This is a genomic window from Kribbella sp. NPDC043289 (assembly GCF_056436705.1).
In genome coordinates this window covers 676467-790773 of record NZ_JBWKCB010000003.1, presented here as the reverse complement: position 1 = coordinate 790773, position 114307 = coordinate 676467, and the positions used below count along the sequence as shown (strand labels likewise).

Annotated in this window: 105 protein-coding genes (2 of these 105 only partly in view); 53 read left to right on the top strand and 52 right to left on the bottom strand. The window is 69.1% G+C overall.

Annotated features, from left to right (window positions below):
• On the bottom strand, positions 1–985 hold the 5' portion of the coding sequence (locus AC0662_RS22130; RefSeq protein WP_478302857.1) for a S8 family peptidase. The gene continues 2612 nt to the left of window position 1, outside the view; only the first 985 of its 3597 coding nucleotides appear in the window; the start codon lies at positions 983–985; its stop codon lies off the left edge, out of view.
• Between the two features lie 145 nt (positions 986–1130).
• On the opposite strand from AC0662_RS22130, the gene AC0662_RS22125 reads away from it, so the two are divergent.
• Together AC0662_RS22125 and AC0662_RS22120 are read left to right on the top strand one after the other, a co-directional pair.
• On the top strand, positions 1131–1919 hold the full coding sequence (locus AC0662_RS22125; RefSeq protein WP_452196436.1) for a PrsW family intramembrane metalloprotease: 789 nt from the start codon (positions 1131–1133) through the stop codon (positions 1917–1919).
• A gap of 27 nt (positions 1920–1946) precedes the next feature.
• The gene (locus tag AC0662_RS22120; protein ID WP_478302855.1) at positions 1947–3077 is read left to right on the top strand and encodes an aminotransferase class I/II-fold pyridoxal phosphate-dependent enzyme; all 1131 of its coding nucleotides are present in this window, start codon (positions 1947–1949) and stop codon (positions 3075–3077) included.
• Here AC0662_RS22120 and cysS read toward each other — a convergent pair.
• Positions 3070–4521: a cysteine--tRNA ligase gene (gene cysS / locus AC0662_RS22115; protein ID WP_478302853.1), complete on the bottom strand. Its 1452-nt coding sequence runs from the start codon at positions 4519–4521 to the stop codon at positions 3070–3072. The two genes, AC0662_RS22120 and cysS, sit on opposite strands and share 8 nt — an antisense overlap.
• A 402-nt stretch (positions 4522–4923) precedes the next feature.
• Between cysS and AC0662_RS22110 the strand changes: the two genes are divergently transcribed.
• From AC0662_RS22110 to AC0662_RS22100, 3 genes are all read left to right on the top strand, one after another.
• A complete protein-coding gene (locus AC0662_RS22110) occupies positions 4924–5418 on the top strand; it encodes an RNA polymerase sigma factor (RefSeq protein WP_478302851.1) in 495 nt (164 codons plus the stop codon).
• A complete protein-coding gene (locus AC0662_RS22105; protein WP_478302849.1) occupies positions 5415–6089 on the top strand; it encodes a hypothetical protein in 675 nt (224 codons plus the stop codon). The genes AC0662_RS22110 and AC0662_RS22105 overlap by 4 nt, the downstream gene beginning before the upstream one ends.
• A gap of 114 nt (positions 6090–6203) precedes the next feature.
• On the top strand, positions 6204–7322 hold the full coding sequence (locus tag AC0662_RS22100; RefSeq protein WP_452196441.1) for an endonuclease: 1119 nt from the start codon (positions 6204–6206) through the stop codon (positions 7320–7322).
• Between the two features lie 70 nt (positions 7323–7392).
• Here AC0662_RS22100 and AC0662_RS22095 read toward each other — a convergent pair whose 3' ends face one another.
• On the bottom strand, positions 7393–10008 hold the full coding sequence (locus AC0662_RS22095) for a P-loop NTPase family protein (RefSeq protein WP_478302847.1): 2616 nt from the start codon (positions 10006–10008) through the stop codon (positions 7393–7395).
• Between the two features lie 179 nt (positions 10009–10187).
• Here AC0662_RS22095 and AC0662_RS22090 point away from each other — a divergent pair, with 179 nt between their 5' ends.
• From AC0662_RS22090 to AC0662_RS22080, 3 genes are all read left to right on the top strand, one after another.
• Positions 10188–11237: a hypothetical protein gene (locus AC0662_RS22090; RefSeq protein WP_478302845.1), complete on the top strand. Its 1050-nt coding sequence runs from the start codon at positions 10188–10190 to the stop codon at positions 11235–11237.
• 2 nt (positions 11238–11239) lie between these two features.
• Positions 11240–12283 carry a hypothetical protein gene (locus AC0662_RS22085; RefSeq protein WP_452196444.1) on the top strand — a complete coding sequence of 348 codons (1044 nt, stop codon included), beginning with the start codon at positions 11240–11242 and terminating at the stop codon, positions 12281–12283.
• Between the two features lie 69 nt (positions 12284–12352).
• Positions 12353–13180: a siderophore-interacting protein gene (locus tag AC0662_RS22080; RefSeq protein WP_478302843.1), complete on the top strand. Its 828-nt coding sequence runs from the start codon at positions 12353–12355 to the stop codon at positions 13178–13180.
• Between the two features lie 16 nt (positions 13181–13196).
• On the opposite strand, the gene AC0662_RS22075 is transcribed toward AC0662_RS22080, so the two are convergent.
• From AC0662_RS22075 to AC0662_RS22065, 3 genes are read right to left on the bottom strand one after another with little or no spacing between them, the layout of a single operon-like run.
• Positions 13197–13904, bottom strand: coding sequence for a hypothetical protein (locus AC0662_RS22075; protein ID WP_452196446.1), 708 nt, complete (start codon positions 13902–13904; stop codon positions 13197–13199).
• Positions 13905–13952: 48 nt separating this feature from the next.
• The gene (locus tag AC0662_RS22070; protein WP_452196447.1) at positions 13953–14732 is read right to left on the bottom strand and encodes a Fic/DOC family protein; all 780 of its coding nucleotides are present in this window, start codon (positions 14730–14732) and stop codon (positions 13953–13955) included.
• Positions 14733–14741: 9 nt separating this feature from the next.
• Positions 14742–14975, bottom strand: a complete 234-nt coding sequence (locus tag AC0662_RS22065) for an antitoxin VbhA family protein (RefSeq protein WP_452196448.1) — start codon at positions 14973–14975, stop codon at positions 14742–14744.
• Between the two features lie 44 nt (positions 14976–15019).
• On the opposite strand from AC0662_RS22065, the gene AC0662_RS22060 reads away from it, so the two are divergent.
• The 5 genes from AC0662_RS22060 to AC0662_RS22040 all read left to right on the top strand — a co-directional run bounded on the left by AC0662_RS22060 (position 15020) and on the right by AC0662_RS22040 (position 20444).
• Positions 15020–15910, top strand: coding sequence for an aminoglycoside phosphotransferase family protein (locus AC0662_RS22060; protein WP_478302840.1), 891 nt, complete (start codon positions 15020–15022; stop codon positions 15908–15910).
• A 12-nt stretch (positions 15911–15922) separates the two neighbouring features.
• Entirely contained in the window at positions 15923–16381 is a 459-nt protein-coding gene (locus tag AC0662_RS22055) for a group II truncated hemoglobin (protein WP_478302838.1), read from the top strand.
• 87 nt (positions 16382–16468) lie between these two features.
• Positions 16469–17539: a quaternary amine ABC transporter ATP-binding protein gene (locus AC0662_RS22050; RefSeq protein ID WP_478302836.1), complete on the top strand. Its 1071-nt coding sequence runs from the start codon at positions 16469–16471 to the stop codon at positions 17537–17539.
• Positions 17539–19491: an ABC transporter permease subunit gene (locus AC0662_RS22045; protein ID WP_478302834.1), complete on the top strand. Its 1953-nt coding sequence runs from the start codon at positions 17539–17541 to the stop codon at positions 19489–19491. The genes AC0662_RS22050 and AC0662_RS22045 overlap by 1 nt, the downstream gene beginning before the upstream one ends.
• Positions 19488–20444, top strand: a complete 957-nt coding sequence (locus tag AC0662_RS22040; protein WP_452196453.1) for an ABC transporter substrate-binding protein — start codon at positions 19488–19490, stop codon at positions 20442–20444. Before AC0662_RS22045 ends, AC0662_RS22040 begins: the two co-directional genes overlap by 4 nt.
• Before the next feature lie 24 nt (positions 20445–20468).
• Here the strand turns inward: AC0662_RS22040 and AC0662_RS22035 are convergent, their stop codons facing one another.
• Positions 20469–23312 carry an AfsR/SARP family transcriptional regulator gene (locus AC0662_RS22035; protein ID WP_478302832.1) on the bottom strand — a complete coding sequence of 948 codons (2844 nt, stop codon included), beginning with the start codon at positions 23310–23312 and terminating at the stop codon, positions 20469–20471.
• 42 nt (positions 23313–23354) lie between these two features.
• On the opposite strand from AC0662_RS22035, the gene AC0662_RS22030 reads away from it, so the two are divergent.
• Positions 23355–24212, top strand: a complete 858-nt coding sequence (locus AC0662_RS22030; protein ID WP_478302830.1) for an NAD(P)-dependent oxidoreductase — start codon at positions 23355–23357, stop codon at positions 24210–24212.
• On the opposite strand, the gene AC0662_RS22025 is transcribed toward AC0662_RS22030, so the two are convergent.
• Together AC0662_RS22025 and AC0662_RS22020 are read right to left on the bottom strand one after the other, a co-directional pair.
• Positions 24209–24457: a hypothetical protein gene (locus AC0662_RS22025; RefSeq protein ID WP_478302828.1), complete on the bottom strand. Its 249-nt coding sequence runs from the start codon at positions 24455–24457 to the stop codon at positions 24209–24211. The two genes, AC0662_RS22030 and AC0662_RS22025, sit on opposite strands and share 4 nt — an antisense overlap.
• A complete protein-coding gene (locus AC0662_RS22020; RefSeq protein ID WP_478302826.1) occupies positions 24454–24978 on the bottom strand; it encodes an RNA polymerase sigma factor in 525 nt (174 codons plus the stop codon). Before AC0662_RS22020 ends, AC0662_RS22025 begins: the two co-directional genes overlap by 4 nt.
• A 255-nt stretch (positions 24979–25233) precedes the next feature.
• Between AC0662_RS22020 and AC0662_RS22015 the strand changes: the two genes are divergently transcribed.
• Positions 25234–25830, top strand: a complete 597-nt coding sequence (locus AC0662_RS22015; protein ID WP_478302824.1) for a ParA family protein — start codon at positions 25234–25236, stop codon at positions 25828–25830.
• A 36-nt stretch (positions 25831–25866) separates the two neighbouring features.
• Here AC0662_RS22015 and AC0662_RS22010 read toward each other — a convergent pair whose 3' ends face one another.
• The 4 genes from AC0662_RS22010 to AC0662_RS21995 form a co-directional block, all read right to left on the bottom strand.
• Positions 25867–27009, bottom strand: coding sequence for an ROK family transcriptional regulator (locus AC0662_RS22010; protein WP_452196459.1), 1143 nt, complete (start codon positions 27007–27009; stop codon positions 25867–25869).
• A 74-nt stretch (positions 27010–27083) separates the two neighbouring features.
• Complete coding sequence (locus AC0662_RS22005; protein WP_452196460.1) at positions 27084–27974, bottom strand: oxygenase MpaB family protein; 891 nt, start codon at positions 27972–27974, stop codon at positions 27084–27086.
• 20 nt (positions 27975–27994) lie between these two features.
• Positions 27995–28546, bottom strand: coding sequence for a GNAT family N-acetyltransferase (locus AC0662_RS22000; protein WP_478302822.1), 552 nt, complete (start codon positions 28544–28546; stop codon positions 27995–27997).
• Between the two features lie 9 nt (positions 28547–28555).
• Positions 28556–29851 carry an NsdA family TPR-like regulatory protein gene (locus AC0662_RS21995; RefSeq protein ID WP_452196462.1) on the bottom strand — a complete coding sequence of 432 codons (1296 nt, stop codon included), beginning with the start codon at positions 29849–29851 and terminating at the stop codon, positions 28556–28558.
• Between the two features lie 228 nt (positions 29852–30079).
• Between AC0662_RS21995 and AC0662_RS21990 the strand changes: the two genes are divergently transcribed.
• From AC0662_RS21990 to AC0662_RS21970, 5 genes are all read left to right on the top strand, one after another.
• Positions 30080–30253 carry a hypothetical protein gene (locus tag AC0662_RS21990; RefSeq protein ID WP_165549662.1) on the top strand — a complete coding sequence of 58 codons (174 nt, stop codon included), beginning with the start codon at positions 30080–30082 and terminating at the stop codon, positions 30251–30253.
• 564 nt (positions 30254–30817) lie between these two features.
• The gene (locus tag AC0662_RS21985) at positions 30818–31276 is read left to right on the top strand and encodes a MarR family winged helix-turn-helix transcriptional regulator (RefSeq protein WP_478302820.1); all 459 of its coding nucleotides are present in this window, start codon (positions 30818–30820) and stop codon (positions 31274–31276) included.
• 97 nt (positions 31277–31373) lie between these two features.
• The gene (locus tag AC0662_RS21980) at positions 31374–32408 is read left to right on the top strand and encodes a hypothetical protein (RefSeq protein ID WP_478302818.1); all 1035 of its coding nucleotides are present in this window, start codon (positions 31374–31376) and stop codon (positions 32406–32408) included.
• 215 nt (positions 32409–32623) lie between these two features.
• A complete protein-coding gene (locus AC0662_RS21975) occupies positions 32624–33208 on the top strand; it encodes a hypothetical protein (protein WP_478302816.1) in 585 nt (194 codons plus the stop codon).
• 47 nt (positions 33209–33255) lie between these two features.
• Entirely contained in the window at positions 33256–33837 is a 582-nt protein-coding gene (locus AC0662_RS21970) for a hypothetical protein (protein WP_452199243.1), read from the top strand.
• 4 nt (positions 33838–33841) lie between these two features.
• Here the strand turns inward: AC0662_RS21970 and AC0662_RS21965 are convergent, their stop codons facing one another.
• The 4 genes from AC0662_RS21965 to AC0662_RS21950 form a co-directional block, all read right to left on the bottom strand.
• Positions 33842–34858 (bottom strand): GNAT family N-acetyltransferase, encoded by a 1017-nt coding sequence (locus AC0662_RS21965; RefSeq protein WP_478302814.1) that lies wholly within the window; start codon positions 34856–34858, stop codon positions 33842–33844.
• Complete coding sequence (locus tag AC0662_RS21960) at positions 34855–36303, bottom strand: MDR family MFS transporter (RefSeq protein ID WP_452199240.1); 1449 nt, start codon at positions 36301–36303, stop codon at positions 34855–34857. Before AC0662_RS21960 ends, AC0662_RS21965 begins: the two co-directional genes overlap by 4 nt.
• A gap of 70 nt (positions 36304–36373) precedes the next feature.
• On the bottom strand, positions 36374–37798 hold the full coding sequence (locus AC0662_RS21955; protein ID WP_478302812.1) for an MDR family MFS transporter: 1425 nt from the start codon (positions 37796–37798) through the stop codon (positions 36374–36376).
• A gap of 62 nt (positions 37799–37860) precedes the next feature.
• Complete coding sequence (locus AC0662_RS21950; protein ID WP_478302810.1) at positions 37861–38985, bottom strand: MFS transporter; 1125 nt, start codon at positions 38983–38985, stop codon at positions 37861–37863.
• Between the two features lie 54 nt (positions 38986–39039).
• Here AC0662_RS21950 and AC0662_RS21945 point away from each other — a divergent pair, with 54 nt between their 5' ends.
• Complete coding sequence (locus AC0662_RS21945) at positions 39040–39771, top strand: AraC family transcriptional regulator (protein WP_478302808.1); 732 nt, start codon at positions 39040–39042, stop codon at positions 39769–39771.
• Here the strand turns inward: AC0662_RS21945 and AC0662_RS21940 are convergent.
• The 9 genes from AC0662_RS21940 to AC0662_RS21900 all read right to left on the bottom strand — a co-directional run bounded on the left by AC0662_RS21940 (position 39744) and on the right by AC0662_RS21900 (position 51405).
• Complete coding sequence (locus AC0662_RS21940; RefSeq protein ID WP_452199233.1) at positions 39744–40355, bottom strand: TetR/AcrR family transcriptional regulator; 612 nt, start codon at positions 40353–40355, stop codon at positions 39744–39746. The genes AC0662_RS21945 and AC0662_RS21940 overlap by 28 nt on opposite strands.
• Positions 40348–41904 (bottom strand): AMP-binding protein, encoded by a 1557-nt coding sequence (locus AC0662_RS21935; protein WP_478302806.1) that lies wholly within the window; start codon positions 41902–41904, stop codon positions 40348–40350. Before AC0662_RS21935 ends, AC0662_RS21940 begins: the two co-directional genes overlap by 8 nt.
• 41 nt (positions 41905–41945) lie before the next feature.
• Positions 41946–43103, bottom strand: a complete 1158-nt coding sequence (locus AC0662_RS21930; RefSeq protein WP_478302804.1) for an acyl-CoA dehydrogenase family protein — start codon at positions 43101–43103, stop codon at positions 41946–41948.
• Positions 43100–45052 carry an acetyl/propionyl/methylcrotonyl-CoA carboxylase subunit alpha gene (locus AC0662_RS21925; protein ID WP_478302802.1) on the bottom strand — a complete coding sequence of 651 codons (1953 nt, stop codon included), beginning with the start codon at positions 45050–45052 and terminating at the stop codon, positions 43100–43102. The genes AC0662_RS21930 and AC0662_RS21925 overlap by 4 nt, the downstream gene beginning before the upstream one ends.
• A gap of 5 nt (positions 45053–45057) precedes the next feature.
• Positions 45058–46611 (bottom strand): acyl-CoA carboxylase subunit beta, encoded by a 1554-nt coding sequence (locus AC0662_RS21920; RefSeq protein ID WP_478302800.1) that lies wholly within the window; start codon positions 46609–46611, stop codon positions 45058–45060.
• Positions 46608–47732 (bottom strand): acyl-CoA dehydrogenase family protein, encoded by a 1125-nt coding sequence (locus AC0662_RS21915; protein WP_478302798.1) that lies wholly within the window; start codon positions 47730–47732, stop codon positions 46608–46610. Before AC0662_RS21915 ends, AC0662_RS21920 begins: the two co-directional genes overlap by 4 nt.
• Complete coding sequence (locus tag AC0662_RS21910) at positions 47729–49438, bottom strand: acyclic terpene utilization AtuA family protein (protein ID WP_478302796.1); 1710 nt, start codon at positions 49436–49438, stop codon at positions 47729–47731. The genes AC0662_RS21915 and AC0662_RS21910 overlap by 4 nt, the downstream gene beginning before the upstream one ends.
• On the bottom strand, positions 49435–50223 hold the full coding sequence (locus tag AC0662_RS21905) for a TIGR03084 family metal-binding protein (protein ID WP_478302794.1): 789 nt from the start codon (positions 50221–50223) through the stop codon (positions 49435–49437). Before AC0662_RS21905 ends, AC0662_RS21910 begins: the two co-directional genes overlap by 4 nt.
• 78 nt (positions 50224–50301) lie before the next feature.
• The gene (locus AC0662_RS21900; RefSeq protein WP_478302792.1) at positions 50302–51405 is read right to left on the bottom strand and encodes an FAD-dependent monooxygenase; all 1104 of its coding nucleotides are present in this window, start codon (positions 51403–51405) and stop codon (positions 50302–50304) included.
• Between the two features lie 123 nt (positions 51406–51528).
• On the opposite strand from AC0662_RS21900, the gene AC0662_RS21895 reads away from it, so the two are divergent.
• On the top strand, positions 51529–52272 hold the full coding sequence (locus AC0662_RS21895) for a GntR family transcriptional regulator (protein ID WP_452199216.1): 744 nt from the start codon (positions 51529–51531) through the stop codon (positions 52270–52272).
• A 5-nt stretch (positions 52273–52277) separates the two neighbouring features.
• Here the strand turns inward: AC0662_RS21895 and AC0662_RS21890 are convergent, their stop codons facing one another.
• Together AC0662_RS21890 and AC0662_RS21885 are read right to left on the bottom strand one after the other, a co-directional pair.
• Complete coding sequence (locus AC0662_RS21890) at positions 52278–53474, bottom strand: YVTN family beta-propeller repeat protein (protein WP_478302790.1); 1197 nt, start codon at positions 53472–53474, stop codon at positions 52278–52280.
• Positions 53471–54283 (bottom strand): polysaccharide deacetylase family protein, encoded by an 813-nt coding sequence (locus AC0662_RS21885; RefSeq protein ID WP_478302788.1) that lies wholly within the window; start codon positions 54281–54283, stop codon positions 53471–53473. Before AC0662_RS21885 ends, AC0662_RS21890 begins: the two co-directional genes overlap by 4 nt.
• Positions 54284–54386: 103 nt before the next feature.
• Here AC0662_RS21885 and AC0662_RS21880 point away from each other — a divergent pair, with 103 nt between their 5' ends.
• The 9 genes from AC0662_RS21880 (at position 54387) to AC0662_RS21840 (ending at position 64484) form a co-directional block, all read left to right on the top strand.
• On the top strand, positions 54387–55022 hold the full coding sequence (locus AC0662_RS21880) for a hypothetical protein (protein WP_478302786.1): 636 nt from the start codon (positions 54387–54389) through the stop codon (positions 55020–55022).
• A 44-nt stretch (positions 55023–55066) separates the two neighbouring features.
• Positions 55067–55681, top strand: coding sequence for an acetamidase/formamidase family protein (locus AC0662_RS21875; RefSeq protein ID WP_478302784.1), 615 nt, complete (start codon positions 55067–55069; stop codon positions 55679–55681).
• Positions 55682–55746: 65 nt separating this feature from the next.
• Positions 55747–58413 carry a hypothetical protein gene (locus tag AC0662_RS21870; RefSeq protein WP_478302782.1) on the top strand — a complete coding sequence of 889 codons (2667 nt, stop codon included), beginning with the start codon at positions 55747–55749 and terminating at the stop codon, positions 58411–58413.
• Positions 58410–59297, top strand: a complete 888-nt coding sequence (locus AC0662_RS21865) for an N-acetylglucosamine kinase (RefSeq protein WP_478302780.1) — start codon at positions 58410–58412, stop codon at positions 59295–59297. The genes AC0662_RS21870 and AC0662_RS21865 overlap by 4 nt, the downstream gene beginning before the upstream one ends.
• Complete coding sequence (locus AC0662_RS21860; protein WP_478302778.1) at positions 59294–59962, top strand: N-acetylmannosamine-6-phosphate 2-epimerase; 669 nt, start codon at positions 59294–59296, stop codon at positions 59960–59962. Before AC0662_RS21865 ends, AC0662_RS21860 begins: the two co-directional genes overlap by 4 nt.
• Positions 59963–60039: 77 nt before the next feature.
• Entirely contained in the window at positions 60040–61452 is a 1413-nt protein-coding gene (gene ngcE / locus AC0662_RS21855) for an N-acetylglucosamine/diacetylchitobiose ABC transporter substrate-binding protein (RefSeq protein WP_478302776.1), read from the top strand.
• Positions 61452–62342, top strand: coding sequence for a carbohydrate ABC transporter permease (locus AC0662_RS21850; protein ID WP_478302774.1), 891 nt, complete (start codon positions 61452–61454; stop codon positions 62340–62342). Before ngcE ends, AC0662_RS21850 begins: the two co-directional genes overlap by 1 nt.
• Before the next feature lie 10 nt (positions 62343–62352).
• Positions 62353–63243, top strand: coding sequence for a carbohydrate ABC transporter permease (locus tag AC0662_RS21845; RefSeq protein ID WP_478302772.1), 891 nt, complete (start codon positions 62353–62355; stop codon positions 63241–63243).
• Positions 63240–64484, top strand: a complete 1245-nt coding sequence (locus tag AC0662_RS21840) for a hypothetical protein (RefSeq protein WP_478302770.1) — start codon at positions 63240–63242, stop codon at positions 64482–64484. The genes AC0662_RS21845 and AC0662_RS21840 overlap by 4 nt, the downstream gene beginning before the upstream one ends.
• 59 nt (positions 64485–64543) lie before the next feature.
• Here AC0662_RS21840 and AC0662_RS21835 read toward each other — a convergent pair whose 3' ends face one another.
• The 3 genes from AC0662_RS21835 to AC0662_RS21825 all read right to left on the bottom strand — a co-directional run bounded on the left by AC0662_RS21835 (position 64544) and on the right by AC0662_RS21825 (position 68805).
• On the bottom strand, positions 64544–65938 hold the full coding sequence (locus tag AC0662_RS21835) for a ricin-type beta-trefoil lectin domain protein (protein WP_478302768.1): 1395 nt from the start codon (positions 65936–65938) through the stop codon (positions 64544–64546).
• 87 nt (positions 65939–66025) lie between these two features.
• Positions 66026–68089, bottom strand: coding sequence for a YhgE/Pip domain-containing protein (locus AC0662_RS21830; RefSeq protein WP_478302766.1), 2064 nt, complete (start codon positions 68087–68089; stop codon positions 66026–66028).
• Positions 68086–68805, bottom strand: coding sequence for an ATP-binding cassette domain-containing protein (locus tag AC0662_RS21825; protein ID WP_478302764.1), 720 nt, complete (start codon positions 68803–68805; stop codon positions 68086–68088). The genes AC0662_RS21830 and AC0662_RS21825 overlap by 4 nt, the downstream gene beginning before the upstream one ends.
• A 56-nt stretch (positions 68806–68861) precedes the next feature.
• Here AC0662_RS21825 and AC0662_RS21820 point away from each other — a divergent pair, with 56 nt between their 5' ends.
• Entirely contained in the window at positions 68862–69473 is a 612-nt protein-coding gene (locus AC0662_RS21820) for a TetR/AcrR family transcriptional regulator (RefSeq protein WP_452199188.1), read from the top strand.
• A 6-nt stretch (positions 69474–69479) separates the two neighbouring features.
• Here AC0662_RS21820 and AC0662_RS21815 read toward each other — a convergent pair whose 3' ends face one another.
• A complete protein-coding gene (locus AC0662_RS21815; RefSeq protein WP_452199186.1) occupies positions 69480–71027 on the bottom strand; it encodes a molybdopterin-dependent oxidoreductase in 1548 nt (515 codons plus the stop codon).
• 120 nt (positions 71028–71147) lie between these two features.
• Positions 71148–71699 carry a MarR family winged helix-turn-helix transcriptional regulator gene (locus AC0662_RS21810; protein WP_387768092.1) on the bottom strand — a complete coding sequence of 184 codons (552 nt, stop codon included), beginning with the start codon at positions 71697–71699 and terminating at the stop codon, positions 71148–71150.
• Between the two features lie 197 nt (positions 71700–71896).
• Here AC0662_RS21810 and AC0662_RS21805 point away from each other — a divergent pair, with 197 nt between their 5' ends.
• The 6 genes from AC0662_RS21805 (at position 71897) to AC0662_RS21780 (ending at position 77641) form a co-directional block, all read left to right on the top strand.
• Positions 71897–72913 (top strand): ABC transporter ATP-binding protein, encoded by a 1017-nt coding sequence (locus tag AC0662_RS21805; protein ID WP_478302762.1) that lies wholly within the window; start codon positions 71897–71899, stop codon positions 72911–72913.
• On the top strand, positions 72910–73716 hold the full coding sequence (locus tag AC0662_RS21800) for an ABC transporter permease (protein ID WP_452199182.1): 807 nt from the start codon (positions 72910–72912) through the stop codon (positions 73714–73716). The genes AC0662_RS21805 and AC0662_RS21800 overlap by 4 nt, the downstream gene beginning before the upstream one ends.
• Complete coding sequence (locus tag AC0662_RS21795) at positions 73709–74518, top strand: ABC transporter permease (protein ID WP_452199180.1); 810 nt, start codon at positions 73709–73711, stop codon at positions 74516–74518. The genes AC0662_RS21800 and AC0662_RS21795 overlap by 8 nt, the downstream gene beginning before the upstream one ends.
• Positions 74519–74612: 94 nt before the next feature.
• The gene (locus AC0662_RS21790) at positions 74613–75413 is read left to right on the top strand and encodes a DUF8175 domain-containg protein (RefSeq protein WP_478302760.1); all 801 of its coding nucleotides are present in this window, start codon (positions 74613–74615) and stop codon (positions 75411–75413) included.
• A gap of 11 nt (positions 75414–75424) precedes the next feature.
• Positions 75425–76801, top strand: coding sequence for a TrbL/VirB6 family protein (locus tag AC0662_RS21785; protein ID WP_452199177.1), 1377 nt, complete (start codon positions 75425–75427; stop codon positions 76799–76801).
• Between the two features lie 66 nt (positions 76802–76867).
• The gene (locus AC0662_RS21780; protein ID WP_478302758.1) at positions 76868–77641 is read left to right on the top strand and encodes a metallophosphoesterase family protein; all 774 of its coding nucleotides are present in this window, start codon (positions 76868–76870) and stop codon (positions 77639–77641) included.
• Positions 77642–77703: 62 nt separating this feature from the next.
• Here AC0662_RS21780 and AC0662_RS21775 read toward each other — a convergent pair whose 3' ends face one another.
• On the bottom strand, positions 77704–78348 hold the full coding sequence (locus AC0662_RS21775; protein WP_478302756.1) for a GNAT family N-acetyltransferase: 645 nt from the start codon (positions 78346–78348) through the stop codon (positions 77704–77706).
• 62 nt (positions 78349–78410) lie between these two features.
• Here AC0662_RS21775 and AC0662_RS21770 point away from each other — a divergent pair, with 62 nt between their 5' ends.
• Complete coding sequence (locus tag AC0662_RS21770) at positions 78411–79337, top strand: hydroxymethylglutaryl-CoA lyase (protein ID WP_478302754.1); 927 nt, start codon at positions 78411–78413, stop codon at positions 79335–79337.
• 32 nt (positions 79338–79369) lie between these two features.
• Positions 79370–80209, top strand: coding sequence for a helix-turn-helix transcriptional regulator (locus tag AC0662_RS21765; RefSeq protein ID WP_452199170.1), 840 nt, complete (start codon positions 79370–79372; stop codon positions 80207–80209).
• An 8-nt stretch (positions 80210–80217) separates the two neighbouring features.
• Here the strand turns inward: AC0662_RS21765 and AC0662_RS21760 are convergent, their stop codons facing one another.
• Positions 80218–80913, bottom strand: coding sequence for an EcsC family protein (locus AC0662_RS21760; protein WP_452199168.1), 696 nt, complete (start codon positions 80911–80913; stop codon positions 80218–80220).
• A gap of 223 nt (positions 80914–81136) precedes the next feature.
• On the opposite strand from AC0662_RS21760, the gene aat reads away from it, so the two are divergent.
• On the top strand, positions 81137–81802 hold the full coding sequence (gene aat, locus AC0662_RS21755) for a leucyl/phenylalanyl-tRNA--protein transferase (protein WP_452199166.1): 666 nt from the start codon (positions 81137–81139) through the stop codon (positions 81800–81802).
• On the opposite strand, the gene AC0662_RS21750 is transcribed toward aat, so the two are convergent.
• Complete coding sequence (locus AC0662_RS21750; RefSeq protein ID WP_452199164.1) at positions 81795–82481, bottom strand: TetR/AcrR family transcriptional regulator; 687 nt, start codon at positions 82479–82481, stop codon at positions 81795–81797. The genes aat and AC0662_RS21750 overlap by 8 nt on opposite strands.
• A 129-nt stretch (positions 82482–82610) precedes the next feature.
• On the opposite strand from AC0662_RS21750, the gene AC0662_RS21745 reads away from it, so the two are divergent.
• A complete protein-coding gene (locus tag AC0662_RS21745) occupies positions 82611–83078 on the top strand; it encodes a nitroreductase family deazaflavin-dependent oxidoreductase (RefSeq protein ID WP_452199162.1) in 468 nt (155 codons plus the stop codon).
• Here AC0662_RS21745 and AC0662_RS21740 read toward each other — a convergent pair.
• Complete coding sequence (locus tag AC0662_RS21740) at positions 83075–84862, bottom strand: ABC transporter ATP-binding protein (protein WP_478302751.1); 1788 nt, start codon at positions 84860–84862, stop codon at positions 83075–83077. The two genes, AC0662_RS21745 and AC0662_RS21740, sit on opposite strands and share 4 nt — an antisense overlap.
• Positions 84849–86651: an ABC transporter ATP-binding protein gene (locus AC0662_RS21735; protein WP_478302749.1), complete on the bottom strand. Its 1803-nt coding sequence runs from the start codon at positions 86649–86651 to the stop codon at positions 84849–84851. The genes AC0662_RS21740 and AC0662_RS21735 overlap by 14 nt, the downstream gene beginning before the upstream one ends.
• Before the next feature lie 64 nt (positions 86652–86715).
• Between AC0662_RS21735 and AC0662_RS21730 the strand changes: the two genes are divergently transcribed.
• Positions 86716–87789, top strand: coding sequence for an adenosine deaminase (locus AC0662_RS21730; protein ID WP_478302747.1), 1074 nt, complete (start codon positions 86716–86718; stop codon positions 87787–87789).
• 113 nt (positions 87790–87902) lie between these two features.
• Here the strand turns inward: AC0662_RS21730 and AC0662_RS21725 are convergent, their stop codons facing one another.
• The 5 genes from AC0662_RS21725 to AC0662_RS21705 form a co-directional block, all read right to left on the bottom strand.
• A complete protein-coding gene (locus AC0662_RS21725; RefSeq protein ID WP_478302745.1) occupies positions 87903–88670 on the bottom strand; it encodes an ABC transporter permease in 768 nt (255 codons plus the stop codon).
• Positions 88667–89647 carry an ATP-binding cassette domain-containing protein gene (locus AC0662_RS21720; protein WP_478302743.1) on the bottom strand — a complete coding sequence of 327 codons (981 nt, stop codon included), beginning with the start codon at positions 89645–89647 and terminating at the stop codon, positions 88667–88669. The genes AC0662_RS21725 and AC0662_RS21720 overlap by 4 nt, the downstream gene beginning before the upstream one ends.
• A gap of 160 nt (positions 89648–89807) precedes the next feature.
• Positions 89808–90506 (bottom strand): PadR family transcriptional regulator, encoded by a 699-nt coding sequence (locus AC0662_RS21715; protein WP_452199151.1) that lies wholly within the window; start codon positions 90504–90506, stop codon positions 89808–89810.
• 127 nt (positions 90507–90633) lie between these two features.
• Positions 90634–91704 (bottom strand): acyltransferase family protein, encoded by a 1071-nt coding sequence (locus tag AC0662_RS21710; RefSeq protein ID WP_478302741.1) that lies wholly within the window; start codon positions 91702–91704, stop codon positions 90634–90636.
• Between the two features lie 111 nt (positions 91705–91815).
• Entirely contained in the window at positions 91816–92769 is a 954-nt protein-coding gene (locus AC0662_RS21705) for a helix-turn-helix domain-containing protein (RefSeq protein WP_478302739.1), read from the bottom strand.
• Between the two features lie 82 nt (positions 92770–92851).
• On the opposite strand from AC0662_RS21705, the gene AC0662_RS21700 reads away from it, so the two are divergent.
• On the top strand, positions 92852–93121 hold the full coding sequence (locus AC0662_RS21700; protein ID WP_452199145.1) for a hypothetical protein: 270 nt from the start codon (positions 92852–92854) through the stop codon (positions 93119–93121).
• On the opposite strand, the gene AC0662_RS21695 is transcribed toward AC0662_RS21700, so the two are convergent.
• Positions 93109–94287: a DUF418 domain-containing protein gene (locus tag AC0662_RS21695; RefSeq protein ID WP_452199143.1), complete on the bottom strand. Its 1179-nt coding sequence runs from the start codon at positions 94285–94287 to the stop codon at positions 93109–93111. The genes AC0662_RS21700 and AC0662_RS21695 overlap by 13 nt on opposite strands.
• Positions 94288–94372: 85 nt before the next feature.
• Here AC0662_RS21695 and AC0662_RS21690 point away from each other — a divergent pair, with 85 nt between their 5' ends.
• Positions 94373–95197, top strand: a complete 825-nt coding sequence (locus tag AC0662_RS21690; protein WP_452199141.1) for a class I SAM-dependent methyltransferase — start codon at positions 94373–94375, stop codon at positions 95195–95197.
• Here AC0662_RS21690 and AC0662_RS21685 read toward each other — a convergent pair.
• Together AC0662_RS21685 and AC0662_RS21680 are read right to left on the bottom strand one after the other, a co-directional pair.
• Positions 95191–95331 (bottom strand): hypothetical protein, encoded by a 141-nt coding sequence (locus tag AC0662_RS21685; RefSeq protein WP_387768016.1) that lies wholly within the window; start codon positions 95329–95331, stop codon positions 95191–95193. The genes AC0662_RS21690 and AC0662_RS21685 overlap by 7 nt on opposite strands.
• 79 nt (positions 95332–95410) lie before the next feature.
• Positions 95411–95944: a CbrC family protein gene (locus AC0662_RS21680; RefSeq protein WP_452199139.1), complete on the bottom strand. Its 534-nt coding sequence runs from the start codon at positions 95942–95944 to the stop codon at positions 95411–95413.
• Between the two features lie 75 nt (positions 95945–96019).
• Here AC0662_RS21680 and AC0662_RS21675 point away from each other — a divergent pair, with 75 nt between their 5' ends.
• Positions 96020–96877 carry a DNA-formamidopyrimidine glycosylase family protein gene (locus tag AC0662_RS21675; protein WP_478302735.1) on the top strand — a complete coding sequence of 286 codons (858 nt, stop codon included), beginning with the start codon at positions 96020–96022 and terminating at the stop codon, positions 96875–96877.
• A 41-nt stretch (positions 96878–96918) separates the two neighbouring features.
• Positions 96919–97365, top strand: coding sequence for a DUF2871 domain-containing protein (locus AC0662_RS21670; RefSeq protein ID WP_478302733.1), 447 nt, complete (start codon positions 96919–96921; stop codon positions 97363–97365).
• Positions 97366–97509: 144 nt separating this feature from the next.
• Here AC0662_RS21670 and AC0662_RS21665 read toward each other — a convergent pair whose 3' ends face one another.
• Both AC0662_RS21665 and AC0662_RS21660 read right to left on the bottom strand, forming a co-directional pair.
• The gene (locus tag AC0662_RS21665) at positions 97510–98487 is read right to left on the bottom strand and encodes a trypsin-like serine peptidase (RefSeq protein ID WP_478302731.1); all 978 of its coding nucleotides are present in this window, start codon (positions 98485–98487) and stop codon (positions 97510–97512) included.
• 72 nt (positions 98488–98559) lie between these two features.
• Complete coding sequence (locus AC0662_RS21660) at positions 98560–99396, bottom strand: hypothetical protein (RefSeq protein WP_478302729.1); 837 nt, start codon at positions 99394–99396, stop codon at positions 98560–98562.
• A gap of 126 nt (positions 99397–99522) precedes the next feature.
• Between AC0662_RS21660 and AC0662_RS21655 the strand changes: the two genes are divergently transcribed.
• The 3 genes from AC0662_RS21655 (at position 99523) to AC0662_RS21645 (ending at position 104284) form a co-directional block, all read left to right on the top strand.
• Positions 99523–99846 (top strand): rhodanese-like domain-containing protein, encoded by a 324-nt coding sequence (locus tag AC0662_RS21655; RefSeq protein WP_452199129.1) that lies wholly within the window; start codon positions 99523–99525, stop codon positions 99844–99846.
• Between the two features lie 144 nt (positions 99847–99990).
• Entirely contained in the window at positions 99991–103362 is a 3372-nt protein-coding gene (locus AC0662_RS21650; RefSeq protein ID WP_478302727.1) for a phosphodiester glycosidase family protein, read from the top strand.
• Between the two features lie 10 nt (positions 103363–103372).
• The gene (locus AC0662_RS21645) at positions 103373–104284 is read left to right on the top strand and encodes a S66 peptidase family protein (protein WP_478302725.1); all 912 of its coding nucleotides are present in this window, start codon (positions 103373–103375) and stop codon (positions 104282–104284) included.
• Here the strand turns inward: AC0662_RS21645 and AC0662_RS21640 are convergent.
• The 3 genes from AC0662_RS21640 to AC0662_RS21630 form a co-directional block, all read right to left on the bottom strand.
• Positions 104256–106043 carry a S9 family peptidase gene (locus AC0662_RS21640; RefSeq protein ID WP_478302723.1) on the bottom strand — a complete coding sequence of 596 codons (1788 nt, stop codon included), beginning with the start codon at positions 106041–106043 and terminating at the stop codon, positions 104256–104258. The two genes, AC0662_RS21645 and AC0662_RS21640, sit on opposite strands and share 29 nt — an antisense overlap.
• Positions 106044–106109: 66 nt before the next feature.
• Positions 106110–107888, bottom strand: coding sequence for an ABC transporter ATP-binding protein (locus tag AC0662_RS21635; protein WP_452199121.1), 1779 nt, complete (start codon positions 107886–107888; stop codon positions 106110–106112).
• Entirely contained in the window at positions 107885–109645 is a 1761-nt protein-coding gene (locus AC0662_RS21630; protein ID WP_452199119.1) for an ABC transporter transmembrane domain-containing protein, read from the bottom strand. Before AC0662_RS21630 ends, AC0662_RS21635 begins: the two co-directional genes overlap by 4 nt.
• 179 nt (positions 109646–109824) lie before the next feature.
• On the opposite strand from AC0662_RS21630, the gene AC0662_RS21625 reads away from it, so the two are divergent.
• Entirely contained in the window at positions 109825–111255 is a 1431-nt protein-coding gene (locus tag AC0662_RS21625; protein WP_478302720.1) for an MFS transporter, read from the top strand.
• Here AC0662_RS21625 and AC0662_RS21620 read toward each other — a convergent pair.
• Positions 111239–112255 (bottom strand): GTP pyrophosphokinase, encoded by a 1017-nt coding sequence (locus AC0662_RS21620; protein ID WP_478302718.1) that lies wholly within the window; start codon positions 112253–112255, stop codon positions 111239–111241. The genes AC0662_RS21625 and AC0662_RS21620 overlap by 17 nt on opposite strands.
• A gap of 162 nt (positions 112256–112417) precedes the next feature.
• Here AC0662_RS21620 and AC0662_RS21615 point away from each other — a divergent pair, with 162 nt between their 5' ends.
• Together AC0662_RS21615 and AC0662_RS21610 are read left to right on the top strand one after the other, a co-directional pair.
• Positions 112418–113611, top strand: coding sequence for an ATP-binding protein (locus AC0662_RS21615; protein ID WP_452199113.1), 1194 nt, complete (start codon positions 112418–112420; stop codon positions 113609–113611).
• A 115-nt stretch (positions 113612–113726) separates the two neighbouring features.
• Positions 113727–114307, top strand: partial view of a DUF3152 domain-containing protein gene (locus tag AC0662_RS21610; RefSeq protein ID WP_452199111.1) — the 5' portion only. Its footprint extends 292 nt past the window's final position; the window shows 581 of its 873 coding nt (coding positions 1–581); its start codon is at positions 113727–113729; the stop codon falls past the right edge of the window.

The window sequence follows — 114307 nt, the reverse complement described above, 5'->3', positions numbered from 1 at the left end:
CGTCGGTCGCCTCACCGCCGAGGCTCATGTTGACGACCTTCGCGCCCTCGGCCGCGGCCCACTCCATGCCGGCGATGATCCACGAGTCGTAGCCGTACCCGTCGTCGCCGAGCACCTTGCCGACCAGCAGGTCCGCCTTCGGCGCGACGCCCTTGCGGGTACCGCCGGCGGCCGCACCGGTGCCGGCGATCGTGGCCGCGACGTGCGTGCCGTGGCCGAAGTGGTCCTCGGTGCCGCTCGGGCTGCCGGAGAAGTCCTGGCTCTCCTTGACCTTGCCGGCCAGGTCCGGGTGGTTCGCGTCCACGCCGGTGTCCAGGACGGCGACATTGACGCCGGAACCCTCGTACCCGGCCTTCCAGGCGTCCGGCGCACCGATCTGCGGGACGCTCTTGTCGAGCACCGGCTTGATCTTGCCGTCCAGCCAGATCTTGCCGACACCGCTGTTCAGCGAGCGGGCGCCGACGGCCGGCTTGAGCGATTTCCACAGCTCCGGCAGCTGGTCCTTGGCCGCGTCCACGGCCCGGCCGCCGATCGACGGGAGCTGCCGCGTGGTCGTCGCACCCGCGAGGGTCGAGGCGCCGCGGAAGCCCGGGCTGTCCTTGACGATCAGCGGGAGTTGCTTGGCCGCGGAGTCGCCGTACCCGTCGGCGATCAGCTCGTCGACGTCGAACAGGTTCACGTCGAGTACGCCGGTGGAGACATACGGTACGGCGTCGCTCGGCAGCACCCGGAGGCCGCCGTCGGCCTCGACGGTGTGGAACGAGACCCCTTCGCGGCCGGCCGCGGGAACGACGCTGGCGGCCTTCTTGCCGTTGCCGGCGTCGGTCACCGAGACGACGTCGCCGGTGATCAGCGTGACCACCGAGGTCGCGCCCGGGGTACCGGTGGGGCTCGGAGGCGCCGCGGACGCCGGGGTGACCGTCGCCGCGCCGAGGGCGAGCACCGCAGCGGTGGTGACCGCGGCGATGCGTCTGGAGGAGGACATAGGCGGATTCTCCTTCGAGAGGATGGGGGCAGGCTCACCTCTGCTTCTGGGAGAGTTTGCAATCACGTCACGGGTTACCGCCCTGTCCATCACTGCCGTCCCTGCGACATGGCGCAACCACGCCAGCACCAGGCACCATCGACGAATGACCGCACAGCAGTTGGTACGCCGATGGGCGTGGGTGGGGACCTTCTTGATCGGGGCGGGGCTGTACGTCGCCGTACTGGCCGTGCTCGCCGACACCGGGAACCCGAACCTGTTCCCGACGATGATCCTGCTCGGGGCGCTCGTCGTCCCGCTGACGTTCGTGACGTTCGCGGCCGGGCGGTCCGGGCGGTGGCTGATCGACGGGCCGACGCTGGGCGGCTGCCTGCTGTTCGGCGGCGTCGTCGGCGTGGTGGTCGCGGGCTTGCTCGAGTACGACGCGATGCGCCGGCTCGGGACGCTGCCGATGGTCGGGGTCGGGGTGATCGAGGAGGCGGCGAAACTCGTCGTGCCGGCGATCCTGGTGGTGTTCTTCGGGCACCGGTACCGGACGTCGATCGGGCGCGGGATCGTGATCGGCGTCGCGGTCGGCACCGGGTTCGCGATCCTCGAGACGATGGGCTACGCGTTCGTCGCGCTGCTGCAGTCGAACGGGAACGTCGGTGCGGCCGAGCAGACGCTGTTCATCCGCGGCCTGCTGTCGCCGGCCGGGCACGCCGCGTGGACCGGGCTGGCCTGCTGGGGTCTGTGGCGCTTCGTGACCGCGCCGAGCGGCCGGCACTTCGCGTTCTTCCTCGGGATGTACGCCGTGGCGGTCGCGCTGCACACCACCTGGGACGGCATCGGCGGCCGGATCACGTACGCCGTCGTCGGGGCGATCTCCATCGGTCTCCTGCTGTACGGACTGAAGCGCTCCCAACGATCCGACGCCGTCCCGGTACCGGCCTGACGCCCGGTCGAACCCGGAAGGAGCAGCATGCCGACCCTGCCTGATTTCCGTCTGGAGACGTACTTCGCCCGCTGGGAGTTCAGCGCGCGCTACCACCTGACCGCGTCCGACGCGCAAACGCTGCCGATGTCCGAGCTGCTCGCGCTTGCCGACGCCGACGGTCGCGAACGCTGGAACACGCTGTCCCTCGGCTACACCGAGACCCGCGGCCTGCCTGCGCTCCGCGAGGAAATCGCCCGGACCTACGAAACCGGCAGTCCCGACGACGTGTTGTGTTTCGCGGGCGCCGAGGAAGCGATCTACGTGGCGATGCGGACGTTGGTCGAGCCAACGGATCACGTCGTCGTCCTGACGCCCAACTACCAAGCGGCCGAGACCATCCCGCTGTCCGTGTGTGAAGTGACCGGGGTGGCGCTGCGGGCCGAGGACGGTTGGGCGCTCGACGTCGACGCGATCGAGGCCGCGCTGCGCCCGAACACCCGGATCGTCTCGGTGAACTTCCCCAACAACCCGACCGGCGCGCTTCCAGCACCGGACACCTGGGCGCGGCTCGTGCGGCTGTGCGACGACCGCGGGATCACGCTGTTCTCCGACGAGGTCTACCGCGGCCTCGAGGCGAACCCCTTGCCACAAGCAACAGACCTGTCGAGTACGGCGATCTCGCTCAACGTGATGTCCAAGGCCTACGGACTCCCGGGGTTGCGGATCGGCTGGATCGCGTGCCACGACCGTGCCGTCCTGGACCGGCTCGAACGGGCGAAGCACTACACGACGATCTGCAACGCGGGACCGAGCGAGGTGCTGGCGCTGATCGCGCTGCGGGCCAGGGATCGCGTCCTGGAACGCAACCGGGGGATCATCGCCGACAACCTGCCGGTGTTCGCGGAGTTCTTCGGGCGGTACCCGGAGTTGTTCGAGTTCGCCGCGCCTGACGGTGGCTGCGTCTGCTACCCGCGCTACTTCGGCTCCGACGGTGTGGAGGCGATGTGCGCCGACCTGGTCGAGCAGGCCGGCGTACTGCTGCTGCCGTCGAGCATCTACGCCTCCGAGCTGACCGGGACGCCGACGGACCGCTTCCGGATCGGGGTCGGGCGCAGCGGGCCGGGCGAGGCGCTGGCTGTCTGGGCCGACTGGCTGGACAAGCGTCGGCTCAGGTGATGCGGGTCCAGGTCGGGCCGTCGGCGGTGTCGGTGACCTGGACGCCGAGCTCGGTCAGCTCCGCCCGGAGCGCGTCCGCACGCGCCCAGTCCCGGGCCGCCCGCGCCGCCTCCCGATCGGCGACCAGCTGTCGCACCGCATCGTCGTTGTCCCCGCTCGACTCACCCGCATCGAGCGCCTCGAACGTCAGACCCAGTACGGCGGAACTCGCCGCAACGACCGCCCGCTGACCCGCCTCCGACAACGCCGGATCGCGCAACGACTCCTGCAGCAACGCCAGCACCCGCGGAGTATTGAGGTCCGCGCTGATCGCCTCGTCGATCTGGTCGATCACGGCGATCGCGGCCGCGTCGTCCCCGGCCAGCGCGCGGGCCTCGTTCGCGGTCGTGACCACCGGCAACGCACCGAGTGCCGACGTACGCCGAATCAGCCGGCGCAACGCGGTCTGGGCACTCGCCAGACCGCCCGTGGTGAACTCGAGTTGTGCGCGGTAGTGACCACCCAGCAGGAACAGCCTGTAGGAGAGGGGATCGACCCCCTGCTTCGCGAGCTCGCTCACGGTCAGGATGTGGCCGGCCGACTTCGAGATCTTCGCGGACCCGAGCTGCAGGAACTCGTTGTGCAGCCAGAACTTCACCCACGGCTGCCCGTCGCCCAGGTACGCCTCGCTCTGCGCGATCTCGTTGACGTGATGCAACTGCCGGTGGTCGACCCCGCCGGTGTGGATGTCGAAGTGCTCGCCGAGCAGCAGCATGCTCATCACGGAGCACTCCAGGTGCCAGCCCGGCGCGCCCCAGCCCCACGGCGAGTTCCAGCGCATCGCCCGCAGCTGCCCCGGCGCCTCCGCGCGCCAGAGCGCGAAGTCGGTCTTCGCGCGCCGCCCGGGCACCTCTTCGACCCGCGCGCCCTCGAGCTGTCCACTCACATCGATCAGGCCGAGCTGTCCGTACGTCGGGTCCTTGGACGTGTCGAAGTACAGCCCGGACTCGATCTCGTAGGTGAAGCCGCGCTCGACCAGGCGCTCCGCGAACGCGATCATCTGCTCGACGTACTGCGTCGCGCGCGGGTAATGCTGCGCGGGCAGGATGTTCAGCGCGGCGAGATCGGTGAAGAACGCCTCGGTGTACATCGCCGCGATCTCCTCGACCGACCGGCGTTCCCGGGCCGCCGCGACCTCGAGCTTGTCCTCGCCGAGCTCGGCCTCCGCGACCGCGTGGCCGACGTCGGTGATGTTGATGACGTGCTCGACCTGCCAGCCCTTCCAGAGCAGCGCGCGTCGCAGCGTGTCGGCGAAGGTGTACGCGCGCAGATTGCCGATGTGCGCGTAGCTGTAGACGGTCGGGCCGCAGCTGTACAGCCGCACGGTGCCGTCCGCGGCCGGCGTGAACTCCTCGACGCGGCGCCCGAGGGAATTGAAGAGCCGCAACGGCCTCGACACGGTCATCCCCGGGATGCTAGCAACGCCCGCCGGGTCCGCTGTCCGCACAACGACAGGTCAGCAATGTGAGACGGTCACGCTGAGCCATGGACAACGGGTGTGCAACTGAGTACGGTCCGTAAACGGCGTCCGCACCACGCCAACCGATGGAGGATCGTGGGTTCCTCCCCTTTGGTCGGTGAGGTGCTGCCCGCCAGTGGCACCTCGCTGGTGTGTGGGCAAGCAGGCAGCGGCGGTGCGTCGCGGTCTGATGGGGGCCCATCCACCCAGGTGGGGTGGTGAGCGACACTCACTCGCTCGCCGCCCCACCGGTTCAACTTTCTCCGGCGAACCCCCCAACGCTCCGCCGTCCCAGGTCGTCTTGACAGCTGACAGTGCAAGCGAACTGCAGCCGACGGAACAGGTGCCATGGCCGACTGGGAACGAGCTTTCCGCGATCTCCTCGCCGCCCGGGGTACGGCGCTGCGCGCGTACGGCTATCTCTTGACAGGCGAGTCTTCCGCTGCCGCCGATCTCGTGCAGGACGCCCTGCTGCGGGTCTTCAGCCGGCTCCGGGTCAACGACGACATCCCCGAGCTGGAGAGCTACGTACGGCGGGTCATGCTGAACCGCTACGTCGACAGCACCCGGCGCGCTCGGCGCTGGCGGGCGAAACGTCACCTGCTCCTCCAGCCGGCCGTGCAGGTCGAGGACCCCGGACTCGCCGGCGACGTTCGGCAGGCGCTGACCACGCTGTCGCCCCGGCAACGTGCCTGTGTCGTGCTGCGGTACTACGACGACCTCACGGTGCCGGAGATCGCGGCGCGTCTGCACTGCGCCGAAGGCACGGTCAAACGCCACCTGGCCGATGCCCGGAGCAAGCTCGCCACGCAACTCGCCGTACCCGAGGAGACGATGAAATGACCGATCTGAGGAACCTGCTCGAGGAAATGGCCGGTGACAACGCCGTGAAGGTCGACGAGGGTGACATCCTCCGCCGGATCCGTCGTCGCCGGCGGATGCGCACCAGCCTGGCCGGTGCGTCCGGTCTGGCGGCCGTGGCGGCGCTCGCGGTCGGCGCGTACGCCGTGGTTCCGGCCGGCACCACGACTCCGGCCGGCCCGGCGACGACTGCGGTGGCCACGCCCCGGCCGGCCCCGGTCGCGCCGTACCACTGCGGCGACGGGTTTCCCGCGCCTGAGCCCGTCCCCAGCGGGCGATTCGTCGCGACGGTGACGCTGACCCAGAAGACCATCAGCCGCACGGCCACCGGGTGGTCCGGGACCATCCGGGCGGGGTACCGGTACAACGGCGGACTGCCGCACCCGCTGATCGCGGGTCTGCCGCCGCACTGGGTCGCTGTCGTCCGCGACGGCCGGATGGTGGGGCACGCGACCGTCAGAACGACCGCCAAGGTGGTCGAGCTGCAGGCCGGCCAGTCGCAGGTCGTTGACGCCGGCATCGACATCCGATCCTGCGCCGGCACGTCGTTGCCGTCCGGCGCGTACCTGCTGTACGAGGACCTTGATCCGACCGCGAAACGCTCGAAGCTTCTCGTAGAAACCGGCCCGATCGGGCGCCTGCAGTTGCCCTGAACCCCGGTGTTTGTCGGATGGCCGGACAATCTTCAGGTGCCGAAAGGTTTCGTCGTCGGGGCCGGGCGGGCAGACTGACCACCGTCCGCTACCCAACCGCCCCTGGGAGTAGTCGTGCCCCGACTCTTTCGTCCGGCGCTGCTCGTCACCGCCGTACTAGCACTGCTCGGCTTCGGCATCACCCCGTCGAACGCCGCCACGTCAATCACGGTCGCCACCGCGATCGGTCGCCAGGACAACTCGACAGCCTCCGTCACCGGGTACGTGGTCGGTCAGCCGACCGCCACCAGCACCGTTGTCCGCAGCAACTTCCCGAACGACTACGCGCTGGCGCTGGCCGACTCGGCCACCCAGACGAGCACGTCGTCGATGCTCTACGTACAGATCCCGACCGCGTTCCGGGCGTCGTACGGGCTGCAGAGTAACCCGAGCCTGGTCGGCAAGCAGATCACGGTCACCGGCGCGCTGGCGGCGTACTTCTCGCACCCGGGACTGAAGAACGCGACCGCCTTCGCCGGCGGGGGCGGCACGGACCCGGGCCCGGATCCGGGTGACTACTACGCCGGTGCCGAGGGCAAGACCGGTGCCGCGCTGAAGTCCGCGCTGCACACGATCATCTCGAACCAGACCAAGCTCACCTACGACCAGGTCTGGGACGCGCTCAAGGTCACCGACCAGGACCCGAACAACAGCAACAACGTCATCGAGATCTACTCAGGCCGCTCGATCGCGAAGAGCAGCCAGGGCGGCGGCGTCGACGACTGGAACCGCGAGCACGTCTGGGCCAAGTCGCACGGCGACTTCGGTACGGCGACCGGCCCCGGCACCGACGTCCACCACCTGCGCCCCGAGGACGTCTCGGTGAACTCGGCCCGCGGCAACCTCGACTTCGACAACGGCGGTACGGCGGTTGCCCAGTGCACCGGTTGTACGGCGGACTCGGACTCGTTCGCGCCGCGCGCGGCGGTCCGCGGTGACGTTGCCCGGATGATCTTCTACATGGCCGTCCGCTACGAGGGCGACGACGGCTTCGCGAACCTGGAGCCGAACGACAAGGTCAGCAACGGTACGGCGCCGTACATCGGCAAGCTGTCGGTGCTGAAGGCCTGGGCGGCGGCCGACCCGCCGGACGCGTTCGAGAAGAACCGCAACGAGGTCATCTACAGCCAGTTCCAGCACAACCGGAACCCGTTCATCGACCACCCGGAGTGGATCAGCTCGATCTGGCCGTAAGCCACACACCGTCCCAGGGCCGTGTCCCCCGCCGAGCGGGAGGCGCGGCCCTAGCGGTTCCTGGTGGTTTCTAGCGGTTCGCCTGGATGTCGCGTTTGCCGCCGACCGGGCCGAGGGCCGGCCGGTCCTGCGGCGGCCGCTCGCCGCCGGCGCCGAGCTGCCGCGGAGCGACCGGGTGCGCGATACCGGCCTGGGCGGCGTTGACGCCGAGCCGGGTCTGCACCCACTCCCGGAAACCCGGGTCGGCGACCCGGATCTGATGATCGGAGCGGGTCAGCAGTCCACGCGCCACGAGCTTGTTGGCGGCGCCGTCGAGGTCCCAGCGACGAGACTCCTGCTGGTCTGACTGCGCCGGGTCCGCGATCCCCTGGGCGCCGCGCGCGGCGGTCCGCACCAGCAGCTCCTTCTGGGCGGCGGTGCAGTTGTACCAGGCGGCGTCGTACAGCACGCGGGACTGGACGTTCAGCCGGCTGGTCGCGGTGGAGGCGATCTCCGCGGAGATTCCGATGCTCGGATCGGCGATCTCGAGCGCTCCGGCGGCGAGCGTCCGGAGGCGGGTCGGGTTCCCCTCCGCGGCCGCGACCAGGTTCTCGACCGCCGCGGGCTCGTACCGGACGCCGGCCTGGTCGAGCGGACGGGTGAACGCGGCGCGCAACTGGTCGTTGGTCAGCGACGGAAGCTTCCGGACGTCGATCTTCTTGATGTCCCTGGACGCCGTGCCGGACTTCCCGCCCGATGCGGTGAGCAGCCGGGAGTACGCGTCCTCGCCGCCCGCGGCGACCAGGAACATCGGCTGCCGCATCGAGCGCAGGTGGGACGACAGGTTGACCAGCGTGACCAGGTCGTTCTCCTCGGCGGCGTCCAGGTTGTCCACCATCAGCATGATCGGCGTCCGGCTCGGCAGCGCCATCTTGCCGAGGTGCTCGCCGACCTCGTTCAGGGTCGTGCCGACGGAGTCCTTGGCGACGCCTTCCCAGGAGGCGTGGATGCCGACCTTCAGCGGTGAGAAGCCGAACCGGGACTGGGCGGTGTTCATCGTGTTCGTGGTACGGACCGCCATCTTGTTCAGGATGTCCCGCAGCTGCTTGACCTCGGAGGCCGGGTACTTTGCCCTGAACGTGTCGAGCTGGTCGCGGATCGAGCGGATCACCCGCGCCTCCATGGACTCGCGGCGGGACGCGTTCAGCCGGATCGTGATCCAGCCGTCCTTCTCGGCCATCGCCTGGGCCCGGTCCAGCTCCTGGCTGGTGCCGATCCCGGGCGGTCCGGTGTACAGCACCGTGGTGCCGTCGGGGTCCCGCTCCTCGAGCGACGCCGGCCGGCCCTGCTCGTCGGCGCGGTCGACCGGGTGCACCAGCGCACCCGCCGCGCCGAAGACCTGGTTGACCAGTGCTCGCCCACCGGTCGGGTGCGCCGGGGCCAGTGCGGGTTCCTGCCGGGCGATAACCCGGCCGAACTCCGGGCTTCGGGCAACCGCCGGCGTCTGGCCGAGACGGTCGTTCACCCAGTCCTGGAACCCCTGGTCAGGGATCGTCACGATGCGTTCGTCGTGCTCCCGCAGCAGCCCGCGGGCGACCAGTTCCTGGCGAGCCTTGTCGATGTCCTGCCACTCACCGGCACCGGCGGCGCCGGTCACCTCCGGCATCTCCAGGCCGTTCGGGCCTTCGGCCGCCACGCGGGCCAGCAACTCCTTCTGGGCGGCGTTGGTCTCCCGCTGGCCCCATTCGGCCTCGTATCGCGCGGCCGCCCCCGCCCACACGTCGGCGATCGCCGCCCGCGCCACGTCGACGGTGATCCCCTGCTGTGGATGCCGGTACGCGAGCGCGGTCTCGCCGAGGTCCCGCAGCCAGCTCGGGTCGCCGTTGGCGGCGAACAGCAACGAGTCGACGGCAGCGTCGTCGTACCGGATGCCGGCTGCTTCCAGCGGCACGGTCAGGGACGGCCGGAGCTCCGCGTCGGACAGCGGTCCGAGCGTGCGGATGTCGAACTGGTTGGTGATCGTCGTCGCGATGCCGGACATCCGGCGGGAGGCGCGCATCAGCTCGCCGGTCGACTTCGCGCCACCGGCCGCGATCAGCCAGACCGGACGCTTGAGGTGCTCGATGTGGATCGCCAGCTCGTTCAGGCCGGCCAGGTTGAACTCGTCGGCCTTGTCGACGTTGTCGACCAGCAACAGGATCGGCTTGTCGTCGACCTCGGTCAGCTTGCCGAGCTCGTCCGCGAAATCCTCGAGCGTGGTCCCGAGGTTGTCGTACGCCGTGGTGTCCTTCTCCTGCTTCAGGACGAGCTCGACCGGGAACACCCCGCCGAGGAAACGTCCCTCCCAGCCGACGCGGGTCTTGCGGCCGCTCCGGGTCAGGTCGCGGACCGTCCTGCTGAGCTTGCCGACCGGGCGGTCGCCGAACCGGTCCCGCAGCTCGTCCAGGTTCTCCCGGACCGCCATCGTGAAGGCGTGCTCGAGCGGGAGTTTCGAGTTGGCGGGCAGCCGGATCGTGGTCCACCCCTGGCGCTGCGCCAGATCCTCCGCCCGGTCCAGCTCCGAGGTCTTCCCCATCCCGGGCGGGCCGGTGAACAGGATCGCCTTGCTCTCGGGCAGCGTCGGGCCGAGCGAGACGGGGTTGCCGAGCCGGTCCGTGCGAGGGACGAAGTACGCCGGGTGCCGTTCCGTCCCGAAGACCTGGCTCATTGCACCAGGGTGCGGACCGTAGCCGTCCCCGACACAGGCTGTGCATGACCTGGGGGTTAACAGTCGGCTCCCGCGAGTTGAATCGGCCGCCTGGCAACCGGTCTAGAGGCACCGGCCCGATCGCGCAGTCCTGGCCCGAAATCCTTGGAACGGCGCCGTCGCCCTGTCACGCTCAGTGCATGAAACTCACACGAGTGATGGCCGCGCTGGCCGCGGCGCCGGTCATGGGGCTGTTGCTCGGGGCACCCGCACAGGCCGACCCGGACCCGAACCTCACGATCACCCAGGTCATCCTCGACCGTACGTCGGTCGCGGTGTCCGGCCTGAACACGTACCCGATCAACGTGACCGTCAAGGGCGGCTACAACTCGACCGAACCCGGTGACGAGAACCTGGTGCTGAACGTCGTCCTCCAGCGCACCGGTGGCACCGGACCACGCGACGGCATCGTGTCGGCCGACCTCAAGCGCACCGGGGGCACGCTCCGCAACGGCACCTGGACCGGCCGGCTGAACGTCGCGTCGACCGCGAACGGCACGTTCAAGGTGACCGGTGTGATGACCGGCCCGTACGGCGGCCCGGACCCGGGAACGCCGGTTAACCCGACGCCGTACTCCGGTCAGACGATCACCGTGCAGGGCACCAACCTGCCGCGGATCACCGCGTCGGTGAACCCGAAGGTGGTGCCGTTCGGCAAGCCCTACTCGATCACCTGGGTGGTCACGAACACCGCCACCGGGAAGCCGTACGGCTCGCAGATCCCGATCGGGCTCGGCGTCGACACGCCCTGCGCCGAGGGCGGCAGCCCGATGTACCGGACGGGGACCAACGGCGTCATCACCAAGAACTACATGGCCGACGACGCCGGTGCTCTGAACTGCGCGCACCTCATGGCCGATCCGTACTACATCGCCGGCCAGTGGTTGTTCCCGGCGCGGCCGGCGGCGATCGCGGCGGTGCCGTCGAAGACCAGCGCCCGGGTCGGAACGGTTGTCCCGGTCAACGGTTCGGTCGCGCACGTGACCGGCTCGTGCGCGGTTCAGCTGCAGCGGCTGTACGGGCGGACGCAGTGGAGGACGGTCAGCACGGGCGCGGTGCGGCAGTCCGGGCGGTTCACGGTGAACGCGCAGCCGTCGTACAAGGGCCTGATTCCGTACCGCGTGTACTTCCCGGCCTGTGAGCCGTTCGTCGCGGGCGTCAGCAAGTCGTTCACCATCCAAGGGACGTGATGATGAGAACCAGCCGAGTGCTCGCCGCGGCGCTGCTCGCCGTACCGCTGGCCGCTGTCCCCGTGACGGCGCACGCCGCTCCCGATCCGGATCTGCACATCACCTCGGTAACGCTGAGTCGGAGCAGCGTCGCCGTCAGCGGACTCAACACCGCACCGGTCACCGTGACGGTCAAGGGGCAGTACGGCACCGGTTCTCCGGACGACACCAAGGGCCCGGTGAACGTGATTCTCGAACGGACCGGTGGTACCGGCCAGGAGCGGACGCTGTTGTCCACCAACCTCGCGCGGCAGACGAACGGCACCTGGAGCGGGCCGCTGCAGGTCCCGTCGACGGCGAACGGGACCTTCAAGGTCACCGGCGTACAGACCGGACCGTTCTTCCCGGGCAGCGGCACCATGACCGACCCGACGCCGTACGCCGGTCCGTCGCTCGCCGTCACCGGAACGCATCAGCCGAAGATCACCGCCTCGGTGACGCCGAAGTACGTGCCGTACGGCAAGCCGTACTCGATCAAGTGGGCGGTCACCGACGCGCAGACCGGCAAGCCGTACGGCAGCCGGGTGCGGGTGGAGCTGGGGATCGACAACACCTGCGCCGAGTACATGGGTCCGGGCTACACGAACCTCACCGACACCAACGGCGTGGTGACCAAGGCCTACACGGCAGCCGACTCCAACGCGGTCAACTGTCTGCTGCTGCCCGGCAACCCGTCGTCGGTCGGGGGCCTCGGACTCGTCGTACTGCGGCCGCTGATCAAGCCCACCGTCAGCGCAGTCCCGTCGAGGACCAGTGCGCCTGTCGGGACGATCGTCCCGGTCAACGGTTCGGTGCACACCGTGCGCGCCGGCTGTGAGGTGTTCCTCCAGCGGCTGTACGGCGCTTCCGCCTGGCGCACCGTCAGCATGGGAGCGGTCCGGTCGTCCGGGCGCTACACGCTGAATGCGCAACCGGCGTACAAGGGCTCGATCCCGTACCGCGCCTACGTCCCGGCCTGCGCCTCGATCGCCTCGGCCAGCAAAGCGTTCTCCATCCGTGGAACCTGAGCCCTTGGGGCGGGTGGGTTAGTCTACTTAGGTAGACCTTACTTATCCGCCCGAGAGGACCGTGGTCGCGTGACCAGCCCCGCACCCCGCCGTAACCGCGTCTGCAAGCGCGCCGTCGTCCGCCGGACCGAGCGGATCACCCCGCACATGATCCGGGTGGTGCTCACCTCCGACGACTTCGCCGACAACGGCTGCACCGACCACTACGTGAAGCTGCTGTTCTGCAAGGACGGCGTCGAGTACCCCGAGCCCCTGGACATGGGCGTGGTCCGCGAGACGTACCCGGCCGAGCAGTGGCCGACGATGCGGACCTACACCGTGCGCAGCTGGGACGAGGCCACGCGCGAGCTCACGATCGACTTCGTCCACCATGGCGACGAGGGGATCGCCGGTCCGTGGGCGGCGTCCGCGCAGCCGGGTGACGTGCTCTGGTTCAACGGTCCCGGTGGCGCGTACAAGCCGGAGGAGACGGCCGACTGGCACCTGCTCGTCGGCGACGAGAGCGCGCTGCCGGCGATCGGCGCCGCGGTCGAGCAGCTCCCGGCGGGGGCTCGGGCGACCGTCCTGCTCGAGGTTTCGGACGAGACCGAGCAGCAGAAGTTCAGCGGCTCCGGCGAGGTCGACCTCCGCTGGTTCCACCGCGATGCCGCAGCAGGTGGTCGCGGTGACGCGCTGGTCGCGGCCGTTGAGGCGCTCGAGTTTCCGGCCGGCACCCCGCAGGTCTTCGTGCACGGTGAGGCCGGTTTCGTGTTCCGGATCCGCAAGAACCTCTTCCAGGAGCGCGGCCTGGCCCGCGAGCAGGTCTCGCTGTCCGGCTACTGGCGCCTCGGCAAGAACGAGGACGGCTGGCAGGCCGAGAAGGCCGACACCGCCCGCAAGGAGCGCGAGGCGTCCTAGTCCCCCGGCGTCTGGTCTAGTCCCCGCGGCGTTCGGTGAGGACGTCGATCAGGGTGCCGGCCTGGTTGGTCGGCAGCACCCAGTCGTCACCGTTCGCCTGCAGGATGACTGCCGGACCCGCGCTGCCGATCGCCTGCGTCACCGCGATCGGGAACTTCAGGCGCTCCGAGCCCGACAGCGAGAACTCGTACGTGCCCGTGATCCCGCTCAGCGGATAGGTGCGGAGCTGGTGCTCCGAGCGCGGGACCGGGTGCGACTGGATGGTCACCGAGTCGGCGTCGACCAGCACTGCGGCGAGCGGGATCCCGCGCAGCCGGAACACCAGCTCGTACGGCGTACTCGCCAGCTCGGGGATGAACGGGACGAGCAGCGCGCGGTCGGCCGCGCGGGCCAGCGCGAGCCCCGCGACGATCCCGATGATCAGACCGGGCAGCGCGAGCACAGCCGGCCACCAGACCCCGACCGCCAACGGGAACAGCGTCACCATCAGGCCGGTCAGACCGCCGAACACCGCGGCCACCGGCAGCCACCACCGCGGCTGGTACCGATGCCGGCGCCACAGAACGAACCCGAGCACCAGCATCACCACCGGCACGACACAGCCGATCCACGCCGCCGGTGACCCGGTCGCCGCGATCAGCGCCACGACCACCAACAGCAGCGCCGGAATCCCGACGTACATCCCGGCCACGATCCGCTGAACCCGCCGATGCCTGCTCTCCACGGCAAGACCCAAGCACACATCCCGCGAACCACCTACTGTGCCCGGGCCTCAGCCCCGCCCGCTCTCCGGTCCGGGGCGCTTCCGGCTCGAGCCCGGGCGAGTGCTGCCGGCCGTGCCCTTCGACTGGGTGGTCCGGAACGAGGCCTCGACCGGATCGATCCCCGCCACGCGCCGGACCTCCTTCAGTTCGTCCGGGACCAGGGTTCTGGTCGGCCCGCCCGGGCGCGGCTCGGCGATGAACCTGAAGACCGGCACCATCTCGTCCGGCACCGGCTTGTACTGGCCGAGATCCGGATCGGTCAGCATCGACCGCTGGTTCCACACGTCGGGCGGCACCTTGGTGAAGTCGAGCTGGTACGGCGACAGCTCGGAGACGTGCTGCATGAACACCTTGGCCGCGCGACCGTTGCCCTCCCGGTGCGGATGCGCCTGGTTCACGTAGGCGTGGACCTCCGCCGCCTTCGCCGCGAACTCGTCGAGGTCCATCGACGCCCAGTCGGCGGACTCGATCAGCTTGGTGGCGTCCGCCAGGTAGCGGTCGATCTGGTTCAACGGCGCGAAGCCGCCCGGGCCGCTCTTGGTCAGCGGGACCGTCCGGGTCTGGCCGGCCCAGTCGTAAACGTCCTGGAAGAGGTGCGCGTGGATCGCGTACACGTGTCGCGCGTCGTACGTGCGCGGTACGTCGGCCTCGCCGGACTCCAGCTCCCGCTGGCGGTCCAGCACCGCCGCGTACTCCAGGTCCTTCAGCGTGTCCTTGTCACGTTCGCCGAACTTGTTCTGCAGCGTGTCGTGGTGGGGCGGTGCGTAGGCGTACGGGTCCTGCGCCACGTGGCCGCCTCAGCTCTCGTTGCCGGCGCGGCGGCGGGCGGTCTCGTGGGCCCGGCGCAGGTACTCGTCCTTGTCGATGCGGCCGAGCGCGCGGTCGGTGAGGTTCGCGACGTCCTCGCGGTTCGGCTCCCAGCCCTCGTGCCAGGCATTCGCGAGCGACTGCAGAACAGCACGTCGCTGCACGTCGTCGAGAGGGGCGAACAGCTCGGGCCAGCGTTCCTCGACGTCCAGCTGATCAGCCACTGCAGACCCCTCCCTGAACTCCGGAACTGCCTACTCTATCGAGCATGATCGAGATTCCCGCGAAGCTGATGCGGAACCATCGGGAGAAGGCGTCCGACTGGTTGGACGGGTTGCCGGCGGCCGTCGATCGGTACGTCGGCGAGTGGGATCTGACCGTTGACGGCGAGCCGCTGAGCGGTGAGGCCTCGCTGATCCTGCCCGTCGTACGGCGGGACGGCGCGAAGGCGATGCTGAAGCTGCAAACGGTCAATGACGAGAGCGAGAGCGAGGCGCTCGCGCTGCGGACCTGGAACAAGGACGACGTCGTCGAGGTGTACGAGGACGACCCCGCGACCTCGACCCTGCTGCTCGAGCGGCTCGCACCGCGGACGCTCGACGACCACCCCGATCCCGTCGAGGCGACCCGGATCCTCGCCGAGCTCCTGACCCACCTGAGCGCCGTACCCGCGCCGTCCGGCGTCCGCCGTCTCTCGGACATCGCGGCCGGGATGATCGAGGACGCGCCCCGCCTGATCCCCCGCCTCACCGACCCGGCCGAGCAGCAGTTGGTACGGCGCTTCGTCGCGCAGGTCGGCGAGGTGTTGCCGGAGTCCGGCGACCGCCTGCTGCACTGGGACCTGCACTACCTGAACGTGATGGCCGCCGAGCGGCGCCCGTGGCTGGTGATCGACCCGAAGCCGCTCGCCGGAGACCCGGCGTTCGAGATCTTCCCGGTGCTGTGGAACCGCTGGGACGATCTCGTCGCGACCGGCGACGTGGCGCAGGCGATCCGCGACCGGTTCGCTCTGATGCTCGAGGTGACCGGTATCGAGCGGGACCGGGCGCTGGCCTGGACGGCGGGCCGGATCCTGCAGAACGTGCTCTGGTTCACCGAGGACGGCGACACCCGGATCGAAGACGAGCTTGCGGCGGTCACGGATGCCCTGTTCGTGTGATTACATAATTACGTGACGACCCCGACGTTGTACGAGTGGGCCGGCGGGCACGACGCTCTGCGCCGGCTGACCGAGGTGTTCTACGACAAGGTGCTCGAGGACCCGATCCTCGCACCGGTCTTCGCGCACATGAGCGACCAGCATCGCGAGCACGTGGCGATCTGGCTCGGCGAGGTGTTCCGCGGCCCCAGCCGGTACACCGACGAGCTCGGCGGCTACCCGGCGATGCTGTCCCACCACCTCAACCTCGGGCTCACCGAGGAGCAGCGGTCCCGGTGGGCCGCGCTGATCGCACAGAGCGCCGACCCGGCCGGTCTCCCCGACGATCCGGAGTTCCGGTCGGCGTTCGTCGCGTACGTCGAGTGGGGCACCCGGATCGCGCTCGCGAACTCGCAGCCCGGCGCTACGCCGCCGCCGAAGGCTCCGGTTCCGCACTGGGGTTGGGGCGAGGCGCCGCCGTACCAGCCCTGACTCCAGCCCTGACACGCCGGGGGCCTGCCGGTTGGGTACAGTCGCGGTTCACGTTGTGTCCGCCGGCGGGGATGCGAGGGTTTACCTGTGACCGCTCAGCTCGAGTACCCCGACGTCGACGACTCCGATGCGCTGCTGTCCGTGCAGGGGCTGTGGAAGGTGTTCGGCCCGAAGGCCCAGCGGGTGCCGCACCGGCCCGACCTCGCCGCGCTCGACCGGACGGCGCTGCATGCGAAGACCGGATGTACGGCGGCAGTTCGCGACCTGAGTTTCGACGTCGCCCCCGGCGAGGTGTTCGTCGTCATGGGCCTGTCCGGCTCGGGCAAGTCGACGCTGGTCCGGTGCCTGACCCGGCTGATCGAGCCGACCGCGGGCCGGATGATGTTCGAGGGCGAGGACCTGCGCGCGGCCGACGAGAAGCGGCTGCGCGCGTTGCGGCGGAGCAAGTTCTCGATGGTCTTCCAGCACTTCGGGCTGCTGCCGCACCGCAAGGTGATCGACAACGTGTCCTACGGTCTGGAGATCCGCGGCGAGAGCAAGCCCGAGCGTCGCCGGCGCGCCCAGGAGGTCATCGACCTGGTCGGGCTGGCCGGCAACGAGCAGTTCTACCCCGAGCAGCTTTCCGGCGGTATGCAACAGCGGGTCGGGCTGGCGCGAGCGCTGGCGAACGATCCCGACGTACTGCTGTTCGACGAGCCGTTCTCCGCGCTCGATCCGCTGATCCGGCGGGAGATGCAGACCGAGGTGGTGCGGTTGCATCGCGAGGTCGGCAAGACGATGGTGTTCGTCACCCACGACCTGTCCGAGGCGCTCAAGCTGGGCGACCGGATCCTGCTGATGCGCGACGGCGAAGCGGTCCAGCTCGGGACCGGCGACGAATTGGTCGGTGCGCCGGCCGACGACTACGTGCGCGACTTCGTCCGCGACATCCCGCGGGCCGACGTACTCACGCTGCGCTGGATCGTCCGTGACGCGCGGCCGGACGAGCCGCTGGACGGGCCGGAGCTCGGCCCGGACGTGCTGGTCCGCGACGCCACCCGGCTCGTGCTCGAGTCCGACCGGCCGGTGAAGGTCGTGGACGGCGGCACGCTGCTCGGGGTGATCTGCGACGAGGAGATCCTCGGCGTCGTCGCGCCGACGGAAAACTCCCGAGCCTGATGGCCGCGATCACCAGCAACGCGGCCGTCGAGGTCCGGCGGCCCCGGCGCGGCATCGTCGTCGGCGTACTGCTCGTCGTCTGGGTGGCGGCGTACTTCGTCCTGCGCGGGATCGACACGCTCGCTCTCGGCGGCCAGGAGACGACCGGTCCGCACCGTTGGCTGACCGAGCACCGCGACGACGTCGGCCAGGGCAATGCGGTCTTCGACGCGATCCGGATCGCCGTCGGTCACATCGTCGTGTTCCTGCAGGATCTGATCTCGCAGCCGTCGTTCGACCGGCCGGTGCCGGTGATCGGGTGGCTCGGTGTGGTCGCGCTGGCGGCGTACTGCGCGTGGGCGTTCGGGAACTGGAAGGTCGCCGTACTGACCGCGCTCGGGCTCGGGTTCGTCGGGCTGCAGGGGTTGTGGCAGCAGAGCATGGACACGCTCGCGCTGACGATCGCGGCGGTGCTGCTGTCGTTGCTGGTCGCGATCCCGCTGGGGATCTGGGCGGGGTTGTCGAACCGGGCGTTCCGGGTGGCGACGCTGGTGCTCGACCTGATGCAGACGTTGCCGACGTTCGTCTACCTCGCGCCGCTGACGTTGTTCTTCGCGATCGGGCCGGCCGCGGCGACGATCGCGACGCTGATCTACGCGGCGCCACCGGCGGTTCGGCTGACCGCGCACGCGCTCCGGTCGGTGCCGCCGGAGAGTGTCGAGGCGGCGCGCTCGCTCGGCTCGACGCGTGGGCAGACGCTCACCAAGGTGCTGCTGCCGATGTCCCGGTCGACCGTTGTCGTCGGCATCAACCAGACGATCATGGCGGCGCTGTCGATGGTCACGGTCGCCGCGCTGATCGACGCGCCAGGCCTCGGGCAGACAGTGCTGAAGGCGCTACAGACCCTGGACGTCGGCGTCGCGTTCAACGCCGGCCTCGCGATCGTGGTGCTCGCGATCGTCCTCGACCGGGTGACGACGGCGGCCGGCGACCGGCCGTGGCGGATCGCGAGTATGCGCCGGAAGGTCCTGCTCGGCGTCGGCGCGGTCGGGGTGCTGGTCGCGATCTGGTTCTCGCGGACCTACGTGTGGGCGGCCGAGTTCCCGTCGGACGTCAACGTGGGCCCACGGATCGCTTCGGTGGCGACCGACGTGACCAACTGGGTCCAGGACGTCTTCGGCGGGTTCACGTACGGCGTGCGGGACGTGGTGACCGAGGCGTTGCTGAACCCGCTCGAGGCTCTGCTGACCGGTTCGCCGTGGTGGCTCGTGAGCGTGGTCGTCGTCGCGCTTGCCGCCGTACTCGGAGGCTGGCGCGGGGCCGCTCCGGCCGCGGTGTGCTTGGTGCTGCTGGTGGCCACCGGGGTGTGGCACGACAGCATGGTCACGCTGGCGTCGACGCTGCTCGCGACGGTCGTGGTGGTCGCGGTCGGGCTCGCGCTCGGTGTGTGGGCCGGCCGGAACCGGCGGGTCGACACCTGGATCCGGCCGGTGCTGGACGCCGGTCAGACGATGCCCCCGTTCGTGTACCTGGTGCCATTCCTGGCCCTGTTCGGGAGCAGTCGGTTCACCGCGATCGCGGCGGCCGTGGTGTTCGCCGTACCGGTGACCACGAAGATCGTTGCCGACGGCATCAAGGCGGTGCCGGTCGCGACCGTCGAGGCGGCGAACTCGGTCGGGTCGAGCAGCTGGCAGGTGATCAGCAAGGTGCAGCTGCCGGTGGCCCGGCGGGCGATCACGCTCGCGGTCAACCAGGGCCTGATCTACGTGCTCTCGATGGTCGTCGTCGGCGGGCTGGTCGGCGCCGGCGCGCTCGGGTACGACGTCGCCGCGGGTTTCGCGCAGAGCGAGTTGTACGGCAAGGGGCTGGCCGCCGGGCTGGCGATCGTGCTGCTGGGTGTCCTGCTCGACCGGGTGACGCAGGCGGCGGCACGCCGTACCCAGACGTTCGACAACAGAGGAGACAAGCGGTGAAGAAACTCCGGTACGCCGGTGTGCTGACGGCCGTCGCGCTCGCGCTGGCGGGTTGTGGTGGGCAGAAGATCGCCGACGACAAACCGGCCGCCGGGGGGAAGGACTGCGGTTCGTTCAACCTGACCGTCAGCCCGTGGGTCGGGTACGAGGCGAACGCGGCCGTGGTGTCCTACGTGGCGACCAAGGAGCTCGGCTGCAAGGTGGTGAAGAAGAACCTCAAGGAGGAGATCGCCTGGCAGGGCTTCAGCACCGGCGAGGTCGACGTGAACCTGGAGAACTGGGGCCACGAGGACCTGAAGAAGAAGTACATCACCGACTCTCACGTCGCGGTCGAGGCCGGATCCACCGGGGTCAAGGGCGTGATCGGCTGGTACGTGCCGCCGTGGATGGCGCAGGCGCACCCAGACATCACCGACTGGAAGAACCTGAACAAGTACGCCGGGTTGTTCAAGACGTCGGAGTCCGCGGGCAAGGGGCAGTTGCTCGACGGCGACCCGTCGTACGTGACGAACGACGAGGCGCTGGTGAAGAACCTGGCGCTGAACTACAAGGTCGTGCAGAGCGGCAGCGAGACCGCGCTGATCCAGGCGTTCCGCGACGCCGAGAAGAACAAGCGCCCGCTGCTCGCCTACTTCTACGAGCCGCAGTGGTTCTTCAACGAGGTCAAGCTGGTGAAGATCAACCTGCCCGCGTACAAGGCCGGCTGCGACACCGATCCCGCCAAGATCGCCTGCGACTACCCGCCGTACGACCTGGACAAGATCGTCTCGAAGAAGTTCGCCGACTCCGGCAGCCCGGCGTACGACCTGGTGAAGAACTTCAAGTGGACCAACGAGGACCAGAACACGGTCGCCCGGATGATCGCGGTCGACAAGCTGACCCCGGACCAGGCCGCCGAGAAGTGGGTCAAGGACAACCAGTCGAAGGTCGACGCCTGGCTGGGCAAGAACTGACATGATCCCGGGATTCCTGCTGGTTCAGGATTCTCGCGTCGATCGTGGAGCCCGGGTAGTCAGGGCTCGGGCGGTAATCCTCTCCACGTCGAAACGCTCGCCAGGCGGCAGCGGTACGCCGACCTGTTGACGGAGCGCCGCCGCTTCGGCGAGCAGTTCGAGGGCGCGGCCGGGATCCTCGGCCGCGCCGGCCAGCCCTTCGAGCGCCAGCGCGACCGCTCGCCGGTCGCCGATCTGCCGGGCGAACCCGAGACCGCGTTCGTGCAGCTCCCGCGCCGCCGCGAAGTCGCCGCGCTGTTCGGCGACGAACCCGAGCTGGTTGTGGATGAACCCGATCCCCGGCGTGCCGTCGACCTGTTGCAGCCAGCCGAGCCACCGGGTGAAGTGCCGTTCGGCGTCGTCGAGTCGGCCCTGGTGGCGCGCGGACAGTCCGAGGCCGACCTCGGCGTACTCCTCGGCGGACTTGTTGGACTGCTCGATCGCGAGCCGGCGGGCCTGCTCGTGCAGCTCGTCGGCACGCTCATAGTCGCCAGTCAGCAAAGCGATCCGGCCGAGCCCTGCGGTGCGGAACGAGACCTCTGTCCACAGGCCGAGGTCCCGCGCCTTCCGGATCGCATCCTCCAGGTACGCCGTCGCCGTCGGGTAGTCACCACTGATCTCGGCAGCCACGATCAGCGTGTACGTCGCCTGTAAACGGCCCCAGTCGTCGTCCAGCTCGTCGAACAGTTCCAGACTGCGCCGACTGTCGCGCCGCATGGCCTCCAGGTCGGCGTGCACGATGTTGAGCTGTGCGCGGGTGCTGAGCGCCGCTGCCAGACCCCAGCGGTCGTCCCGCTCGGTGAAGGCGGCGATCGCCCGGTCGATGCGGTCTGTCGTGACCACTGGGTCGCCGTACGCCCAGCGGGTCATGGTGATGAACCAGAGCGCGTGCGGGTCGTCCCCGACCGCCTCCAGAGCCTGGTCGCCCGCTGCGTCGACATCGGTGCCCTGGGCATCGGTCGCCGTCATGCCGGCCAGCCATACCGCGGCCTGGGCGCGCAGTGCGGTCGCCTGGTCGGGCAGGTCGAGTGCGGCAACGAGGGTACGTCGGGCCTCGCCGTAGCGACCGCGCAGGTACCAGTACCAGGCAAGCGCGACGGCAAGCTCCAGCGACGGTGCGAGGACGCGGAAGTTCGCCGCCTCCAGATCGAGCCGCTGCAGCCAGACGCGCTGGGCAGGTCCGTGCAGGTCGGCCCGCTGAGCGAGTGCCAGGTAGTAGGTGGCGTGCTGCTGCCGCAGAGTCGTCTCTTCATCGGCCTCGACCAGCTTCTCCAGGCTGTAGGCCGCCACGGACTCCAGCAGGTGGTAGCGACCGGCTGCCGCGACGACGAGGGACTTGTCCACAAGTGCCAGGAGGAGGTGGTCCGGCAGCTCGCTCACCTCGGCGGCGGCCTCCAGAGAGAACGTGCCGGCGTGTACTGCGAGCCGACGGAGCATCTGGCGCTCGTCGTCGGCCAGCAGGTCCCAGCTCCAGTCGATGGTGGCCCGGAGTGTGCGCTGGCGTTCCGGACCGGCCCTGCCGCCGGACAGCAACCGGAAGCGGTCGTCCAGACGCTCCGCGAGCCCCTGTACGCCGAGGGCGCGGACGCGGGTCGCTGCGAGCTCCAGTGCGAGCGGCATGCCGTCGAGCCGCTCGCAGATCGCGGTCACGTCGTCGGTGACCCCTGACCGGGCCATGAACAGCTCAGCTGCGGCCTCGGTCGTCAGAGGCGGTACGTCGAGCACTCGTTCGCCGGGCACGCCGAGGGGCTCGCGGCTGGTTGCGAGGACGCGTAGACCGGGTGCCGCTGCGAGCAACCGGCGTACCAGATCGGCCAGGCGCAGGTGCTCGCAGTTGTCCAGGATGAGCAGGAGCTCCCGGGAGCTGAGTGAATCGAGCAGCCGAGGGAGGAGGTCGGCCGACTCGTCGCGAAGATCCACGGCGGTCGCCAACGCGTCCAGTACGTCGCCCTGACGCAGCGGCGCGAGTTCTACTAGGCGCGCGTCGACCATGCCACGGCCGAGCTCGATCGCGAGCCGCGTCTTTCCGACGCCACCGGGGCCGACCAGGGTGAGAAGCCGGTTGCTGCCGAGTTCCTGCTGCGCAGCGGCCAGTGTGTCCGCCCGCCCGATCAGCTCGTTGAGAGGCGCCGGCAACTGCGGCGAGCGCAGCAGGGACGGGTCGTGGCGGAGGATCGCCTGGTGCAGGTCGGTCAGAGCCGGTCCGGGGTCCGCGCCGAGCTCCTCGGCCAACGCTGCGCGCAATTCGGCGTACACACGGAGCGCCTCGTGCTGCTGCCCCGCGCGATAGAGCGCCTTGAGGTGTATCGCGTGCAGCCGCTCGTCCAGTGGGCGCTGCTGGATGAGTTCGGTGGTCTGCTCCAGTACGTTGTCGCTCTGCTCGAGCACGGTCAGGTACAGGTCCTCGAGGTGCTCGCGTGGCGCTCGCGCGAACGCGTGGTCGGGGACGTCGGCGTACGGCTGACCGCGCCAGAGACCGAGTGCCTCCTGCAGCCGACCGGCCCGCACGTGTCCCTCGAAGAGGTTGCTGTCGACAACGTCCGTGTCCAGCAGGTAGCCGGCCGGACCGTGCTGGACGAGCGCGCGGGCGCCAGGCTCCGCGCGATCGAGCGCCGACCGCAGCTGCGAGACGCGGGCCTGCAGCGTGCCGGTGGCGTTCCGCGGCGGCCGAGCACCCCACAGGTCGTCGATCAGCCGGTCCGCGCTGACCGGTCGACCGAGGTTCGCCAGCAGGTCCAGGAGCAGGACGCGGACCTTGGTGTCGGGTACGACGACCGGTACGCCGGTGTCCGTCCGCACGAGCAGCGGACCGAGCACCCCGAAGTACATACCCGTAGTAAACCCGTAGCGCGGTCGCCGAGCATCGGCCGCATGAGTTCACGAGAAGCAGTGACAGTGATCGGGCTCGGCTCGATGGGGTCGACGATGGCCCGAACGTTCGTCGCCGCCGGGCACCAGACCACGGTCTGGAACCGGACGCCGGGCAAGGCGGACGGGTTGGGCGCGGTGCCGGCAGCGACCGCGGCCGAGGCGGTGGCGGCCAGTGAGGTGGTGGTGATCAGTCAGGTCGACTACACCGCGATGTACGAGTCGCTGGACGCGGCAGACCTGCGAGGGCGGGTGCTGGTCAATCTGAGTTCGGACAGCCCGGAGCGGCTGCGGGAAGCGACCGAGTGGGTGGCCGAGCGCGGCGGAACACTGGTGACCGGAGGCATCATGGTGCCGCCGCCGGGCATCGGGAAGCCCGGTTCGTACGTGTTCTACGCCGGACCTGCGCAGGTCTTGGACGCGCACCGGGCGACACTCGAGGTGCTCGGCCGCGCCGACCACGTCGGCACCGACCCCGGGCTGGCGATGCTCTACTACCAGGCCATGCTGAACATCTTCTGGACCACGCTGATCAGCTACTTCTACTCCGCCTCCCTGGTCGGAAGTGCCGAGCAGCTCCGTCCGTACGCCGCGACCATGCTGACCGACCTGGCCCAGGAGGGCCCGATGGGATTCCTCCGGATCCTGACCGCCGAGCTCGATGCCGGTGAGTACCCGGGCGGTGAGAACAACCTCCACATGCAGGCCGTCGGCTCGGAGCACGTCGTCCAGGCGTTCACCGACGCAGGCCTCGACGTGACCCTGCCGGGTGCGGTGGCCGCGCTCTTCGCCCGCGCCGATGTGGCCGGGTACGGCGGCAACGGCCTCAGCGCCCTGGCCGAGATGGTCCGGAAGCCTTAGGCGACCGCGGTCAGCTTGCACTGACCGTCGGTGCACTCCCGCTGCAGCCTGCCGCGGGAGACGGTCTCGATCAGTCCGACGACCCAGCAGGTCGGGCAGCCGCGGAAGGCGACCAGTGCGACCGGGAGGAGCAGGAGGCTGAGCGGGCCGATCACCGGGATCAGGGCGAACGCAGCGATCAGGCTACCGAAGCCCAGGACGCCGCGGACGAGGTGACGGGGCAACGAGGTACTGGCGAAGGTCATGACGGGGCTCCGAGGGTTTCGCGCACTGTGGCGCGGGCGCGGTGCAAACGGGACTTCATGGCGGGGACGGTGAGGCCGAGGGCGTTCGCGACCATCCGGCCGGAGTAGCCCTGGACGTCGCGGAGTACCAGGACTGCTCGTTGGTCGGCGGGGAGGGCGGCGATGGCTGCGGCTACTGCCTGCGCTTCGAGTTGGCGGAGTACCTCGTGCTCGGCGGACGGGGCGGTGGCGCCAGGGTCGACTGGCGGAGCGTGGAGGACCGCGCGGGCGCGGCGGAGGCATTCGTTGCGGATGATGCGGAACATCCAGGACGACAGCGCGCTGGTCGCGCGGAGCATCCCGACCTTGCGGTACAGGATGATCAGCGCTTCCTGCACGGCGTCCTCGGCGTCCTCCGGTGTGGCGCAGAGGGTGTGCGCGAACCGGCGTACCGTCGGATGGGCGTCGGCGACGAGCGTGGTGAGGGCTTCGGTGTCGCCGTGCTGGGCGGCGCGGACCAGGTGCTCGTCGAGGTCAGCCACGGTTCCGCCGGCTCAGGACGACGACGCTGCAGGTGCCGAGCAGCAGGACCGCGACGGCCGCGGCGACGATGATCCAGGTCATGGTGTGCTCCTTCGTCGGGTGCGATTCAGGAGTAAGAGGCGCCGGCCGGCCGAAAGGATTCGGGCTGAAGCGGGCTTGAGCTTGTACACACGGGCCAGGGGCAACTATCACGATGCGAACGAGCAACGCCGACGACACGCCGGAAACCTGCCGAAACCGGGTAGGTTCGATTCATGATCATCGTGACAGCTGCACTGAAGGGCGGGGTCGGTAAGACAACCACGTCGGTGTACTTGGCCGCGCTGGCATCTTCCAACCGTCGCACATCCACCCTGATCGACGCGGATCCGCAAGGCAGCGCCGCGGACTGGATCGCCGACTCCGAGGACGGCCAACTGGAACGGATCGAGATCGCGGAGGCGCCGACCGAGCGCCTGCTGACCAAGGCGCTGGACAAGGTCCCGCCGGAGGGTATCGGCATCGTCGACATGCCCCCGTCGCACGAGCGGCTGCTGAACAAGGCGCTCGAACGGGCCCGGATCGTGATCATCCCGACCCGTGTCGGCGGCGTCGAGACACCCCGGGTGAAGGCGGTCCTCGAGCTGGTCCCGGACGGCGTACCGGCCGGCCTGGTGATCTGCTCGGCACGCACCTACACCCGCTCGTACCAGGACGCCATGCAGCAGTACGCGAGCGACAACATCCCGGTCTGGGGCACGATCCCGGAGCGGGTCTCGATCACCGCCGGCCCGACCGGCCCCCTCGCCACCGACGGCCTCGACTCCTACAAGAAGGTCTGGCGCAAGATCCTCGCCGCCGCCCGCAGCTGACCTGTCCGCCTCCAACCGCACCGGTTGGGGGCGGCCTCAGCGCTGCAGGGGTGGTTCGCCGCGGACGTACGAGCGGATCACCGTCGCGGCGGCGCCGCGGGCCCAGTCGTCGAAGGTGTGCGAGCGGAGCATCAGCCGGCAGTCCCCGGCCGCGCCGAACGCGTGCTCCGCGAACGTCCGCCGCATCCGCTGCTCGTACAGGTCGTACTCCGCGACGCCCTCGCCGGCTATCACCACCAGCTCGGGGCCGACCAGGTTCACCATCGCGGCCAGCGCCGCGCCGATCACCTCGCCGGCCCGGTCGAACGCCTCGCGGGCCTGCTCGTTCCCGTCGTGGGCGAGCCGCACCGCACCGGCCAGGTCCAGTTCCGCCAGCCCGGTCGTCTCCCGGATCCGGGCTAGGATCGCGTCCGACGACGCCACCGTCTCCACACAACCACGCCGGCCGCAGGTGCAGACCAGGTCTCCCGGCGCCAGCGGGAGATGGCCGAGTTCGCCCGAGACGCCGTACGCGCCGGACACCACCTCACCGTTGATGTAGAGCCCGCAGCCGATGCCGGAGCCGATCGTCACCACCGCGAACGAGTCCGCGTCCACGCCGACCCCGAACCAGTGCTCGGCCACCGTCAGCGCGCGGACGTCGTTCGACACCACGATCGGCACCCGGACGCGCTTGCCCAGCAGCTCGGCGACCGGCACGCCACGCCAACCCATCAGCGGCGAGTCGCGGACGACACCGTTCGTCGCGTCGACGTCACCGGACACCGCGATCCCGATCCCGGCCAGCGGACCCGCCACCGCCGTACCGGACTTGAGGGCGGTGATCAGCGCCTTCACGTGGTCGGCGAGGCGCTCGATCACCACGTCCGGATCGGTGTCGTCCAGCTCGTCGTGCCGGACGTTGAGGATCCCAGCGGTGAAGTCGGTGGTCACTCCGATCAGGCTCGTCGGCGTCACCTTCACGCCGATCACCGAGACACTGCTCGGTACGACGGTCAGCGGGCTCACCGGACGCCCGATCCCGAGCTCGGCCTCGGGCGGCGCCGCGGCCTGGTCGGTGACGAACCCGGTCTCGATCAGCGGCGCGACCGCCTTCGTGACCGCCGCCTGTGACAGCCCGGTCCGGCGCGCGATCTCCACCCGCGGGATCGGGCCCTGGGTCAGAATCCTGGTCAGCACCTCGACTCCCGCCGGCGTAGCCAGTGGGAGTGGACGATGAGGACGCAGCGGCACGAGAACAACCTACCGGCGCGTCATGCCTCCGCGCCGGTTTCTGACAGTGTTGGCGACGCGAGAGCCCAGCGAATGGTCCTGGTGAGGCCCTCACCGGCCGCTCTGACGACGGTCTGCTCGGCCAGCGGGAGGTAGGGGAGTCGCAGCGGCAGTCTGGTCCACCACGGGAGCAGTCCGACCGCGGCAGCCGTCAGTACGCCGTACGCGGGCCGGACTGCCCACGGCACGGGCGGATGCACCAGCATGAACCGGGCGGCTTGCCGAGCTTCCGTCGTACCGCGGAGCTCGGGTTGGTACTGCCTGAGGAGCTGGTGCAGCTCGGCGACCGTGGTCGGTGGGTCGATCACGCCGAGCTTGCGGGCGACGAGCGCGGCGTCCTCGACGTACAGGTCCTGTTCCTCGGCGGTGAGCGGGTGCGCGCCGTACCGCTGGTGGGCGGCCAGGAAGCTGTCCACCTCGGCCACGTGCACCCATTTGAGCAGATGCGGGTCGGAGGCCCGGTACTTCACCCTGTCCGGGCTGGTGCCGCGGACCCGGTCGTGCACGGACCTGACATGCGCGATCGCCTCCTCGGCGTCCGGAATCGCGCCGTACGTCGTGATCGCGAGGAAGTAACTGGTCCGGCGCAAACGCCCCCAGGGGTCACCGCGGTAGCCGGAGTGCGCCGCGACCGCGGCCATCGCGAGCGGGTGCAGCGACTGGAGCAGCAGCGCCCGCAGTCCGCCGGCGAACATCGACGCGTCGGCGTGCACCCGCCGGATCGGGCGGTCCGGTGCGAACCAGCGCGGCCCGGGGGTGTTGTGCACGCGGTCGCGCTCCGCATGCGGGTCCGGACCCGCGACCTTGGTCAGGATCATCCGCGCCAGGCCGTCGCGCAGCGGGTTCAGCTGGGCGGAGAAGGTGGCAGCCATACGCCCAGTCTCCCCACCGCTCAACCCTGCGCGCGGTCGCCTGTGGCGTATTCGTCCTCGAGCAGCGAGTAGAGCAGCGAGTCACGCCAGCCGCCGTTGGTGAAGACGTGGTCGCGGAGGTGCCCCTCGTAGCTGAAACCGAGATGCTTGACGACCGCGATCGAGGCTTCGTTCTCCGGGCCGATCGCGGCGGTCACCCGGTGCCGGCCGAGGGTGTCGAAGGCGAACCGCAACAGTGCCCGGGCCGCGTCCGTGGCATAGCCGCGGCCCCAGTGATCGGCGCCGATCGCGTACCCGAGCTTCGCGGCCCAGGGCCCGCTCGGCGCGATCCGGGCGAACCCGATCACGTGGTCGTCGTCCGGCCGGGTGACCGCGAGCATGTAGTCCGGGCGGTCCTCCCGGGCCGCCCGCTGCACGATGCCGGACAACATCTCCTCGGCCTTGGCCCGGTCGTAGCTGTCGAAGGCCATCCAGTCGGTGACCCGGTCGTCGCCGGCGATCGCGAGGTAGTCGTCGAGATCAGAGGTCCGGAATTCTCGCAGTGTGGTGCGTTCGCCGCTGAGCGGGTCCATTCACGCAGGCTATCGGGGATAGGTCTGCATCGGCGTCCGGGTGAAGGTCTCGATCTCCTCCTGGAGCTCACGGGCGTCGTCCGCGCGACCGGACTGCCGCAGCGCCTGGTGGACCCGGCGGGCCGAGTGCACCACGCCGTTGATCCGGCGCTCGGTCGGCAGCGTCAGCACCGGGGCCAGCGCGTCCGCCGCGCCGTCCAGCTCACCGCTCGCGATCCGGGTGATCGCCATCGCGGCGTGGCTGCCCGCGGCGTCGCCGAAGGCCCACTCCGGGTGGCTCTGGTCGGTGTACGCGTCGACAGCCTGGCTCGAGTACCGGTGCGCCTGGTCGACCTCACCCGGCAGCCACGCGAGCGCGTCAGCGGCGTAGTACAGCTGGCGGTTGCGGCCGAAGGTACACAGACCGCCCATGTCGTCCAGGTCGTCGTTGCGGACCGAGTTCCACGCCTCCTCGGCGCGCTCGAGCGCGGCCCGGGTGGCCTCCGGGTTGCCGAGCGCGGCCCAGGCGCGGGCCTCGCTGACCGGCAGCCAGACGCTAGTGGTGCTGTTGGCCTGCTCGGCGTACCCGGCGCCGAGCTGCGCGTACCGCACCGAGTCGTGCGGGTTGCCGGCCCAGTACGAGACCAGCGACTGCAGACCGCGCACCCAGGCCCGCAGGCCGTGGTGGTCGGCGTTGTCGGCACACAGGAACGCCGTCCGCGCCTGGGTCAGCGCGGCGTGCGGGTTACCGAGGTCGTGGGAGGCCTTGGCGAGCAGTCCGCCGGTGACACCGGCCAGGAAGTACAGCTGCCGGTGGTGCTCCGGGCGCTGCCGGCTCTCCAGCAGGGCGAACACCAGGTCCTGCGTCTCGACCAGCTGACCGAGGATCTCCGGCAGTGGGCGCTGCGGGTACGCCGTCGCGGCGTGGCGTACGTCGTCGTACACCTGTTCCATGGCCTCGCTTCCGAGACCGGACTGGGCCGCAAGGGCGAATGCCCTGGCTCGGCTGGCAGCCATGTCGAGAACCTCCATCTCATTACCTGTCGTGATCCGTCCACTCGCGGCAGGTGCCGGCACCACCTGGGCGGCCTGCTCGGCGACATACGGTGCGAAGAGCTCTTCGACCGGCTTGCCGAACATGCGTTGCAGGGTGCGCCGGGTCTGTGGAGTGGTCCCCGCCCGCTCGCCCGATGCGAGCCGACGGAGATGCCGCTCGGTGATGGTTCCACCCAGCTCGACGAACTCGGCGACGATCTCGGAGTAGGTCTGGTTCCGGCGCTGGATCAGGTGCGCCAGGACCGTCTTTGGCGCGTACCTACTCGCCATCGTTCCTCCCGTTCACGTCAGTCAGACGTTGTCTCGACTTGTGCCCCACGACAAGGTGCTGTCCCCCAGATGTCCGCCAGAGGACCTGAAGAGGTCCGGCAAAGGTCCGGTCCAGGTCCTAGAGCGGTCACGTTGGGCTCGTGCACCATTACTGCCATGACAACCAGTAAGTCCAACTGGTTGCAAGGCCTGAGAGTTACGGGGTGAGAGGTTGTGACCATCGCGGAAATGACGTCGAGACAGCACCGGCGCAGAGTCCGGGTCTGGTTCGGCGAGCACGTGATCGCGCAGTACGTCGCGGAGGCGCCGCTGGCAGCCCGCTACGAACAGGCGATGCGGCGACGTTTCGCCGGTCTCAAGGTCACCAACGACCTGCTCGGCCCGCTCGACAGCACGGACTGAAACACCGACTCTTCCGGGTCCCTCCTCAGACCCGGTGAGCTGCACCCTGGAGTCTCCTCACGTTCAGGGGCAGTTTTGGAAGGTTCGGGACCCTCCTCAGTCCCGGACAAACCGAGGTGCGGTCCGGAGCACTCCTCAGCTCCGGACCGCGCCGCCCACCTGACCCGGCTGGGCTTGGCGGCTGAGTTCCCTGTATCGCCGCCGCCCAGCCGTTCCAACCACCTCCTGGCCGACACCTCGGGCCAGGCAGGGCCGAGTGTCCCGGGCGGTGGGACACCGGAGCTTCCCGACACCTCACCGGGAACCTCCCCCTTGAGGTGGCAGGCTCCGAGTGTGACCGTCGCGCCTGGACGGTCACACTCGGAGCCTTCAGACGTTGTGCGCCAGATTCGCGGCCATCCGCCGCGTTCAGCGCCTGCCACTGCCGCCGGCTCAACCCGTCCTCGGCGAGCACCTGCTCGATTGACGCCTCGAGCAGTCGGTCGACCTCCTTCAACCACCACCCGATAGGCTTGTTGTCATCTGACATATACATGTCAATGAGCATATATTTTGGAGCTGGTCATGGACAAGACCGATCCGATCGCCGAAGTCGAGGCAGCGATGGTGACGATCCGCCGGCGCCAGACCCACCGCACCTTCGCCGTCCAGTCCGGCAGCCCGTCACCGCTCCAGGACGTCCTCGACGCGATCGAAGCGTCAGAGCCCGAACCACTCGGGGTCAACGGCGTCGCAACAGCACTCGGCGTCGACCAGCCCCGAGCGAGCAAACTCGTCGCCGCGGCGGTCGAGTCCGGCCTCATCCGCCGAGAAGCAGACCAAACCGACGGCCGCCGTACCCATCTGGTCCTCACCCCCACCGGCCGCGCCCAACTCGACACCGTCCACGCCCACCGCCGCACCCGTTTCGCCGCCGCCATGCACGACTGGACCCCCGACGAACGATCCACCTTCGCCACCCTCCTAACCCGCTTCACCACCACCCTGGACCGCCAAATGTCCGCCCCCGGTCCGCCAACCTGATCCGAACCGGACATGTGACGGATGCTGACGGAGTGTGGTCGTTTGACTCTCCTGCGCAGTACCTTGATGCCTCTGGTCTCGTCCTGGGGGTCTGCGGATGGCACGCGGTGAGCTCAGCGGCCGCCCTGTCGATCGCAACCCGAACCAGCCCGACAGCGGGTACGCCGAACCACCTCCCAGCCCGCCCGTCCCGGAGGCTTCCGAGCCGACCGCGCCCTCTGAGCGCCCCGAGCCGGACTCGCCGGCGGTTCGCCCAGCGCCGAAGCCGCTCGACAACGCTTCGGGGCGAGGTCAGGCGGCCGCAGCGGATCGACGTACCGACGACCAGGACCTGTTCGCGTCGTACCCACCTGAGATCCGGGACCGCCTCCTCAAGGACGACACCCTGGCCCGCCTCCAGTACAGGGCCAAGCCGAACGACTCCACACCCGTCACCCCCACCGACAAACGCGCCGACCAACCAACAACCGACGCCGAGCCGCCGTCCACCCCCGAGCGCGCCGAGCAGCCGACCACCGACGACCCGCAGACCGAGCCTCGCGACGACCAACTCTCACCACGGCTCCGCGAGAAGATGGCGGCCAACCCCCTCTTCGCCCGCGACGGCTGGGGTCAGAACCGCGAGGACGCCGACTCGCGGGAGCCCGAAGAACATCCCGAGCCCGACGCGGATACTGCCGCCGACCGCTCGGTGGATGACGATGAGGACGACTCACAAGCTCAGGTTGAGTCCACGGAAGCTCGCGAGCCTGCTCCGCAAGAGGACACCGAGGGCAAGGACACGCCTGAGAACGAGTTCGTGGAGACGCCCGACGATCCGCGCGACATGGACGCCTACCGCCGGATCCGCGAAGCCGACGACATCGACACGGTCGCCGAGAACAGCGCCTTCCCACGCGAGGTGGTCGAAGAAGCGAAGGAGCACCTCTTCGTTCGTCAGCACGACGTGGCAGTCGGCCCGGGCGAGGTCAGGCACGGGCACTTCATGCCGCTCTCGGAAGTCGGGGTGTTGTGGGAGCGCGTCGCATCCGGCGCCGAGCTGACCGACCGGCAGCGGTGTCGAATTCTGGTCGCTCCACGAGTACGTCGAAGCGAAACTGATGGACGCCGGACTCCCATATCTTTCGGCTGATCCGGCCGCGTGGGACGAGCGAGTATGGGCCGAGGGTTACGCGCGAGCATCTGACCGCGCACGCCGCGGCACCGAGGAGTATGCAGTCGACGATGAAGGACCTGCTGGTGCACTGGGACAGCACGCTGGTTATCCCCCGGGACCAGTTGCGGGGTGGCGGAGGATTTGTCGAACCTGGACGAGGTGGTTCGAGTGGCCAAGGAAGGTTTGGGGTTGTGACGGATACGGCGGCGGAGCGGTTGCTGGCGCGCTTGGTGGCGGCGAGGTGGGATGACGACGAGGCCGAGTTGCTGCACGAGACGTCGCGGCGGCAGTTGGCGAGTGAGTTCTTCCGGCGGAAGGCGGTGTGGGCGAACGCGCTGGGAGTGACAGAGCGCTGGCCGTTCGCGGATGTCGCGCTGTTGTTCGACCCGTCTGTGGAGACCGATCCAGCGTGGCTGGAGCGGGTCGAGGTCGCAGCCGGCCACGAGTTGCAGGTGCTGGTTCGCAAGGTGATCACCGACATGTTCCGGTGGGCGTCGTTGGGCGAGCGGCCGAAGGAGCGGTTTCCCGAGTTCGACGATCCGTATGAGCCGATGGTGCAGGTCTTCGAACGCGGTGGTGAGTTCTGGCAAGGGCAGAGTGGCATCGAGTTGCCCATCGCCGGGGTCGTCTACCGCTCACTCGATTTCCGGTTGGCCCAGCCACCGATCCCGATCGACGCCGAGACCCTGGCCGAGCTGGACGAGAAGGACCGTATCCAACTCGAGGAAGCACGAGCCCGGCTGGAGGCCCGACGTACGCAGGACGCTGCCGAGTAGGTGCAGGCAGGCTCAGTTAGGCACAGCAAAGGAATGGTTGGGCTGTGATGGCAGCGGCTGCTTGTGAGCGGTTTTTGGTGCGGTTGGTGGGGGCTGCGTGGGATGACGATGTTGCGGAGTTGCGGCACTTTCGGGCGCGGGGGCGGTTGGCGAGTGAGTTTCTTCGGCGGAAGGCGTTGTGGGCGAATGCGTTGGGGGTGACGGAGCGGTGGGCGTTTGCGGACATTGCGCCGCTGGTCGATCCGGCTGTGGAGGGCGATCCGGTGTGGCTGGAGCGGCTGGAGGCTGAGGTTGGGCATGAGCTGAAGCCGCTGGTGCGCAAGGTGATTGCCGACATGTTCCGGTGGGTTTCACTGGGCGATGCGCCGTACCAGCAGTTCCCCGGGCTGGATGATCCGTACGAGCCGATGGTGCAGGTGTTCGAGCTCGGGGGTGAGTTCTGGCAGGGCCAGGCGAGTATCGAGCTGCCGGTCGGCGGTGTGGCCTATCTCAGCTTGGCGGAGCGGTTGGCGCAGGCCCCGCTGTCGATCGACGCCGCAACGCTGGCCGCGTTGGACGAGGAGGACAGGATCCAGGCTGAGGAGTCTCGGGCGCGGATCGCGGCTCAGCTTGCGAAGAAGAAGGAGTGAGGTCTCAGTCGGCGCGGGCGATGTAGACGGTGAAGGGGGCGTGGGGGTGGATTTCCGTGCCGTCTGCGGACCAGCCTTCGGCGTGGAATTGGCCGACGGGGTGCATGCCGAGGCGTTGCACGACGGCTTGGGATGCTGTGTTGGATTGTTCGGTGAAGGCGACTACCGCGGTGGCGTTGAGGGTGGTGAAGGCGTAGGTGAGGGCGGCGTGGCCTAGTTCGGTGGCTAGGCCTCGGCCTCGGGCGGGTTCGGTGAGGGCCCAGCCGAGTTCCAGGCGGTCGGTTGTCCAGGCCGGGCCGGCGAGGGCGGCGATCGTGTTGGTGATGGGTATTTCGGCGGGGAGTCGGGAGAGACCGCCGCGGCCGGCCAGTGCGCCGGTGGTGCGTTCGTAGGCGATCCACTTACTCACCGACTGGCGCTCCCAGGCGGCCTGGTGGTGTGCGGCTTGGGCGTCGGCGTCCTCGGGTGCGAATGAGACGCCGTACCAGTGGGCGACCCACGGGTCCGAGAACAGGCGGAGCAGGTCCGGTGCATGTCCGGGGAGGACACCGTTGGGTCCGGTGATCGGTTCGAGGCGGAGACGGTCGGTGAAGCGGGTCCTGACGGCGTGCGCCACCAGGTCGCGCAGGCGTCGGTCGCCGTCGGTTCGGTTGACCATCAGCAGGTCGAGGTCGTCCGGCCCGGCCCACGCGGACGCGTCGTGCTTGCCGGCTTCGAGTCGCGGTCGGCTCAGGTCGCCGTCGACCGTGATGAGGTAGTCGACCTCACGGCGTACCCGGCCTTCCCACTCCCACTCCCAGTCGGCGACGGGCCAGACGATGTCGCGGACCTTCCAGCCGGTCTCCTCCTCGACCTCGCGGGCCAACGCCTGCTCCGGTGTCTCGCCCGGCTCCAGGTGTCCGCCGACGATGTCCCAGATCCCCGGCAACAACCGTCGATCAGCGGTACGACGCTGCAGGTAGACGCGATGCTGCGAGTCCCGGATCAAGGCGCCGACACAGTCGACCGCGCGCTCGGTCATCGAAGGGGCTGCTCGGTGATGCGGTTCGGCATGAACAGGACGGCCACGACGAGGAGCACTGCGGCCGCGGCGGCGCCGTAGTAGACGTCGTGGATCGCGGGCGCCAGGGTCCCGGCCGGCACCTTCTCAAGGTCGGCGTGGTCGTCGCCGAGGCGGGCTGCGACCACGGCGTTCGCGACGGCACCGAAGACGGCGACGCCGACCGCGCTGCCGACCGAGCGGGAGAACATGTTCGCGCCGGTCACCACGCCGCGGGTCCGCCAGCCCACCGAGGACTGCGCGGCCACGACCGACGGTGACGCGGAGAAGCCGAGGCCGATCCCGATGACGAAGCAGGCGGCGGCCAGGTGCAGGACCGAGCTGCCGGGGCCGACCGTGAGCAGGATCCCGGACCCGAGTACGACGATCAGCGCGCCGAGCAGCATCGTGGACCGGAACCCGACCCGCAGGTAGATGCGCCCGGCGAACGATGCGGCGATCGGCCAGCCGAGCGTCATCGCTGCCAGTGCGAACCCGGCCACGAGTGCCGACGTACCGAGGACGCTCTGGGCGTACAGCGGCACGTACGTCGAGAGGCCGATCATCAGCAACCCGATCAGCAGCGCCGCCGAGTTGGCCGAGTTCAGCACTCGCTGCCCGAGCACCCACAGCGGCAGGACGGGCTCCGCCGCGCGCCGCTCGACGAGCACGAACGAGACCAGCAGTACGACGGACGCGGCCAGGATCACGATGCTCGGTCCCGAACCCCAGTCCCACATCACGCCGCCCTCGAGCAGCCCGAGCAGCAGCAGTGAACCACCGACCGCCAGCAGGATCGCGCCCGCGTAGTCGATCTGGTGGCTGGTCTTCTCCGCGACCTTCTCCTCGAACCGCCGGACCAGCACCCACGCGGCCGCGATCCCGAGCGGGATGTTCACGAAGAAGATCCACCGCCACGAGATGTAGTCCGAGAACACGCCACCGAGCGTGGGTCCGACGAAGGACGAGATCCCCCAGACGCTGGCGACGTACCCCTGCACCTTGGCGCGCTCGGCGACGGTGTAGATGTCGCCGATGATCGTCATCCCGATCGGCTGGATCGCGCCCGCGCCGAGCCCCTGGACGAGGCGGAACGCGATCAGCGCCGGCATGCTCCAGGCGAACCCGCAGAGCACCGACCCGAGGACGAACAGCCCGACGCCGAGCAGCATGATCGGCTTCCGTCCGCGCTGGTCGGCGAGCTTGCCGTAGATCGGCACCGACACCGCCTGCGCCAGCAGGTAGATCGAGAACAGCCAGGGGAACTGGGTGAACCCACCGAGATCGGCGACCACGGACGGTACGGCGGTTGCGAGGATCGTCGCGTCGATCGCGACCAGCCCGACGCTCAGCATCACCGCGAGCAGGATCGGCCCTCGTTCCGACCGAAGTCCCACACTCGCTCGGTCGATCCGCTCAGTAGTCATATTGCTGATCAATGTATGTGATGTGACAACAAATTCCCCACGCGGGGATCGCCTGCTGGACTGCGCACTCCTAGTTGCCGCGTTCGGCGATGCGGTTGGGCATGGAGACCACCGCGGCGATGAGCAGTACCGCGGCGATCGCGGCAACCGAGAAGACCGCGTGAACGGCGCGGCCGAGCACGTCTCCAGGCAGCTTCTCCAGATCCGCGTGTGAGTGGCCGACCACACTGTTGGCTACGCCGCCGAAGACGGCGACGCCGATCGCACTGCCGATCGAGCGGGCGAACATGTTCGCCCCGGTCACCACACCGCGCATGTGCCAGTCCACCGAGCGCTGAGCGGCGACGATCGACGGCGTCGCGCACAGCCCGAGCCCGACTCCCATCACGAAGCAGGCCGCCGTCAGGTGCAGCAGGGAGCCGGCCGTCAGAAGGAGTCCGGCGGCGAGTACGGCGATGATCGCACCGAGCAGCATCGCGGTCCGGAAGCCGAGTACGACGTACATCCGCCCCGCAGCCGATGCAGCGATCGGCCATCCGAGAGTCATCCCCGCCAGGGCGAGCCCGCCGACGAGAGCCGACGTACCCAGCGCACCCTGGGCGAACAGTGGGACGTACGTCGACAGACCGGCCACCAGTGCGCCGATCAGTAGGGCGGCCGCGTTCGCGGAACCCGGTATGCGACGGCCGAACGCCCACAACGGGATGACCGGCTCGTCGGCACGACGCTCGATCAGGACGAACGCGCCGAGCAGGATCGCCGCACCCGTCAGGACCGCGAGTCCCGGTACTGAACCCCAGCCCCAGGACACGCCGCCCTCGAGCAGTCCGAGCAGCAGCAGCGAGCCGCCGACGGCGAGCACGATGGCGCCCGGGTAGTCGGTCCGGTGCCGGAGCCTGTGGCCGACGGACTCCCGGAAGGCGCGGATCAGCACCCATGCGGCCGCGAGTCCGAGCGGGATGTTGACGAAGAAGATCCACCGCCACGACAGGTAGTCGGAGAACAGGCCGCCCAGCACCGGTCCGGCGAACGACGCGACACCGAACGCGCCGGCGACATACCCCTGGACCTTTCCCTGCTCCGCCAAGGTGTAGATGTCGCCGACGATCGTCATCGCCGTCGGCTGCGCGGCGCCCGCGCCGAGCCCCTGGACCAGCCGGAACGCGATCAGTGCCGGCATGCTCCAGGCGAGTCCGCAGAGCACCGAGCCGAGCACGAACAACCCGATGCCGAGCAGCATGACCGGTTTGCGCCCGCGGAGGTCGGCGAGCTTGCCGAAGATCGGCACCGACACCGCCTGGGCCAACAGGTAGACCGAGAACAACCAAGGAAACTGCGTGAACCCGCCGAGGTCGGCGACGACTGACGGTACGGCGGTGGACAGGATCGTCGAATCGATGGCGACGAGTCCGAGCGTGAGCATCACGGCGAGCAGGACCGGCCCTCGTCCCGATCGGAGTCCCACACTCGTCCGATCGATCCGCTCAGCAGCCATGGCGGTGCTCAATGTAGGTGGCCGGGAGCGATTTCCCTACCGGCTGATCGTCTTCTGGACGCTCAGACCGGCTCACGGATCGCGTACCCGATCAGGCTGCCGCAGAGGGCGAGCGCGATCAGTGTGCTGAGCGCGAGCCGGAGCGAGGTGTGCTCCGCGATCGTGCCAAGCACCAGGGTGGCGACGCCGCCGATGCTGACCGCGAGGCCGAGGGTCATGCCGCCTGCCGTACCGACGCGGCCCGGGAGGAAGTCCTGGCCGAGGGTCACGTGCAGTGAGAACGGGATCGACATCGCGATCGCGGTGAGGGCCAGGAAGCCGAAGAACGCTGGTCCGGGGACGAAGACCAAGCAGGCGATCGCCGGGACCGCGACGGCGTACGACGTGCGCAGGGTGCGGACCCGTCCGTAGCGGGTGGCGAGGCGGCCGCCGAGCAGCGTGCCGAGGGCGCCCGCGGCGAAGAGGACGAACAGCGCGGTGCCGCCGGTCGCGGTCCCGCCGCCGACCCGCTGGCCGGCGTACAGGGCGATGAAGGTGCCGAGGCCGACGAACACGATCGACCGGCAGATCATGATCGCCGACAGCCGCAGGAACGACGGCCAGTCGTCGGTCCCTTCGGCCCGCAGGCGGACGGTCGCGTCCGTGACGCGGGACCGGACCGCCCACGAAGTGATCGCGGCCCCGACGAGCGCCGGTACGACGAGAAGCGGCGTCAGCGCCAGCCCGCCCGCGGCGATGATCGGCGGGACGAGGACGGGCGCCAGCGCGAACCCGACGTTCCCGCCGACCGAGAACCAGCTCATCCCGACGTGACTGCCGCCGCTCACCAGGCGCGCCATCCGCGCGGCCTCCGGGTGGTACGCCGCGACGCCCAGCCCGGACAATGCGGCCGCGAGCCAGCTGAGCAGGTACGTATCGCCGACGCCGATCAGCGCGATGCCGAGCCCGGCCGTGGTCATCGCGACCGGGATCAGCCAGGTCAGTGGACGGCGGTCGGTCAGTACGCCGAACACCGGCTGGACCACCGATGACAGCAGGGTCGCCGCCAGCGTTATGCCGGACACCGCGACGTACCCGAGGCCGCGATCGGCCATGAGGAACGGGACGAGCGCGGGCACGCAGCCCTGGTAGACGTCCACGCAGGCGTGGCCGGTCGCCATCAGTCCGATCGGTCGAAGTTTGCGCACCGGTCGATCGGCGCGAGCCGACGGCCTGTCCGGCTTCCGATAAAATGCCAAGTGATGCCGGAAACCCGCCAACGTCCCGCGACCACCGGCCACCGGCCGATCCAGGCAGGCGGTGGCATCGAGGCGCACTGGCACGACCGCCACCAGATCGTGTACGCCGGGCGCGGCGTCCTGTCCGTCACCACGGACGCCGGTAGTTGGGTCGCTCCGGCCACCCGGGCGATCTGGGTCCCCGCCGGGACGGTGCACCAACACCGCGCGTACGGCGAGACCGCACTCCACACGATTGGTCTCGAGGAGAACCCCCTCGCGCTCGATGCGCCATCCGCGCTCGACGTCAGCCCGCTACTCCGTGAACTCATCCTCAGCTTCACCTCTGATGACGACCAAGAGGCCGCGGAGCAGGAGCGGTTGCGACGCGTGTTGCTCGATCAGTTGCGGCGGTCGGCTCAGCGACCGACCTACCTGCCGACTCCAAACGACCCACGGCTGGTTGCCGTCTGCAACTTCCTGCGGGACGACCCGGCTGACGGCAGGACACTGACGCAATTGGGGCGAGTGGTCGGCGCAAGCGAACGCACGCTGAGCCGCCTGTGCCAGACCGACCTGGGAATAAGCTTCCCGCAATGGCGAACACAGCTCCGGTTGCACCAGGCGCTGATCCTGCTCGCGGATGGGGAGTCAGTGACGCGCGTGGCGCACCGAACCGGATGGGCGTCGACGAGCGCGTTCATCGACACCTTCCGCCGCACCTTCGGTCACACTCCAGGCTCGCGGAGGGTCTGATCGAGGATTTGGCTCCATTGGCGGACGATGCCGCGGCGGCGGGCGCTGTCGTCGGTCAGCAGGTCCGCGAGGCCGAGACCACGCGCCATGTCCAGCACGCCCTGAACGGTCTCGCGTACGCCGGGCGTTCGCTCGCTGACCTCCAGGACCTCCAGCAATGCTCGGTGCGCCTGCCGGCCTACGTGTGCTTCCAGCCGCACGATCTGCTGCCGCAACGCCTCCTCCGTCGAGGCCGCCACCCACAGGTGCAACGCCGCGCGGAACAACGGACCGGTGTACACGTCGGCCAGCATCCCGACGATCGCCTCGGTCCGCCCTGCCCCGCTCGGCAGCCGCGCGGCCTGCGCCCGGATCTCCGCCAGCCGTACTTCGGTCATGTACTCGACCGCCGCCGCGAACAGATCCGCCCGCGTCGGGAAGTGGTGCTGCGCGGCGCCCCGCGAGACCCCGGCCCGGGTCGCCACCACGCTCACCGTCGTCGCGGCGTACCCGACCTCGGCCAGCGATTCGAGCGCCGCTTCGAGCAACCGCTGGCGGGTCGCGCGCGACCTGTCCTGCTGGGGTGTCTTCAGCGCTTCACTCACGGGCCGCCTCGCGGGCCCGCAGTTCCCGCCGCAGGATCTTCCCGGACGCCGCCTTCGGTACCGCGTCGATGAACTCCACCTGCCGGATCTTCTTGTACGGCGCCACGCGCGCGGCGACGTACTCCATCACGTCGGCCTCGGTCAGTTCGGCGCCGGGCATCGGCACCACGAAGGCCTTCGGTACCTCGTTGCCCTCCGCGGTCACCCCGATCACCGCCGCGTCGGCGATCCGGTCGTCGGTGAGCAGCACCGCCTCCAGCTCGGCCGGCGGGACCTGGTACCCGTGGTACTTGATCAGCTCCTTCGCCCGGTCGATCACGTACAGGTAGCCGCGGTCGTCCATCCGGCCGATGTCACCGGTGTGCAGCCATCCCTCGCGGTCGATGGTCGCGTCGGTCTCCGCCTGCCGGCCGACGTACCCCTTCATCACCTGCGGCCCGCGGATCCAGATCTCGCCCTCGTCCGCATCGTTGCCGTCGGCACCGACCAGCCGCATCTCGGTGGACGGGAACAGCTTGCCCACCGCGCCCGGCGGCGGCTCCGGGTCGTCCTGCGGTACGACGTGTGTCCCCGGCGACAGCTCGGTCATCCCGTAGGCCTGCAGGACGGCGTGCAGCCCGAGCCGCTTCGCGCACGCCTCGGCGAGCTCACCGTCCAGCGGCGCGGCAGCCGACGTCACGTACTTCAGGTGCGACAGGTTCACCCCGTCGACCGCCGGGTGCTTGGCGAGCGCCAGGACGACGGGCGGTGCGACGAACGCCCGTGTGATCCGGTACGTGTCCAGCGTCGTGAGGAACTGCTGCAGGTCGAATTTCGGCAGTACGACGACGGTCGCGCCGAGCCGCAGCGGCAGGTTCATCAGCACGGACAGCCCGTAGATGTGGAAGAACGGCAGGATCGCGATGATCCGTTCACCGTCCTCCAGGTCGAACATCGACTCGGCCTGGTGGATGTTTGTCGCGATGTTGCGGTGCGTCAGCATCACGCCCTTCGCCGCACCGGTGGTTCCGCTCGAGTACGGGAGGACGGCGACGTCGTTGACCGGATCGATCGCGACCTCGGGTTCCGGGCCGGTCGACGCGACCAGCTCCAGGACCGAGCGGTACCCCTCGGCCTGGTCGCAGACGAAGATCTCGGTGACGTCCGTACCCTCGATCGCCGCGGTCGCGACCGGCAGGAAGAGCGAAATCGTCACCAGCAACTTCGCCTTCGAGTCGACCAGTTGCTTGTGCAGCTCGTCGGCCGTGTAGAGCGCGTTGACCGTCGTCACGGTGGCACCCGCGCGGGTGGCGCCGTAGAACACGACCGGGTAGAGGATCGTGTTCGGGCTGTAGAGCGCGATCGTGTCGCCGTGCCGGATGCCGAGCTCGGCGAACCCGGCCGCGACCCGGCGGTGCATGTGGTCGAGCTGGGCGTAGCTGATCTCCCGGCCGGTGACGCCGTCGATCATGGCCGGCCGGTCGCCGAACTCCTGGGCCTTGCCGAGGACGGCGTCGTGGATCGGTTCGTCGAGCGCCTCGACCGGCTCGAACTGACTGGTGATGATCATCGGATCCTCCCCTGGTGGCGATGGTGAGACTGTGACGGACCTCAGTACGACTTGGGTAGACCGAGCGAGTGCTGGGCGACGAAGTTCAGGATCATCTCCCGGCTGACCGGCGCGATCCGGGTCGCGCGGGCGGCGGCGACCAGCGAGGCGACTCCGTACTCGACCGTCATGCCGTTGCCGCCGAGGGACTGCACGGCCTGGTCGGTGGCGCGGACGGCGACCTCGCCGGCGGCGTACTTCGCCATGTTCGCGGCCTCACCCGCGGCCAGGTCGTCGCCGGCGTCGTACAGCGCGGCGGCCTTCTGCAGCATCAGCCGGGCGAGTTCGAGCTCGATCTTGATCTGCGCGAGCGGGTGCGCGATGCCCTGGTGCGCGCCGATCGGCGTCTTCCAGACCTGCCGTTCCTTCACGTACGCCGTCGCCTTGTCGAGCGCGTGCCGGGCGATCCCGATCGCGAACGCGGACGCCATGATCCGCTCTGGATTCAGCCCGGCGAAGAGCTGCATCAGCGCCGCGTCCTCGGAACCGACCAGCGCCTCCGGCGGCAGGTGTGCGTCGTCCAGGAACAAGGCGTACTGCTTGTCCGGGCTGATCAGGTCCATCTCGATCTGCCGGAACTCCACGCCCGTCGCGTCGACCGGGACGATGAACAGCGCCGGCTTGAGCTTCCCGGTGCGTGAGTCCTCCGTGCGGCCCACGACCAGGATCGCCTTCGCGACGTCGAGGCCGGAGATGTAGACCTTGCGCCCGGTCAGCGACCAGCCGTTCTCGGTACGCCGGGCCGTGGTGGTGATCTGGTGGGAGTTCGAGCCGGCGTCCGGTTCGGTGATCGCGAACGCCATGATCGTCGTACCGTCGGCGAGGCCGGGGAGCCAGTGCTGTTTCTGGTCGTCGGTGCCGAAGCGGGAGATCACGGTGCCGCAGATCGACGGGGAGACGACCATCATCAGCAGTGGGCAGCCGGCCGCGCCGAGCTCCTCGAGGACGATCGACAGGTCGGCCATGCCGCCACCTCCGCCGCCGTACTGCTCGGGGAGGTTGACGCCGAGATACCCGAGCTTGCCGGCCTCGAGCCAGAGCTCGGTGGTGTGGCCGCCGCTACGGGCCTGCTGGTTGAACCACGCGTAGCCGTACTTCTTGCCGAGTTCGCCGACGACCTTCCGCAGCTCCCGGCGCTCCTCCGATTCAACGAAGCTCATGCGTCCTCCCCAACCACGGCCAGTACCGCGCCGACCTCGACCTGTTGTCCCGCTGCCACCTTCAACTCACCGACCACTCCGTCGGCCGGGGCGGCGATCGTGTGCTCCATCTTCATCGCCTCCAACCACACCAACGGCTGCCCTTGCGTCACCACGTCACCCACCTGCACGCCAACCCGAGTCACCGTCCCCGGCATTGGCGCCACCAACGACCCCGCGGCGACTTGATGCGTCGGGTCGATGAACCGCTCCACCGGCGTGAGTGTGACGCTGCCCAGCGCCGAGTCCACGCAGACCAGTCCGTCATACCCGGAAATATCAAAAGACCTGCGTACGCCATCGACCTCGAGCACCGCCCGATCGGGTGCGGAGTCCAGGAGTTTGATGTTGCCGTCCGCAACCAACCCGTCGCGGGTCAGGCGATACGTCACCTCATGCACCGCGTCACCTACACGGTAGCTCTTCTTCTGCGGTTGGGATGCGAGGTTGCGCCAGCCGCTCGGCACCTGCACCGGCGTACGTCGATCCGCCGCATCCGCCAGCGCTGCGGCCAACGCCGACACTCGCACCACGTCGTCACCGACCGCCTCACCTACCCCGTGCGTGCTGAAGAACGCCGTGTCGGTGTCGCCCGCGAGAAACGCCGGGTGCCGTAGAGTCCACGCCAACAGATCGCGATTCGTCCCCACCCCGTGGATCGTCGCCCGCTCCAACACCCCGGCCAGCCGCCGCGCCACCGCCGTACGGTCGTCCCCGTACGCGATCACCTTCGCCAGCATCGCGTCGTAGTACGGCGAAACCTCGGACCCGTCCTCGACCCCAGAGTCCACGCGCAGCCGGTTGGGAACCTTTTGGTCGTCCAGAGCCCTCTTGTTTCCCAACCGCGGGTCGTCGCCGATCGCGAAGCGGTGGAGGGTGCCGGTCTGGGGTTGCCAGTCGTGCAGCGGATCCTCGGCGTACAGCCGCACCTCGATCGCGTGCCCGCGTGTCGGCGGCGGCTCCTGAGGCAACCGGCCACCCGAAGCAACGGCGAACTGCAGTTCGACCAGGTCGAGGCCGGTCGTCTCCTCCGTGACCGGATGTTCCACCTGGAGCCGGGTGTTCATCTCCAAGAAGTAGAAGTTCCCGGCCCCGTCCGCAAGGAACTCGACCGTCCCCGCGCCGACGTAGTTGATCGCCGCAGCAGCCTTCCGCGCGGCGTCGAAGAGAGCCGCCCGCATCCCCGGGAGACGTTCGACGAGGGGCGACGGTGCTTCCTCGACGACCTTTTGGTGGCGGCGCTGGATCGAGCACTCGCGTTCGCCGACCGCCCAGATCGTCCCGTGCTGATCGGCCAGGACCTGTACTTCGATGTGCCGACCAGTCGCGAGGTACCGCTCGCAGAACACCGTTCCGTCGCCGAACGCCGACAGCGCCTCCGCCGACGCGGCGTCGATCTCCGCCGCGAGGTCCTCGAGCCGCGACACCACCCGCATACCGCGTCCACCACCGCCGGCCGACGCCTTCACCAGCACCGGCAGATCAGCGGCCGACACCTCGGCCGGCGTGAGCTCGGCGAGCACCGGCACCCCGGCCGCGGCCATCAGCTTCTTCGCCTCGATCTTCGACCCCATCGAGGAGATCGCGTCCACCGGCGGCCCGATCCAGGTCAATCCCGCGTCGATCACCGCCTGCGCGAAGCCGGCGTTCTCCGACAGGAACCCATACCCCGGATGTACGGCGTCCGCGCCCGCGCGCACCGCCGCGTCGACGATGAGATCCGCGCGGAGGTACGTCTCGCCGGGCGCGTTTCCGGGAAGCTCAACAGCAGCGTCGGCCTCGTCCACGAACGGCATCCGCGCGTCGGCCGTCGAGTACACGGCGACTGTGGACAGACCGAGGGAGCGCGCGGTGCGGAAGATCCGCCGGGCGATCTCGCCTCGGTTGGCGACCAGAACAGAGCTGAACATGCGCGTCACATCCTGAAGACGCCGAAGGACGACGTGCCTTCGACCGGGGCCGAGTGGATGGCGGACAGGCAGATGCCGAGGACGGTGCGGGTGTCGCGGGGGTCGATCACGCCGTCGTCGTACAGGCGGCCGGACAGGAACATCGGGAGCGACTCCGCCTCGATCTGACCTTCGACGTACGCGCGCATCTGCCGGTCGCCGTCCTCGTCGTACGGCATCCCCTTCGCCTCCGCGGCGGCCCGCGCGACGATCGACAGCACCCCGGCCAGCTGCTGCGGTCCCATCACCGCCGATTTCGCCGACGGCCACGCGAACAGGAAGCGCGGATCAAACGCCCGGCCGCACATCCCGTAGTGCCCGGCGCCGTACGACGCGCCCATCAGGATCGAGATGTGGGGCACGCGAGAGTTCGAGACCGCGTTGATCATCTGCGCCCCGTGCTTGATGATCCCGCCCTGCTCGTACTCCTGCCCGACCATGTACCCGGTCGTGTTGTGCAGGAAGATCAGCGGCGTGTTCGCGCGATTCGCGAGCTGGATGAACTGCGCCGCCTTCTGCGACTCCTCGCTGAACAGCACCCCACGCGCGTTCGCGAGGATCCCCACCGGGTAACCGTGCACCGATGCCCACCCGGTCGCCAGCGAGGAACCGTACAGCGGCTTGAACTCGTCGAACACCGACCCGTCCACCACCCGGGCGATCACGTCCCGCGGATCGAACGGGATCTTCAGGTCTCCGGGGACGATGTCCAGCAGCTCGTCCGCGTCGTGCAACGGCTCCTGGTACGCCGGGCTCGGGGCCGGACCCGCCTTGCGCCAGTTCAGCCGCGACACGATCTGCCGCCCGAGCCGGATCGCGTCCTGTTCGTCGACCGCGAAGTAGTCGGCCAGCCCGGACTTCCGCGCATGCATCGACGCGCCACCGAGCGATTCGTCGTCCGCGTCCTCACCGGTCGCCATCTTCACCAGCGGCGGTCCGGCCAGGAACACCTTCGCGCCGCCGTCGACCATCACCACGTAGTCGCTCATCCCCGGGACGTACGCGCCGCCCGCGGTCGAATTGCCGAACACCAGCGCGATCGTCGGGATCCCCTCGGCCGACAACCGGGTCAGGTTGCGGAACATCGCGCCGCCGGGGATGAAGATCTCCTTCTGCGTCGGCAGGTCCGCGCCGCCGGACTCGACCAGGCTGATCACCGGCAGCCGGTTCGCCCGCGCGATCTCGTCGGAGCGCAAGGCCTTGCGCAGCGTCCACGGGTTGCTGGAGCCGCCCTTGACCGTCGGATCGTTCGCGGTGATCAGGCACTCGACGCCCTCGACCACACCGATCCCGGTCACCAGACTGGCGCCGACGGTGAAGTCCGATCCCCAGCCGGCCAGCGGTGACAGCTCGAGGAAGTACGAGTCGGGGTCGAGCAACAGCTCGATGCGTTCCCGAGCCAATAGCTTGCCGCGTTTGTGGTGGCGGTCGACGTACTTCTCCCCGCCACCGGCCAGCGCCTTGGCCTGTTCGACGTCGAGCGCGGCGAGCTTCTCCAGCATCGCCTCCCGATTGCTCATGCGGTGTACCCCAGTATCTTGGAGGCCAGGCCGGTCAGGATCTCCGTCGTCCCACCGCCGATGGCGAGGATCTTCTGGTCGCGGTACTGGCGTTCCACCTCGGCCTCCCGCATGTAGCCGAGGCCGCCGTGCAACTGCAGCGCCTGGTCGCAGACCCACTGCCCGGTCTCGACCGCGGTGTTCTTCGCGAAGCAGGTCTCCGCGATCACGTCCTCGCCGGCGTCCGCCCGTCGCGCCACCTCGTGCACATAGACGCGCGCGACGTCGATGCGCCGGGCCATCTCGGTCAGCGTGTGCTGCACGGTCTGCCGCGAGATCAACGGCCGCCCGAACGTCTCCCGGTTCCGGCACCACTCGACCGTGAGATCGAGCGCCCGCTGAGCACCCGCATACGCCTGCACGGCCAGCGTCAGCCGTTCGGCCACGAAGTTCACCGCCAGCTGCACGAACCCGGATCCCTGGGCGCCCACCAGGTTCTCGATCGGAACCCGGACGTCGGTGAACGACAGCTCGGCCGTGTCCGAGCACAGCCAGCCCATCTTCTCCAGCTTCCGCGACACCTCGAAGCCCTGCTCGATCACCAGCAGGCTGATCCCATGCGCGCCAGGACCGTCGGTGCGGACCGCCGTCGTCACGAAGTCCGCGCGACAACCCGACGTGATGAAGGTCTTCGCGCCGTTCACGACGAACACATCGCCCTCGCGCCGCGCCGTCGTACGGATCGACGCGACATCGGACCCGCCACCCGGTTCGGTGATCGCCAGCGCGCCGATCAGCTCACCGTCGAGCGTCGGTCGCACCCACCGATCGATCTGCGCCTGGTTGCCCGCAGCAACGATGTGCGGCAACGCGATCCCGCAGGTCAGCAGCGACGCGACCAGACCGCCCGAGCCACCGGCGTAGTGCATCTCCTCGACGACCGCGATCGCGTCCGACAACGAACCGCCGCCACCACCGACCGCCTCGGGGAACCCCACGCCGAGCAGCCCGATCGCGCCGGCCTTCTTGTGCAGCTCCCGCGGCAGCTCGCCGTCCCGCTCCCACTGATCCAGGTGCGGCAGCACCTCGGCCGCCATGAACCGCCGCACCGACTCCCGCAGTGCCGTTTCTTCGGCGCTCACAACAGCACCTCCGGTACGTCGACGTACCGCGACCGCAGCCACTCGCCGACCGCCTTCGCCTGTGGATCGAACCGGGCCTGCGCCGCGACCCCCTCGCCGAGCAGGCCCTCGACGACGAAGTTCACCGCCCACAGGTTCGGCAGCAGGTAGCGGGTCACGGTCAGCGGTTGTGTCTCCGGAAGAAGCGTCTTGAACAGGTCGACCGTGAGGGTGTGCGCGAGCCAGCGGTACGCCTTCTCGTCGCGCACCCACACGCCGACGTTCGCGTCACCGCCCTTGTCACCCGAACGTGCACCCGCGATCCGGCCCAGCGGGACCTCGCGGGTCCGTGGCGGTCCGCTCGACAGTTGCAGCAACGGCATCGGTTCCTCGATGTCGTCGACAGGCTCGAGCAGTTGCGTCTCGGCCGCCGGCTCGACCACCGTCCGCGATCCGTCCGGCAGTACGACGACGTGCTCCACCTCCCGAGCGTCGACGTACCCGGCCCGGAAGACGCCGTACGGCGATCCGTCGCCAGGCGGCGCGGTGACGTGGAAGCCGGGGTAGCTCGCGAGCGCCAGTTCGACCGCGGCGCTGCTGAACGCGCGACCGACGACCTTCGGGTCCGGGTCCTTCACCGCGCAGCGGAGGAAGACGCTCGCCTCTTCTTCCGACTCGGCGTTGGGCTTCTCGGTCCAGGCCAGCGACCACTTCAGCTCGGCGGGCCGTTTGGGCAGCGCCTGCTCGAGCTGGCGCTGCACCAGCTCCGCCTTCTGCTCCAGCTGCAGCCCGGTGAGTACGAAGTCGACCTCGTTCCGGAACCCACCGACGCTGTTCAGCGACGCCTTGTACGTCGGTGGTGGCGGCTCACCGAGGACGCCCGAGATCCGCACCCGGTCGGGACCGTCGTCGGCGAGCTCGATGCTGTCCAGGCGCGTGGTGACGTCGGGACCGGCGTACCGGGCGCCGGTGATCTCGTAGAGCAGCTGTGCCTTGACCGTGTCGACGGTGACCGCCCCGCCGGTGTTGTCGTGTTTGGTGATCACGCTGCTGCCGTCCGCGTGGATCTCCGCGATCGGGAACCCGGGCCGGCCGAAGTCGCGGATCTCGGTGAAGAACGCGTAGTTCCCGCCGGTCGCCTGGCAGCCGCACTCGATCACGTGACCGGCCGCGACGGCGCCCGCGAGTTCGTCGTACTGCGTGCGCTTCCAACCGTGGTGGGCAGCGGCCGGTCCGACGATCACCGACGCGTCGGTCACCCGGCCGGTCACGACGACGTCGGCTCCCGCCTGCAGCGCCTCCGCGATGCCCCAGGCGCCGAGGTAGGCGTTGGCGGTCAGGGGTTGTCCGAGCTTCAGTTGCTCGGCCCGGGGCAGAAGATCGTCGCCCTCGACGTAGGCAATGGCAGGGTGCAGCCCGAGCCGCTCGGCCAGCGCAGTGATGGCCTCCGCCAGACCCGAGGGATTGAGCCCGCCGGCGTTGCTGACGATCTTCACGCCGCGATCGAGCGCTTCACCGAGACCGGTCTCGAGCTGCTTGAGGAACGTGCGGGCGTACCCGAGCGACGGATCCTTCAGACGATCGCGGCCGAGGATGAGCATCGTGAGCTCGGCCAGGTAGTCACCGGTGAGGACGTCGAGCGGTCCGCCGGTCAGCATCTCCTGCACCGCACTGAACCGGTCGCCGTAGAACCCGGACGCGTTCCCGATGCGAAGTGGCTCAGTCATGCGAACTGTCCTGCCTGACGACCCTTCCCCGGCAGCCCGGCGAAGGCCTGGATGATTCCCAACCACTCCTCGGCGTCCGCTCCCTCAGCCCGAACAGCCAGGTCGTCGCGATGCCGTCGCTGGGTGGCGAGCAGACAGAAGTCGACGGCCGGGGCCGTCACGCGCTGGGCGGCGTCCTCGGGGCCCCAGCTCCACGCGTCGCCGTCAGGTCCGGTCAGCTCGACGCGGAACTGGTCGGCGGGTGGCGTCCGGTTGTTGAGGAGGTACGCGAAGTCCCGGGTCCGGACCGCGAGGTGGGCGACGTGCCGCAGGCGGTTGCTCGGTTGCCGTCGTACGTCGAGCGCGTCGAAGACGTCCTGTCCGTGGGCCCAGGTCTCCATCAGCCGCGCGGTCGCCATCGACGTCGGACTCATCGGCGGTCCGTACCAAGGCACCTTCTCGCCGGCCGGAACCTTCTTCAGCGCCTCGGCGACCTCGGCCCGGGCCTCTCGCCAATAGGTCAGCAGCCGGTCCGGCGGCAGCGCGGCGGTCTCCGCGGCGCCGTCGTCGACGTACGTCGTCGGGCTCGCGGCGGCCTTCTGCAGCGACGCTTGGAACGCGTCCGGATCGGTCGCGGCCAGTTGGGTCGCCTCGTCCGTCCAGGCCAGGTGCGAGATCTGGTGCGCGATCGTCCAGCCCTCGGCCGGCGTCGGTGTCGCCCACTCGTCCGCGGCCAGACCGCCGACCAGCCGATCCAGCTCGGCACTCTCGGCCCACAGATCGGCCAGTACTTCGTCCAGTTGCATGCTGCACTCCCTCACCAGGGGATCGTGCAGCCGAGCGTCCCACGCTCCGGAAAAAGAATCAACGGTGCTTGTTTTTCCTCAGGGCAGCTTCGGAGGGGTCCAGTCGGCCCACTGCGCGGTCGCCTTGCGCCAGGCAGCCGGTGGGACCAGGCGGGCAGCGGCGAGGAGGGCGAAGTGGCGGAGCGCGTTCGTGTCGGAGTTGCGGGCGACACTGGCACGGGCGGCGGCCGTCATCGGGTGCACGCGGGCGCGCCGTTCCTCGTCGTAGCGCTCCAGGTTGTCAGCGTTCGCGGCCAGTACGACGGCATCCTCGAGGGCCTGGCAGGCGCCTTGCCCGAGGTCCGGCGTCATCGCGTGCGCCGCGTCGCCGAGCAGTACGACGTGATCCTTCACGAACGTCGGCACCGGGTCGATGTCCACCATGTCGTTGTGCAGGACCTGGTCCTCGGGTGTCGCGGTCACTAGCTCCGGGATCGGGTGGTGCCAGTGCCCGAGCTGACGCAGTACCTCGGCGCGATTGTCGGCGTACAGCGTGTTGGGCTGTGGCTCGTTCGCGGTGAGGAACCAGTAGACGCGCTCCTCCGGCAACGGGAGTACGCCGAACTGCAGGCCGCGCCCCATCGTCAGCGACTCCTGGACCGGCCACACCGCGCCGGACGGCGTCACGCCGCGAAAGACGGTCCGGTGCTGGAAGACCGCTTCACCCGACCAGAGCGTCCGGCGGGTCACGCTGTTCACGCCGTCCGCGGCGACCACCAGATCGGCGTGCAGCTCCTCACCCGAGCACTTCACGGTCCCGTCCGTCGACACCGCGGTGACCTCGGCGTCGGTGTGCAACGCCGACTCGGGCAGGGCCTTCCGCAGTACGTCGTGCAGGTCCGCGCGGTGGATCGCGAGTACGCCGACGTCCTCGGGATGGTTCCGCCGCACCCAGCGGCCTTGCGGTGTGCGGATGTTGCCGCGGGAGATCGTCGGCACGCTGCGATCGGTGACCTCCAGGCCGAGCGCGGCGAGGGCCTTGACCGCGTTCGGCCAGAGCGTCAGGCCGGCGCCGACCTCGGCGATGACCGGCGCGCGTTCCAGGACGCTCACCGACCAGCCGACCTTGCGCAGCCCGATCGCCGCGGCCAGCCCACCGATGCCGGCCCCGATCACCAACGCACTCCGTTGACCACTAGCCATGCGGCGGAGGGTACTTCTTGCCGGACGGCCGAATGATCCGGGGTGCGAATGGTCTAGCCCTCTTCGCTTCCACCGTGCTGGAAAGGCTTCCGAAGTGGTCCAGTCTGGTGTTACCCAGGACGAATGCATGGTTCGCTGCCGGGGAAGGCCGCCGAGATCCGGGCGCGGTTGCTGAGTCTGATCGACACGTTGCCGGAGGGTGCGGCGCTGCCACCGGAGCGCGAGCTGGCGGCGCGCTGGAACGTCGCGCGGATGACGCTGCGGCGGGCCGTCGACGAGCTGGTGATCGAGGAGTTGCTGGTCCGCCGGCACGGCAGCGGCACGTACACGACCCGCCCGAAAGTGGCGCGCTGGCTCGGGATGATCGGGTTCTCCGAGGACATCCGGCGGCGCGGGATGCGGCCGGGCAGCACGATGCTGGAGTTCCGCCACCAGAAGGCCGAGCGGGCCGCGGCGCGCCGGCTGCGGATCCCGGTCGGTGACCCGATCATCGCGTTCACCAGGCTGCGGCTGGCTGACGACCACCCGATGCTGGTCGAGCGCACCACGCTGCCGGCGTCGTACGTCCCGGGCCTGCAGGCGGAGGACCTGAACGGCTCGCTCTACGACCTGCTGACGAGCCGCTACGGCATCGACGTGGTCAGCGGTACGTCGCGACTCGAACCGGTGATGCCCGACGCGAAGACCGCGGGCTGGCTCGACATTCCGGTCACGCAGCCGTGCCTCGCGTTGCACGGCATCAGCTTCGACAGCCGCGATCGCGTCTTCGAGTACACGTCAGCTGTCTACCGCGGCGACCGCTACGCCTTCACGACCGAGCTCCGCACCACCACCCCGAGCGCCCGCGCGAACGCCAAGGGCCTGTAGCCGGCTCAGCGGAAGACGCCGGTGTGGCCGAGCGAGTACCGACCGGGCTGCGGGAAGACGGCCAGGCCGTGCGGTCCCTGGCCGACCGGAATCCGCGCCAGCAGCTTGCCGTCGCTCAGCCGGATCGCGTAGACCACTGCGTTGTAGCGACCGGACACCCACAGCACGGCGCCGTCCGGTGAGACCCCACCCATGTCAGGACTGCCGCCGCCGGGGATCTTGAACTTCTTCACCACCTTGCGGGTCGCGAAGTCGAGCAGCGAGATCGAGCCCTCGCCGCGGTTGGTGATGATCAACCGCCGGGAGTCCCGCGTGACATACAGCCCGTGCGCCCCCATCCCGGTCGGGATGAACGCCCGGATCGCGACCGGATTCGCGGACAGCACCCAGACCCCGTTGCTCATCATGTCCGCGACGTAATAGAACCGCCCGTCCGGCGAGAGCTTCACGTCCTGCGGCATCGGCGCCGGCATCCGGCGCCTGGTCGGCAAGCGCAGTACCCGCAGGAGTTTCTCCGCCGCGGTGTCGATCACCAGCAGTTGCCCGGAGAACTCGCAGGACACCAGGAAGGTCTTCCCGTCCGCCGCGAAGTCCGCGTGGTTCACGCCCGCGCACGGCACCGGCACCGCCTTCCGCAGCGCCATCGTGTGCGGATCGAGGAAGTCGAGTTGCTTCTCGTTGGACGCCATCACGATCGCTCGCCGACCGTCGGGTGTGAAGTAGAGGTTGTACGGGTCGCGGACGGCGACCGGGCGGCCGGGCAGGCCGGTCACCGGGTTGATCGGCGTCAGGCTGTTGCCGAGGTCGTTGTTGACCCACAGGGTCCGCAGGTCCCACGACGGTACGACGTGCTGTGGCTGGCGCCCGGTGCGGAAGGTCCGGATCACCTTGTAGGTCCGCGGATCGATCTCGGTCACGGTGTCGCTGCCGCTGTTCGGGACGTAGATCCGCACCGGGACCCGGCGTACCGACGCGGCGAACTGTCCTGGCCGGTCCGCGGCCCAGACATCGGTGGCCGACAACGGCAGCGGCATCCCGGGCAGCAGCTTCGGCGTTGTCCGCGCGGCCGGTGGCGCGGTCGTGGGAGTCGGCGGGCGGGGAGTTGGGGTGGCAGCCTGCGGCAAGGCCGGGTCGTGTCCGCTGCCGGAGCAGGCGCTCACCGCGACCAGCAGGACAGCGGTCAGTAAGCACCAAGGCTTCATCGAAGGAGTTCGCTCAAGGTGACCGGTTCGAGTCGCTTGGCGGTCAGAGCGGCCAGGATCCGCGGCAGGGCCGCGATGGTCACCGGGTGCCCGAGGTGCAGGCTCACGATCGAGCCCGGGCGGACGCTGCCCGCGACCGCCTTGATGACCGTGGCCGTGGGTGGATCCTGCCAGTCGAGCCCGTCGACGTCGTACGAAATGCAGCTAGCGTAACCCGCAGCTGCGGCCGCCGACCGGATCACTTTAGTGGTCTGCTGGGTTCCCGAGGCGCGGAACCACCGGCCAGGAGTCTTGGCCGTGCGGCGCAGGACGGCGGCGCAGTCGCTGATCTCCTGATCGGCCTGAGCCGCGCTGAGCTTGCGCATCGGCTTGTGGTGCATCGTGTGGTTACCGAGATCGTGCCCACCGTGCAGGATGCGGGTCGCCATCTCCGGATGCGCGACCAGCCAGGTACCGACCGCGAGCACGCTGATCCGGGCGCCGGCCTGCTCGACCAGGTCGAGCAGTCGGGTGCCGAGGGCCGGATCGCCGTTGCCGTGGAAGGTGAGCGCGACCTTCGGGACGGTCCGCGGTCCGTGCACGATCTCGACTGCCTCGGTCACCGTCGGGGACGAGGTCTTTGGGGAAGGAGTCCCCGAGCCGGCGGTGACCGAGGGCCCGGTCGGCTGCGGGGTCGGCTCCTGCGTCGGATCCGGGGTCGAGCCCGGTCGACCGGTCGCGGCAGGCTTCTCGGTCGAACATCCGGCCGCTCCTGCCGTACCCATCGCCAGGACGGCCGACCTCAGCACGGTCCGCCGATCCACAGCCATGGCTTTGACGGTAAGTGGCGCGGGCTGAGTGGATGCTGAGTCGGGATCGTTGATGGGTCACGGTGATTACCTGACGCGTCCTGATGCTCACTACGGTGGGCCGATGGATCTCAAGAGCCCGATCAGCACGGTGGTGCCGTCGCTCGATGGTCCGGTGCTGCAGGTGCTGGCCGATGCGGAGGAAGGGCTTTCGGGGCGGCAGATCCACAAGCTCGCCGGCTCGGGGAGCGTCGCCGGGGTGCGGCTCGTCCTGCAACGGCTCGCGGCCACGGGCCTGGTCCACGTGGACGATCTGGGCAATTCGTTGCTCTATCGCCTCAATCGCAAGCACCTCGTGGCGGGCATCGTCGAGCAGCTCGCGAACCTCCGCCGTACCTTGGTGGACCGCCTCGCCGACGAGATCAGCCGCTGGCGGGTCCTGCCCGTGCATGCCAGCCTGTACGGCGCGATCGCCCGCGACGACGGGGATCTGGACAGCGACGTGGACCTGCTGCTGATCCGGCCGGACCAGCACGAGTTCGAGGACGTCGTGTGGGAAACGCAGGTCACCCAGCTGATGCAGATCGTCGTCGACCTCACCGGCAACGCCGCCCACATCTTCGAACTGAGCCAGACCGAACTCGCAGGCCACCTCGCCACCGAGGACCCCATCCTCAACGACTGGCTCACCCCGACGCTCCACCTGACCGGCGTCCCCCTCGCCGAAGCGGCCCACCAGCTCCTCCCGCTGAGCCACTGAAAACAGCTGAACAACAGCTCGGTCGATGGCCTACCGTCGCGAGGATGAGACTCATCGACGCGCCACCCGTCGACCTCGCCTGCTTCGATCTCCCCGACGCGGCGGTCATCGCGCCCGGTGAGGACGTTCTCGTCCGGACGTGGTCGGCCGCGGAGTATCCGTTCCTCACCGGCCCGCTGGGCGGCAACCTCGACACGTCGGAGCTGCGCCCGGGCTCGACGCTCTATCTGTACGACGACCTGGGCCTCGGCCGTTTCGTGATCGGTGACGCGCACGCCGCGATGGGCGACGGCGAGGTCAGCGGTCAAGGTATCGAGATCGGGGCCCGTTGCCGCCTCCGCGTCGAGATCCACCGCGGTACCGAACCGCATCGCCCGCTGGTCGAGACACAGGAGACTCTGGTTCAGCTGTGCAGCCGTTTCACCGAGAAGGACGCGTACACACAGGCGATCTCCGACGCGGTGCATCACGTCGCGTTCTCGCAGCAGGTCAGCTTCGAGGAGGCGAATGCGCTGGTCAGTCTGATCGGGGAGCTGCGGGTGTCGAGCGTCGTCTCGCACTCGCCGACGTTCAAGATGCTCGTCGCCCGCCGGCACCTCGCGCCGATCGCCGACCTTCTCCACGTCGCGAAGCCGGCGCTGCCCCACACGCCTAGGTAGTCCTTTCCAGGAGTGGTCTACTCAGGGTGCTTTACCGGCCGCGATTCGTCGGCAACAGTGAACCGGTGCCTGCTTCGTCTGTCGTGCTGATCGGCCCACCCGGACCGGCGGCCGCCTTCACCACTGCCCTCGACCAGGCCGGGCTCGCTCATCAGCGGTACGACGAGCCGCCCGCGGACCTCACCGACGCGCGCGCGGTGATCGTGCTCGCCGGGCGATATCCGGAGCCGTCCCGTATCGACAGTTCGTGGCTGGCCGAGTACGTGCGGGCCGGCGGATCGGCGTACGTCGAGTTCGCGGTGGACGACGGATTCCTGCCGACCGGTGCGGTGCGAGACGCGCACATCGAGCGGATCTTCACGCGCGAGGCACTCGGTGGGATCGAACCGCTCAGCATCCTCGATGAGCACCTGTCCCGGGCGCAGGAGGTGGTCGCACCCGAGGGATCGATCGAGCTCCTCACCTACGGCTCGGTCGCCGGCACGCACAAGGCCGTCTTCGGACCACCCGAGCACACCTTCCCTGCGCTCCTCGACATCCCGATCGGCGACGGCCACCTCCTCTACGCGACGACTGCCCTGAGTCACCACATCCAAGGCAACTACAAGCCGGTACGCCGCTGGCGCCGCCTGATCGAGCTGATCCTGGCCCGGCTCACCGGCACCGAAGCCCGGCCGGAGCTCGAGCTGTTCACCGAGCCGCGGGTCTGGGTCGCCTCGGGAGAGCCGGTCAAGATCGTGGTCCGCTCGACCACCAAACCGGACGCCGTCGAGGGACCTGTCGCCGCGGGCGAGCTGGTCGAGGTCGCGCCCGGCCGGTTCGAGTCGGAGCCGGCAGTCCTGCCCGATGGCGAGCACACATTCGTGGTGGGCGACCAGACGACCACGCTGACCGTGGGATCGCGAGCAGCGCAGTACCGGCGGATGGTCGACCGGGGGATCGCCTGGTTCGACCGGGCCGGGATGTTCAACGACGCATCGGACGGGTCGCGGGGTGTCGCGGAGGGTTTCTCCAACGAGATCGGGTTCGACGGGAAGCTCCCGTTCCGTCCGGTCCCGCGCGGCGACTGCTACACCCAGACCGCGCACGCCTTCCGGATGTACGCCGACCTCGCCGGCTTTCCGCGCGGTCGCACGATCGCCACCAACCTGATGCGGCACGTCGTCGACGAGGAACAACTCACCGACCGCAACCCGTTGTACGGCGCTTTCGAACCGCGCGGCGCCCGGACCGATCTGACCGCGACCAACAACCTGTTCGCCGACGACGGCGGCTGGATCGCCCTGTTCGCCCTGATCTCCGGTGAACTCGAGTCCGGCCTGCGCGGCGTCGAGTCGCTGATCCGCACCGCGAACACCGAACTCGGTCTGCAGGTCGACCCCTGGCGGACTCCGTCGACGCTGATGGTGAAGGGCTGGGACGAGTTCGGCCGGAGCCCGATCGAGGACGGACTGGACCTGACCTCGCACTGGCAGAGCTCCGCGCTGTGCGCGTATCTGTACGCGTACGGGATCACCGGCGAAGCGTCGTACCTGGAGATCGCGGAGCGCGGGCTCGACCACATGGCGTCGCACCACCCGCGGGCGCGGTTGGAGACCAGTCGCACCTGCGAGGCCGGGCGCTTCCTGCTGCCGCTCGCCGGCGGGTACTTCTACACCCGCAAACCGTTGTACCTCGAGACGATGCTGTCGCTGGCCGATTTCCTCAAGAGCCGCCAGGGACCGGACGGCGGGTTCGCCGAGTGGGACGGGAAGTGCCCGCCGAGCAACGAGGCGTACGGCGTCGACGAGGCCTCGATCTTCCAGGCCAACGGCGACCCGGTCACCGACCAGCTGTACGGCACGCCGTTCGCCGCCTGGGCGCTGCCGATCGTCCACCAGATCACCGGCGAGCCGGTCTTCGAGGAGCTCGCGCACGGCGTCCTCGACTACCTGAGCCGGATCCAGATCGACGATCCGGACGACGAGCAGCTCGACGGCACCTGGCAGCGCGCGTTCGACTTCGACGCCTGGGAGTACTTCGGCTCGAACGCCGACATCGGGTGGGGACCGTACTGCGTGGAGACGGGCTGGTCGGTCGCGCCGACGCTGATCGCCGCGATGCAGTACCTGAAACGCACTCCGTTCTTCCCGACGCCGGGTCGCGACCAGCGTGCGGTCGTCGCGAAGGTCCGCGCCGAATTCGACTCGATCGCCGCCGGCGAGTCCGCCGAACCCACCTTCCACCGTCGCGAGGACGGCCGGGTCGTGCGCCACCAGGCCGGCGTACCGGCGGTCGTCGGCGAGCTCGAAGCGGGCGGCGAACCCGTCTGGGCGCGCAACGAACCGTCGAACTCGTACGAGATCTACGTCCGCGGCGCCGACAACCACCTGCACCACACGTACCTCGACGACCGCGTCGGTCAGGGCCGCTGGCGCCGGCTCGGCGACCTCGAGCTCGCCGACGATCCGGTGGTCGCGTTCAACCCCGGTGCCGACGCGATCGAGGTGTACGTCCTGGGCGCGGACCGCCGGATCCACCATTGCTCGATGATCGACGTCCGCGGCGGTCACACTCCGTGGGAACCTGTGGGTACGCTGCACTTCACCGGGTCACCCGCGGTGATGTACGACGAGAACCTCGGCACCGTCCGCCTGGTCGCGAACGACACCGCCGGCCAGGACCGCCGTACCCGCAAGGTGAACCGGTGGCACCTTCCCTGGCATGACTATTCACACTGGATCACGGCATGATGCGCATTGCTATCGACGGCGGTCAGTCCGCTCTTCGTCTTCGGGTTCTCCCGTCCGGGCGGACCGGCGAAGGGCCGGGCTACACGCACGGACCGGATGCACTGGACCGGATGCTCGACTCGATCCGGGTCGCGGCGGCGGAGGTCGAGGTCAGCGGGCCGGTCGAGGTCGTCGCGCTCGGACTCACTGGGTATCCACAGGCTCCAGGCGCGGCGGAGGCCTTCGCCGCGGACGTCGCCGCGCTGCTGGACGCCGACGAGGTCCGGCTGACCCAGGACATGGTCACGGCGCACGCCGGCGCACTCCCCGACGGGTACGGCGTGGTCGTTGCCGCCGGCACCGGACTCGTGTGTCTCGCGGTCGATCGCGACGGGACGTGGCGCAAGCTCGACGGCCACGGCTACCTCTTCGGCGACGCCGGCAGTGCGTTCGCGATCGGCCGCGCCGGCCTGGTCGCCGTACAGCGCGCTCGGGACGGCCGCGGCCCAGCCACCAAGCTCGCCGACACCGGGCTCGATCCGGTCACGCTCTACCGCTCGTCCACGCTCGTCGACGACGTGGCCCGCTTCGCTCCCGAAGTACTGCGGTGTGCGGCCGAAGGCGATCCGGTCGCGCATGAGCTCGTGGTCCGCGCGGCGGGTGACATCGCCGAGACGATCGGTGCCGCTGTCGATCAGCTCGCCGGTGAGGGAACGGTCCCGGTCGCGTGCGTCGGCGGCCTGTTCGCGGGCGCCGGCGAACAACTGCTCACTCCGGTCCGTGACGCACTCCCTGCCCGTGCCGAGCTGACCGCGGCGGCCGGCAACTCGCTCGACGGCGCCGAACGCCTCGCCACCGGATCCGCCGGAACGTACGCCGACCTGATTGTGACCCACCGTCGATGAGAACCGTTGCCCCCGGCACCTTGGTGGTGTCCTGCCAGGCGGGCCCCGAGAGCCCGCTGCACGGACCGGCCGCGATGGCGCTGATGGCACGAGCCGCCGAGGCAGGTGGCGCCGGGGCGATCCGGGCCAACGGGCCGCGGGACATCGCGGCGATCCGGGCGGTCAGCGACCTGCCGATCATCGGGATCCACAAGATCGGTGACCCGGGCGGCGTCTTCATCACCCCGACGTACGACGCGGCGGCCGGCATCGTCGCGGCCGGAGCGGACCTGGTCGCGCTCGACGCGACGCTGCGGCCCCGTCCCGACGGACAGCAGGTGGCCCGGCAGATCGCCCGGATCCACGACGAACTCGGCGTACCGGTGATGGCTGACGTGGACACCCTGGACGCCGGTGTGGCGGCTCGCGAGGCGGGTGCGGACGTGGTCGCCACGACCCTGTCGGGGTATACCAATGGCCGTCCACCGACCGGACCTGATGTCGAACTGGTCCGGCAGCTCGCGGCGAAGCTGGATTGCCCGGTGATCGCCGAGGGCCGGATCCGGACCCCCGAGGACGTCCGCGCCGTCTGCGATGCGGGCGCGTACGCCGTCGTGGTCGGGCACGCGATCACCAATCCGACCGACATCACCGCGCGACTGGTCGGCGCGATCCCGGTCCACTAGAGCAGGAACAGTGGTCTAGTCGATCTTGTCGACCGGGGTCGAATCCCCTTCCGTGCGGGTGTCCGGCGGGCGTATCCATGACGCAGCCCAGAGCCATCACCGGCCCGAGAGGACTCGTCATCATGATCGAGGTCGACCGCCGTACCCTGCTCCGCGCCGCCCTGGCCGGATCCGCCGTCGCCACGCTCGCCTCCTGCGCGAAGCCGGTGGCTGACAAGGCGACCGCGGCGTCCGGGAGCTCCGTGGACGGGAGCAAACCGCTGGAGTTCTTCAACTTCGACGGCGGCTACGGCAAGGAATGGACCACCATGCCGCTGGATCTGTACCGCAAGGAGTTCCCGAACGCGGACGTGAAGCTGACCAGCGGGCAGCAGCTCCAGCAACAGCTGCAGCCGCGGTTCATCCAGGGCAACCCGCCGGACCTGATCGAGAACGTCGGCCTGGACGGCGCCACACTGGCGGCGCAGAAGCAGGTGATGGACATCGGCGCGCTGCTCGACATGGAGTCCTACGACCAGCCGGGTGTGAAGGTGAAGGACACCCTGCTCCCCGGCGTCGCCGAGGCCGGCCGGTACGACGGCGTGAAGTACGAGATGCCGTACGTCTTCGGCGTCGGCGGGATCTGGTACAGCAAGCCCCTGATGGACAAGCACGGCTGGGAGTACCCGAAGCACTGGGACGAGATGCTCGCGCTCTGTGCCGAGATCAAGAAGACGACCGACATCGCGCCGTGGACGTACCAGGGCAAGTTCCCGGGGTACCTGACCAACCCGATGCTGATGACGGCGTACAAGGCGGCCGGTCCGGACCTGAAGAAGAAGGTCGACAACCTGGAGCCGGACGCGTGGCGTGACCCGGCGCTGATCGCGGCCGCCGAGGGGTACCAGGAGCTCGCCGCGAAGGGCTACCTGCTGGAGGGCTCGCAAGCGCTCTCACACACACAGTCGCAGACCTACTGGGCGCAGGGCAAGGCGGTGTTCATCCCGTGTGGCGGCTGGCTGGAGAACGAACTCGGTGACATCGCGCCGAAGGACCTCGGGATGACGATGGTCCCGGTGCCGGGGATGTCGAAGGACGACAAGGCGCCGTACGAGACCGTCACCGGTGGGCCCGGCGGCGCGCTGATCGTGCCGGCCAAGGCGAAGAATCCGCAGGGCGGTCTGGAGCTGCTCCGGATCATCGTGTCGAAGAAATGCATGCAGAACTTCACCAAGGTGACGAAGTCGCTGACCGTGGTGAAGGGCGCCACCGACGGCGTCGAGCTGTCGTCGGCGAACAAGTCGATGCAGGCCGTGATCGAGGCCGCGGGGACCAACATGTTCGCGGACTGGTCGTGGCGGCTCTGGTACAAGAAGCTGCTCGACAACTCGGACAAGGCGATGGCCGCGCTGATGAACCGCGAGCTCACTCCCGACGGGTGGAGCAAGCAGATGCAGAAGTACGCCGACGCCACGGCGAAGGACCCGTCGATCAAGAAGTTCCACGTCTGATGCACCACGGCAAGTACCGGTTCATCGTCAGCCTGCTGGCGGTTCCGCTCGCCGTCTACGCGGTGTTCGTGGTCTCGCCGTACCTGCAGGCGTTCCCGATCGCGTTCACGAACTGGGAAGGGCTGTCCGCGAGCTATCACTACATCGGGTTCGGGAACTTCACCACGCTGTTCCACGACTCGGTGTTCTGGGTGGCGCTGCGGCACAACCTGTTCCTGCTGGTGTCACTGCCGGTCATCATCGTGACGTTGTCGCTGTTCTTCTCGGCCGCGCTGAACTACCAGGGCGGCGTACCGGGGTCGCGGATCTACAAGGTCGTGTACTTCTTCCCCGGCGTACTGTCGATCGCGATCGTCGGGGTGCTGTGGCAGTTCGTGTTCGAGCCGCGCAACGGGCTGCTGAACGGGTTCCTGCGCGCGATCGGCCTCGACGGGCTGGCGCGGTTGTGGCTCGGCGACGGCAAGACGGCGCTCGGCTCGATCATGGCCGTCGTCGTGTGGGGCGGCGTCGGGTTCTACGTCGTACTGTTCACCGCGGCGATGGCAGCGATCCCACGGGAGCTGTACGAGGCGGCGCTGCTCGACGGCGCCGGCGCTCTGCAGTCGTTCTGGCGGGTGACGCTCCCGCTGATCTGGAACACGGTGCAGACCGCGCTGGCGTTCCTGGTGATCGGCGCGCTGGACATGTTCGCGCTGGTGAAGATCCTCTCGGTCGGCCCCGGTGGACCCGACGACGCGACGCAGGTGATCTCGCTGTACATGTACACGAACGCGTTTACCTACGGGAAGTTCGGGTACGCCTCCGCGATCGGCGTCACGCTGTTCGCGATCAACATGATCCTGACCTTGCTGACGTTCCGGCTGACCCGCCGCGAGCGGGTCGAGTACTGAGGGAGATCCGATGGCTACGTTGACCTCTCAGTCCACGTCCGCCGTACGGTCCGCAGAGCCGGCGCGGACGGCGGTCGGCCCGCGGGTGCTCGGTGGGGTGTCGCAGGGGTTCCTGCTGGTGTGGGGCGCGATGGTGGTGTTCCCGCTGCTCTGGGCGGTGCTCAGCTCGTTCAAGTCCGACCAGGACATCTTCACCAGCCCGTGGAGCCTCCCGTCACATTGGCGGTGGGACAACTTCTCTCGCGCGTGGAACGAGTCACACATCGGCTCGTACTTCTTCAACAGCGTGATCGTCGTCTGCGGCGGCGTCGTCCTGACCTTGCTGCTGTCGTCCGCGGTCGCCTACGTGCTCGCCCGTTTCGAGTTCCCCGGCAGCCGGGCGCTGTACTACGTGTTCGTCGCGGGCATGGTGTTCCCCGGGTTCCTGGCGCTGGTGCCGCTGTTCTTCGTGGTCCAGAACCTCGGGCTGATGAACAGCTACCTAGGACTGATCCTGGTGTACGCCGCGCACGGGATGTCGTTCTCGGTGTTCTTCCTGACGGCTTTCTTCAGGACCCAGTCGAAGGAACTCGCCGAGGCGGCGCTTGTCGACGGGTGTTCTCATTGGGGTGTGCTCTTTCGCATCATGCTGCCGCTGGCCCGTCCCGGACTGGTGAGCATCGGCATCTTCCAGTTCCTCGGGATGTGGAACGAGTACCTGCTGCCGTTGGTCCTCAACACCGACGAGAAGCGCTACCTGGTAACCCAGGGTCTGGCCAACATTGCGGTCACCCAGGGGTACCACAGCGATTTCTCGGGCTTGATTGCGGGACTGACCATATCCATAATTCCGGTGTTGGCCGTTTATCTCGGCTTCCATCGTCAGATCAGTGCCGGAATGACCGCGGGAGCCCTCAAGTGACCGACCTCCTCTTGGCTGCGAAATCCCTGGACGTCACCCCACCGCCCGGCCATCGGCTCGACGGGTACGCCGCACGCACGGGCGTCGCCACCGGGACCGCGGACCCCTTGCACGCGACGCTGATCTGGCTGTCCGGCAAGGACGATCCCGGCGTGCTGTGGCTCACGCTCGACGCGATCGCGGCCGGCGCAGCGCTGTCCGCGGAGCTGGCTGCGGCCGCCGCCGAAGCGGCCGGCATTCCGTCGTCGCACGTCGTTGTGTCCGCCTCGCACACGCACTCGGGCCCGTCGGGATGGACGGGCGAGATCCATCCCGTCATCCCCGCCGACCGCGAACGTTCGCTGGTCGACGCGCTGGTCGGTGCCGTGCGCTCGGTGCACCTGGAGCGGCAGCCGGTGACGGCGACCTGGCACTCGATCGAGGTCGTCGGCGTCGGCACCAACCGGCACCGCAAGAACGGGCCGCACGACAACACCGCGGGCATCCTCGCGCTGCGCTCGTTGTCCGGCTCCCTCGAGGCGGTCCTCCTCGACTTCGCCTGTCACCCGACGACGTACGGCCCGGAGAACATGCGGTACTCCGCCGACTGGCCCGGCGCCGCTCGCGCCGCGCTCGCGCCTGCGGTGGTCGGGTTTCTCCAAGGGGCTGCCGGTGACGTGAGCCCACGGTTCACTCGCCAGGGGCGCGGCGCCGCCGAGGTCACCCGTCTCGGCAGTCTGCTCGCGGCGCGTGTCCGCGAGGCGCTCGCCGAGCCCGGTCTGGAGCTACCGCAGTCGGCGCCAGCGATTCGTCGTACCACTCTCACGTTGCCGGTGCGGGACATCCCGCCGATCGACGAGTCCGAGAGGCTCGTGTCGGCGGGCGAGAGCCGGGTCAACGCCGGCGTCGACGATCCGTCCGATCGCATCTCCCAGACCCGGTTGGAGGGGGCCCGAGGCCAGGCGCTGATGGCCGCCGCGTGCTTGCCGCCGACGCTCGACCTGTCGGTCAGTGCCGTCACGATGGGTGACGTCTGCTGGATCAACCTGCCCGTGGAACTCTTCGCCATCCACGGCGCCTGCCTCCAGTCCGACAGCACCCACCCGATCACCCGGGTCATTGGTTACACCGACGGTTACTACGGCTACGTGGTAGACCCCGCAGCCGCCGAGGCCGGCACCTACGAAGCCCTCATCACCTTCTTCGACCAACCCACCACCAACAAACTAGTCACCGAAACCACAACCTTCGTCAACAGTTGACGGGGAGGCTGGGAAAGAAAGTGTCGTACAGCGACGCTTTCTTTCCCAGCCTCACGCGATCAGGAGCGGGACCACCTTTGATTGTCGGTGGCGGTGCAGGGGGTGGTGGTTACTGCGGCGCCGTTGGTGGGGGCGGTGGCGGTGAGGCATTGGGTGGGGTTGTTGGTGGGGGTGACGGTCTGGTCAGGGTTGAGGGTCCAGGACTGGTTGGGTGCGCCGGTGCAGTTCTCGATGGTGACCGACTTACCGGCGGTCATGCACTTGTTGGCGTAGACCGTGAGCTCCTTGGCGGCCGTGTAGTTCCACGACTGGTTGCCGCCGTTGTTGCAGTCCCACAGGTCGAGCGCGGTGCCGGGAGCAGTCGAGAACCCAGGTACGTCGACACACCGGCCGCCGGCCGCGCTCCGCAGCGGTTCGCCCGGCGGGGCGGGCGGCAGGGTGTTTGTCGGCTCGGTCTTGAGCAGGCCCCAGCCCCACTGCACTTGCGCGAGCCCGCTTGCGCTGTTGACCTGGAGATCCGCCGGGCCGACCTGCGTGGTCATCGAGTACGAGTCGCCGTTGCGCAGCCCGGGCCAGTAGACGATGCCCATCTTGTTCTCGCGGGCGACCTGCGTCAGTGCACCGAGGTACGCCGTGTACACGTTCCCCTCGTGGTTGCCGTAGTTCAGCCCGATCGTCATCGGCGAGCCGGCCTCGTCGATGATCGTCCGCGCGCCGTACGAACCGATCCGCGGCCGCAGGTTCGCCAGCCACGCGGCCTCGGTGGTGTCCGACGCCCAGAACCCGTAGAAGTGCAGCGACAGCAAGGTTCCGGCCAGCTCCGGCGCCGCCCCGACCCCGGTGACGTTGTCGTTGTACCCGGTCCCGGAGATGACGATCCGACTCCGCGGTACGTCGCTGTGCCGGGCGATCCACGACGACGTCAGCGAGACCCACTCGGGCAACGAGTACCCGAACGGCTCGTTCATCGGCTCGAAGTACACGTGCGGGTTCTTCCCGTAGGCCGCGACGACGGTGTCCCACATCGCCGCGTACGCCGCCGGGTCGTCGACGCGCCCGTCTTTCGCGTTCTCGGCCTCCCAGTAGCTGAGGATGACCTTGAACCCGCGCCCGACCGCGGCGTCGATCGCCCCGCGATAGGAACCCCACCAGTCGGTGCCCACGCTCGACGGGTTGATCGGCAACCGGACCGTGTTCGCGCGCAGCTCCTGGCGGAACTCGCCGACGATCCCATCGGCCTTGCGGTACGTCGTCGCGTAGTCGTCCGCCGTACTGAGTCCGGACGGGACGACCGCGTCGTGGGCGTAGTTGTCGCGCGGATCGGCCCAGTTGACGCCGCGGAAGTCGTTGGTCTGTCCCGGCGGGGCGGCTGAGCTGGCGGGTGCGGTGAGGGCGGTGACGACGGCAGCGGCGGCCAGTGCGGCGGCGGCGATCCGACGGGCTGAGGGCTTCATCTGGCTGATGTTTGCGTAAACATAACCGCTCGTCAATGGCTCGGCGCCGCCCGGATGTGGACGGCGCCGAGCCATTGACAGGAGTGCCTAGAGCGCCAGTTCGGGCTGGAGCTTCTTGGCGGGCCAGACGCGTTGTTTGCGGGCGGCCAAGGTCGACGCGGCGAGGGCGACGGCGAACCAGGCGGCCAGGGCAAGCAGGTCCCGGCCGAGGGACGTGCCCGGTCCGCCGTACATGAGGTGCCGTACGCCGTCGATCGCGTAGCTCATCGGGAGCGCGTGGTGGAAGAAGTACAGGGGCTGGGGGATGGTCTGCCACGGGAACGTGCCGCCGGCGCTGACGAGCTGGATCACCATCAGGACCAGGCCGAGGAACTTGCCTACGGCACCGAACCAGGCGGACAGCGCGTGCAGGATCGCGACGAAGGTGAACGACGTCAGGATCAGGAACCCGACGGTCAGCCACGGGTGCGCCGCGTGGATGCCCAGGCCGAGAACGACGGCGACGAAGACCAGCGTCGCCTGGATCGCGCCGAACAGGGCCGGCGGGAGCCAACCGCCGAGCGCGACCCGGAACGGCGACTGCAGTGCCGCGAGCGCACGGGGCGACAGCGGACGAACGAGCAGGAACAGGACGTACGCACCGATCCAGCACGCCAGGCAGAGGAAGAACGGAGCCAGACCGGCGCCGTAGCTGTCGGCGGTGGCCTGGGAGACGTTCTGCAGGGTCACGGGTGCACCCAACGTCTCAGCGACCGCCTTGCGCTGGTCAGCGGACGGGTTGGGGATCTGCTTCACGCCGGCTGCCAGACCGGTGTTCAGCTGAGTCGCACCGGTCTTGAGCTGACCCACTCCGGTGGCGAGGCTGTTCACTCCGGTCAGCAACTGCCCCTGACCGGTCACCGCTTGCTTCTCACCGGCCGCGAGCTTTGTCGCACCGGTCTGCAGCGTGCCAAGACCGGTCTTCAGCTTCACGGCACCTGTGTTGAGTTGGTGTGCCCCAGTGGCCGCCGTGCTGATGCCGTTCGTCAGTGCGGGTGTCGCCTTGGCCAGCGCGGAGGCGCCGTTCGACACCTTCCGTGCTCCGACGGCGAGCTGGTTGAGCTGCTTGGAGGTGGACTGGATCTTGGTGTTCGCGCGGACGACGGGAGCGCGCAGCTTGGACGTCTCGAGCAGGACCTGCCGGATCTGGTGCTGGCTGAACCCCTGCGCCTTCAACCGCGCCGCCAGCTGGGAGTCGAACGTGGTCAGGTCCTTCACCAGCCCGCTCGACGCGGTGGCGACCTGCTTCCCGACCCCGGCGATCTTCTCGTTGCCATCGGCAACCTGACCGGCGCCGGTGGCCAGCTGCTTCGTCTGCTTGGGCAACGTCGCGGTCTTGTCCTTCAGCGTCCCCAGGCCGCTGTCGAGCTTCGCGGCACCTGTGGCGAGCGAGGAAGCGCCCTGTGAAGCCTGCGTTGCGCCAGTGGCCAGTTGTGACGCACCGGTCGACAGCTGCTTCTGTGCGGAGTTCAGCTGGGTGGCGCCCGTCTGCAGCTTCGTGACACCGGTCGCCGCTGACGTCAGCCCGGTCTGCAGCTGAGCAGCACCAGTGGCCGCGGAGCTGACCTGCTTGTGGATCGTGTTGTACCCGGCAAGCAGCTGCGAGGCAGCCGTCTCACTGACCTGCGACGCGACAGTCTTGGTCACCTGCGCCACGACCTGGTTCGCGATCGTGTGCGCGATGTAGTTGTTCGCGTCGTTCGTCAGCAGCTCCAGCTGCGCCTGCCGCGGCGTGAAGTCCGCACTCGACGCCAGGTCCGACGAGAACGACTTCGGCAGTACGAGCGCGAACTCGTACTTCCCGTCCGACACCCCGGCGGTCGCGTCCGCACGGTCCACCTGGTGCCAGTCGAAGCTCTTCGACTTCACCAGTTCGGAGGCGACCTGCGGTCCGACGTTCAGCTTCTCGCCGGTCGCGAGCGTCGTCCCCGCGTCCTCGACGACGACCGCGGTCGGGATCTTGTTCAGCCGGCCGTACGGGTCATGGTTCGCGTAGAGGTACAGGCCGCCGTACAACACCGGGACCAGCAGTAGAGCGACCACGGCCAGTTTGGGCAGCCGCCCGGCCGTCAGGCGTCGCAACTCACTCAGGGCCATCCGCAGCGCGGTCACGCCTCTGTCTCCTCTAACTCTTCTGCTTGTTCTTGTTCTTCGTCGATCGGGGTCACCGGCTCCACGGGAGCCACCGGAGCGACCTGGATCGGGTCGGGTTGTTCGGTCTCGCCCATCCGGGCGGCCTTGATGTCGAGCAGCCGCGCCGATGCGTCAGCGCAGGTGATGATCACGCCGTACCCGTCGGCCGCCAGCCCGCGCCCCAGCTCGCACCAATCGCGCGGATCACCGCCGTGGCGGTCCGGCATGGTCAGAATCACCACCTGTACGTCGGGACGCGCCACGGTCAGCTCGGTCAGCAGTCTGGTCCGTACGGCGACCGGTAGGTGCTCGAACCGCTTGTCGGCATGCTCAGCGGCGTCATGGTCGTTCAGCCACTCCAGCACGGCCTTGCGGCCCGCCTTGCGTCCGGCGATCGCCAGCTCCTCGCCGACCACCGTCTGAACGGGGAGCGCGTCGTCCGGCTCGGTGATGCCGGGCGCGTCGACCACGGCGATCCGCCGCCGCAGCTGAGCCGGATCCGCCGTGCCGTCGAGCCGGACCGTCCCGGTGTCGGGCTTGAGTCGGCCGGACAGCCCCAGCGCCGCCGCGACGTGCCCAGCGCCTGGGTAGCCGGTCAGCAGCACAACCTGATGGTCGGCGACCGACACGGACGTGGCGTGCAGCATCGGCGCGTGCGGGCCCCGCACGCTGATCCCGCTGGCCTCGAGCTCCATCCTGCAACCCCGTTCAATACGGTTGTGTATTCAATACAGAACTGTATCCTACTCCTATGCAACCGCCCAAGCGCCGCCGCTCCAACACTCGGGCCCGTCTTCTCGAGGGTGCGCTCACCGTGTTCGCCGAGCGCGGGTTCCACGGCGCGTCGGTCGAGGACATCTGCGAGCGCGCCGGGTTCACCCGCGGCGCGTTCTACTCGAACTTCGCCTCCAAGGACGAGCTGGTCCTGGCGCTGTTCCAGGCCACGACCGACCGCCTGCTCGAGCAGATCGAGGCGCTACTCCCCGACCTCGCGAACCAGCCGGGAACGCTGCTGGACGCCGTACTCGGACTGCTCGACGAGACCGCTCCGGACCGCCGCCAATGGCATCTGATCTCGGCTGAGTTCACGCTGCACGCGCTGCGGGACCCGGTCGCCGCGGAGGCGCTGAACAATCAGCGCGCGATGTTCCGCGAGAGCCTGACGCGGCTAGTCGAGCAGATCGCCGAGACCGGCGGACTGACGCTTACCGTGCCGGCCGAGCAGTTCGTCCGGCTGGTGATCGCCGTCCACGAAGGCGCCCGGTCGCAGAGCCTGCTCGAGCCGGAGCAGGTCCCGGCCGGCTCGCTCGAGCACACCTTCCTACCGCTCGTGCTGGAGGCCGTCAGCCGACCGTCACGCTGACGGCGGTCAGCCGACCTTCACGCTGACCGTGTGCAGGCCGGTCGCGCCGTTCGGGGCGGGTGGCGCCGAGGACTCGACCTGTGGATTGCCTTGCGCGTCGAACGCCCGTACCTGCAGGACGTGCTGGCCGCGGGACGCGTTCCAGGTCCAGTGCCACTGCCGCCAGGTGTCGATCGACGGGTCCGTCGCGAGCGTTGCTTGTTGCCAAGGGCCCCCATCGACGCGGACCTCGACCTTCGACACCCCAACATGCTGGTCCCAGGCCACACCGGCCACCGTCACCGCTCCCGGACCGACCTTCTTCCCCAAGGGTGTGTCGATCCGCGACGACAACTTGATCGGTCCGAGCGCCGACCACCCGCGCGGCGTCCAGTACCCCTCGAAGCGGTCGAACCGGGACACCTCGATGTCCACCAGCCACTTCGTCGCCGACACATAGCCGTACAGCCCGGGTACGACGACCCGCACCGGGAACCCGTGCTCGACCGGCAACGGCTGCCCGTTCATCGCGAACGCGAGCATGGCCTGCCGATCGTCGAGCAGCGTCGGCAGCGGCGTACCGGCGGTGAAGCCGTCCTTCGACGTCGACTTGATCGCGTCCGCGTCCGCGGCCGGACCAGCCTCTTGCAGAAGGTCCTTCAGCACGACACCGGACCAGAGCGCGTTCCCGATCAGGTCACCGCCGACCTCGTTGCTCACGCAGGTGAGCGTCACCCACTTGTGCACGACCTGGCGTTTCAGCAGGTCGTCGAAGGTCAGGTTGATCTCGCGATCGACCATCCCGTGGATCCGCAGCTTCCAGTCCGCGGGCACGATCTGCGGCACCGAGAGCGCCGTGTCGATCCGGTAGAAGTCCTCGTTCGCGGTCGCCCACGGTACGGCGCCGTCGGCCTGGACCCCGGGCGGCGGGGCGAGGGTCGGCGGCTGCGGAAGTTTGAGCTGCTTGCGGGCGTCGGCCACCGCGGCCCGGTTCCCGCCGACGACCTTGCCGAGGGCACCGATCGCCGCCGAGCCGAGCGCGACGCCGGCGGAGAGTTGCAGGAACCCGCGCCGGCTGACCGCGTCGTCGGGGGCCTTGAGCAGCGGTTCGAGCCGTCGGCTGAACAGCCGCAGTACGACCAGCGCGGTGACCCCGGCGAACAGCGACGGAAGCGCACCGGTCTGTCCGGCGTCCGCGCGGGTGACGGCCGCGGCGACCGCGACACCGGTCAACGCCACGGTGATCAGGGCGCCGGCCCAATAACGCCGTACGGCGAGAATGCCGCCGACCGCAGCGAGGGCGACGACGACGATCAGGATGCCGGCCCGGAGTGCCGTCTTGTCGTGGGTGCCGAACCAGGAGATCGCGAGATCCTTCAGCCACGGCGGCACCCGGTCGATGAAGGCGGACCCGATCGCGACCACCGGGGTCTGCGGCGTACCGAGGAGGCCGGCAACCACGCTGCCGACCGCCAAGCCGGCGAGTGCCGCGAGGACGCCGCCGACGGCTCCGCGCCACCGGGTTCCGCGCCCGCGGGTTCCGCCGGGAGCCTTGGGGTCAGCCTGTTGCTTCACTTCTCAACAATTGCGCGACGGGGCGCCCGACACCAGTCGAGCGCCCCGTCCGTTAGTCGCGGGTAATGCAGTTGTGCGGTTGTGAACCCTTGGCTGGATCTGTTGGGTCAGATCCGGTGGTCAGATCCGGTCGGGCGTGATCGGCCCGAGGCCCGGGCGGCCGTTCGGCCAGCGTCGGGCGTTGTCCCGGACCCGGCGGAGCTTGCCGAGGACAACGTCACGGTCGTCCGCCAACTGGGACATCCAGAGGCTGTCGATCTCGAGCAGGTGGTCCGGCAGGGCTTCTCGCAGCCGGCGCTTCCCCTCCTCGGTCAGGACGGCGAACGAACCGCGGGCGTCGTCGGGGCAAGGCTCCCGGCGTACCAGGCCGAGGTTCTCGGCGCGGTCGACCAGCCGGGTGATGCCGCCGGTGGTGACGGTCAACTCCCGGGCAAGGGAAGTGAGACGCTGCTTCTCCCCGTGGCTGCGGGCCAGCCGCAACAACAGTTCGAACATTGCCATTTGCAGTCCACTGCGCTTCAGGGAATGGCGCATCAGGTGATCCAGCTCTGCTGCTGCTTCTCGCAGCAGGCCATAGGCCGTCAGCACGTCGCTTTCCCAGGGTTCCGCGGCGCGAGTGGGTTCTGCATCGGCGAGCGCTAGGGGCGAGCAAAGCGAAGGCGCGATGGTCATGGGCGGACTCTATTAGTTGACCAGTTCACTTCGCTACACGGGGTGACCTTTCGGCTACAGATCGACCCAGAACTGCAAGAACCCTGAGCGTAACGGACCCGCTTCAGCATTATTGGTCTAGCACGGTGGGTTTTTCACCTGCGGCGCGCGGGGAATGGTGGAACGATGTCGGTTCGCGCTCGCTGGGGAGGGTCCGGATGGCAGTGATCGAGGCGGCCGACCTGGTCAAGGAGTTCAGCCGGCCGGCCGTGCAGCCGGGGCGGTTGCCGCGGCTGCGGGCCCTGTTCAGCACCAAGCGGGACGTCACCCAGGCGGTGAACGGGGTGAACTTCGAGGTCGAGCCGGGCGAACTGGTCGGGTACCTCGGCCCGAACGGCGCCGGCAAGTCGACCACGATCAAGATGCTCACCGGGATCCTGACCCCGACCTCCGGGGTCTGCCGGGTGGCCGGTCTGGAGCCGTCCCGGGACCGCGCTCGGAACGCCCGCAACATCGGCGTCGTGTTCGGTCAGCGCACCCAGCTCTGGTACGACCTCCCGCTCCGCGACTCGTTCGAGGTCCTCGGGGATCTCTACAACCTCGACCGGACGACGTACCGCAAGCGCGTCGGCCTGTTCACCGAACTGCTCGACCTGTCGGACTTCCTGGACACGCCGGTCCGCTCGCTGTCGCTCGGGCAGCGGATGCGGGGTGATCTGGTCGCGGCGATGCTGCACGAGCCGTCGATCCTGTTCCTCGACGAGCCGACCGTCGGCCTGGACGTGGTCGCGAAGGCGCGGCTGACCGAGTTCATCGCCGAGACCAACCGGACCTCCGGGACGACGGTCGTTCTGACCACGCACGACATGGACGACGTCGAACGGCTCTGCCAGCGGATCATCGTCATCGACTCCGGCACGGTCCTGTACGACGGGGACCTCGCGAAGCTGAAGGCGCGGTTCATGCCGTACCGCTTCCTCGTGCTGACCCTCGCCGAGCGGAGCGTGCGCCAGGTCGTGGACCTCCCGTTCGCGACCGAGGTGGAGACCAGCGCGGTCGGTGCGGTGCTGCCGTATCCGGAGCGCACCGTCGTACTGCGGTATGACCCCCAGGAGATCGCGACTCCGGCGCTGATCGCGCGTGCGTCGCAGGTGTACCAGGTCGACGAGCTGTCGATCGTCGACCCGCGGCTGACGGATGTGATCGCCCAGCTGTACGACGGACTGCTGACGTGACCGCGGCCGAACAGGTGCGCGCGTTCCGTGGGATGACGCGCGCCGGGACGCGGTCCGTGCTCGCCTATCGCGGCGACCTGGTCACCGGCGCGATCACGCTCGTCATCCAGGTCGTGCTCGCGATCGCCGTCTGGCGGACGGTGTACTCCGGCCGCGCGCCGGTGAACGGCGTGGACGCCCGTACGGCGGTCGCGTACGCGGCGATCGCGGCGTGTCTGCAGTCGGTCCTGCTGCCGTGGCAGTTCTCGACGCTGCCGATGCGGATCCGCACCGGGCAGATCGCGACGGACCTGACCCGGCCGCTCGGTCTGATGTGGCAGGTCTTCGGGCAGAACCTCGGCGTACTGCTGGCTCGGTTGCCGCTCGGGCTGATCGGGCTCGCGGCGGCCGGTGTCCTCGGGGCCCTGGTCGCGCCGTCGGGGTGGGCCGCAGCGGTGCTCGCGGCGGTGGCGACGGTCGGCGGCGCGCTGATCGCGATGCTGTGCAACCTGATCGTGTCGATGGTGACGTTCTGGACCTTCGAGGTGAGCGGTCCGCTGATCGTGTACCGGTTCGGCAGTGCGTTCCTGTCGGGGTCGCTGATTCCGCTGTGGTTCATGCCGGAGTGGCTCCGGGCGACGGTCGAGTGGCTGCCGTTCCAGGCGCAGGTCTACACGCCGGTGTCGATCTATCTCGGCCAGACGACTGGCGGCGAGGCCGTCGGGCTGGTCGCGGTGCAGCTGGTGTGGCTGGTGGTGCTGACACTGCTGCTCGAGCTGGTCTGGCGGCGGGCCCGGCACAAGGTGGTGGTCCAGGGTGGCTGAGCAGACCTGGGTCCGGCAGTACGTCGTCCTGCAGCGCGCCGCGTTGCGCGCACAGTTGCAGTACCGCGTGAACTTCTGGACCACGCTGATGGGCGGGGTCGCGTATCAGGGCACGCAGCTGCTGTTCCTCGGCGTACTCCTGGGGAAGTTCGGACTGATCGCCGGCTGGGGTTTCCCGGAGATCGCGTTCGTGTTCGCGATGCGGCTGGCATCCCACGCCCTGTACGTCGTGCCGTTCGGGTCGCTACGGATGACGGATCTGCTCGTCCGCGACGGCGAGTTCGATCGTGTCCTGCTGCGACCGGTGAACCCGTTCCTGCAGCTGATCACGCGGGAGTTCCCGCTGATGGCACTCGGCGACGCGCTCCTCGGCGTCGGAGCGCTGGTGATCTTCAGCCTGCACGCCCCGGTCGACTGGAGCGCGCTCAAGATCGTCTACCTGCTGCTCGCGGTGATCGGCGGCGGGCTGGTCGAGACCGGCATCCAGACCTTCTTCTGCGGCCTGTCCTTCGTCGCCACCTCGACCTTCTCGTTGCGGATCTTCGCCGACACCTCGATCACCCAGTTCTCCGGTTACCCGCTGACGATGTTCGGCCGGGGCGTGTTCTACGGCTTCTGCACCGTGTTCCCGATGGCGTTCATCGCCTTCCTCCCCGCGACGGTGCTCCTCGGCAAGACCTCCGACGTACCGCTCCCGCTGGGGCTGGTCGTCGCCTCACCGCTGGCCGGTCCGGTCGTCCTCGCGCTCGGCTACGCCTTCTTCATGCGCATGCTCCCGACGTACACCAGCCCGGGAAGCTGACCCTACAAGGGGCCTGTGGATAACTTCCGCGGCCGGATCGCGATTTTTGCCACCCTTGATCCACGAGGTTGTCACCACCGGATCGGGGAGCCAGATGAGCCAGGACACAGACCACAAATCGCCCTTCGGGCCCGGCTTCATCGGCGCCTGCATCATCATCGGCGCGGTGCTGATCTGCGGACTGCTGATCCTGATCGCGGGGTCGGACTCCTCCGGAAAGGCGACCGCGAGCGCCCAGCAGCCGGCGGCTGACTCGGCCCCCGCGGCCGCTGCGGCTGAGCCTGCGAACACGCCGACTCAGCCGGCCACTCCGGCCGGAGAGGTCTCGACCCCCGCCACCTCGTCTGGTCAGCCGACCGGTGCGTGCGACGTTCCCGCCGGTGACCAGTCGATTCCCGCGCGGGCGCCGACGGTCGACAGCTGGGAGGTCAGCCGGCGGATCGTCGTACCGCGCGCCGCGGCGTACGGACCGGGGACGACCGATGCCGACGGTTTCCGGCGGTGCTTCGCGCACTCGCCGACCGGCGCGGTGTACGCGGCGTACAGCGCGATCGCGGCCATCGCGGACCAGACCAAGGTCGTGCCGACCGCCAAGAAGCTGATGGTTCCCGGGGCCGCGACCGACAGCTTGATCAAGGAGCTCGGCACGGAGGGGTCCTCGTCCGACTCCTCCTCGATCCAGCCGATCGGCTACCGCGTCGTGGACGCCGGACGGGAACGCGTGACCGTCATGATCGCCTTCCCCGTCGAGTCGGTCTACATGAGCGCCACCTTGACCCTCGTCTGGTACCAGGACGACTGGCGGGTCCAGCCGCCGACGCCCGGCGACGCCGTCGGAGCGCCGTTCGCACAGCACCGTGACCTGGCCGACTTCGTGAAGTGGAGTGGTATCTGATGTGCACACCGATGGACATGAAATGCCACGTCGTGGAGGGCGTCGAGTCGGCCGCGAACGGCTGGATCGCGGAGGCCAACCGGATCACCGCGGACTTCTTCTCGACCGTCCTGAACTCACTGTCGACCTTCTGGGTCGACCCGAAGACTCCGATCAAGCTCGCCAGCACGACCGACGGGCAGACCTGGACGAACAGTCAGACGGTCCAGTTCGTGCACAACAACACCCTTCCGCTCACGCTGACGATCTTCGCGCTCGCGATCATCGCCGCCGGTCTGCGGATGGCCTGGGAGCAACGCGCCAAGCCGCTGCAGGAGCTGTTGAAGGCGATGCTGATCTTCGTCGTCGTCTGCGGCGCCGGCACCGCGATGGTGCAGGTCCTGGTCGAGTGGTCGGACGACTTCTCGGTGCACCTCGTCAAGTCAGCGATCGGCGGTGAGTCCTTCTCGTCGGCGATCTCGAACCTGGTGTCGGGTCCGGACACCAGAGCCGGGAACGCCGGGATCAACTCGATCTTCCTGGTGATCCTGATCGGCCAGCTGGCGACCTGGGCGTCGCTGATCCAGATCGTGCTGATGCTGATCCGGTCGGCCATGCTGGTCCTGCTGGGTGCGACCTTGCCGCTCGCGGCCGCGGCGACCAACACCGAGATCGGCAAGACCTGGTTCAAGAAGTACTGCGCCTGGACGCTCGGCTTCATCGCGTACAAGCCCGCGGCGGCCCTGATCTACGCGGCGGCGATCAAGCTGAAGGACGAGAACATGCTCGGCCAGGACAACGGCCTGACGCAGGCGCTGACCGCGTTGATGATGATGATGCTCGCGATCCTCGCGCTGCCGGCGCTGCTGCGCTTCGCGGTGCCGGTGACCGCGGCCGTCGCCGGCGGCTCGGCCGGGATGGGGAGCTCGCCCGACTTCGGCGGGATGGCGACGGGCGCGCTCAACGTCGGCGGTGGGTTCGGCGGCGGGGGCAGCCGGAGCGGTGCCGCAAGTGGTGGCGGGTCGGTCGGCGGTGGCGGAGGCGGCGCGGCGGGCGCGGCAGGTGGAGGCGGCGGTGCCACGGGTGCGAAACTCGCGGGCAGCGCCGGAGGGGCGGCGCTCGGCCCGGCCGGGATCGCCGCGACCGCGGCTCGCAAGGCCGCCGGAGCGTTCGCGGGGGCCGCGGCACACTCGGCCGGCGAAGCCGGTGGCGGAGGCGGCTCCGGGTCGTCGCGCCCGAGCGGCGCCGGGCCGATGGGTGGGCGGTCGGGCGGCAGCCGATCGGGTGGCGGCGCGGGCGGCGGGCGCTCCATGCCCACCGGACGAGCCGCATCATCCACAGGCTCCGGCGGCAAAACACCAGCCGGAGCCGGCGTCGGCGGGAACTCAGGCCCCAGCGGCAACTGGTAACCACCCTCGAGCAGCAAGACCGCCGTGTAGTCCGGCCCGACCTGCGGGAATGGGAGCATGGCGGCCATGTCTCTGGACCGGATTGCTCTGATCTCCGATGTGCACGGGAACCTGACGGCGTTGGAGGCGGTGCTGGCGGACATCTCCGGGCGCGGGATCGAGCGGATCTTCAACCTCGGGGACTACGTCGGGAAGGGGCCGCGGGGCCAGGCCGTTGTGGATCGGTGCCGCGAGGTCTGCGAGGTGAACCTGCTCGGGAACTGGGACGACTTCCTGCCGGATCCCGACCGGACGGAGGATCGGGAGGGCCTGCGATGGTGGAAGAACGAGCTGCGGGAAGAGCAGTGGGGATGGCTGCGCGGGTTGCCGTTTTGTCATGACTTTGTGCTGAGTGGGCGGCGGGTGCGTTTGTTCCATGCGTCCTCGACGAGCGTTCACCGACGCGTCCGGTTCGATCACAGCGAAGCGGAGTACCTGGGAATGTTCGAGAACACGCCGGCGACGGGTGATGGTCCGGTGCCGACGATCGTGGGGTACGGGGACACGCATGACCCGTACTTCGAAGAGGATCTCGGGCGGACGCTGTTCAACACGGGGTCGGTGGGGAACAGCCTCGGGGACCCGACGCCGGTGTACGTGATCCTGGAAGGGGTTCTGGACTCGACCGCGGCGGCGCCGTTCTCGGCGCAGTTCGTCCGGGTGCCGTACGACGCTCACGCCGAGCTGGCCGTGGCACGTGAACTCGGGATGCCGGAGCTCGACGGGTACGAGTCCGAGATCATCCATGGGCTGTACCGGACGAACTTCTACAGCGGTACGCCGGACGGATATCACCGGTAATCCCCAGGGTTTTCCACAGGCTGGGGATTGTGGCTGTTGGCAACGTGTTGTTCACCTGTTCGTCAGGTGCTGAGTAGAGTCTCCGAGCCGATCGGCTGGTATCCGGCCGCCAGGAACGCGCGCAGCGACGCCGCGTTGCCCGGCGTGATCTGCGCCCAGATCGACGCATCCGCTGGGATCAGCGCCCGAGCCGCCCGCGCGAGCCGGCGCCCGTGGCCACGTCCCCGGATGTCGTCGGGGAGCTCGATCGCGCACTCCAGACGGTCCGCGAGACCACGCCCGGTGATGACCACCGCGCCGTACTCGTCGCCGTACACCTGGACGTCGTCGCGGTACTCCAAGGCTCGCTCGACCCGCGGATGGTCGTGGTCGTCGAGGGCTGTCAGTCCCTCGATCGCAGTGGTTCGCGAGGCCGGGTCGGTGATCGCCGGCGCGAGGAGCATCGCGTCGGTGGCCCCGGCGCGGCGGCCGGTCCGCTCGGCGAGCGCCTGCAGGAAGGCCGGGCTGGCCGGCGCGCCCAGATCGCCCTCCGGGACCCGCTCGGCGACCCACTCCGCGCTGACATCCGCGGCGATCACGGTGTGCCCGGTGAAGGCGACCACCGCGGAGTCCCGCTCGGACGGCGCCGGTACGACGGTCAGCCCGAGACCCGGGGCCGGGAGGACGCCGGCTTCGACGGCACGCAGAATGGCAGCGAGAGTAGTCATCACGAGCATTCTCACGGAGATCCCGTGGCACGCTCGATGACACCCGCCGAGGAGGCAGCAGGATGCGGAAACCGCAGCTGGTGAGGGCCGAGGGACTGCCCGACCGGGTGACGATCTACGAGGTCGGAGCGCGGGACGGGTTGCAGAACGAGTCGGCGGTCGTCGACGTCGCGGTCAAGGCCGAGTTCATCCGGCGGTTGCTCGACGCGGGGCTGACGACGGTCGAGACGACGAGTTTCGTGCACCCGAAGTGGGTCCCCCAGCTGGCCGACGCCGCCGAGCTGCTGGAGCAGCTGGAGCTCCCGGACGGCGTCCGCGCGCCGGTCCTGGTCCCGAACGAGCGTGGCCTGGACCGCGCTCTCGCGGCCGGTGTCGCCGAGATCGCGATCTTCGCCAGCGCGACCGAGACGTTCGCGGCGAAGAACCTGAACTCCACGCTGGACGACCAGTTCGCGATGTTCACGCCGACCGTGCAGCGGGCGTTGGCCGAGGGACTGACGGTCCGCGGGTACGTCTCGATGTGTTACGGCGACCCGTGGGAGGGCGACGTACCGATCGATCAGGTGGTCAAGGTCGGGGCGCGGCTGGTCGAGCTCGGGTGTCACGAGTTGTCGCTGGGTGACACCATCGGGGTCGCGACTCCGGGCCAGGTGAGTGCGCTGGTCGCTGCGTTCGGCGCGGCCGGGGTCGGCGTCGACAAGCTGGCGGTGCACTTCCACGACACGTACGGCCAGGCGCTCGCCAACACGCTGACCGCGTTGCGGGAGGGCGTCACCACGGTCGACAGCTCGGCCGGCGGCCTGGGCGGATGCCCGTACGCCGAGAGCGCGACCGGCAACCTCGCCACCGAGGACCTCGTCTGGCAGCTCGACGGCCTCGGTGTCGAAACGGGCGTTGACCTGGAGAAACTCGTCACCACCAGCGTGTGGATGGCCGAACAACTCGGCAAACCGTCCCCCAGCCGTGTCGTCCAGGCACTTGCCGGCTGAAAACTGTCGGTGGGCCTCGTCAGACTGGTTCGGTGAGTGCGCAGCGGGCTGAGCTCGGGGAGTTCCTGAAGGCGCGCCGCGCCCGGGTGGCCCCTGAGGACGTGGGTCTGCCGGGCGGCGGCCGACGGCGTACGCCGGGATTGCGGCGCGAGGAGCTGGCGCAGCTCGCGGGTGTGGGCGTGACCTGGTACACGTGGCTCGAGCAGGGTCGCCCGATCAACGCGAGCGGCCAGGTGTTGGACGCGGTCGCCACGACGCTCCAGCTCACCCCGGTCGAGCGCGAGCATCTGTACCGGCTCGCCGAGGCCACGCCGATGCGCCTACCGCGGACGACGGACTGCGCGAGCGAAGCCGTGTTCGTCGAGATCGTGGACGCGCTGGACCCGTTGCCCGCCGTGATCACGAACACGCGGTACGACATCATCCGGGCGAACGGTGCGTACCACGACCTGTTCCACGACTGGCACCAACTGCCCTGCATCCACAAGAACCTGCTGTGGTGCATCATCACCGAGCCGTCGGCCCGCGCGCAGCTGCTGAACTACGACACCGAGGTCCCGTACCTAATCGGTCGCCTGCGCTCGGCGTACGCCGAACACATCGGCGACCCGGACTGGGAGACCGACCTGGAGCGGCTGGGGTCGATCAGCCCCGAGTTCGCGCAGCTCTGGTCCCGCCACGAGGTCGCCGCCTGTACGCCGCGCGTCCGTCGGATCATGAATCCGGCGGCCGGCGAGCTGCACTTCACCGTCACCGAGCTGGCGGTCCCGGCGCACCCGGAGCTGGTCCTGTTCGTCGAGACGCCGGCGAACGACGACACGCGCGGCAAACTCCCGCTCACTCGCAGGCAGCCGGCCGAACAGTCAGCGTGACCGATCGGTCACGGTTCGATCGGGCGACGGATCCGGCGGACCAGACTCTTGTCGGCGAACTGACCCACCCGGTACGTCGACCAGCCGTCGACCGTCGCGCCCACCGCACCGCCGAGGAACGGGACCCGGCGGGTGACCGTCAGTGCCATCCGCTTGCCGCTGATCCGCGCGATCAGCTCCGCGACGACCTCACCGGAGACCTGGCGGTCGAGCTCGGGGTCGAAGACCGGCGCCGTCGCGATCGCCAGCGGTGACGTGACCAGGCTCGCCTTCCGCAGCCGGTCGGCGACGCCTTCCTCACCGAGGAGGCAGGTGATGACCGCCGTCCGGACCCGTGGGTCGTCGAGGTCGTAGCCGCGCAGGTGCGCGATCGCCGCGACCATCCGCGCTTGCACGACCGCGAGACCGGTCAGGTTGGCCGGCAATGCGACGGGCAGCGTGACGAGACCGCCGATGCTGGTGGCGAACCCCTGCACCCCGGCGAGCCGGATGTGCTGGTCGATCACCGCTTCGATGGCGAGAGCGACGTCGCCCTCGCACCGCTCGAGCTTGGCGTCCGCGATCCGCTCCGCGCCGGGGAACCGCTGGTACCCGTCGATCGCGATCTCGAGGATCTGGCGCAACGCGCCGCCCGCTGCCGTCGGGGCGAACCGCTGGGCGGCGGGCGCAAGACTGCTGGCGACGAACCTGGCTACTCCGGCCACGGTGCTCCTTCCCGCCCGGCCCCACGCGTCAGAACCCGGACGTGCTTCAACTGTACGTGGCTCCCAGACCCTCGCCACTCGGGAAGAACCCTTGGTGTCCCCTAGCGGACCGCCAGGCCATCACAATCGTGCGCGTGCCGCGCCCTGCCGCGTGGGCCCGGCGTGGACGGTGGATTGTGATGGCCTGGCGGTCCGCGCCCTCGGCATGGTTCAGGATGGTCACGTGCCTGTTGAGCCTGCTGCGTCTGTTTGGGAGTTCCCGCCGGTTGGTGTGGCGGGGGCGAGTGACGTGGTGGCGGGTGGGGCCGATCTGGCGCCGGGGACGCTGCTGGCGGCGTACCGGCGGGGGTTGTTCCCGATGCCGGACCACCGGGGCTCGGTGCTGTGGTGGTCGCCGGTCGACCGGGGCGTGATCGACGTCGCCGGTTACGAACCGTCGCGATCGCTGCGCCGGGCCCGGGCGAAGTTCGAGATCCGGGTGAACACGGCCTTCGACCAGGTGATCCGCGCGTGTGCGGACCCGCGCCGGCCCGGCTCGTGGATCGACCGCGACATCATCGCGTCGTACACCGAACTGCACCGGCTCGGCTGGGTGCACTCGGTCGAGGCCTGGGACGGCGACGTGCTGGCCGGTGGCCTGTACGGCGTCGCGATCGGCGGGCTGTTCGCCGGGGAGTCGATGTTCCATCACCGGACCGACGGCTCGAAGGCGGCCGTCGCGGGCACGATCGAGCTGCTGAACGACGAGTACGCCGCCGACCGGGTCTTCGACATCCAGTGGGTCACCGACCACCTCGCGACCCTCGGCGCCGTCTCGATCCCCCGCGAGACCTATGTACGCCGGATCGCGCGCGCCCTCGACGTACCGCTGCCGAAGGCCTTCACCTGAGCCCGACGAACGCGGCCATCTGCCGGGTCGTCGACGCGAAGAACTCGTCCGCCGGGTCCATCGAACCGACCAGCTGACCGAACAGCTCGAAGCTGATCATCCCGAACAGCTGCGTCCACACGATCATCGTCCGGAGCAGGATGGCCGGCGGCACGTCCGGCGCCAGCGCGACCAGTACGTGCGTCTGCTCGGCCAGCACTCCGGACGGCGCCGGCGCGTCGTCGGGCACCACCAGCCGGCCCGAGGCCTGTGCCTTCTGCAGCAGCCCGAGCAGCAGCAACGGCACCCGGATCGCCGGTTCGACGGTCGTCTGCGGCGCCTGGTACCCACTGATCGGCGACCCGTAGATCAGCGCGTACTCGTGCCGGTTCGCGCGCGCCCAGTCCCGGACCGCGGCGCAAATCGTCGTCCACTCCTCGACCGTGTCGCCGCCGGTGGCCGCCGCCTCGGCCGCCGCGCCCATCGCGTCGTACGCGTCGATGATCAGGGCGGTCAGCAGTTCGTCGCGGTTCGCGAAGTACCGGTACAGCGCGGACGACACCATGCCGAGCTCGCGGCAGATCGCGCGCAGCGACAGCGCCTCCGCGCCGACGGTCGTCAGCTGCAGTCGGGCAGCGGCCTTGATCTCCTCGGTCAGCTCGGCCCGGGCGCGTTCACGGGCAGTACGTCCGGCGTTCATGGAGCCAGTGTGCCACAAAACCGAGAGCAGTGCTCTTGACAGTGATCAGCGATCTGATGTTCACTGATCACAACAGAGAGCACCGCTCTCGCAAACCGGCTCTCGCCACAGCAGAAAGAGATCCCCGCCATGACCGAGTACAAGCAGACCTACGACAGCAAGCGCGTGATCACCGCGTCCGAGGGCAGCATGCGGGTGTTCAACAGGATCGTCGCCCGGCTGACGAAGCTCGGTCTGAGCCTGATGGGCAGCCGGGTGCTCTCGGTCCAGGGCCGGAAGTCCGGCGAGTGGCGCAGTACGCCGGTGAACCTGCTGGTGGTCGACGGGCAGCGCTACCTGGTCGCGCCGCGCGGCCACACCCAGTGGGTGAAGAACCTGCGCGCCAGCGGCACCGGCCGGTTGCAGCTCGGCGGCAAGGTCGAGACCTTCCACGCCGAGGAGCTCGCCGACGCCGACAAGCTGCCGGCGCTCCGGATGTACCTGAAGAAGTGGGCTTGGGAGGTCGGCACCTTCTTCGGCGGCGACGTGTCCAAGAACTCCCCCGACGAGGTCCTGCACCACATCGCCCCCGGCGTCCCGGTCTTCAAGATCAGCTAGTGGTACGCCGCGGCTTGAATCCGGTAGAGCTCGGCGTAGTGCCCGTCGCGCGCCATCAACTCCTCGTGCGTCCCGGTCTCGACGACGTGGGCGCCGTCCAGCACGACGATCAGGTCGGCCATCCGCACGGTGGAGAACCGGTGTGACACCAGGATCGTGATCCGCCCGTCCACGCTGTCCTTGGCCGCCGCGGCGTACCGCTCGAACAGTGCGTGCTCGGTCTCGGCGTCCAGCGCGGCGGTCGGCTCGTCGAGCACCAGCAACAACGGGCGGTCCCGCATGAAGCCGCGGGCGAGCGCCAGCTTCTGCCACTGCCCGAAGCTGACCTCCGCACCGTCCGGCCAGGTCGACCCGAGCTGGGTGTCCAACCCGGAGCCGAGCCGCTCCAGAACGTCCTCCGCCCCGGCCCGCCCGACAGCGGTCGTCACCGCCGGTACGTCGTCCAGTCGCGGCAGGTCCCCGAGCCCGACACTATGCCCGGCCCGGAACTCGAACCGGAAGAAGTCCTGGAACGCGCCGGCGATCCGGGACCGCCACGCCTCGGCCGCGATCCGGTCCAACGGCCGATCGTCCAGCAACACCCGCCCACCGGTCGGCTCGTACAGCTTGCAGATCAGCTTCACCAGCGTGGACTTGCCGGCACCGTTCTCCCCGACCACCGCGACCACCTTGCCGGCCGGCAGAGACAGATTGACGTCGTCGAGCGCGGGCCGGTCCGAACCGGCGTACGTGAAGGACACGTGCTCCAGCCGGATGCCGTCGTCGAGCCGCTCGGGCGCCGGCAGATCGGCCGTGCTGTCGAACGAGGCCGCATAGTTCTCCAGCCACACCAGCCGCCGCGATCCGTCCAGCCAGATCCCCCGCAGGAACCCGATCTCGCCCACGGTCGCCCCGATGTACGACGACAGTCGCGCACCGGCCGCGAGGATCAGCAACACGTCACCCACCGAACCGTTCAGTACCGAGGCGACGTACAGCACCGCACCGACGTATGCGAGGCCGAACACCGCCCACGCGGCGGCGTGCCAGACCGCGCTGGTCCGTCGGGTCGCGGCGATCGGCCGGTACCACTGCTCCCACTCGCGCCGCCGGCCCGTGACGAGGTCCGGACCGAGCCCGATGACGCGGACTTCCTTGCCCGGGGCGGCCGTGGTCGCGGTCTTGAACAAGTGGTCGGCGAGTCGGCTGTGCGCGGCGTACTGCTCCTCGATCTGGCGTTCGACACCTGGCCGCCAACTCGAACTGATGACAGTCGGCAACGCGAACACCAGCAGCAGCGCGAGCGCCGGATCAATCGACGTCAACAGGGCGACCGTCACCCCGAGGCGCAGGATCCAGCCACAGGTGGAGAACAGCGACATGTACATGTGGTCGAGCACGAACACCTGTTTGCGCAGTACGGACAGGCGATCCAGGTAGTCGCGACGCTCGTGGTGCTCGACCGTGGCGACGGACGCCTGCAGTTGCGCGACGTGCGCCTCGAGCATGATCGTCACCCGGTCCCGGAAGCGGCGCGAGATCCGCGTCGACAGCGTGCGCAGGAACCAGGTCGCCGTCACGGACAACGCCAGACCGGTCGCGGCGAGTACGACGGCGCGCTTGTCGCTGTCGAGGACTCCGTCGGCGAGGACCTTGAGCCACAACGCGAGCAGGGCATCGGGCAAGGCGGCGAGCAGCGTCATCACGAAGGCGGCGACCAGCAGCCCGGGCTCGTGCTGATAGCCCAGCTTGCAGAGCCGCCACATCGCGGGCAGCGCCTTGGGCAGGTCGTCAGAGCGTGTCATAGCTCAGCCCTTCCTCGTCGACCTCGGCCGCGAAGCGCTGCGCCTGCAGGTCGAACATCGTCCGGTACCGCCCGCCGAGCGCCATCAGCTCGTCGTGGCTGCCGAGCTCGACGACCCGGCCATGCTCCAGGACGCAGATCCGGTCGGCGTGCCGGACCGTCGAGAACCGGTGCGAGATGAGGATCGTGGTGACGTCGCGGGTCGCGGTCAGGATCCGGTCGAAGATCGCCGCCTCGCCGCGTACGTCCAGCTGGGCGGTCGGTTCGTCGAGCAGGACCAGTCCGGCGCCCTGCCGTACGGCGCACAGCGCTCGCGCGAGGGCGACGCGCTGCCATTGACCGCCGGAGAAGTCGGTGCCATCGCCGTACCCGGTGGCCAGGCGGGTGTCCAGGTCGGCCAGGTCCGCGGCGCCGGCGTCGGCGAGCGCCGCGCGGATGTCCGCTTCGGGGGCGCCGGCCGGCGCGACGTTGTCCCGCAGGGGGAGCTCGAGTTTGAGGAAGTCCTGGAAGACGGCCGCGACCCGGGTCCGCCAGGTGTCGACGTCGAGGTCCCGCAGGTCGTCGCCGTCGATCCGGATCGTCCCGGACTCCGGGTCGTACAGCCGGCACAACAGCTTGGCCAGCGTGGTCTTCCCGGCGCCGTTCTGACCGACGACAGCCAGCGACGAGCCGGCCGGGATCGTCAGGTCGAGCCCGTCGAACACCATTCGCTCGGCCTGTGGATAACGGAAGCTCAGACCGCGGAGTTCGATCGCGACCGCGCCGTGGCGCGCGGTGGACAGGCCGCGACCGGGCGACAGCGCACCGGCCGGGGCCATCGCGGGCTCGAGCCGGTTGACGGCGGCGACCGGGGCGGCGGCGCCGTCCAGGGCCCAGTTCAGGCCGCCGAACGCGATCATGCCGACGCCGATCGCGACCTGCGCGAACACCACCAGCCGATCGAGCGGCAGGCTCCCGTCGATCGCCGCCGCACCGAGCGCCCAGAACACCAGACCGTTGGCCACCACCACGATCAGCAGGCTCCAGATCATGGGGCGTTCCCGCAATCGCGTCGCGGCGTACTGCAGCTCGAAGAGTCGCCGACGGCGCTCGGTGAAGCGTCGTACCGTCCAGTCGGCGAGGCCGAACAGGCGCAGTTCCTTCGCAGCGTCCGGGGCGACCGCCAACTCGTACGCGTAGTTCGCGTGCCGCTGCGCCGCGCGGACCTCGGCGGTGTTCCGGTCCCGCCAGACACCGCTCTCGCGGAGCAGCCAATGCGTCGCCGTCCACGCGGCGAGGAGCAGCAGCGGCGCCCACCAGGTGAACCCGAAGAGCACCACCGCGGACGCGATCCCGCCGATCAGCTCGACCAGGCTGCCCGCGACGAAGTCGACGTTCAGGTACATCGGCGGACCGGTCTGCCCGCGGTCGAACTCGCGAGCCACCGTCAGATCCTCGCTGAGCTCCGGATCCTCGAGATGCCCGATCCCCGGCGGCCCGACACACGCCCTCGCGAGCTCGTCGTTCAGGTACGCCGACACTCGGCTACCGAGGTTGGCGCTGACCGCCTGATGTACGGGCGTCAACACCTGCAGCAGAACGAACGTCGTACCCATGAACGCCAACGGACCCGCCAGCGCGGAACCGTGCTGCACCGCGCCGACCATCTGCCCCATCGCGATCGCGAACACCGCCGGCAACGCCCCCCGCGCCAGCACCAACCCCCACCAGGCCGCGGCCAACCCACGATCCGCCCGCGGCAACACCCCGAAGAACTCCCACTCCGGGCGCCCACGCAACCGCCTCACCATCTCCCCACGATGACACCCCCACCACCACAAGTCTTGAACGTTTGCCGGATGGCACTATGGCCAGATGATCAGTCCGGAGGAGTTGGGTGCGGCGCCGAAGGTGCTTTTGCATGATCACCTGGATGGGGGGCTGCGGCCGGAGACGGTGCTGGAATTGGCGCGGGAGATCGGGCATCCGTTGCCGCGGGCGGATGCGGCCGAGTTGGGTGCGTGGTTCGTCGAGTCGGCGGACTCGGGGTCGCTGGAGCGGTACCTCGCGACGTTCGACCACACCGTCGCGGTGATGCAGACCGCCGAGGCGATCAAGCGGGTGGCGAGCGAGTGCGTGCAAGACCTCGCCGCGGACGGGGTCGTGTACGCCGAGATTCGGTACGCCCCCGAGCAGCACCTGAACAGCGGCCTCACGCTCGAGCAGGTCGTGGACGCGGTCCGGGAAGGGTTCGAGCACGGGATGGCGGTCGCCGAGCGGCCGATCGTCGCGCGCCAATTGCTGACCGCGATGCGGCACAAGGCCCGGTCGCGGGAGATCGCCGAGCTCGCGGTCGCCTACCGGGACGCCGGCGTGGTCGGCTTCGATATCGCCGGAGCCGAGGCGGGCTTCCCGCCCACCCGGCACCTGGACGCGTTCGAGTACCTGCAGCGCGAGAACGCGCACTTCACGATCCACGCCGGTGAGGCGTTCGGGCTGCCGTCGATCTGGCAGGCGATCCAGTGGTGCGGCGCCGACCGGCTCGGTCACGGCGTCCGGATCATCGACGACATCAGCTACGACGGCACCGGCGAGAAGGCCGAGCTCGGGCGACTCGCGGCGTACGTCCGGGACCGTCGGATCCCGCTGGAGATGTGCCCGAGCTCGAACCTGCAGACCGGCGCCGCCGAGTCGATCGCCGACCACCCGATCGGCCTGCTCGCGAAGCTCCGCTTCCGGGTCACGGTGAACACCGACAACCGCCTGATGAGTGGTACGTCGATGAGCCGCGAACTCGCGCTGCTCGCCGAGGCCTTCGACTACGGTCTCGCGGACTTCCGCTGGTTCGCGATCAACGCGATGAAGTCCGCGTTCATCCCGTTCAACGAACGCCTCGCGATCATCGACGGCGTCATCAAGCCCTGGTACGCCGCCGCCCTCGCTCGGTGAGGCGGACCCGCACCACTCACCAACCGCCGCCGGCGCCTTGATCCGGGCGGCGGATGAGCCTGCCGTGAACAGCGTGCGGGAGGTTAGTGAGTGGCGCAGGTCCGGGTCGCGCCTCAGACCGAGCGCTGGTGCGTGCGGAAGGCGCGCGTCGAGAGCCAGCCGACGATCAGGGTGAAGGCCAGGAGGTAGCCGCAGTGCCGCCAGACCGACGACCAGTCCGGGTCGGCGGTCAGCGCGCCGCGGGCGGCGACCGTGGCCCAGTCGACCGGGTTGTAGCGGGCCGCGACGTTCACCCAGTGCGGCGCCACCTCCGGGTCGATCATGATCGACGACATGAACGTCAGCGGCAGCGAGACGAACTGCGAGATCCCGATCAGCGCCTCCTGCTGCCGGGTGAGCAGCGCGACCGCGTTCGACAGTGAACCGAACGCGAGCCCGACCAGCACCGACGCGAGGATCGTGACCAGGTAGCCGCCGATCCCACCGTCGTACCGCGCACCGGCGGCGAACCCGATCGCGAACACCAGCACGGTCTGGATGAACGTGGTCGTCGCGTTGCTGAGCAGCTGCCCCGTCATCAGCCCGCCGCGGCTGACCGGCGACGCCAGCATCCGGTCCATCACGCCGCGCTCCATGTCCTGCACGAACGACGTACCGCTCCAGCCACTCGTCATCAGCGCGGTCATCATCACGATCCCCGGGGTCAGGAAGGCGATGTACGACGAGTCGCCGAAGCCCTGGATCCGCACGACCCCCTGGAACAGCTGCCCGAACAGCAGCAGCCAGATCGCGGGTTGCACCAACGTGAACGCGATCAACGCCGGCTGCCGGTACGACGCCCGCGTCCAGCGCCCGAGGATGAGTCCGGTGTGCGCGATCATGCCGCCTCCTCCGCAACCTTGAAGGAGCGGCCGGTGTGCTGCAGGTACACGTCGTCCAGCGATGGCCGCGACATCGTGACCGCGATCACCGGAACCGCCTTGTCCTCCAGCACTCCGAGCACCGCGGGTACGGCGGTGGCGCCGCGATCGACCCGGGCTCGCAAAGTGTTGCCCTCGACAACGATCTTGCCGACCCCGGGCAACTGGGCGAGCAGGGTCCGGACGTCGCCGTCGGTGTCCGGGTCGACGAGTTCGACCTGCACCGAGTCGCCGCGCAGCGCGGACTTCAGTGCGTCGGGGGTGCCCTCGGCAACGATCTTGCCGTGGTCGACGATCGCGAGCTGACCGGCGAGCCGATCCGCCTCTTCCAGGTAGTGCGTGGTGAGCAGGACCGTCAGGCCTTCCTGCCCCGACAGCCGCAGTACTTCGTTCCACAGGTCGGCGCGTGCTTCCGGGTCGAGACCTGTGGTGGGCTCGTCGAGGAACAGCACCTTGGGGCGATGCACCAGTCCGAGCGCGACGTCGAGTTTGCGCCGCATGCCGCCGGAGTACGTCCGCGCCGGCCGATCGGCATGCTCGGCCAGGCCGAACCGCTCCAGAAGTTCGCGAGCGCGTTGCACCGCCTGCGACCGGGACAGGCCGAAGATCCGGCCGCTGAGTACGAGGTTCTCCAGGCCGGTGGCCATCGGGTCGGAGCTGGATTTCTGCGGAACGTAGCCGATCGCGTGCCGGACGCGGTCCTGTTCGCGAATCACGTCGTACCCGGCGACCTTGGCGCTGCCGGAGTCGGCGCGGGACAGTGTGGTGAGGATCTTGACGGTGGTGGACTTGCCGGCACCGTTCGGCCCGAGCAGGCCGAGGACGACGCCCTCGGCCACGCTGACGGTCAGGCCGTCGAGCGCGCGGAGCGGTGGATTCTTGCGGCCGGCCGGGTACGTCTTGACCAGGTCGGTCGCCTCGATGGCATGCGTGGACATCAGTGGACTCCCTTTGCGCGGGAGCCGGTCGGAAGGCTGGCCTATCCTGATGGTTGCGCCTTGGGCGCCAGGTCTTCGGACCGACTCGAGGAACTGCGGCCCTTGGCCCTGGTGTTGCCGCACCGTGGGTCGAGGGCCGTCTTTCTCTTACTGTGCTTTCTTACTGGGCTTCCGGCGGAATCGCCTGCATCCAGGTGAACTCCTGCCCGAAGTACTTCAGTGGATCCTTCAGCTGCTCGGCCGGGCTGATGCCCTCGGTCAGGTAGACGTTCCAGGCCTTGCGCCAGAACTCGGCGCCGCCGAGCGTGTCCGTCCGGATCTCCTCCACGAGTTGATGGACGTACGCCGACTCCGCCCGCAGCAACGCCAGCCGGAACTCGGACTCGATCCAGAAGATCCGCGGGAACTCCGTCGCGGCCATCTGATCGTGTACCGCGGTCGTCTCCGCGATCTCCGCGTCGACGACCTTGAGCCGCTCGTCGAGGAGCTCGACGGCACGGTCGGGGTGCAGACCGGGGAGGTACGCGAGCCCGGCCTCCAACGGGTGGAACTCGCGCGACGGCGTACCGACCAGCTCGGCGAGCCAGTCGTTGAACTCGGCGTGCCCGGTCTCGGTGATCCGGTAGACGGTCCGCTCCGGCCGGTTGCCCTCGCGGACCGTCTCGAGCGCCTCGATGAAGCCGTGCTTCTGCAGCGCTGCGACGACCGAGTACAGCGAGCCGTAGTTGACCTTGATGCTCTGGTCCTTGCCGCGGGCCCGGAGCGTCGTGGAGATCTCGTAGGGGTGCATCGGCCGCTCACTCAGACTCCCGAGCACCGCGAACGCCAGCGGATTGCCGACCTTGCGCCTAGAGGGCATCTGAGGACTCTCCGCCTACTGTGCGGCGCTGCTCGCTACGGCGCAGAGTCCTCAGATGCCCTCTAGCCATGACCCCTCCTCGATTTCGATTACTCGAAATCGAGTATTAGTTCACGGGTATCCGATGTCAAGTATTCAGCCAGGCGAACGCCCGGGCCGGGAGGCTGCGGACCCGGAGCGAGGCGAGCGCGCGGTACGCCGGCTCCTCGACGTACTTCGTCAGCAGCCAGGCCAGCCCGATCACGCCGACCGCCGCGCCGGTGATCTGCACGAACCGGTCCGCGCCGAGCTGCATCAGCCGGTACGCGATCAGGTAGCCGATCACCTGGTTCAGCAGGTACAGCCCGAACGAGATCCGGGCGAGGAAGTGGATCGGCCGCCGGAACCGGGCGAACACCGTCCAGTCCGGGCCGCGCGCGGCCAGCGCGACGATCACCAGCAGCGCGCCGATACCGAGCGACGACGGTAGGTCCGAGGTGTGCGCGTGCTGCGCGAAGACGGTCGCGACGATCAGGGCGCCGAGATGGACGACACCGATCCGGCGCTGCGACCACAGCCAGATCGCGATGCCGACCGCGAACAGCTGCAGCCGGTGCAGGCCGAGACCGTTCCAGGTCTGGATCACCCAGATCGGGCTGTGGCCGATCCGGTCGTGCCACTGCAGCGCGACCGGCGCGAGGATCATGATCCAGAGCAGCGTGGTGATCCGCTGGCCGAGGCCGCGGGGCCAGAGCAGCGCCGCGGCGGCGAACGCCATCAGCTGCAGCGGGAGCGTCCAGTACGAGCCGTCGATGAGCTGCACGGTCGGGTCGAACGAGGCGGCCAGTGTCAGGTTGCCCCAGAGGTCATGCCGGGTCGGCAGGATCCAGTTGCTCGGGCCGAAGCGCACCAGGACGAGGTACGTGAACATGACCGCGATCAGGTACGGCGGGAGCACCCGGCAGACCCGTCGCCACAACCAGCGGTGCGTCGAGCCTCTCCGGATCGTCACGCAGACGAAGTACGCGCTGATCACGAGCAGGATGCTGGCGCCGACCTGGAACGGGTACTTGCCGAGCGGCGCCCCGAGCTCGGGGTGCAGGAACGGACCCATGTACGTCGTGTGCGTGAACATCACCGCGAGTACGGCGACTACTCGCACCACGTCCCAGCTCAGCCTGCGGGCGGGTTTCTCCGGGCGGGAGTCCGGCGTCGTCAAACTCACTCCATCTACGCATCGCTCGCCGATCGTCTCGGCCGTTACCCCCTCGTGACCTTAGGCAGAGCAGGGGGTGGCGATGCAAATCCGCCAGGTGATGTCTTGATCACATCAGCCGGCAGTTTGGAACGTCCGGCGGTAGTCCTGCGGCGGTACGCCGACCACGCGGCGGAAGTGGTGCCGCAGCAGCGCGGCGGTGCCGAACCCGGACTCGGAGGCGATCTGCTCGATCCCCATCCGGGTCTGCTCGAGCAGCGTCCGGGCGCGCAGGACGCGCTGGGTGGTGACCCATTTGAGCGGCGTCGTACCGGTCTCGGCGACGAAGCGGCGGGCGAAGGTGCGCTCGGACATCTGGGCGCGCCGGGCCAGCGCAGGCACCGTGTGCTCGATGGCCAGGTTGTCGACCATCCAGTCCAGGACCGGCTGCAGGCTCTCACTGGACGACTCGGGCACCGGCACCTCGACGTACTGCCGTTGGCCGCCGTCGCGCTGGGGCGGGACGACCATCCGGCGGGCGATCCGGGTCGCGACCGCGCTGCCGAGCTCGCGGCGGACCAGGTGCAGGCAGGCGTCGATCCCGGCCGCGGTACCGGCGCTGGTGATGATGTCGCCGTCGTCGACGAACAGCACGTCCGGGTCGAGTTTCACGGTCGGGAACTGCTGGGTGAACTTGTCGGCGTACCGCCAGTGGGTGGTGCAGCAGCGCCCGTCGAGCAGGCCGGCGGCACCGAGCACGAAGGCGCCGGAGCAGACCGTGAGCAGGATCGCGCCGCGGGCGTTCGCCTTCCGCAACGCGTCCAGGACCCGCTCGTCGTACGCGTGCCGCCAAGTGGTGGCCGGGATGCCGATCAGGTCGGCGTCTTCGAGCTCCTCGAGCCCGTACGGCGCGATCACCTGGGAGTGCGTGCTGGTCTCCATCGGGACGCCGGGCGTGGTCGAGCACACCTTGAAGTCGAACGGCGGCACACCGTCGTCGGTGCGGTCGAGCCCGAAGACCTCGGCCAGCACCCCGAACTCGAACAGGGCGACGTCCTCCATCAGGACGACAGCGATCTTCTGGAGCATCTGATCAGTATGGCAGGAATTTGTGCATGTATGTCAATAGTGCCACTGGTGGCAGAATATGATTGGTAGAAGTATTACTGCCATGACCGGATACATTCTTCTCGTAGTCATCGCGCTGGCCGTGATCGCGGCCCTGGAGATCAGCAACAGGCGCCACTCGACCGGTCCGGCCGCCGGACCGCGCGGCACCTGGGCGGACGACGACCGCGATCTGGCCCGGACCAAGCTCGACCTGCTCGCCCTCGGCGGTGCGGCCAAGCCCTTCAACCACAAGCCCGCTTCGACGACCGGGACCGTGCACGCCATCCGCACCGCCCGGCTGTTCACCGACCACGGCCGTCACGCGGCCTGATCGAGTGTTCTGCGCCAACTGGGGGCGGTCGCGTTCGTGACCGCCCGCAGCGCGCCTTCCACCGGGCCGTAGCGGAAGCTGTTCAGCCAGATGTGGCTCAGGATCAGTTGGACGACGAAGATCCCGACCGCGAGGCCCAGCGTCTCCAGTGGAGACACCTGACCCACCAGTCCGAATCCGACGCCGGTGAAGATCAGTACGGTCGCCACCGACTGGCCGATGTAGTTCGACAGCGCCATCCGGCCGGCGGGGGCGAGCAGGCGGCGGATGTCTTCCCCTCGGTCGGTGTGCATGAACCTCAGCAGCGTCGCGCCGTACGCGGCCGCGAGGAACGGCGCTGTCATCACACTCATCAGCACCGACCTGGTGTCGCCGTTGCCGCCGGACGCGTAGACGATGCCGCCGGTGATACCGATCGCGAAGCCGACCAGTTGGATGAGTCGCAGCATCGCGTCGGAGCCGTCGACGTACTGCAGCAGCCGCCGTCGGCCGGCGACCATGCCGACCAGGAACGCGGCCAGCGTCGTCGGTCCCTGGACAGTCAGCAGCGAGAGTCCGTACGTCGGGAGCGCGCGAACGTGCTCGCCGATCACATCGCTGAACGAGCCCGCCAGATTCGCCGTCGTCTCCTGCGCCGCGGCGACGGCCGTCGGCGGGTCCAGGATCGCGGCCGAATCCACGAACAGCGCTGCGATCCCGAGGGTGACGAAGAGGTACGCGTAGATCAGGCCGGCCACGATGAGCGCCGTACGGTCCTTCACCCGGCGCATGCCCAGCAGGACCAGGCCGATGATGGCGTAGACGCTGAGGATGTCGCCGGTGATCAGGAAGACGCCGTGCAGGGCACCGAGCACGAACAGGCCGCCGAGCCGCCGCAGCATCCGCGGCTTGAACGCGGCACCGGCACGCTGCGCCGCCTGCATCTGCAGCTGGAAGCTGTACCCGAACAGGAACGAGAACAGCAGATAGAACTTCATGTCCACGAAGGCCGACGAGACCCAGTGCACCGAGTGGTCGAGCCAGGAGTCGTACGCCGGATCCTGCGCGACGTGGATCGGGAAACCCGAGGCGGCGAAGGTGATGTTGACGATCAAGATGCCCAGCAGGGCGAAACCACGCAGCGCGTCGATGTCCTGAATACGCGTCCGATCCAGTACCTGGCCCATGCGCTCCAGCACATCAGCGCAGCGCTCCGCGCACAGTCGTAAAAACCCCTCCAGATGGGGTGGAGTTTCATCTACCCTCTGGGCTGTGGGTGACTATTTGGATGTCAATCGGGCCAACTGGGACGAGCGGGTACCGGCGCATGTCGCGTCACCGGATTACCACGTCGACGAGTTCCTGAGCGACCCGTCGTACCTCAGTGGGGTGGTGCGGTTCGACCGGCCGCGGCTCGGGGACATCACCGGGTTGCGCGGTGTGCATCTGCAGTGCCACATCGGCACCGACTCCGTGTCGCTGGCGCGGCTCGGGGCGCGGATGAGTGCGCTGGACTTCTCGGCGCCGGCGATCGAGCAGGCCCGGTCGCTCGCGGAACGGCTCGGGTTGTCGATGGACTTCCACGTCGCCGACGCGTACGACGCGGTGGAGGTGCTGGGCGCGGCGTCGTACGACTTCGTCTACACCGGGATCGGGGCGCTGTGCTGGCTGCCGGACATCCAGCGGTGGGCCGACGTGGTCGCCGGGTTGCTGAAGCCGGGCGGGCGGCTGTTCGTCCGCGAGGGGCACCCGATGCTGTGGGCGCTCGACGCGGGTGACGAGGTCGCCGAGGTGCGGTACTCGTACTTCGAGACCGCTGAGCCGCTCGTGTACGACGAAGGTGGCACGTACGTCGACACGGACATCGAGTTCGAGGCGACCACGACGCACGAGTGGAACCACGGGCTCGGCGAGATCATCACGGCCCTCCAGAAGTCAGGCTTTGTGTTCGACTCCCTCACCGAGCACGACAGTGCCCCGTGGAACGCCCTCCCCGGTCTGATGACCGAGGACGCCGAGGGTGAGTGGCGCCTGACCGAGAAGCCCAGTCGCCTGGCCGCCACCTACACCCTGCAGGCGCACAAACCAGCTCAGTGAGCCCGGCGCTGCTGCACCTTCTGCACCGCCTGCTTGATCTTCTGCTGGTTCTCCGGCTTGCTCAGCTCCCGCTGCGCAACCTGCACCAACTTGGCGACCACGGCGCCTTTCACCAACGTCTTGACAAACCCCATCAGGGCCTCCTCAGCTCTTGCCCAAAAACCTACCCGCCCCCACAACCACCCACCATGGGTAATCCACCGGACCGTCCCCTCAGGCCATATCCGAGTACGCCAGGTATCTCCCGCACCCCAAACACCTGAACAGGTACCCGGTCGCCTCTCCGTCGGCGGTCAGCTGACGCACGTACTCCTCACACCTCTCCACTGACCAATACGCCCGGTTCTCGTCAACCAACATCTCCACCGCCTCCGGGTGCCGCTTAAGCACGTCGTACCCAACCCGCCCGAGATACGCCGCCGCGTCGGCGCAGTGGTAGAGCCAGCGCTCCTGCTGCCAGCCGTGGAACCCGGGCGTCCGCGTCGTCACCTCGTCGACGACAGCGCCCGGCACATCCCGCGGTACGCCGTAGTCGTCGGTGAAGTGCGCCTCGAAGCGCGCGGCCGCTGAGCCGTCGGCGATGCACCACGGGCACAGCTCGTCGACGACCCGTTCCTTCGCGAAGACCGGGCCGACGTACAAGTAGCCGCGGGCCTGCCCGCAGGCCCGGCATTGACCCTCGCTCGGGGTGATCTCGCCGGTCGCGAGGGGGTCGGGGTGATAGCGGAAGGTGGGTAGGGCCGGCACGGTGTGACGGTGGGGGATGGGGGCGGATTTGGCAAGAGAGGGGAAAGCGTCGGCGGTGTCGGGCACACTGGGGTGGTGCCTGAGTTGCCTGAGGTGGAGTCGCTGGCTGCGTTCCTGCGGGAGCGGGCGGTGGGGCATGCGTTCGTGCGGGCCGACATCACCGCGATCAGCGCGTTGAAGACGTACGACCCGCCGATCTCGGCGATGGTCGGGTTGTTGATCGACGACGTGGCGCGGCACGGGAAGTTTCTGGACATCTCGGCGCAGGGCGTGCACCTGGTGATCCACCTGGCGCGGGCCGGCTGGCTGCGCTGGAAAGAGGAGCAGAACACCGGCCTGGTGCGCCCGGGGAAGGGCCCGATCGCGCTCCGGACGGTGCTCGACGACGGCTCCGGGTTCGACCTGACCGAGGCCGGCACCCAGAAGAAGCTCGCGGTGTACGTCGTCCGCGACGTCAACGAGGTGCCCGGCATCGCCCGCCTCGGCCCCGACCCGTTCACCCTCTCGCTCGACGACTTCGGCGCGATCCTGCAGAAAGCCGGCCGGGTCCAGCTCAAGGGCGTCCTGCGGAACCAGTCGGTGATCGCCGGGATCGGCAACGCCTACTCCGACGAGATCCTGCACGTCGCCAAGATGAGCCCCTTCAAACCCGCGTCGAACCTGTCGGACGACGAGCTCAAGATCCTGTACGACGCGATGCGCGAAACCCTCCAGGACGCCGTCGACCGGTCCGCCGGCCTCGCGGTCCAGGACCTGAAGGGCGAGAAGAAGTCGGGCCTGCGGGTGCACGGCAGGAAGGGCCAGAAGTGCCCGATCTGCGGCGACATCGTCCGCGAGGTCAGCTTCGCCGACTCCTCCCTGCAGTACTGCGCGACCTGCCAGACCGGCGGCAAGCCGCTGGCCGACCGCAGGATGTCGAAGCTGCTCAAGTAATCGAAGGATGCCGAGGCTGTTCAAGTAGTAGGTTCCCGCCCATGCGGAAGATCTACGTGGCAGCACACGTCTACATGATTCTCGGGCTGATCAGCGGGCTGTACTACCGCGAGCTCACCAAACTCAACGACTTCACCGGCGACTCCCAGCTCGGCGTCGTCCACACCCACATCCTGGCGTTGGGGATGCTCTTCTTCCTGATCGTGCTCGCGCTGGAGAAGCTGTTCACCCTGACCGCGGGCAAGCTGTTCGACGCGTTCTTCTGGGTCTACAACGCCGGCCTCGCGCTCACGGTCGGGATGATGCTCCTCCGCGGCACCTTGACCGTGCTGGGCCACCAGGCCGGGCCCGCGCTGGACGGGATCTCCGGTCTGGGGCACATCACGATCACCCTCGGCCTGATCTTCTTCTTCATCAACCTCGGCAAGTGCCTGCCCGCCAAGGACACGATCGAGCCGAAGGCCGAGGAGCAGGTCGAGACGAGCTAGTACTCCGTCGGGGTGAAGGTTTCGGCAGCTCGACAGGAAGTGTCGGTGGTCGGGGGTCGGCGTGAGGCGTGCGTGAGCGGGGCCGTGGCCGGCAGTGGACGTATACGTACTGTCGAGCTGCCGATGTCGGTTCCTCGAAGCCGCCTAGGTCGTCATCTGGTCGAACATGGCCTTCACGTCGGGCGTGTTCGGTGTCGACAGCAACGTCGGCGTACCGCTCGTGGTCCGGCGTGAGGTCACGGCGAACACGTACCCGAGGTTGGCGTCGATGCGGTCCTTCAGCCAGGGGCCGCCGCTCGCCCCGCCGTTCATCGAGCAGGTCAGCGCCGCGTCCGAACCGCTCCACGCGTACGTGGTGCCGTCGCAGTAGTACGGCACCTCACCGTTGTACGGCGGTTCGGCCGGCCAGCCCCAGATCCGGGTGCCCGCTTGGCTGGTCGAGTTGCCCCAGACGAGCCCGTTGCCGCCGACCGCGTCGATCAGGTTCGCGCCGTCGCGCTGCTGGAGCGTGACGAACGCCTGGTCGTGGCTGAAGTCGCTGCTGTTGATCCAGGAGTTGAACGCGCGCGCCTGGCTCCAGTTCCACAGGCCGTAGCCCGACTGGCCGTTGTAGTACGCCGGCGCGAACACGATGTTCGAGTGCCAGGCGCCGCCGTGCCCGCTGTGGACGCAGTGCCCGGCGGTGATGATCAGGTTCTTGTAGCCGTTGTTGATGGTGGACGCCGAGCACACGTAGTTCAGCCCGTTGTCGGTGAAGAACAGCTTCCCGGCCGTACTCGGGACCGCCTCGTTGGCGGCCTTGTTCCTGAGCGGTGCGACCGGCTTCGACGCGATCCCACTGGAAGTCCCTTGTTTCAAAGGCGTTCCGGCGGTTCCGGACGGCAGGTCGGCCGGGATGGCGGTCCGCAGCTTCTCAGCGGTCCAATACCCTGTCGCGTCCAGCGCACCGGCGCGGGCCTTCGCCGGCAGCGCAGGCGCCTGTACGGCGGTGGTCGCAGCGGGACCGGTAGCGGCGGCGGGGGCGGCTGTGGCTGGAGCGGCTGCTGCTGGAGTGACTACGGCTCCGGTGACCAGCAGGATTCCGGCGGCGAGCAGACGGGTGGCGGCGGTCGTTCTGCGCATGCGTGACTCCTCGATCGGGGCGGGAGATCGATCACTGCCAGTAGAGGTGAAGCGCTCTCAGAATGCAAGCGGTCACAGGTGAACGACGTACGGTGATGACGCCGAGCGGCGCCCCGCCTCCAACCGGACGCGCAGCTCGTGATCGCCGTCCGGACCGGCGACCCGCGTGACCCATCCGACGGACCGCCCGGGCTCGAGATCGTCGAACGTCCAGTACTGCTCGGTCGCGGACCATGCGGTCGGCAACGGGAGTTCGACCTCGCCGCGGACCGGCGTACGGCCGAAGTTGGTCACCACCACGGTGATCTCGTCGCGGCCCGGGTGGATCGACGCCAGCACTGTCCCGACGGGTGCGACGAGCACTCGCCGTACTCCGGTCGGGACGGGCAGCGGGACGACCCGGTCGGCCGGCATCGGGAACGGGCCGATCGTGGTCCGGGTGAGCTGCTGACCGGTCACGCCGTACCGGCGGCCGGCGAGGCGGATGTGGTGCCGACTGTCCGGCTCCACCATGCCGACGAACCGGATGGCGACATCAGCGGCGCGGCGGGCAATGAGGTGTGCCGTCGTACCTGCCGGGGTGACGTCCCAGACGCCGTCCGCGTTCGCGGTGACCGTGTCCGGCGGGACGATCCGGAGCTTGCCCTGCAACGCGACGCGGACGACCGGCGGGTCGCCCGAGTCGGGCAGCCGAACGACCAGATCAGCGCCGTCTCGACGCCAGGTCAGCGCCCGGCCGGTGTGGTCTTCGACAACATGCAGCGGCATCGTGACCAGGCCAGGCAGGCGTACTTCGTCATCCGCCGGCCGATGGGCGATCCGGAGCAGCAGGAGCTTGTGACTCCGCAGAATCGCCTCTCCCCAGGGTTGCGGCTCGAATTCCCCCGGGATCCCCTGAATCAGTGCCACCGCAGCCTCCTCCGAGCCACCGTCCGAAATCCGCCCGCCCCCGTCAATCGGTTATCCCGTCCGCAGGGCAACCGCCTTCCGAAACCGGCCAAGCGATCGTTGGACGGGTCTGCCATGCTTGGCGGCATGTTCCGGAACCAGGAGATTCCTTCCGTAGTGGTGGCCGAGCTCGACGACGACCTGCTGGCGGAGGCGTTCGTGCTCGACGTCCGCGAGCCGGACGAGTGGGACCGCGGGCACATCGACGGCGCCAACCACATCCCGCTCGGTGAGTTGCAGGAGCGCGTCGGCGAGGTGCCGGTGGACCAGAAGGTGCTCTGCGTCTGCGCGGTCGGCGGCCGCTCCGGGATGGCCACCCAGTTCCTGAACCAGCTCGGCCGGGAGGCGATCAACCTCGACGGCGGCATGCACGCCTGGCAGACCTCGGGTCGTCCGGTCAGCACGAACTGACGGAATGAGAAGAAAACCTTCCACACAGTGATCGCAGGGGTTACTTTGTCACCGGTCGGTTGACCGGCGTACACCTTCGCCTCACACGGCGGTAGCGCGCGCGGCGTCGGATAACCGCGTCCGTCCACCGTTGGGGAGGCTTTTGTGTCGCTCATCCGTCCCTTGACCACAGCGCTCGGCGTTGGTGGTCTGTTGGCCGGCGTCCTCGTCAATCCAGCGCTCGCCCGGCCCGGTACGCCGGGCATTCCGGACGCCGCGATCGCCGAGGACGGCGTACTGACGTCGCGCGTCGACGGACCCGTCGCGCCTGGCGTGAACTACACGTCCTTCGAGCGTCTTGACCCGAAGGGCTGGCAGCGCGGCGACATCCTGGACACCGACCTGGACAAGCACGGTGTGACCGTCGACCTGGTCACCAACGGCGGCAAGGTGTCCGGCGGCCAGCCACTCAGCCAGCAGCTCGCCCGCAAGGGTGCGATCGCCGGTGTGAACGGTGACTTCTTCGACATCAACGACACCACCGCCCCGCTCGGCGTCGGCGTCGAGCAGAGCGGCAAGCTGCTGAACGCCCCGGCGGCCGGCCACAACGACACCGCGGTGATCGGCAAGGACGGCCTCGGCAAGATCGCCCAGCTCTTCCTGCAGGGTACGGCGGCCGACGGCGCCACGAAGCTCGCACTGACCAACCTCAACTCGCCGGCCGTCAACAGTGGCGGCATCGGCCTCTACACCCCGGAGTGGGGCGACGCGGCCCGGACCCGGACCGTCGACGGCCTGCCGACCGTGCGCGAGGTGATCCTTCGCGACGGAGTGGTCGTCAGCTCGGCCACCACTCCGGCCACCACCCCGTTGGCCGCCGGCGAGCAGGCGCTGATCGGACGCGAGGCGGGCGCCGACGCGCTGGCCGCGTTCGCGATCGGCGACAAGGTCGACGTCGAGTACGGCCTGCGCCCGGACGCCGCCGACGTCGCGACCGCAGTCAGCGGCAACTACCAGCTCGCGAAGGACGGCAAGGTCCCGGCCACGGTGCCGGACGCCGACCTCGCGCCGCGGACCGCGATCGGGTTCGACGCCGACGGCAGCCGGATGTTCCTGCTCACCGTCGACGGCCGGGCCACCGGATCCCGCGGCCTGTCGCTGAAGGAGATGGGCGAGCTGATGATCAGCCTCGGCGCCGACGACGCCCTGAACCTGGACGGCGGCGGCTCCTCGACGATGCTCGCCCGGACGCCGGGCCAGGCCGCGCCGAAGGTCGTCAACGACCCGTCGGACGGCGGCGAGCGGCTGATCCCGAACGGTCTCGGCCTGCTGCCGGTCAAGGGTTCCGGCAAGCTCACCGGCTACCGCGTCGAGTCCACCGGTACCGCCGAGGCCGACCAGGACGCCGACCTCTCCCGCAGCTCGCGCGTCCTCACCGGACTCACCCGGGTCCTCAAGGCCACCGGGTACGACGAGACCTACGCCCCCGCCTCGGGTACGCCGCTCTGGTACGCCGGAAGTAACGTCCGCGTCGATCAGAACGGTGTGGTCACCGGCCGCAAGGCAGGCGACGCGATCGTCACCGCCACGCGCGGTGCGGCGAACGGAAGGTTCCCGATGACAGTGCTCGGTACGCCGGCCCGCCTCGCCCCGTCGAGCCGCCAGGTGTCGCTCGCGGACACGGCCGCCAAGGGCTTCTTCGAGATCGACGGGTACGACGCCGACGGCTTCTCGACCTGGATCGAGCCGCGCGACGTGAAACTCAGCTACGACGCGACGAAGGTCAAGATCGTTGCGAAGGGCAATGGGTTCGAAGCCAGTGCCCTGAGCAACGAAGCGGTGGCGACCGTGGTGACCGCGACCGTCGGCGGGCTGAGCACGCAGCTCAGCGTCACGGCCGGTCTGGCGAGCACGGTGGTCGACGAGCTCGACGATGTCACCAAGTGGGCGGCGAACGCCGTACCGGTCGGTGCGGCGACGGCGTCGCGGTCCGCCGCGGAGGGGCATGACGGTGGTCAGGCGATCGCGCTCGACTACTCGCTGACGGGCAGCACTGCCACGCGGGCGGCGTACCTGTCGCAGACCCCGCAGCAGACGATTCCGGGGCAGCCGCAGAAGCTCGGCGCCTGGGTGTACGGCGACGGCAAGGGCGCGTGGCTGCGCGCGAACGCGTACGACGCGGCCGGTGGTACGGCGCAGACGCTGAACCTCGCCGCGACGATCGACTGGACCGGCTGGAAGTACGTCGAGGCGGACATCCCGGCCGGACTCGCGATGCCGCTGCGGTTCTGGCGGATCTACGTCGTGGAGACCTCGCCGACCCGCCAGTACTCCGGACGGATCGTGATCGACGACCTGACCGTGCGCAGCGCGCCGCCGGTGACGATGGACCCGCCGGCGAAGGTGATCGACCCGATGGTGGTCACCGACGGGACCGTCCAGACCAGCGGCCGCTGGCGGTTCGCGGTGATGTCGGACGCGCAGTTCACCTCCGACGACCCGAACTCGGACTACGTGAAGCAGGCGCGCCGGACGATCCGCGAGGCCCTCGCGCAGAACCCCGACTTCCTGGTGATCAACGGCGACTTCGTCGACCGGGCGTTCGGGCCGGACATCGCGCTGGCCAAGCAGATCATCGACGAGGAAGTGGCCGGCAAGGTGCCGGTGCACTACGTGCCGGGCAACCACGAGACGTACGGGCCGGGCGACCTGTCCGAGTGGAAGAAGGTCTTCGGCGCCGCGAGCAGCACGTTCGATCACAAGGGCACCCGGTTCATCCTGCGCGACTCGTCGCTGGGGTCGCTGCGGGCCGGTGGGTTCGACCAGATCCTCGACCTGCGCAAGCAGCTCGACTCGGCCGCCACGGACAAGTCGATCAAGAACGTCGTGGTGATGGCGCATCACCCGATCGACGACCCGTCGCCGACGCAGAACTCGCAGCTCGGTGACCGCAAGGAAGCCGCGATGATCGTGAAGTGGCTCGCGGATTTCCGGGCCTCGACCGGCAAGGGTGCGGCGTACATGGCGGGGCATGCCGGGACGTTCGCGGCGACCCGCACTGACGGCGTACTGCTGCCGCTGACGGGCAACTCGGGGAAGTCGCCGGCTGCCGCTCCGGACGCGGGTGGCTTCACCGGGTGGGCGCTCGTCGGGATCGATCCGAAGGTGCCCGCGGCGGCCGCGGGCGAGCGGAACTGGTCGGCGCCGGAGCGGTCCTGGTTCCAGGTCGAGCTGCGGCCGCACGTCGATTCGCTCGAGCTGTCCGCCCCGGCGACGCTGCGCCGCGGCCAGTCCGGTCCGGCGGCGGCGACCGTCGTCCAGGAGGGCCGCCGGGTTCCGGTGGCGTTCCCGGTGTCGTCCGACTGGTTCGGTTCGCAGCAGCTGTACGTCGGTCCGGCGAAGACCGCTCCCTTCTGGGCGGTCGCGTCGTACGACCCGGCGACCGGTCAGGTCACCGCGCTGCGTCCTGGCACCGCAGAGCTGGGCGTGACCGTGAACGGGGTCTCGAAGAGCACGACGATCACGGTCAATTGGTAGGTTCAGCCGGGTGACAGACGTAGTGGTGCCGCAGCGGCTGCGGAGTGGTGATCGGGTTGCCGTTGTGGCGCCTTCCGGGCGAGTGGACGTGGCGCGGCTCGCGATCGGGCAGCGGCACCTCGAGTCCTGGGGGCTCGAGGTGGTCGTGCTGCCGGCGGTGCTCGCCGGGCACGACCGGTTCCGGTACCTGGCCGCCGACGACAAGGCACGCGCCGACGATCTGCGGAACGCCTGGCTGGACCCGCAGTTCGCCGCGGTGTTCTGCGCGCGCGGGGGGTACGGCGTCCAGCGGATGCTCGAGTACGTCGACCTCGACGAGCTGGCCGCCGTACCGAAGTGGTTTGTCGGGTTCAGCGACATCACGGCGCTGCACGAGCCGCTGAACGCGCGGGGACTGGTGACGGTCCACGGCCCGATGGCGGCCGCGGTGGAGCAGTTGGAGAACGCCGAGGGGCGTGAGCGGCTGCGGGCGTTGCTGTTCGAGCCGGAGAGCGTCACCGACCTGCTCGCACCGGTGGGTGCGCGCACCGTGGTCGACGGGGTCGCCGAGGGGCCGTTGCGCGGCGGCAACCTGGCGATGCTCGCGTCCAGCGTCGGTACGCCGACCTACGCGCCGCCGGCGGGTGTCGTCGTCCTCGAGGACGTCAACGAGGAGTCGTACCGAGCCGACCGGTTGCTGACGCAGCTGCTGCGGGCCGAGTGGTTCGAGCAGGTCACCGGTGTGGTGATCGGTGACTTCAGTGATGCCGACGACGGCGTCGACGACCTCATCCGCGAGCGGCTGGAGCCACTCGGTGTACCGATGGTGGAGGGTGCGGCGATCGGACATGACGCGTTGAACCTCGCCGTACCGCTCGGACTGCCGGTACGGCTCGACGCGACCGCCGGCACCCTTACCCCAGGTGGTCACGCAGGAAGGTGAAGGCCTGCGGGTAGGCGTCGAGGCGGTTCGTGAGCTTGGCGAGGCCGTGGCCTTCGTCGGGGTACACGAGCAGCTCGCACGGTACGCCGCGCTTCGTCAGCGCGGCCGTGATCTGCTCCGCCTCGGACAGTGGGACGCGCGGGTCGTTGGCGCCGTGGATGACGAACAACGGCGCCCGGATGTCGTCGACCCGGCTGATCGGGCTCGCCGACGCCAGGAACTCGCGGTCGGTCGCCAGGTAGCCGTACTCACGCTCACGCATCGAACGCCGGTACGCCGAGGTGTTCTCCAGGAACGTCACCAGTGAGGCGATCCCGACGATGTCCACCCCGGCCGCCCACAGCTCGGGCTGGAACGCGACACCGGCCAGCACCATGTAACCGCCGTACGAACCGCCCCACAGCGCGGCCCGCTTCGGGTCGGCACCGATCGTCGGCAGCCAGGCGTTGATCGCGGCCAGGTCCTTGACCGAGTCGAGCCGCAACGCGCGGTCGTCGAGGGAGTACCAGCGCTTCCCGTAGCCGGCCGAGCCGCGGACGTTCGGTACGACGACCGTGTGTCCCTCGCCCGCCAGCGCGGAGATGATCGGGCTCCAGATCCGCAGCGCGGCACCCTCCGGACCACCGTGCACGTGGACCACGGTCGACCCCAGGTCCGCACCGGTCGGCCGGAACACGAACACCGGCACCTGCTCGCCGTCGAACGACGGCACCCGCAGACTCTCCGGATGCCGCAGCTGAGCCGGTACGTCGGGCTGGTCGGCCGGCCGGACCGCGGTCAGCTCACCACCCGGAACGAAACGGAACACCGTCGGCGGCGTCACCGGCGAGTTGTAGGTGATCGCCGCGAACGAGCCGTCGGCCGACCAGATCGGATCCGGCGTGGCCATCGACAGCGCGGCAGTACCACCAGCGGGCAGGTCGAGCGACGCGATCGCCGACCCGTCCTCCAGCCGATGCAGCGCCAGCGTCACCTCCCCGTCCTCCAGTACGCCGACCAACAGGTGCTCGCCGTTCGGTGAGGGCCACCCGGCCACGTCGCGGGCGTCGTCCACCAGCAGGTCGCTCCAGGTGCCGTTCGCCACGTCGTACCGGCGCAGGGCCATCCGGTCGCGATCGGCGTTGCTGGACACCAGGAACGCGGACGAGTCCGGCAGCCAGGCGACCGACCCCTGGTCGTTGTGTGCGTCTTCCGCGGTGAGCTCGGTGACCGCACGGCTCGAGGTCTCGACCAGCAGGAGCTGCATCGAGTTGGCCGGGGTGCTGGCCTTCGTGAGCACGACCCACTTGTCGTCGGGTGACGGGTCGACGGCCATCACCCAGCCGCCCTCGTCGTACAGGACGTTCTCGCGGCCGGTGGCCAGCTCGTGCGCGACCAGGTCGAAGTCGACACCGTTGCGGCGGTTCGTCGTGTAGAGAACCCGTCCGGCGCGCGCAGCGACCAGATGGTGGATGTACTGCGTGTCGTGCACCAGTTGGGACAGTGCGGGCAGGCCGGAGTCGGTCAGGTCCAGCAAGGAGAGCTGGCCGCGTTCGTCGCCGCCGGTGTCGTGCTCGACGACCACCTGGCTGCTGCCCGGGATGAAGCGGGCGCCGCGGCAGGTGTCACCGAGGTCGGTGAGTGCACGCCACGTCCCGTCGGGTGCGACCTCGTTGACCTGGCGGGTGCCGGTGCCGTCGTACAGCACCAGCAGCCGGCCCTCGTCGTCGACGTCGAGGGCCATGGTGGTGGGCAAGGAGAACAGCGTCGTCAGCAGCACGCTTTCATCCTCACACGGCCGGTGGGTGAATCGCCTGGGATTCACCCACCGACGAGAGGCGGTGCGTCAGCGGTCGCCGTGCCAGGAGTGCCAGAGTGCGGCGTACGCACCCTCGGCACCGACCAGCTCGTCATGGCCGCCGAGCTCGACAATCTTGCCGTCCTCGACGACCGCGATCACGTCCGCGTCGTGTGCGGTGTGCAGCCGGTGGGCGATGGCCACCACGGTCCGGCCTTCCAGCACGGTCGCCAGCGACCGCTCCAGGTGCCGGGCCGCGCGCGGGTCCATCAACGAGGTCGCCTCGTCCAGGACCAGCGTGTGCGGGTCGGCGAGCACCAGCCGGGCCAGCGCGACCTGCTGCGCCTGGGCCGGCGTCAGCGAGACCCCACCGGAGCCCACCTCGGTGTCCAGACCGCCGTCGAAGCCGGCCACCCAACCGTCGGCGTCCACCGAGCGCAGCGCCGCCCAGAGGTCGGCGTCGGTCGCGTCTTGCCGGGCCAGCCGCAGGTTGTCGCGCACACTGCCCACGAACACGTGGTGCTCCTGGTTGACCAGGGCAACATGACTGCGCACCTGCTCGGCAGACATCCGGTCCAGCGCCGCGCCACCCAAGGTGATGTCGCCGACGCGTGGCGAGTAGATGCCGGCCAGCAGCCGGCCCAGCGTGGACTTCCCGGCACCGGACGGCCCGACCAGTGCCACCCGGGCACCCGGCTCGACCGTCAGCGTCACACCGTGCAGTACGTCGCGACCCTCCAAGTACCCGAACCGTACGTCGTCCGCGAGCACCGTCCGGCCGTCCGGCTCGGCGTCACTCGTCGTCTCCTCGGTCTCCACCTCACGGACGCCGACCAGGCGGGCCAGCGACACCTGGGCCACCTGAAGCTCGTCGTACCAGCGGATCATCATGTTGACCGGCTCGACGAGCATCTGGATGTACAGCGCACCCGTGGTCAGCGCACCGACGGTGAGCCAGCCCTGGATCGCGAAACCGCCACCGATGACCAGTACGGCGGCCAGCGCCACCGTGTGGGTCATGTTGATCACCGGGAACAGGATCATCCGCAGGTACAGCGTGTACCGCTCCCAGGCGACCCATTGACCGATGCGGGTGTCACCGAGACCGATCCGGCGGCCACCGAGCCGGTGCGACTCGACGGTCCGGCCGGCGTCGACCGTCTCGGCCAGCGCCGAGGCGACCGCGGCGTACCCGGCGGCTTCGGAGCGGTACCCCGATGGTGCGCGGCGGAAGTACCAGCGGCCACCGATGATCAGGATCGGTGCCGCGATCACCACGGCCACGGCCAGCGGCGGTGCGGTGACGACCAGGGCGCCGATCAGGAGTGACGCCCAGATGATCGCGATCGTCAGCTGCGGTACGGCGTCCCGCATGGCGTGCGAGAGCCGGTCGATGTCGGTGGTGATCCGGGACAGCAGGTCACCCGTCCCGGCGCGCTCCAGCACACCCGGCGGCAGTCCGACCGCGCGGACCAGGAAGTCCTCGCGGAGGTCGGCCAGCATCTCCTCACCGAGCACCGCACCGCGCAACCGCGTCATCCGCACGAACACGGTCTGCACCGCGAGCGCGATCACGAAACCGATGACGACGTACGGGAGCTTCACGTCGGTCTTGCCCTCGGACAGCTTCTGCACCACGTTGCCGAGCAGCCAGGGACCGACCATGCCGCTCAGCGCCGCCACCGCGTTCACCAGCGTCAGCCAGAGGAACGCACGGCGGTGCCGGCGGAACAGCGTCTTCAGATAGGCACGAACGGTCGCGCCACTTGCCACCGGGAGCCGCACTACTTCCTGTGGGGCCGCCGGGTCGTACTCCGGGCGCTTCACACGGACTCCTCGAGAGTCGATTCGTCTTCACGGGTCACGACGGCGCGGTACCGCGGGTTGGTGTGCAGCAGCTCGTGGTGCGTGCCGACCGCTTCGACGCGGCCGTCCGGCACGAACACCACCCGCTCCGCGCGGTCCAGCATCAGTGGGCTGGACGTGAACACCACCGTGGTCCGGCCGGACCGCAGCAGCCGCAGACCGTCGGCGATCCGCGCTTCGGTGTGCGCGTCCACCGCACTGGTCGGCTCGTCCAGCACGAGCACCTGCGGGTCGACGTACAGCGAACGGGCCAGAGCGACCCGCTGCCGCTGACCGCCGGACAGGGATCGCCCGCGCTCGGTCAGCACCGCCTTCATCGCGTCGGACTCACCAGCGGGCAGCGTCTGCCGCAGTACGTCGAGAATGTCCTCGCACTGCGCCGCGTCCAGAGCCGTCTCCGGCGTGACCGCACCACTGGCCGGTACGTCGAACAGGTCGCGGACCGTCCCTGACAACAGCACGGGGTCCTTGTCCTGCACGAGCACGACCGTCCGCGCGGAGTCCAGCGGGAGGTCGTCCAGCGCGACGCCGTCGAGCAGCACCGACGCCTCGCCATCGGCGCTCGGGCTGTGACCACCGAGGCGGTCTGCCAGCAGACCACCGGCGTCCGGGTTGCCGGAGACCACCGCGGTGAAGCTCCCGGCCGGGACGTGCAGACCGGTGACCGGATCGAGCAGATCGCCTTCCGGCGCCTGCGCCTCCCCGGTGCCCTTGGTCTCGTCGGTCCGCTGCAGCGACAGCACGCGCGCGGCCCGGCGGGCCGACACCTTCGAGAAGATGAACGCGCTCGCCGTCTCCTCGAACGTGTGCAGCGGCACCAGCATGAACGTGATGAACCCGTACGTCGTGACGAGCTCGCCGACCGAGATCTTGCCGGACGTCACCAGGTGCACGCCGAGCCAGACCACGACCACCAGGAACACGCCGAACAGCAGCACCTGGAGGGCCGCGATCAGTGCCCACATCCGGGCGCTGCGGACCGCGCTGCTCCGGTACTGCTGGGAGGCCTCGCGGTAGCGGTCCAGGAACAGCTGCTCACCGCCGATGCCGCGCAGCACGCGCAGACCGGCGACCGTGTCGGCGGCCAGCTCGGTGGCCCGGCCGCCCTTGGCCCGCTGCTCGTCCGCGCGGCGCTCCGCGGGACCCATCAACGGGACGATCGAGAACGCCAGCACCGGCACGGCGACCAGGACCACCAGACCGAGCTCCGGTTCATAGAACATCAGGCCGACGACGACCGCGAAACAGGTCAGCAGGGCGGCGGCGAACCGGCCCAGGACCTCGACGAACCAGCCGATCTTCTCGACGTCGCCGCTGCTCACGGCGACCACCTCGCCGGCGGCGATCCGGCGGGTCAGCAGCGAGCCCAGCTCCGCTGCTTTGCGCATCAGCAGCTGCTGCAGGCGGGACGCCGTACTGATCCAGTTCGTCACCACGGCGCGGTGGAAGAACGAGTCGGCGCCGGCCTTGGCCGCACCGAAGACCAGCAATAGGGCACCGGCCAGCATCAGCTTGGGCCAGGAAAGGTCGATCGCCGCCTGCACGGCGAGACCGACGGCGACCGGAGCGGCGGCGATGCCACCGAAGAAGACGAGCCCCCAGAAGACTGCGAGGACCTGCCCGCGCAGCTGCTGGTGCTCCAGCCAGAGGATGAGTCGGAGACCGGACCGGGTGTCGGGCACACCCGGATCGGCGAACGGAATGAGGCGCAACGACATGACGTCTCACAAAGAGGCATAGAGGGATGAGAAAGGGTGCCTGACCAGGCGAATGCATCAAGCGTAGGCGCCGCCGCCGACAGTCCGTCAAACCGTTTTCAGGTCCTGTGGCGAACCTCTCGGGAATCGTTTCCGGAACCGGGTAGTACAGTCTTCAACGGGCGATCGGAAGGAGCCGGGTGGAGGAGCTGACGCGCGGGCGGCGGCTGCTGGTTCTCGGCATCTGTTGCTCCAGCTTGTTCATCGTCGGGCTGGACTCGACGATCGTGAACCTGGCGCTGCCGGCCATCCGTTCGGAGCTCGGAGCGTCGGTCGAGAAGCTGCAGTGGACGATCGATGCCTACACCCTGGTGCTGGCGAGCCTGTTGATGGTGTCCGGGTCGACAGCCGACCGGATCGGGCGGCGACGGACCTTCCAGGCCGGGCTGGTGCTTTTCGGGATCGGGTCGCTGCTGTGCGGCGTCGCGCCGACCATCGACCTGCTGATCCTGTTCCGGGTGCTGCAGGCCGTCGGCGGGTCGATGCTGAACCCGGTGGCGATGTCGATCATCACCAACACGTTCACCAACCCGCGCGAGCGTGCGCAGGCGATCGGGGTCTGGGGCGGGGTGGTCGGGCTCAGCATGGCGGTCGGGCCGGTCGTCGGCGGCACGCTGGTCGACGGGCCGGGGTGGCGGTTCATCTTCTGGATCAACGTGCCGGTGGCGGTGCTCGCCGTCCTGATGACCAGGCTGTTCGTGCCGGAGTCGCGGGCCGCCGTACCGCGGCGGATCGACCCGGTCGGGCAGGTGCTCGTCGTACTACTACTCGGTGGGCTGACCTACGGAGTCATCGAGGGCCGGTCTGCAGGGTGGGGGTCGCCACTGATCCTCGGGTGCTTCGCGGTGGCCGTGGCGGCGCTGGTGACGCTCGTGTACTACGAGGGGCGCCGGAAGGAACCGCTGCTCGATCCGCGGTTCTTCCGGAGCGCGCCGTTCTCGGGTGCCACTCTGATCGCGGTGTGCGGTTTCTCGGCGCTGTCTGGGTTCCTGTTCCTCAACTCGCTCTATCTGCAGTCGGTGCGCGGGTTCAGCGCGCTGCATGCCGGCCTGCTGACGTTGCCGATGGCTGCGATGACTGTCGTGTTCGCGCCGGTGTCCGGGTGGCTGGTCGGTCACCGTGGCCCACGAGTGCCGTTGGTCGTGGCCGGGACCATGCTGACTGCGGCAGGTCTGATCCTGTCCCGGTTGACGATCAGTACGCCGACTGTGCTGTTGCTGATCGGCTATCTGGTTTTCGGACTCGGTTTCGGCATGCTGAACGCGCCGATCACGAATGCGGCGGTCTCCGGGATGCCACGAGCCCAGGCCGGTGTCGCAGCCGCGATTGCGTCGACCAGTCGCCAGGTCGGGGCCTCACTGGGTGTCGCCGTCGTCGGTACGGTGCTGACTGCGCGGTTGGTCGGCTCTTTCGAGACGGGGTTCGTCGACGCGGCTCAGCTCTGCTGGTTCATCATCGCGGGCTGCGGACTGCTGGTACTCGTGCTGGGGCTCATCACGACCACGCAGTGGGCCCGCCGTACCGCATCCGCTGTTGCCGACGAGCTGGCGGAATCTAGGGCTGCTGGATGAGGCCGGCGCGGGTCAGGGCCTTCAGGCGGCCCTTGAGGATCTTCTGGCGGCGCTCCTCGCCGGGGAACAGTTCCAAGTAGTCCGGTCCCTTCGCGGCGAGCAGGTCGTCGTCGAGGCGGCGTACCGTGCCGGCCGGGGCGCGATGGGTCATGGCTGCCTGCACGGCTTGGCTGTCGATGCCGGTGAGCAGTTCGGTGAGCTGCTCCTCGGTGGTGACGCCGAGGCGGTGCAGGACACCGAGGATCCAGGTGTAGTGCGTCGTCTTCGCGTGCGGCGCGTCCGGGTACCGACGGGTCAGGTACGTCGTCAACGTGGCCGAGGTGAGATCCAGCGGGGCCTTGTCCGACGCGGTCGCGGCGAGCTCGCGGTACAGCCGGTCGATCTCGGTGAACTCGTTGTCGGCCAGCTCCATCAACGCCGCGGCCAGCAGGAACCGCCGGTCGAACTCCGGCTTGCGGTCCGGCGGGATGTCGAGCTTGTACCGGATGTCGTGCTCGAACTCGGCCCACGCGTGCTGGACCGCCGTCCGGACCTGGATCTCCATCACCAGGTTCTTCAGTACGGCGTACTCCGGGAGCTCGCGACGGTGCTCGTTGAGCCGGACCAAGTAGTGCTTGCTCGCGTACCCGAAGACACCCTGCGCCCGGGTGTGCGCACCCATGTCGGTGTGCTCGACGATCTCGAACTCGGCCTCGATCACCTCACACACCCGGTCTACCGCCTCGACCAGGAACGTGATCACCCGGGCCGCGACCAGGTCCGTGATCTGGTTCAGCGGATCGTCGTACTTCGGCCGGGCGGGATCGTCCGGGTGCGGTTTCGAGGCCTTGGTGAGGAACGACTCCGGGTCCTTCGCGCGGGCCGTCGCGGTCAGGTAGTTGATGCCTTCCTCTTCACCGATCAGCTCGTTGATCAGCGCCTCGAGCTTGCGCGCGCCACCGACGTACTGCTGATGCACCCGTTCGTACAACGCCCCCGCTTGCGGAACCCACTCCACCATGGGCGGAACCCTAGTGGTCCCTGAAGTGGTCTTGGCGTCGCTCGCGGTGTCTATCGGTATCTAGTGAATTCGGTAGAAAGTCGTAGACAGTCCTCGCGACACGCTCTGGTCGTTGATTGGTCAATCTACGGAAAACGCTAGACGGCCTCATACAGTGAAAGCATGGATCCGATCCGGAATCCCTATGCGCCCGGCGCCGGTCAGCGGCCGCCTGAGCTGGCCGGACGTGACACCGAGGTGCGGCAGTTCGAGGTGGTGCTCGAGCGGGTCGCGGCGGGCCGGCCGGAACGGAGCCTGGTACTCAGCGGGCTCCGGGGCGTCGGTAAGACGGTGCTGCTCAACACGCTGCGATCGCAGGCGATCAAGCGCGCGTGGGGCACCGGGAAGATCGAGGCACGGCCGGACCAGAGTGTCCGGCTGCCGATCGCGCAGGCGCTGCACACCGCGATGCGGGAGCTGGGACACCGGCACCGCGACGACGAGCGGGTCGACCAGTTCAGCGCCGTACTGAAGGCATTCGCGTTGCGGACCGCGGCGAACGACCGCAAAGGCATCCGCTGGCACCCGCCGGTCGACGTGGCGGCCGCCAAGGGGCGTGCGGACTCCGGTGACCTGGAGATGGATCTGATCGAGCTGTTCACTGACGCGGCGGACCTGGCCGGTGACCTGTCGGTCGGAGTCGGACTGTTCATCGACGAGATGCAGGACATCAGCGCGGACGACCTGTCCGCGCTGTGCGCTGCCTGCCACGAGATCTCACAGCAGAGCGCGCCGCTGGTCGTCGTCGGCGCCGGTCTGCCGCATCTGCCCGCTGTGCTCTCCGCCAGCAAGTCGTACTCCGAGCGACTGTTCCGCTACATCCGCGTCGACCGGTTGGCCCGCGACGCGTGCGACCGGGCGCTGATGATCCCGGCGGAGAGCGAAGGCGTGCAGTACGACGAGGAGGCGCTGGACGAGCTGTACGCGCAGACCGACGGCTACCCGTACTTCGTGCAGGCCTTCGCGCACTCCACCTGGGACCACGCGCCCACCACGCCCATCACCATCAAGGACGTGGCTGTCGCGGCACCCGAGGCGTCGGCCGAGCTGACGGTCGGCTTCTTCGGTTCGCGGTACGAGCGAGCCACTCCCGCGGAACGCGAGTACATGCGCGCCATGGCCGAACTGGGCATCGGCGTCGACGACGGCGCCGTTCCGACGTCCGAGGTCGCCGGCACCCTCAAGCGCAAACCCCAGTCCCTCTCCCCCGCCCGCGACGGCCTGATCAAGAAAGGCCTCGTCTTCTCCGCCGAACGCGGCACCGTAGCCTTCACCGTCCCCCACTTCGGCAAATTCCTCCGCACCCGCACCGCCTGACCTCCTCGGGCGCTACCTCGCGGATGGTGTTGAGGCTTGGCTTGGATTTGTTGGTTGGGCTTGGTTTGAAACGGGGGTTTCGGGGTTCTGTGATGACTCTGTAGGGTGAAATGCCATGACCACCCGGCGGAGCGGCCAGCGGCCCGTGACGGCTGGGCGGAAGCGGGTGGGCGGGAGGCACAGCAGGCGGAAGTCCTACAAGGGGCAGTGGTTCACGGTGACCGCCCTGGCCGTGCTGGGGACCGTTGTGGTCGCGCATCCGGATGTGGCGCATCGGGCGAGTCTCGCGGCGGAAGTGGTTGCTGGGGCCAACAGCGCCGAGCAGCGGGAAGTGCCGGACAACATCGCGGTGCCCTCGCCCAGTGCGACGCCGATGGCGACGCCGACGCAGAAGTTCACGACACCGTTGCGGCCGGCACCGACTCTGACCCGCAAGCCCAAGAGTGCGAAGCCGAACGTGCTGGTGTCGACCGGCAAGCTGGCCGTGGTGCCGGGGTTCAACAAGGCGACCGGTGTGCGCGACAAGCTGACGTACCGCGTGGAGATCGAGCAGGGCGTAACGGTGAACGGCGCCGCCGTGGCCGCCGCGATCCACCAGACGCTGACCGACCCGCGGGGCTGGCAGGCGATCCATCCGGTGAACTTCGAGCGGACGGACAGCGTCGACGCCGATCTCCGGATCATCCTGGCGACGCC

Coding starts and splice junctions, on each gene's coding strand:
- AC0662_RS22125 (WP_452196436.1), top strand. CDS start 1,131: ATGACCGCACAGCAGTTGGTACGCCGATGGGCGTGGGTGGGGACCTTC.
- AC0662_RS22120 (WP_478302855.1), top strand. CDS start 1,947: ATGCCGACCCTGCCTGATTTCCGTCTGGAGACGTACTTCGCCCGCTGG.
- cysS (WP_478302853.1), bottom strand. CDS start 4,521: ATGACCGTGTCGAGGCCGTTGCGGCTCTTCAATTCCCTCGGGCGCCGC.
- AC0662_RS22110 (WP_478302851.1), top strand. CDS start 4,924: ATGGCCGACTGGGAACGAGCTTTCCGCGATCTCCTCGCCGCCCGGGGT.
- AC0662_RS22105 (WP_478302849.1), top strand. CDS start 5,415: ATGACCGATCTGAGGAACCTGCTCGAGGAAATGGCCGGTGACAACGCC.
- AC0662_RS22095 (WP_478302847.1), bottom strand. CDS start 10,008: ATGAGCCAGGTCTTCGGGACGGAACGGCACCCGGCGTACTTCGTCCCT.
- AC0662_RS22090 (WP_478302845.1), top strand. CDS start 10,188: ATGAAACTCACACGAGTGATGGCCGCGCTGGCCGCGGCGCCGGTCATG.
- AC0662_RS22085 (WP_452196444.1), top strand. CDS start 11,240: ATGAGAACCAGCCGAGTGCTCGCCGCGGCGCTGCTCGCCGTACCGCTG.
- AC0662_RS22060 (WP_478302840.1), top strand. CDS start 15,020: ATGATCGAGATTCCCGCGAAGCTGATGCGGAACCATCGGGAGAAGGCG.
- AC0662_RS22045 (WP_478302834.1), top strand. CDS start 17,539: ATGGCCGCGATCACCAGCAACGCGGCCGTCGAGGTCCGGCGGCCCCGG.
- AC0662_RS22035 (WP_478302832.1), bottom strand. CDS start 23,312: ATGTACTTCGGGGTGCTCGGTCCGCTGCTCGTGCGGACGGACACCGGC.
- AC0662_RS22030 (WP_478302830.1), top strand. CDS start 23,355: ATGAGTTCACGAGAAGCAGTGACAGTGATCGGGCTCGGCTCGATGGGG.
- AC0662_RS22025 (WP_478302828.1), bottom strand. CDS start 24,457: ATGACCTTCGCCAGTACCTCGTTGCCCCGTCACCTCGTCCGCGGCGTC.
- AC0662_RS22015 (WP_478302824.1), top strand. CDS start 25,234: ATGATCATCGTGACAGCTGCACTGAAGGGCGGGGTCGGTAAGACAACC.
- AC0662_RS22005 (WP_452196460.1), bottom strand. CDS start 27,974: ATGGCTGCCACCTTCTCCGCCCAGCTGAACCCGCTGCGCGACGGCCTG.
- AC0662_RS22000 (WP_478302822.1), bottom strand. CDS start 28,546: ATGGACCCGCTCAGCGGCGAACGCACCACACTGCGAGAATTCCGGACC.
- AC0662_RS21995 (WP_452196462.1), bottom strand. CDS start 29,851: ATGGCGAGTAGGTACGCGCCAAAGACGGTCCTGGCGCACCTGATCCAG.
- AC0662_RS21990 (WP_165549662.1), top strand. CDS start 30,080: ATGACGTCGAGACAGCACCGGCGCAGAGTCCGGGTCTGGTTCGGCGAG.
- AC0662_RS21985 (WP_478302820.1), top strand. CDS start 30,818: ATGGACAAGACCGATCCGATCGCCGAAGTCGAGGCAGCGATGGTGACG.
- AC0662_RS21980 (WP_478302818.1), top strand. CDS start 31,374: ATGGCACGCGGTGAGCTCAGCGGCCGCCCTGTCGATCGCAACCCGAAC.
- AC0662_RS21970 (WP_452199243.1), top strand. CDS start 33,256: ATGGCAGCGGCTGCTTGTGAGCGGTTTTTGGTGCGGTTGGTGGGGGCT.
- AC0662_RS21965 (WP_478302814.1), bottom strand. CDS start 34,858: ATGACCGAGCGCGCGGTCGACTGTGTCGGCGCCTTGATCCGGGACTCG.
- AC0662_RS21960 (WP_452199240.1), bottom strand. CDS start 36,303: ATGACTACTGAGCGGATCGACCGAGCGAGTGTGGGACTTCGGTCGGAA.
- AC0662_RS21955 (WP_478302812.1), bottom strand. CDS start 37,798: ATGGCTGCTGAGCGGATCGATCGGACGAGTGTGGGACTCCGATCGGGA.
- AC0662_RS21945 (WP_478302808.1), top strand. CDS start 39,040: ATGCCGGAAACCCGCCAACGTCCCGCGACCACCGGCCACCGGCCGATC.
- AC0662_RS21935 (WP_478302806.1), bottom strand. CDS start 41,904: ATGATCATCACCAGTCAGTTCGAGCCGGTCGAGGCGCTCGACGAACCG.
- AC0662_RS21930 (WP_478302804.1), bottom strand. CDS start 43,103: ATGAGCTTCGTTGAATCGGAGGAGCGCCGGGAGCTGCGGAAGGTCGTC.
- AC0662_RS21925 (WP_478302802.1), bottom strand. CDS start 45,052: ATGTTCAGCTCTGTTCTGGTCGCCAACCGAGGCGAGATCGCCCGGCGG.
- AC0662_RS21920 (WP_478302800.1), bottom strand. CDS start 46,611: ATGAGCAATCGGGAGGCGATGCTGGAGAAGCTCGCCGCGCTCGACGTC.
- AC0662_RS21910 (WP_478302796.1), bottom strand. CDS start 49,438: ATGACTGAGCCACTTCGCATCGGGAACGCGTCCGGGTTCTACGGCGAC.
- AC0662_RS21905 (WP_478302794.1), bottom strand. CDS start 50,223: ATGCAACTGGACGAAGTACTGGCCGATCTGTGGGCCGAGAGTGCCGAG.
- AC0662_RS21900 (WP_478302792.1), bottom strand. CDS start 51,405: ATGGCTAGTGGTCAACGGAGTGCGTTGGTGATCGGGGCCGGCATCGGT.
- AC0662_RS21895 (WP_452199216.1), top strand. CDS start 51,529: ATGCATGGTTCGCTGCCGGGGAAGGCCGCCGAGATCCGGGCGCGGTTG.
- AC0662_RS21890 (WP_478302790.1), bottom strand. CDS start 53,474: ATGAAGCCTTGGTGCTTACTGACCGCTGTCCTGCTGGTCGCGGTGAGC.
- AC0662_RS21885 (WP_478302788.1), bottom strand. CDS start 54,283: ATGGCTGTGGATCGGCGGACCGTGCTGAGGTCGGCCGTCCTGGCGATG.
- AC0662_RS21880 (WP_478302786.1), top strand. CDS start 54,387: ATGGATCTCAAGAGCCCGATCAGCACGGTGGTGCCGTCGCTCGATGGT.
- AC0662_RS21875 (WP_478302784.1), top strand. CDS start 55,067: ATGAGACTCATCGACGCGCCACCCGTCGACCTCGCCTGCTTCGATCTC.
- AC0662_RS21865 (WP_478302780.1), top strand. CDS start 58,410: ATGATGCGCATTGCTATCGACGGCGGTCAGTCCGCTCTTCGTCTTCGG.
- AC0662_RS21860 (WP_478302778.1), top strand. CDS start 59,294: ATGAGAACCGTTGCCCCCGGCACCTTGGTGGTGTCCTGCCAGGCGGGC.
- ngcE (WP_478302776.1), top strand. CDS start 60,040: ATGACGCAGCCCAGAGCCATCACCGGCCCGAGAGGACTCGTCATCATG.
- AC0662_RS21850 (WP_478302774.1), top strand. CDS start 61,452: ATGCACCACGGCAAGTACCGGTTCATCGTCAGCCTGCTGGCGGTTCCG.
- AC0662_RS21845 (WP_478302772.1), top strand. CDS start 62,353: ATGGCTACGTTGACCTCTCAGTCCACGTCCGCCGTACGGTCCGCAGAG.
- AC0662_RS21835 (WP_478302768.1), bottom strand. CDS start 65,938: ATGAAGCCCTCAGCCCGTCGGATCGCCGCCGCCGCACTGGCCGCCGCT.
- AC0662_RS21825 (WP_478302764.1), bottom strand. CDS start 68,805: ATGGAGCTCGAGGCCAGCGGGATCAGCGTGCGGGGCCCGCACGCGCCG.
- AC0662_RS21820 (WP_452199188.1), top strand. CDS start 68,862: ATGCAACCGCCCAAGCGCCGCCGCTCCAACACTCGGGCCCGTCTTCTC.
- AC0662_RS21810 (WP_387768092.1), bottom strand. CDS start 71,699: ATGACCATCGCGCCTTCGCTTTGCTCGCCCCTAGCGCTCGCCGATGCA.
- AC0662_RS21805 (WP_478302762.1), top strand. CDS start 71,897: ATGGCAGTGATCGAGGCGGCCGACCTGGTCAAGGAGTTCAGCCGGCCG.
- AC0662_RS21790 (WP_478302760.1), top strand. CDS start 74,613: ATGAGCCAGGACACAGACCACAAATCGCCCTTCGGGCCCGGCTTCATC.
- AC0662_RS21785 (WP_452199177.1), top strand. CDS start 75,425: ATGGACATGAAATGCCACGTCGTGGAGGGCGTCGAGTCGGCCGCGAAC.
- AC0662_RS21780 (WP_478302758.1), top strand. CDS start 76,868: ATGTCTCTGGACCGGATTGCTCTGATCTCCGATGTGCACGGGAACCTG.
- AC0662_RS21775 (WP_478302756.1), bottom strand. CDS start 78,348: ATGACTACTCTCGCTGCCATTCTGCGTGCCGTCGAAGCCGGCGTCCTC.
- AC0662_RS21770 (WP_478302754.1), top strand. CDS start 78,411: ATGCGGAAACCGCAGCTGGTGAGGGCCGAGGGACTGCCCGACCGGGTG.
- AC0662_RS21750 (WP_452199164.1), bottom strand. CDS start 82,481: ATGAACGCCGGACGTACTGCCCGTGAACGCGCCCGGGCCGAGCTGACC.
- AC0662_RS21745 (WP_452199162.1), top strand. CDS start 82,611: ATGACCGAGTACAAGCAGACCTACGACAGCAAGCGCGTGATCACCGCG.
- AC0662_RS21740 (WP_478302751.1), bottom strand. CDS start 84,862: ATGACACGCTCTGACGACCTGCCCAAGGCGCTGCCCGCGATGTGGCGG.
- AC0662_RS21735 (WP_478302749.1), bottom strand. CDS start 86,651: ATGGTGAGGCGGTTGCGTGGGCGCCCGGAGTGGGAGTTCTTCGGGGTG.
- AC0662_RS21730 (WP_478302747.1), top strand. CDS start 86,716: ATGATCAGTCCGGAGGAGTTGGGTGCGGCGCCGAAGGTGCTTTTGCAT.
- AC0662_RS21725 (WP_478302745.1), bottom strand. CDS start 88,670: ATGATCGCGCACACCGGACTCATCCTCGGGCGCTGGACGCGGGCGTCG.
- AC0662_RS21720 (WP_478302743.1), bottom strand. CDS start 89,647: ATGTCCACGCATGCCATCGAGGCGACCGACCTGGTCAAGACGTACCCG.
- AC0662_RS21715 (WP_452199151.1), bottom strand. CDS start 90,506: ATGCCCTCTAGGCGCAAGGTCGGCAATCCGCTGGCGTTCGCGGTGCTC.
- AC0662_RS21705 (WP_478302739.1), bottom strand. CDS start 92,769: ATGCTCCAGAAGATCGCTGTCGTCCTGATGGAGGACGTCGCCCTGTTC.
- AC0662_RS21700 (WP_452199145.1), top strand. CDS start 92,852: ATGACCGGATACATTCTTCTCGTAGTCATCGCGCTGGCCGTGATCGCG.
- AC0662_RS21695 (WP_452199143.1), bottom strand. CDS start 94,287: ATGGGCCAGGTACTGGATCGGACGCGTATTCAGGACATCGACGCGCTG.
- AC0662_RS21685 (WP_387768016.1), bottom strand. CDS start 95,331: ATGGGGTTTGTCAAGACGTTGGTGAAAGGCGCCGTGGTCGCCAAGTTG.
- AC0662_RS21670 (WP_478302733.1), top strand. CDS start 96,919: ATGCGGAAGATCTACGTGGCAGCACACGTCTACATGATTCTCGGGCTG.
- AC0662_RS21665 (WP_478302731.1), bottom strand. CDS start 98,487: ATGCGCAGAACGACCGCCGCCACCCGTCTGCTCGCCGCCGGAATCCTG.
- AC0662_RS21655 (WP_452199129.1), top strand. CDS start 99,523: ATGTTCCGGAACCAGGAGATTCCTTCCGTAGTGGTGGCCGAGCTCGAC.
- AC0662_RS21630 (WP_452199119.1), bottom strand. CDS start 109,645: ATGTCGTTGCGCCTCATTCCGTTCGCCGATCCGGGTGTGCCCGACACC.
- AC0662_RS21620 (WP_478302718.1), bottom strand. CDS start 112,255: ATGGTGGAGTGGGTTCCGCAAGCGGGGGCGTTGTACGAACGGGTGCAT.
- AC0662_RS21615 (WP_452199113.1), top strand. CDS start 112,418: ATGGATCCGATCCGGAATCCCTATGCGCCCGGCGCCGGTCAGCGGCCG.